Raw genomic sequence first — 113,810 nt, 5'->3', positions numbered from 1 at the left:
AGCCCGCGGGCGCGGGCGCCACCCACGACGGCGGCGGCCAGCGGATGCTCGCTGGAGTGCTCGGCCGCGGCCGCCAGGGCCAGTAGCCCGTTCTCGTCCAGCGGGCCGCCTGCCAGCGGGCGCACGTCGGCCAGTCGGGGGGAGCCCTCGGTCAGCGTCCCGGTCTTGTCCAGTGCGACGCGGTCGCACAGCGCCAGCCGCTCCAGCGCGCGGGCGGACTTGACCAGTACACCGTGGCGGCCGGCGTTGGCGATCGCCGCGAGCATCGGCGGCATGGTGGCCAGGATCAGCGCGCAGGGGGAGGCGACGATCATGAAGGTCATCGCGCGCAGCAGCGTCGGCTCCAGCTCGGCGCCCCACAGCAGTGGCACCGCGAAGAGGGCCACGGTGGCGGCGACCATGCCGATCGAGTAGCGCTGCTCGACCTTCTCGATGAACAGCTGTGTTCCGGCCTTGGTGCGGGTGGCCTCCTCGACCATGGCGACGATGCGCGCGATCACCGAGTCGCCGGGGTCGCGCTCGACCTCGACCCGCAGCATGCCGGCCCCATTGACCGTGCCCGCGAAGACCTCGTCGCCGACCTCCTTGGCCTTGGGCAGCGGCTCCCCGGTGATCGAGGCCTGGTCGACTTCGCCGGCACCCTCGATCACGCGCCCGTCGGCGCCCACGCGCTCGCCCGGCCGCACCACGATCACCTCGCCCGGACGCAGGTCGGCGGCCGGGACGACCTCTTCGGCGCCGTCGGCGCGGACCCGGCTGGCGCGGTGCGGGGTCACGTCGAGCAGGTCGCGCACCGAGTCGGCGGTGCGGGCGGTGGCCACGGCCTCCAGCGCGCCCGAGGTGGCGAAGATGACGATGAGCAGCGCACCGTCCAGCACCTGGCCGATCCCGGCGGCGCCCAGCGCGGCGGCCACCATGAGCAGGTCGACGTCCAAGCGCCTCTCGCGCAGCGCGCGCAGCCCTTCCAAGGCGGGCTCCCAGCCGCCGGCCGCGTAGGTGAGCGCGTACAGCGGGGCCCAGGCCCAGACGGGGGCGCCGAGCAGGTCCAGCGGCAGCGCGGCGGCGAAGAGCGCGAGTGCGGCGGCGGCCCAGCGCACCTCCGACAGCGCGAACATCCGGGCGAGCCGTCCCGGCGCGCGGCCGGTGCCGGGCACGGGCGGGGAGAGCACAGCGGTCACAGCGGATTCCTTCCAGGCGGGCGGCGGGCGGCGGGCGGCGGGACCGGCGGGCTCCACCTTACAGGAATACATGAACATCAGTTCAAGTGTTCATTGGTCCGGCCGGTAGACTGTCCGCATGGGTCACCGAGTCACCACTCCCGCTGAGGCCGTCCCCCGTACCCGGCTGGACACGGCCGACGCCGAGCAGGTGGCCACCACCCTTCAGGCGCTGGCGACCCCGTCACGGCTGCTGATCCTCGCCCGCCTGCGTGAGGGCCCGCTGCCCGCCACGGCTTTGGCCGCCGAAGTGGGGCTGGAGCAGTCGGCCTGCTCCCACCAGTTGCGCCTGCTGCGCAACCTGGGGTTGGTCGTGGGGACCCGCCAAGGCCGGTCGGTCGTCTACGCCCTGCACGACGACCACGTGGCCGCGCTGCTCGACCACGCGCTCTATCACGTGGAGCACCTGCGCCTCGGTGGCGGCGGCGTCGACGCCTCCGATGGCGCGCGCGAGGGGGAGGCCGAGACCGTCCGCTGAGCGTGGAGCGTGGAGCGTGGAGCGGTGACCGTGGAGCGGTGAGGGGCGGGCTCCCTCTGAGCGGTGTGTGCCGGTCGCCGGTCCGGCGCATCGTTCGGTCGACTGGGGCGCTTCGCCGGCCCGGGCGCCGGACCACGAGTTCGCCGGGTGCCAGGGTGCCCGCACATCCGCGTGCCTGCTGCGCGCCCGGCGGCGCGGGGCCCGGTGCCCGGACGCGGCGGTGACCAGGGGTTTCGCGGTCCGGCTAGCTGCGGCGCAGCACCCACTGCAAAGCGCGCAGTGGGCGGCCGTTGAGGCTGGTCGACTCCGTCGCACGGGCCTCCACGAGTTCGGCCCCCGGGAAGAGCGACTCCAGGTGCGCAGGGTCGTGGTGGCGGAACACGCCGCCGTCGGGGTTGGTGAAGACCCCGTGGACGGGATGGGACGAGACCGCGTAGGAGGCGCGGTAGTGCTCGCTGTCCTGCAACGGGTAGTCGCACAGGAACACCAGCCCGCCGGGTGCGCACAGCCGCTCGATCTCGGCGGCGACCCGGCGCTGCTCGTCGTCGTCGGGGATCACCGCGAGCACCGAGATGAGCAGGACCGCGTCGAACGCGCCGTCCGGGTGCGCCAGCGGAAGGCCGGGCGCATGCTCCAGCCGCAGGTCGGGCGACTCGCGGCGGCCGCGTGCGATGAGCGCCGCCGACGGGTCCGCGCCGATGGTGTTGCGGAAGCCCGCCCGCGCGAGGTCGCGCATCGCCCGCCCGTAGCCGCATCCGAAGTCCAGGATGCGCGCCCCTGTATCCAGGCGCGCGGCGATGGCCTGGAGCGGGACGGGGTACGTGAACGCCTTGGCGGCTCCGGGGCCCTCCCAGTAGGCGCTGACCATGGCCTGCCTCCTTCCCGACCGGACCTCGCGCTCCGCGCTGCCCGCGGTCGGCCGGTCGGCCGGTCGGCCGGTCGGCCGGTCGGCACGACTATGCCACCGGATGGGCCCGGGTTGGAGCGGTCGCAGGTCCCGGAATCCGGCGGGTTTGGCGGGGGCGCCTCGGGTGGCCGGCGCCGGTTTGCGGGCCGCACGGGTTGGCGGGCCGCGCCGTTGGTGCCCGCAGGCGGCGGCTGAGCAGGAGCGGGCGCGCAGGCGGCGGCTGCGCAGGCGGGTCGATGGTCGGGGCGGCGGTGTGCAGCCAACTGGACACCGGATCGGCGAGCGGAGGGGATCGAGCGCGAAGGGGGCCGATCCGTAGCGTTCATGGTGTCGCTAAAGCGGTGTCTGCCCAGGTCGGACGCCGTATCCCGAACGAGCAGCACCGATTCGCCGAGGAGTATCAGTGTCCGAGCCCGACCGCACCTCCCCGTCCTCCGTCTCCTCCTCCGCGCAGGCCGGCTCGCACACGCGACGCCCCGCCGACCGCGCGATGCTCGTACAGATTCTGCTGTGGACCCTGTTCGCCGTGTTCCTCGGCGGCAACGCCGCGGCCTCGCTGGTGGGTCTGCACCTGGCACTCGACGCCGCCTTCGGCGCAGGCGCCCTCGCCTGCCTCGCCGCCGCGATCATCCACCACCGCAAGACGCGCCGTTGACCGCAGCCGAAGACAGAGTGTGCGCCCCTCGCCCGCCTGGCGGGTGAAGTGAGGGCAGTGGGCGGCTGGGTCTGCGGTGGTCGGGTTGCGTGCTCGGTGGTTGGTCGCGCGGCGGGGCGGCAGGGGCGGCGGATGGTTGTGCCTGCGGTGGTCGGTTCGGGTGCTCGCCGGTTGCGGTCGCGACGGGGCGGCGAGGGCGGTGGATGGCTGAGCCCGCGGTCACCGGGTTCCGCCCGCGCTGGTTGGTCGCCCAACAGGGGCGGCGAGGGCGGTGGATGGCTGAGCCCGCGGTCACCGGGTTCCGCCCGCGCTGGTTGGTCGCCCAACAGGGGCGGCGAGGGCGGTGGATGGTTGTGCGTGTGGTGGTCGGGTTGCGTGCTCGGTGGTTGGTCTCCCAACGGGGCGGCGAGAGCGGTGGGCGGCCGCGTCTGCGGTGGGCGGTCGAGCGTGCGGCGATTACCCGCGTCGCCGCGCGCGCCGAAAGTGACGCGGCCTCAGACGACCACCAAGCGCGCGGTGAAGTTTCCCCTTATGTCTTAATTGCCGCCCTGTTCGCGTGTCGCCGTGGCGACGAAACCCACCGAATGCACCACTGAATGGCCTATGGGCGTGGTTTTCCGCCCACTCGTCGCCGCGCGGGTGCCCGTAGCGAGTTTCTAGCTTGGGCAAATCGGGCTATTCCCCCTGCAGTATTTCGGATTGCGGAATCTTCTGTGGGTGGCGATGTCCCCGACCTGCAAGATGCCGGTTCGTGGGGCCGCATGGGCGCTGCCCAGGTTCGTTCGTCCGAAAAGTCCGAACTTCTGCGCCCATTCGCCGTACTCGTGGCTCGTCGCGCGGCGGTCGTTCGTCCGTGGCTTCCAGGTGCGGCTTCTGGAGGCGAACGCAACTGGAGGAATCGGTCATTCGGGGCAGGGGTGCGGGTCGAGGGGCGACGAAACTGCTCCAATGCACACGGCGATCCTCCGGCGTGGCGCAACCCCCCTTCATGGAAGGGGATTCGTGGTTCTATGTCCGTAGTGCCCTGGGAGTTGACGGCTCGGGCGCACTGCCGTGGCGACGAGACCCACCGGATGCAGCACTGGACGGCCTCTCAATGCGGTTTTTCGCAGTCTCATCGCTGAGCGGATGCTCGCGGCGGTCTTTAGAACAGGTGAAACCGGTCAAATGGACTCGCGGTATTCTGCATCGCGGAAATTTGATGGAGCCGGTGCGTCGCTCGCTGGTCTCAGCGGGCCTCGTGCATTTCAGACGCTCGGTCGCGGATCAATCTGCCCGAGTATGCCGACCCTCAGCCGACCGGCCAAGGTCCGCGCCCGAGAACGGATTGGCTCGCCGCTCACCCGAGCACCCCGCTGCCCTTGCTGCCGCATCGTCGGGTGCCGAGCCGGTGGGTATCGGGTGCGTTGGTCGCGGGCTGGTGGGTGCGCTGCCGTCGCTGCCTCGTCGGGTGGTCAGCCGGCGGGCACCGGGTGCGATGGTCGCAAGCCCGAGCCCCCCTCACCGCCGCCGTCCTCCGCTCATCTCCTCCCCGGAACTCACGCCCTTCTCTCCCCGGAAACACACTCCCTTCCCTCCCCGGGAACTCACGCGCCCAGGTAGGCCAGCACCGCGCGGACCCGGCGGTGGCCCGTGTCGCCGTCGGCGAGGTCGAGCTTGGTGAAGATGCGGCCGATGTGCTTGTGGACCGCGCCCTCGGTCACCACCATGCGGTCGGCGATGGCGGTGTTGTCCAGCCCTTCGGCCATCAGCGCCAGCACCTCCCGCTCACGCGGGGTGAGCCGTGCGAGGGGGCGCTCCCGGCGGGTCAGGAGTTGGCCGACGACCTCGGGGTCCATCGCCGTTCCGCCCGCCGCGACCCGGGCCAGCGCGTCGAGGAACTCCTCCACTCGGGCGACGCGGTCCTTGAGCAGGTAGCCGACGCCGCGGGCGCCGTCGGCGAACAGCTCGGACGCGTAGACCTCTTCGACGTACTGGGAGAACACGAGTACGGGCAGTCCCGGCCGGGCGCGGCGCGCGTCGATCGCGGCGCGCAGGCCCTCCTCGCGGAAGTCCGGGGGCAGCCGCACATCGGCGATCAGCACGTCGGGGGAGTGCTCGTCCACTGCGTCGAGCAGGCCTCGGGCGTCGCCGAGCACGGCGGCCACCTCGTGGCCCCCGGTCTCCAGCAGCAGCTTCAACCCCTCGGCGAGGATGGTGTTGTCCTCGACGATCACGACTCGCACGGCAGCTCCACAGTGATCCTGGTCGGGCCGCCCGCGGGGCTGGTTACCGACGTCGTTCCGTCCAGTGCCGCCACACGGCGGCGGATTCCGCTGAGGCCGGTGCCTCCGGACGCTCCGGCGCGGGTCGCGCCGCCTCGGGCCACCGCGGCCCCGGGCGCGCCGTCGCCGGATACCGCCGCCCCGGTGGGACCGCCTCCGGCTCCGCCGCCCCGGCTGCCGTCCACACCATCCGTATCCATCGCGCCATCCGAGGTCACCGCGCCCTCCGCGCTCCCGGCATCACCGTCCACGCCGCCGGCACCGGCTGCGAGGAGTGCGTCCTCTGCCCCGCCGACGCCGTCATCGGAGACCTCCACGATCAGCGTGGCCCCCACGCGGTCGACGCGCACTGCGGCGGCGGAGGCCCGCGCGTGCTTGGCGGCGTTGGTGAGCGCCTCGGCGACCACGAAGTAGGCCGCTGCCTGCACCGAAGCCGGCACAACGCCGAGCTCGCCCATCTCGACACGCGTGGGCACGGCGCATCGGGCGCCGAGTGCCGAGACGGCGCCGTCGAGGCCCCGGTCGGCGAGGATGGGCGGGTACATGGTGCGGATGACGTCGCGCAGCTCGGTCATCGCCTCCTCCGCGCGGCCGCGGATCTGGCCCAGGAGCTCGGCCGCCCGGTCGGGGTCTTTGGAGAGCATCTGCTCGGCGACGCCCACCCGCATGGCCAGCTCGACCAGCCGAGCCTGGGTGCCGTCGTGCAGATCGCGCTCGATGCGGCGCAGCTCGTCGCCGTGCGCCTTCAGCGCCTCGGCACGCGTGTGGGACAGCTCTTCGACGCGCTGGCTCAGGCGCGCGGCCTCGATCTCGGCGGGCGAAGGCGAAAGCAGCCGATCCATCAGCCGGGCGTAGCCTCCGGCGATGACCTGGGTCCCCCAGAGGAAGAGCGCCGCGTACACCAGCACCTCGGCCACCCCGCCGAGGAGCACCGACGTCCAGCCGGTGGCCTCGAACCACAGGAATGTCGGGGGCTCGGGGGCGCCCCACCACACGGCCATCTCCAGCAGCGTGGCGGGTACGCCGAGGGAGGCCATCACACCGACGACACCGGCGAACGGGCCCAGAAGCGCGTGTACGAGCAGTCCGCGCAGGGCGCGCCGCGTCGCCGGCTCGCCCGCCAGCGCGAGCAGTTGCCGCGGTGCATCGGAGGGCGGCGCGGCAGGAAGGGGGGTGATGCCGAGCCGGTGAAGGGATCGGCGGTGTTCCCACTCCGCCCACTGGCGCACGGCGGAGAGCAGCGGAAGCAGGAGGAAGACGCCCACGCCGAGTGGGACGAGCACGGTGCCCAGCAGCAGCAGCGGCAGCATGACGAGCGCCGCGATGCCGGTGGGAAACGACGCCAGCAGGTAGAGCGTCGCGCGCCCGCTGCCGAGCAACCGTTCGATGTTCATAACGCGGCCTTCCGACTCCCTGCCCGTGCCCGCTGAGGCTCGGCATGCCCTTTGATTCTGCCGCAATCGGGTGTACGGCGGCTGTCCCGCCAACTGGACATCCCGCAATCCCCGCCGCTGCACCCGGCGGCGGCGTTCGGTCGCAGAGTGCTCCGCAACCGCCGGCGGGTGCGGTCGAAAGCGCATCCCCGAGCGGGACTGCGCATCCCCGAGCGGGGCGGGTCGGCCTCGGCGACGCATGCGCGACGACCTCGCTCCGCTCGTGGAAGCGCTGGAAGCGGGCCCGCCGGACAGCGAACGCCCGGAAGGCGGCCTGAGCCGCTGTCAGCGGCCGGCCGAGGTCGTGTCCGGGCGGCTGTCAGCCACGGGCGGGCGGTCGATGCGGTAGACGTGGTGCAGCGGTTCGTCGAGCGGGTTGTCGGGCTCCATCGCGCCGCTGGCCACGCGCTGCAGTCCGGCGTTCTCCAGTGCGCGCCACGACGCCGTGTTGGCGGCGACGACGGCGACCATCACGGCCGGCGCCTCGGGGCAGTCGTGCCACGTCTTCTCGACGAACGCCCGGATCATCCTGGTTCCGATCCCGCGCCCCACCCGGTCGGGCGGCCCGATCAGATAGTCGATCACGACCGTGCCTTCGGGCACGGCGGTGATCGCGGACAGGGAGGCGAGCTCCTCGGGGTAGTCGGCCGGCCGCGACCGCTGGACCAGGCCGACGGGGTCGCCGCCGAGCAGCGCGAGCCAGTCCTGCGAGGGCTCCTTGCCGCGAGCGGCGGGACCGAAGTCGCGTGCCACCGCCTCAGCAGAGGTCTCGTGGTTCCACCAGCGCGATACGTGCGGCTGCGCCAGCCACTCGCACAGCAGCGGGAAGTCCTGCGGGCCGATCCGGCGCCAGGTGAACATCGTGCCCCCGAGCGGTTCGTGAGTGACCCGAGCATACGCCGACCGGCAAGCCCCGGGTCCGGCCCCCTGCCGGCCGGCGACGGTCGAGCGGCCGCGGGCCCTGACCGCCCCGACCACCGCGGCCAGGCCTCCCGGCGCCGGTCAGTCCGGTTCGCCGGGCTCCTTGGGCCCGCTCCGCGTGCCCCGACCGCCGAGCACCTCGAAGACCGGATGGTCGGGCAGGTCGGCGGCGAACTCGTGGACGGGGGAACCGGGCCGGGTGCGCAGCCAGCGGCCGCGGGCGACCTCCTCGGCGAACACCTTCAGGGCCGCGCAGGCGTCCTCGCCGCCGACCTCGACCAGCCGCACGGGCTCGCTCCCTCCGCGCCCGCGCAGTGTCGCCGCGCCGTCAGCGCGTGCGTTGGCGACCCAGGCGGCCGCGCCGCTGCTGGCGACCAGCCACCGCCGCCCGTTCCACCGGACCGGGCTGACCGGGGTGGAGCGCAGGACCCCCGACGTCCGTCCGACCACGGTCAGCACGTGCGCGCGCCCGACTGGGAGACCGATGCGCACCGCCAGCCGCACGACGGTGTTGAGCGCGCGCATGCCTGCCGTAGCGCGGAACGGACGACTCACCGAGAACCTCCTGAGGTGTACCGGACTGCGTGCCCGGCCGATGCTAGCCGCGCACCCGGCCGCGGGGGCGGCTGCGTCCGGTTCGGGACAGCGCCGCCCCCGCGGCCCGTCTTCGCCGGCACCTCTGCCACCGCGCCGGGGAGGTCCACCCGGGCCGGAGCCGCGCCGCCGGATCGCCGTTACTGCAGCCGCCGCGATGCCGTGCGGGCGGCGGTCGGGCGCTCCCTGCCACGAGCGGGCGGTCCCTGCCAGGCGCAAGCAGTCCCGGGCAAGACGGCACGAAGGCGTTGCCGACCATCACTCGGCGACGTATATTCGTATACGAGTAACCGTAGACGAGGAACAGATATGGCGAACCGCCGCAAAGTAGGCAACCTGCTCGCCCTCGCCGTCCTCTCGGTGGTGGTCCAGCGCCCGATGCACCCCTACGAGGTCGCCTCAGTGCTGCGCGCCCGCGGTAAGGAGGACGACATGGAGATCAAGTGGGGCTCCCTCTACACGGTGGTGCGGAACCTGGCCAAGCACGGGTTCGTGGAGGCCGTCGAGAGCGAGCGCGCGGGTGCCCGCCCGGAGCGGACGGTCTACCGGATCACCGATGCCGGCCGGGCGGAGCTGGTCGACTGGGCCGCCGAGCTGGTGTCGACGCCTCAGCCGGAGCGGCCGCGCTTCAAGGCCGGCCTGTCGGTGCTCGCGGCGCTGGAGCCCGACGAGGCCCTGACGATGCTCCGGCGCCGGCTCGACGCGCTCGACAGGGGCAACGCGTCCCTGCGCGAGGCGCTGGACCGGAACCGGCGGGACGTGCCGCGGCTGTTCCTCGTCGAGGACGAGTACGAGATCGCCGTCCGTGAGGCCGAGGCCGACTGGGTCCGCTCGCTCGTCGGCGAGCTGTCCTCCGGGAGTTTCCCCGGCCTGGAGGAGTGGGCCGGGTGGCACGCGACGGGCGAGGTGCCCTCCGGAGTCGCCGAGCTCGCGGAAGCGGAAGGGGAGGACGACCGATAGGGAGAACGGCCCCGGCGGAGGTGTTGCAGCACCGTCGCCGGGGCCGGGCACTCGAACCGCACCCGGTAGAAGCGAGTCCGGTCGCGAAGTGGCAAGCGCAGCATATCCGGCTCACCTCGCGGGACGCGGTTCGGAGCAGACCGAACCGAACACAGAGGGCACGGGTACCACCCGGTCCCTCGGAGAGTCCTGAGGAGTGTCATGTCGAGTACGAGAACGGCGCTGGTGATCGGTGGGGGCATTGCGGGCCCCGTCGCGGCTCTGGCGCTGCGGAACGCGGGCGTCGAGGCGACCGTCTACGAGGCCCATCCCTCCACCGCCGACGGTGTCGGAGGCAGTCTCGCGATCGCCCCCAACGGCCAGGCGGCGCTGGAGGTGGTCGGCGCCCGCGACGCCGCGGAGGCCGGCTCCATCCCGCTCCACCGCTCGGCGCTGTCGTTCGGCGGGCGGGAGGTCGAGCTACCGCATCTGGCCGGGCTGCCCCCGATGCGGCTCGTGCAGCGCGGCGACCTGTACCGCGCGCTGCACGACCTGGCGGCGTCCCGTGGCGTCCGAACGGAGTACGGCAAGGGCCTGGTCGCAGCCGAGGAGAGGGCCGACGGCGTCACCGCCCGGTTCGCCGACGGCACCTCGGCGGACGCCGACGTGCTCGTCGGCGCGGACGGCGTGCACTCGGTGGTCCGCAAGCTGATCGACCCCGACGCGCCCGACCCCGGCTACACCGGTGTCCTGGGCTTCGAGGGGGTGGCCGACCACCGGGTGCGGCGCGAATCCGGTTCCCTGACCTTCACCTTCGGCAAACGGGCCTACTACCTCTACTGGCCCCGCCCCGACGGCCGTACCGGCTGGGGCGCGAACCTGCCGCAGGAGCGGCCGATGCCGCTGGCCGAGGCGCGCGAGGTCCCGCCCGAGGAGTGGCTGCGGCTGCTGCGCGAGGCGTACGGCGACGACGACCCGGGCGGCGACCTGATGCGCAGCACTCCCGCCGACCTCCTGCAGGTCAGCGGCTCGCTGCACATCCTGCCGCACGTGCCGCGCTGGCACAGCCGGCGCATGGTGCTGGTGGGCGACGCGGTGCACGCGCCCTCCAACAGCTCGGGGCAGGGAGCGTCGCTGGCCGTCGAGAGTGCGGTGGAGCTCGCCCGCTGCCTGCGCGATCTCCCCGACCCCCGCAGCGCGTTCGACGCCTACGAGCGCAGCCGCCGGCCGCGGGTGGAGAAGGTGGCCGCCCGCGCGGCCAAGACGAACACGCTCAAGGCGCCCGGTCCCGTAGCACGGGTGCTGATGCCTTTTCTGATGCGGCTGCTGCTCAGGACGGCGCTCGACCCGGAGAAGGCCTTCGGCGCCGAGCAGCGGTACAGGATCGACTGGGACGCTCCGGTGCGGGCGGCGGAGACGGATGTGGAGGCGGCGCCGGGGGCGTGAGCGTGGTCGGAGTGCGCCAGGGGAGCGGCGACCGGTGAGCCGCCCGGTTCGCGGGGTTCGCGGGATCTGCGGAGCGGCGCGGGGTGGATCGGCGTCGGCGGCGGCGCTGATCGCCACACCCCTCCGGCCCTGACCACCGCCGGATCGGCAGCGGGCAGGGCCGGCACGGAAGCGGCGCCGGCCGCTCCAATGGCGCGCGGCCGAAGGCGTGGCGGACGGGTGGCCGCTTAGCGGCGGCCGCCCGTCCGCGTGGCTGCGCTGGCGGGCCCGGGTCAGGCGGCGGTGCCGGCGGCCGGGCTTTCGCCGTCCTCTCTGCGGTCGTCGAGGCGCACAGTGAGGCTGACGCGGCCCTTGGCGTAGGGCCGGGCGACCGCGTGTCCGGTGCGAACCTGTTCGTCCAGCTCCAGGGAGATGGGCCGGCCCTCGCCCGTGAAGTTGCGCCACCACCGCTTCCGCTCGGGCATGGCTACGTTGATCGTGACGGTCTCCCCGCTGCGGCGGTAGGAGACCGGCGTCGAGAACGTGCGCCCCGAGCGCCGGCCCGTGTAGGTGACGACGGTCAGGCGCCTGCGCGCCAGTCGCCCCCATCGCGGGGAGGTGCGCAGTGCGGTCGTGAACCCGTTGATGGGGCGGATCAGCCAGTGCGGAAGCGGTCCCTCGTATCGCACGAGACCTCCTGGTGGGCGGGCGTGGGGGCGGGTCGAGTGCAGGCCGCGGCCGCCTGGACCTGCGGCGGCGACCCCGGCGGGGTGGACCCGCGTCTCCGTTCGCCGCAACACTAGCCGGGTAAGTGGAGACCCCCATCCGGTTGCACGGAAGTGAGAAGAATGGGCACCGAAGACTCTCGCCTGCGGCCCGACCGCCGGGCTCCGGCCCAGGAGCCACGCCTGCGCGCCGACGCGCTGCACAACCGCAACCGGATTCTGGGGGTCGCCGCCGACCTGCTGGCCGAGCGCGGGCTCGACGTGCCGATGGCCGCGGTCGCCAGACACGCCGGCGTGGGGGTGGCGACCCTCTACCGGCGCTTCCCCACGAGGCGGGCCCTCATCCAAGAGGTGTTCGCCGACCAGTTCGCGGCGTGCGTCGCGGCCGTCGACGAGGCGCTCACCTGCCTCGACCCCTGGGACGCGTTCCGCGGTGCCGTCGAGCAGGTGTGCGCGGTGCAGGCGGGCAACCCGGGTTTCAACTCGGCGTTCGTCGCTGCCTACTTCGAGGAGCTCGGCATCAGCGGCGAACTCGACCGGGTGACGTGCGGGCTGAACGAGCTGGCGCGCCGAGCCAAGGACGCCGGCCGCCTGCGGGCGGACTTCGCGACCTCGGACTTCACCCTGCTGATCATGGCCAACAGCGGTATCTCCGCCCAGGCACCCGAAGCCGCTCCAACGGCCTCCCGCAGGCTCGTCGCCTATCTGCTCGACTCCTTCCGCGCCGACAGGGCCGCACCCGCCGACCCCCTTCCGCCGCCCGCCCCGCTCGACCTGTACGACATCCTCCGCTCGCGGTAAGCGGCAGGACCACCAGGCTGCTCGCTTGCTCGCACGGCCGGGACGCGCGGAGTGTTCGCCGGTGGCAGTTGGGAGGGGCGGAGGTGGCGGTGGGGGATTGAGGCCGCGCGGGTCGGTTCGGGTGCTTGCGGGTTGCGGTTGCGACGGGGCGGCGAGGCGAGGGTGGGGGTTCGGGTGGCGTCATGGGCTCGGCGCGCGGATGGTCGCGCGTGACAGTCGGACGAATCAGGCATTTGGAGTGCACGCACGGCTTGGAGGAGCGACGAGACCGCCCTGAGCCTTACGTCGGCGCTCCGGTGCGCCGTGGCGCCCCTCCGGGGAGAGGGATAGATGGATGAATGCCCCTTTTGCGCCTCCGATGGAACGGCCCGCACGGGGGACAGTGTCGACGAAGCCTCTTTCATGCACCTCTCAAGGGCCCTTGAGCGCTGTTTTCGGCGGTCTCGTGGCCGTTCAGAAGCTCAGAGCGATCGCAAAAGCAGGCGAATCGGGCAAATTGCCTGGTGGGATTCCGTATAGCGGAAGATCGGCGGGGGATGGCTGCTTCGCTGCTGATCGCGTCCTGCCCGTTTCGCCTCGCGAAGGCAAGCGCTATCGATCTGCCCGAAATGTCCGCCGTGGGCTTCAATGCGCGCTGCTGGTACTGCGTTCGTCGGGGCCGCGACCGGCGGGCACCCGGACCGATCACCGCGCGCCCCGCCGTCCGCCGCCTTTGCCGCCTGGTTTACCGGCGGGTACCGGGCGGTGGGTTGGGGCTCAACCGTCCGCTTGCCCGCTCCTTCGTTGGAGCCGTGGCTGGCGGGCACGCGGTCCGATGGTCGCGGGTCCAGCCGTCCGCTGCCCTCGCTGCCCCGTCGCATGGCTTACCGGCAGGCATCGGGTGCGGTGGGTTGGGGCTTGGCCACCCGCTGTCCCCGCTGCCCCGTCGGGACCGTGACCGGCGGGTGCGCGGTCCGATTACCGCGTGCCCAGCCGTCCGCCGCTGTCGCCGCCTCGATGGGGCCGTGACCAGCGGGATTCCGATTCGATACCGCGCGTCCCGCCATTTACCGCCCTCGCCGCCGCGTCCGAACCGCGAGCGGCTACGACCCGGACCGATGGGCGCGGCCCTCACCGCTCCCCACTGGCGGCCCTCACCAGCCCCGGTCCCGCCTACCGCGCCTCTAAGCCTCGGCGTCGGCGCCGCCGGCCAGAAGCGGCTCCAGAACCAGGTTCGGGTTGTCGCGCGTGATCACCCTCAGCCGGTACTTGTTGTGGACCAGGACCAGCAGCTCACCATCGGCGCGGCGCTTGAGGACCTCCGCGCCCGAGAGGGCGTGGGCGGCCGGGGCCGAGGCGGCGTCGGTGCGCCGTGCCAGCGAGTACTCCAGGTGCGCCAGCTCGATCGGGGCGCGGAACTCCTCGGCCATGCGGTGGGCCACCACGTCGAACTGCAGCGGGCCGACGGCCGCCAGCACCGGAGCCTGCTCGCCGCGCACGTCCGAGGTCAGCACCTGCACCACGCCCTCGGCGTCGAGCTGGGCGATTCCGCGCTGGAACTGCTTGTAGCGGCCGGCGTCCTTGGCCCGGGCCACGGCGAAGTGCTCGGGCGCGAAGCTGGGGATCGGCGCGTATTCCACCTTCGGACCCGAGTAAAGGGTGTCGCCCACGCTCAGCGCGGCGGCGTTGACCAGCGCGATCACGTCGCCCGGGTAGGCCGACTCGATGGTGGAGCGCTCGCTGCCGAACACCGCCTGGGTGTACTTGGTCGCGAATGGGCGCCCGGTCGCTCCGTGGGTGAGCACCATGCCGCGGTCGAAGCGCCCCGAGGAGATGCGCAGGAACGCCATCCGGTCGCGGTGCGCCTTGTCCATGTTCGCCTGCATCTTGAACACCTGGCCGGAGAAGGGGGCGCCGACCGGCCGCCGCTCGCCGTGGACGTCGACCGGGTCCTCGGGAGCCGGCGCCAGCTTCACCAGCGTCTCCAGCAGTTGCGACACGCCGAAGTTGGGCAGCGCGGCGCCGAAGAGCACCGGCGAGGACTCCCCGGCGAGGAAGGACTTCTCGTCGAAGTGCGCCTCGATCTCACCGAGCAGCTCGATCTCCTCGACAGCCTGGGTCCAGGTCTCCTGCTCGGTCTCGGCCGCCCGCTCGGCGTCCATCCGCTCCTCGACGGCACGAGTGGCGCCGCCGGGGGTGCGTGTGAGCTTGGTGTAGGAGCCGTCGGAGCGGTCGATGAGCCCGCGGAAGTCGCCGGCGATGCCCACCGGCCAGTTCAGCGGGGTGGGCCGCAGGCCGATGCGCTGCTCGATCTCGTCCAGCAGCTCCAAGGGCTCGCGCCCGGGCCGGTCCCACTTGTTGACGAAGGTGATCACCGGCATGTTGCGGGCGCGGCAGACCTCGAACAGCTTCAGGGTCTGGGGCTCCAGGCCCTTGGCCGAGTCCAGCAGCATGATCGCGCAGTCCACCGCCGAGAGCACCCGGTAGGTGTCCTCGGAGAAGTCGGCGTGGCCGGGGGTGTCGAGGAGGTTGAGCACGCAGTCGCCGTAGTCGATGCGCAGTGCCGCGGAGGTGATGGAGATGCCGCGGGCCTGCTCCATATCCATCCAGTCGGAGGTGACCCCGCGCCGCTCGCCCTTGCCGTGCACTGCGCCCGCCGAGGTGATGGCGGCCGCGTGCAGGGCCAGCGCCTCGGTGAGCGTGGACTTGCCCGCGTCGGGGTGGGAGATCACAGCGAAGGTGCGCCGCCGCGCGGCCTCGCCGGTGACCTCCGCGGTCGTCTTCGCGTCGCTTTCTGTGGCCGTCGTATTCAACGCTGCTGCTCGTTCCTCACCTGTCGCCGGTCGGTGCGAGGTGCGCGCGCCGCTGGTCGCTCAACCGCTCGGCGAACTCCTCGGCCATTGCCAACTGCTCGCGCAGGGCGCGGCAGCGCTCTTCGGCGGCCTGCTCGAACATGTCCAGCCGTGCGGCCAGGTGCGCCCGCCGTTCCTCGGTCAGACCGGGTTCGGCGAGGCTGTCCAGAACCTCCAGCAGGTCGCGGGTCTCCTCCAGGCTGAAGTCGAGCGGTTTCATCCGCTTGATCAGCAGCAGTCGGTCGAGGTCGGCCTCGGTGTAGAGCCGGAACCCGCCGCGTGAGCGGGCCGAGGGTTCGACCAGCCCGACCTCGCCGTAGTAGCGAATGGTTCGCAGCGACAGGCCCGTGCGTTGGGCGACCTGACCGATCTGCATGTGCTCGGCGCCCATCCACGCACCTCCTGGCCACAACTCTACCCTCACGTGAGAAACGCGGGTCCGGCTTCGCCGTTCCGTCGTCGAGGGTAGCCCTCTCGCGTTCCCCGGGCGCCGCGGACAGCCGGATCGCAGCACGCGGGTACGCGGACGCGCAGCGCCCGCCGTCCCGCCCGCACGCAGGCTTCGCCGCGCCCCCTGGCCGCAGGTCGGCTTGGCCGCGCGCCTGTCCGCGCGCCGGCATCGCCGCGCATCCCCGCGGGGAGCGAGGCCCGCGAAGCGAGGCCGGCGGGCGCGACCGCCGGCGCGGTGGCCCGACCGCCGGCGCGGCGGTGCGGTCACGCCGGGGCGGGTCCGGTGGAGTCGCGGATGACCAGGTGGGAGGGCAGTACCACGCGGCGGGGGCCGTCCTCGGCGGCGCGGGCCGAGGCCTTGTTCAGCAGGATCTCCACAGCCGCGCGGCCGGCCTCCTCCTGCGGACCGGCCAGCGTGGTCAGGGCGGGCACGCAGAAGTCGGCGCCGAAGATGTCGTCGTAGCCCGCCACGCTGAGCTGGTCGGGCACCGACACCCCCCGCTCGGCCAACCGCCGCAGTATCCCGATCGCCAGCAGGTCGTTGTGGGCGACGACGGCCGTCGCGCCCGAGACCAGCGCCGCGTCGGCGGCGGCTCCGCCGCCCGCGACCTGCGGTGGGAACGGACCCAGCCGCGTCGCGGCCATCCCGCGCTCCTCGGCCCCCGCGCTCAGCGCCCGCCAGCGTTCGCCCGCGAGCCACGACCCGTGCGGGCCCGACAGGTAGACGAGCGAGCGGTGCCCCAGCGAGGCGAGGTGGTCCACGAGCTGCCGGCTGCCCGAGGCGTTGTCTATGACGACGCCGGGCAGGCCGTCGACCTCGCGGTCAATGAGGGCCAGGTTGTGCTCGCGGGCGAGGTCGGCGGTGGTGGCGTCGGGCATGCGGCTCGACGCCAGCACGAAGCCGTCGACCGATCGGGCCAGGCGCTCGATCTTGTCGCGCTCGGTGTCGGCGGACTCGTCGGTGAACCCGAGGATGAAGGTGATGTCCGCGGCCGTCGCACGGCGCTCCGCACCGCGGATGGTGCCGAAGAAGTGCGGGTTGGCGATGTCGGGCACGAGCATCGCCACGGTCGCCGTGCGGCCCGACTGCAGGGCGGTGGCCAGCGGGTTGGGGTGGTAGCCGAGGCGCTCGGCGACCGCCAGCACGTGCCGGCGGGTGGCCGCGTTGACCCGGCGCGGGTTGCCGAAGGTGCGGGAGACCGTGGAGGCGGCGACACCAGCCTCGCGGGCGACGTCGTAGACGGTCGTGCGCTTGGGGGTGGTCATGATGTGTCCGTTGTACGTGAGATGACAACATTTGGCAATCGCTTGTCATGCAATGCGGCGGAAATCTAGGGTTCACACAATCCGTGCTGCGGACCGGCGTTCACCGGCCTGAGCAGCACTGTCGTTGTCCTCGTCGAGTGGAGCCCCGGATGTCCGACACCCCCGAAGCAGCCGGCGAGGGGCCGCCGCCGCGGTCCCGCCCGGCGGCGGTGCGGTGGCTGGAGGCCGCGGAACTGACCGCGGGAGTAGCGCTCCTGGCCCTGATCCTCGTCCTGATGCTGACCCAGGCCCTCCAGCGGCACCTGCCGGTGACCGGATGGGTGTGGACCGGCGAGCTGGCCCGCCTGGGCCTGGTGTGGCTGGCGTTCTCGCTCGCGGGCTACCTGATCGGCCGCGACGAGCACATCACCCTGAAGCTGGTCGACTTCGCGCCGTCGGCATGGGTCCGCCGCGGGGTGTGGGTCGCGGCCAACCTGGTGGTGGCCGCCGTATGCGCGGCGTTCACCGCCGAGGCCGCCGAGCTGGTCTTCGGCGGCTCGCCGATGACGACCCCCGCTCTCGGTATCCCCATGGCCTTCGTCTACGCGATCCCGCTGGTCGGGCTGGCGCTGGCCGCGCTGCGCGCCACCGCCAACGCGTTCCTGCCGGGCCCGCCCCCGGCCGAGCCGCTGCCCGCCGACGCCGGCACCGACGCCGGGGAGGCCGACCGATGAGCGCGACGCTGGTCGTCTGCGGAATCCTGCTCCTGCTCGTACTGCGGGTGCCCATCGCATTCGCCATCCTCGGCCCCTGCATCGCCTACATGGCGCTGACCGACCAGTCCACCGGGCTGAGCCTGCGCACGGCCGCGGAGGAGATCGACAGCTTCCCGCTGCTGGCCGTGCCGCTGTTCATCCTCGTCGGGGTGACCGCCAACCACACGGGCATCGCCGACCGCATCTTCGCCTTCGCCCAGGTCCTCTTCGGCCGGGTCCGCGCCGGGCTGGGCTACGTCAACATCGGCGTCAGCGTCGGCTTCTCCTGGATGAGCGGCAGCGCGCTGGCCGACGTCGCCGGGGTGGGCAAGATGACCGTGCCCGCGATGACGAGCCGCGGCTACTCCCGCCGCTTCTCCCTCGGACTGTCGGCGGCGTCGAGCCTGATCGGACCGGTGATGCCGCCGAGCATCCCGGCCATCGTCTACGCCTCGGTGGCGGCCGTCTCCACCGCCGCCCTGTTCGCCGCCGCCGTCGTCCCGGCGCTGCTGATCGCGGCGGGACTCGCGGTCGCGGTCTTCCTCTGGGGGCGCCGCCAGCCCCACCTGGCCGGGCGCCGCCCCGAGCCCGGCGAGGTGCGCGGCGCCGTGCTGCGCGTGATCGGCCCGCTGGGCGCGCCGGTGCTGCTGCTCGGCGGCATCCTCAGCGGCCTGTTCACCCCCACCGAGGCCGCCGCCGTCGGCGCCGCCTACGTGTTCCTCCTCGGGTTCTGCTACCGGGAGCTGAACCCCGGGGCGCTGTGGCGGATCGCGGTGGAGACCGCCACGACCGCGGCGTCCATCGCGATCATCCTGGCGGCCTCCGGCCTGCTCGGCTGGATCCTCGCCCGCGAGCAGGTCCCCCAGGCCCTGGCGTCGTTCCTGCTCGGGTTCACCGACAGCACGGTCGTCTTCCTGCTGCTGGTCAACGTCGCGCTGATCCTCATCGGCACGGTCCTGGAGCCCGTCGCCGCGCTGGTGATCACCGTGCCGGTGCTCCTGCCCGTGGCGATGCAGGTCGGCGTGGACCCGGTGCACTTCGGCGTCATCACCATCGTGAACCTGATGATCGGCCTGCTCACCCCGCCCATCGGGGGAGTGCTGTTCGTCCTCGGCTCGGCGACCCGCACCCCGATGCAGGAGGTGTTCCGGGGCACCGCCCCGTTCCTCCTCCCGCTCATCGCGGTCCTCGCCCTGCTCACCGCCGCCCCGGACCTGGTGCTCTTCCTGCCCGGATACCTGGGCCTGTAGCCCCTCCGCCCCCGACCCGGACCCGACCCGTCCGGACGAGATTCGCCCTACCCCGTACCGCACACCCCTGCGCCGCCGGACGCGGCGCCATCCCCCGGACCCCCTTAGGAGGCGTTCGATGCGCACCACCCTTCGCTGGGCGGCCGTTCTGCCCGTAGCCGCCCTGACTCTCGCCGGCTGCGGCGGCGGTGGCGAGTCCGCCGACGACGGACTCACCCTCTCCTTCGCCAACAGCTACTCCCAGGACCACCCGCACACCCGCTGCGGCATCGACGTCGTCGCCGAGAAGGTCGAGAAGGCCGACGTGGGCATGACCGTCGACACCTTCCCCGACAGCCAGCTCGGCGACAACACCGAGACCTTCGCCTCGGTGATGTCCGGCGACATCGACATGGACGTGCAGGGCTCGGCGGCGCTCGGCTCGACCTACGAGCCGATCGGCGTGTTCGACGCCGCCTACGCCTTCGACGACGCCGACCACCTGTTCGACTTCTTCGACTCCGACGCCTCGGAGACGATCAAGAAGGACTTCGAGAAGGCCACCGGCGCCAAGATCCTGGACGTCTGGTACTTCGGCGACCGGCACTTCACCGCGAACAAGCCCATCCGCAAGCCCGCCGACCTCGACGGCCTGCGGATGCGGTTCCCCGACTCCCCGATCTACCTGGAGAACGCCAAGGCCCTGGGCGCGGAGGCGACCACCGTCGCGTTCGAGGAGGTCTACCTGGCCCTGCAGCAGGGCACCGCCGACGGCCAGGAGAATCCCATTCCCACCATCCACAGCGACAGCTTCGACGAGGTCCAGTCGCACATCAGCCTCACGAGCCACCAGATCGGCTCGCAGATGATCGTCGTCTCCGGCAAGACGTGGCAGAAGCTCTCCGCCGAGCAGCAGGAGGCTTTGCAGAAGGCGGTCAGCGAGACGCGCGCCCGGAACCGCGAGTGCATCGAGAAGGCCGAGGCCGAGATCGTCAAGGAGTGGAAGGCCAACGGGACGATCGAGATCGTCGACGACGTCGACGTCGAGGCGTTCCGCTCCAAGGCCAGGGACTACTTCCAGAAGAACCTCGACGGCGACTCGCTGGAGCTCTACCAGGCCTTCCAAGAGGCACGGTAACCGGCGGACGGCCACGCCGAAGGACGACGGAGCGGAGAGCAACCGACATGCGGCGCAGTATCGCCACCGTATCGCTCAGCGGCACCCTGGAGGAGAAGCTGCGGGCGGCCGCGGCAGCGGGGTTCGACGGGGTCGAGGTCTTCGAGAACGACCTCGTCGCCTCCCCCCTGCCCCCGCGCGAGGTCCGCGCGGCGGCAGCCGAGCTCGGCCTGGGGATCGACCTCTACCAGCCGTTCCGCGACTTCGAGGGAGTCGACGACGCCGGGCTCGAACGGAACCTGCGCCGGGCCGAGGCCAAGTTCGAGCTGATGCTGGAACTCGGCGCGGACACGCTGCTCGTCTGCTCCAACGCCGCGCCGGCGGCCCTCGGCGACGACGCGCGCGCGGCGGCCCAGCTGCGCCACCTCGCCGAGGCCGCCGCGCCCTACGGCGTGCGCATCGCCTACGAGGCGCTGGCCTGGGGCCGCCGCGTCGACACCTACGAGCACTCCTGGCGCCTGGTGGCCGAGGCCGACCACCCGTCGCTGGGCGTGTGCCTGGACAGCTTCCACATCCTCTCCAAAGGCGGAGACCCCGCCGGAATCCGCGCCATCCCCGGCGCCAAGATCTTCTTCCTGCAGCTGGCCGACGCCCCCTACATGGCCATGGACCTGCTGCAGTGGAGCCGGCACTACCGGTGCTTCCCCGGCCAGGGCGCCTTCGACCTGACCGGTTTCACCCGGCACGTGCTCGCGGCCGGGTACACCGGGCCGCTGTCGCTGGAGGTGTTCAACGACGTCTTCCGCGCGGCCGATCCCCACCGCACCGCCGCCGACGCGATGCGCTCGCTGTCGGTGCTGGAGGACGCGCTCGCCCGCGAGCGGGCGGCCGAGCGCGTCGGCGGGGAGCCCGGGGCCGACGGCGCACGGCCCCGGGCCTCCCTCACCCGCCTGCCCGACCCGCCCGACGACGCCGGCTACGCCTTCGTCGAGATCGCCGCGCAGGAGGGGGGCGGCGCCGAGCGCGTGCGCGCGGTGCTCGCCGCGCTCGGGTTCTCCCACACCCGCGACCACCGGTCCAAGCCCGTCCAGTTGTGGAGCAGCGGCGGCGTCCGCCTGCTGCTCAGCTCCACCGACCCGCGCCTGGGCCACACCTGGGACGGCGACGCCGCCGTCACCGCCCTCGGCGTCGAGGTCGCCGACCCCGAGCGCGCGGCCGAGCGGGCCGAGCGCCTGCTCGCGCCGACCCTGCCGCGCCGGCGCGACCCGGCCGAGTCGCGGCTGAACGCGGTCGCGGCCCCCGACGGCACCGCCGTGTTCTTCTGCCCCGGCAGGCGGGAGGGCCGGGAGTGGCTCGCCGACTTCGGCGCCGAGGCGGTGCGCGACCGGCACGCCGGCGGCGACGGCGCGCCGCTGTCGGCGATCGACCACGTGGGGCTGTTCCAGCCCTTCGACCACTTCGACGAGGCGTCGCTGTTCTACCGCTCGGTGCTGGGGCTGACCCCCGACGAGAGCCTTGAGGTGGCGGCGCCCGACGGGCTAGTGCGCAGCCGGGCGCTGGCCGACGGTGGGGACGGCGGGCTGCGCATCGCGCTCAACGTCTCGGTGCTGGGCCGCGGTGCGCACTCGGATGCGGCCGGCGGAGCCCAGCACGCCGCATTCGCCTGCGACGACGTGTTCGCGGCGGCCGAGGCGATGCGCGCCGCCGGTGTCGCCCCGCTGCCGATCCCCGACAACTACTACGACGACCTCGCGGCCCGAACCGACCTCGCGCCCGCGGTGCGCGAGCGGATGCGCGCCAACGGGATCCTCTACGACCGCTCGGCCGACGGAGGCGAGTTCTTCCACTTCTACACGCCGATGCTGGACAACCGGCTGTTCTTCGAGGTCGTGCAGCGCACCGGCGGCTACCGCGGTTACGGCGCCGCCAACACCGCCGTGCGCATGGCGGCCCACCGGGCGGAGCAGGCCAGGTGACCGGCGCGATCGGCGACGAGGCGGCGCTGCGGGCGGTGGGCGAGGACCAGGCGAAGGGCGCGGCCGGAGCCGGGCCCCGCGGCACGGCGCCGTCCTACCTCGTGGGGCTCGTCGGGGCGGGTGTCGGCCCGTCGCTGACGCCGCCCCTGCACGAGCGTGAGGCGGCCGCGACGGGACGGCGCCTGATCTACCGCACCATCGACATCGCCGAGCTGGACCTGCCGCCGGAGTCGGTGGCCGACCTGGTGCCGGCGGCGCGGCGGCTCGGTTTCAACGGGCTGAACATCACCCATCCGTGCAAGCAGCTGGTGCTGCCCGTGCTGGACGGGCTCACCTCCGACGCCGCCGCCATCGGGGCCGTCAACACGGTGGTCTTCGACGGCGGCTCGGCCATCGGGCACAACACCGACGGGTCGGGCTTCGCGCGCTCGCTGGAGCGCGGCCTGCCGCACGCGCCGCGCGAGCGGGTGGTCCTGCTGGGCGCCGGCGGCGCGGGTGCGGCCGTCGCGCACGCGCTGCTGGAATCGGGGGTGCGCACCCTGGTCGTCGCCGACCTCGACACCGGGCGGGCGGCCGAGCTGGCCGAGCGCGTCGGCCGCCGGTTCCGCGACGCCCGCTGCGAGCCCGCCGGCGCCGACGACCCCGAGCGCCTGCTCGCCGGAGCCGACGGCCTGGTGCACGCCACCCCGGTGGGCATGGCCCACCACCCCGGCACGCCCGTCCCGCGCGAGCTGCTGCGCCCCCCGCTCTGGGTCGCCGACGTCGTGTACCGCCCGCTGCGCACCGAACTGCTGGACGACGCGGAGTCCCGTGGCTGCGCCACCCTGGACGGCGGAGCCATGGCCGTCTTCCAGGCGGCCGACGCCTTCCAGCTCTTCACCGGCACACCCCCCGACCGCGAGCGCATGCTCGCCCACTTCCACGACCTCCTGGCGGCGGAGTGAGCGGTCCTCGGGGCCGGAAGCCGCCCGCGCCCTCCTGTGTGGGCGGGGCCGGCTTCCGCCAGGTTTCTTCCATCCTGTACGGCACGAGTTCGCGATTTCAGCGCGATCGTTCCGGAGGTGCCGACCGCACGGAGGGACGCCGGGGCCGGGCGGCCCCGGCCGAGAGGGTGAGCAGGAGCGTGTCGGCGTCGGGGGCCTCGATGAGGCCGCCGGGGGTAGCGGCCCAGTAGGACTGGGTGGCTTCGCCGAACCAGACGACGGCGCTGCGGCAGCGGGCTTGGACGGCGGCCGCGGTGCGGTGTTCGCGGGCGAACTCCGGGGTGCGGCCGTATATGCGGTCCTGGCGGCCGGCGCGGCGGGTGCGGCACAAGGGATGGGCGCAGTCGGTGCAGGGTCGCCGGGTGGGTGGGGCGTCCGCGATGTCGGCGGGCTCGCGCGGGGGCGGCACCGGTGCGGGTGCGGGCACAGGGGGATGCATAGGTGCGGGGGTGCCGGTGCGCCTGTGGACGGGGGCGGCGGTGCGGGCGGGCGCGAGGGTAATGTCGGGCATTGATTCCGTTCCTTTCGCATTGCAACAGGTTGTGGGATCAGGGCCCGGGAGGTGGTGGTGCACCTTCCGGGCCGCTTGCCGTCGGGCGGCAGTGAGGTCGGGCGGCAGTGGGCAGGAGTGGGCGGGTCGGCGGGAGCCGCGGCGAACGCCGGGCTGCCGCCTCGTCCTTCAGGCGGCGGCCCAGGCGGAGCCCGCGAAGTCGTAGGCCAGGTGGAACCACACGTGGCGGTAGGTGGGTACGCCGTTGTCGCCCCAGGCGGTCGCCAGCGCGTCCACGAGGGCGAGCCCGCGTCCGGCGGTGGCGTCGGCGTTGGCGTGCAGTCCGGCGGGGTTGGGCTGGAGGCGGGCGCGGTCGCGGCGGTCCCGCAGATGCGTGTCGGGCAGGCCGCCGTCGCGGCAGGTGAGCGTCAGCCCCGCGGCCGAGCGGTCCACGCGCAGCGTGAAGGTGCCGCCCGGCTCGCCGGAGCGCGTGTGCCGGACGGCGTTGCCCGCGAGCTCGGTGCCCAGGAGATCGAAGACGTAGCGGTAGTCGGGGTCCCGGTCGCGCGCGCATCCGTTGAGGAAGGCGTGGACCAGGGGGAACAGGGCCGCATCGCCCCAGAACGTGAAGGCGCGGGACCGGTAGGGCGTGCGCGGGCCGATGGTGTCGAAGTAGTGCTGCTTCTGCCGGGGGATGAGGAGAGCGAGCGGGACGGTTACGGGCGGTAGCTGGCTGAGGGCAGCATGAGAGGAGGACATGGCGACTCCTTGAGGTGTGGGTCCCGATCCGGTAGCAGAGGCGTGCGTGTGGCCCGTTTTCCGGACAGGGCGGCGGGCGATGAGTAGCTTGACTACTGAGCGCGACGATTCTGTGATCGACTGCATATCCATAGTGAAACTCGAAATTCGAGATGTCAACACGATGATTCGAAATTCGAGAACCAATCGCCTAGGATCATGTCCATGCACCGCCCCTTCAGTCCCACAGTGCGACGCCGTCGGCTGGCCGCAGAGCTTCGGCGCCTTCGCGACGCCCAAGGTCTGAAGCTTTCCGCAGCAGCCAAGCTGGCCGACGTCCCCGCCTCGACGCTCAGCAACATCGAGACGGCCGAAGCCAGGCGCATCAAGGCCCGTGACATCGATGCACTGGCGGACCTCTACCAAGCTCCCGCAGAAGCCAGGGAGGCGCTCCACGAACTGGCTCGGGAGTCCAAGGAGCAGGGCTGGTGGTCGAAGTACAAGGACGTATTCGGAGGTAACGCCCTACCTGACTTCGAGGTCGAAGCCTCTATGATCCGGACCTATCAATGTCAAGTCATTCCTGGGCTGCTTCAGACGCCTGAATACAGCGAGGCAGTCTTCCGAGGCGGTCGTGCCTACACGGAGAACGAGGTTCAGAGGCTCGTCGAGGCACGTCTTCAGCGGCAACAGATCCTCAGCCGCCACGACCCGCCCCAGATCTGGGCTGTCATCGACGAGGCCGCACTGCGGAGGAAGCTCGACCATCCGCACGTCATGCGGGACCAGTTGCAGCACCTCCTCAACGTCGCCACTCGTCACAACGTCGACATACAGGTGCTGCCCTTCACTGCTGGCATGCACGCGGGGCTTGCAGGCTCATTCGTCATCCTGGACTTCCCGGCAGAAATGGACCCCGGCATCGTCTATACAGAGACTGCTACAGATAGCCTCTTTGTTCAGGATGTTCCGTCTGTACAGCGGTTCGTGACGATTTTCGCCAACCTCAACTCGGCCGCGCTTCGGCCACCCCATACTCTGAAGTTCATCCAACAGATCATGGAGTCCGACGATCAGTATGACGACGACTGAGCGATTGGTGTTTTTCAAGTCCAGCTACAGCAGTGACCGAGTGGACTGCGTCGAGGTCGCCCCCATCCCGCCGTCCTTCCGCAAGAGCAGCTACAGCGCTCAGGGGCAGGAGTGTGTGGAGGTCGCCCCCATAGCCCCGTCCCCGTCCTTCCGGACGTCCAGCCACAGCGGCGTCAACGGCAACTGCGTCGAAGTCGCCGACCTCCCCGCCGGTGCGGCTCTGCGCGACTCGAAATCCCCCGGCGCCGGATACCTCGCCTTCCCCGCCGCCGAGTGGGACGCCTTCCTCAGCGCCGCCCGCTCCGCCGAGCTGTAGCGCGCGCATCTCGCCGTCGCTGGTCGCCGGCGCTGTGCCGTCAGGACTCGTCGAGGCGGGCGAGGAGGCCGCCGACGCGGTCGTCCTCGGCCGCGAGGAAGGCGCCGAAGTCGTCGCCGGCGAGATAGGCGTCGTGCCAGTGGTTGTCGTTCAGCGCGTCGCGCCACTCCGGGGTGGTGCGCAGCTCATCCAGCGCGTCGATCAGCTCCTCGCGGCGCGACTCGCTGATGCCGGGCGGCGCGAGCAGTCCGCGCCAGTTGAGGAACTCCAGGTCGATGCCGAGCTCCCGCAGCGTCGGCGCGTCGATTCCGGGGATCGGGTCGGGGCCGGTCACCGCCAGCACGCGCAGCTCGCCCGCCTCGACGGCGTGGCGGTACTCGCCGGCACCGGACGCCGCCACGTCGACCCGCTGCTCGACCAGCGCCGACAGCATCTCGCCGCCGCCGTCGTGCCAGATGTAGTCGGTGTTGGCGGCGGGGATGCCCAGCCGCTCGGCCAGCAGCATCAGCGCCAGGTGGTCGGGTCCGCCGGGGCTGGAGCCGCCGCCGAGCCGGACGGGTACATCCGGGTCACGCCAGTCGTCGACCAGGTCGTCCAGAGTCCGGTACGGGGAGTCGGCGGGCACCAGCAGCACCGTGGGCTCCTGCACCATCCGCGCCAGGGGCACGGCGGCGGTGATGCGGTGCGTGTCCTGCAGGTGCGTGCGGGCGACGAGCCCCAGACCCATCTGCAGCAGCAGCCGGTCGTTGCCCGCCTCGTACATCAGCCGGGCCATGCCCGCCGTCCCGGCGGCGCCGGGGAGGTTGAACACGTCGACCTCCGCGGCCAGGCCGGTGTCCTTGAGGGTGGCGGCGACCGTCCGGGCCGTCATGTCGTAGCCGCTGCCGGGCGGGTTGGGCACCATGATGCGCACCTCGGACATGGGGGCGACCGGGGCGCACCCGGCCGCTCCCAGCAGCGCCGCCGCCGCGGACGCGGCGAGCCGGAGCCGCCACCGTGCGCGGGTGCCCCGCGCGCGGCGGTTCCCGGCTTCGGCCCGCATCGTCGCTGCTACCTCCCCTCGGCGGCCTCGTGCCCCTCGCCGGCGGGCGCGGGGGAGCGTCGGGCGCCCCCGCTTGCGCCGCCGGGTCCGTCCTCGGATCCGCCGTCATCCCCGCCGGAGCCCTCTTCCGGCGGCGCCGCGCCGGAGGGCGCCGACGGGCGGCGCCGCAGCCGGGCCAGCAGCGGCCCCGCCAGCGCCAGGACCGCGAGCACGAGCAGGCCCGCCGAGAACGGGCTGGTGACGAACGTGGACCAGTCGCCGTCGGAGATCTGCAGCGCCTGGCGCATCGACTTCTCCATCAGGCCGCCGAGGATGAGGCCGAGGATCAGCGGCGCCGCGGGGAACCCGTTCTGCCGCATCACATAGCCCAGCACCCCGAACCCGAGCAGCAGCCAGAGGTCGAAGACGGTGAAGCTCAGACCGTACACGCCGATGACGCAGAACACGACGACCAGGGGCAGCAGAACCGCCCGCGGGGTCTTGAGCACCTTCGCGAACAGGGGGATCAGCGGCAGGTTCAGCACGAGCAGCACGAGATTGCCGACGTACATGCTCGCGACCACGCCCCAGAACACGTCGGGGTGGTCGGAGAGCATGAGCGGCCCGGGCTGCACGCCCAGGACCAGCAGTGCGCCGAGCAGGATCGCCGTGGTGCCCGAGCCCGGAACGCCCAGCGTGAGCAGCGGGACGAACGAGCCCACCGCCGCCGCGTTGTTCGCCGACTCCGGAGCCGCGACCCCCTTGATGTTGCCGCTGCCGAACGTCGCGCCGTCGCGGGCGATGCGCTTCTCGGTCGAGTAGGCCATGAACGAGGCGATCGTCGCGCCCGCGCCGGGCAGCACGCCGACGAAGAACCCCAGCAGCGAGCCGCGGGCCGTCGGCGGTGCCAGGGTTCCGACCTCGCGGCGGTTCAGCCGCAGCGAGGTGATGGTGCCGTCACCGCCGCCGGTGCCGCGGCGGGCCAGCATCGCGAACACCTCGGCCAGTGCGAACACGCCCAGCGCGACGATGAGGAACTGCACGCCCTCGAACAGCTCCGGCACACCGAAGGTGAAGCGCATGGTCGCGGTCTGGGAGTCGATGCCGACGAGCGAGATGATCACCCCCACCACGGCCGCGATCAGCCCCTTGGTGAGGTTCTTGCCGCCCAGGGAGACCACCGCGGTCAGGCCGAGGACCATCAGCGAGAAGTAGTCGGCCGGGCCGAAGCTGACCGCGAACTTCGCCAGCCACGGGGCGATGAGCATCAGCAGCACGACGCCGACGGTGCCGCCGGTGAACGACGCGATCGCGGCGATGGCCAGCGCCTTGCCGGCCTTGCCCTGGCGCGCCATCGGATAGCCGTCGAAGGCGGTGGCCACCGTCCCCGAGATGCCCGGTGCGTTCAGCAGGATCGAGGACGTCGAGCCGCCGAAGACGGCGCCGTAGTAGACCCCGGCCAGCATGATGATGGCCGTGGTGGGGTCCATGCCGAAGGCGATGGGGATCATCAGCGCGATCGCGCTCATCGGCCCGAGACCGGGCAGCATCCCGATGATCGTTCCGGTGAGCACGCCGATGAAGACGAACAGCAGGTTCTCCGGCGCCAGCGCGACCGCGAACCCGTAACCGATTTGGTCGAGCGTTTCCATGAGGGTGGCTCCGCGGGGTCAGAAGGGCAGCGGCCCGGTGGGCAGCGCGACGTCGAGGAATTCGGACATGGTGAAGTACAGCGACGCCGGTACACCCACGCTGACCAGGGCGTTGGCCCAGTGGCGGCGGTACCCGAGGTACCAGGAGGCGCCGAAGACGTACACCGCGCTGCTGATCAGGAACCCGAGGGGTTCGAACAGCAGGATGTAGGCGGCGATGGAGGCGGCGAAGGCCGCCAGTTCCAGCCGCGCATCGGGGATCCGCCCGAGGGCGGCGCCCGCCGGGACCGCGGCGCCCGCGGTCCCGGCCGGCGTGCCCGCGGCGCTCTCCGCGGCGTCCGTTCGCCCTTCCGCGCCCTCGGCGCTTCCGGTGCCGGAGGGGCTCGCCGCGGGCACCTGCTCGCCGTCCTCGCCGGGCTCTCCGCGCTGGAAGAACAGCAGCCCGGCGAGCAGCAGCAGCACGACGCCGAGCCAGCGCGGCAGCGTCGACGGCTGAACGGGCACCTCGACCGCGGTGAACTCCGGCATCCGGAACGCCAGCACCAGGTAGCCGACCGCGAACAGGCCGACCACGAGGGCCGCCGCCCGGTTGGAGAAGCCGAACGGCGTCATGTCAGCCCTGCTCCTTCCGCAGCCCGATCTCGCCGAGCAGGTTCTCGGCGTCCTTGCTCGACTTGTCCAGGAACGAGCCGAACTCCTGGCTGTCCATGTAGGAGGTCTCCCAGCCGAGCTTCTTCGCCTCGCTCTTCCAGTCCTCCTGCTCGACCATCCGCTTGAACGCCTTCTCGTAGTAGGCGACCTGCGCGTCGGTCATCTCGCCGGGGCCCATCACGCCCCGCCAGACGTCGTAGGTGTAGTCGACGCCCTCGTCACGCAGGGTCGGCACATCCGGCAGCGTCTCGGTGCGCTCCGGCGCCGAGACGGCCAGCGCCCTCAGGTCACCGGACTCCACCAGGCCGGCGGCCTCGGAGACCCCGGTCACGGCCGCGTCGACGTGCCCGCCGATCGCCTGGGTGAGGGCCTCGCCGCCGCCGTCGTAGGGGACGTACTTGAGCTTGCGGGGGTCGATCCCGGCCTTGTTCATGGCGCCGGCGAAGGCGACGTGGTCCATGCTGCCGGGTGCGGAGCCGCCGGCGACGCTGAGCGAGGACGGGTCGTCCTTGAGCTTGTCCACGAGGTCGCCCATCGACTTCAGCGGGGAGTCGGCGGGCACCGCGAAGACCATGTACTCGGTCATCAGCCGGCTGATCGGGGTGAAGTCGTCGTGGTCCTGGGAGGACTGGCTGGTGAGGGGCACCAGGGTGATGGGCGGGCTGGTGACGAACAGCCGCGTCGGCTCGGGGGCGCCGGCGACGTAGGCCCAGCCGACGGCACCGCCGCCGCCGGGCTTGTTCACCACCTGGATCGGCTGGTCGACGAGGTTGTTCTGCTCCAGCACACGGGAGCTGGTGCGGGCGAGGGTGTCCCAGCCGCCTCCGGTCGCGGCGGGCGCGACCATCTCGATGGGCTTCTCCGGCGCCCACGCGCCGTCGCCGCCTCCGGCGGAGCCGCCGGAGCCGCAGCCGGTGGCCACCAGCGCCAGCGAGGCGCAGACGGACACCGGGGCGGCCAGGCGTGCGGCCAACGTGCGGAACATGGTGCCTCCTGAATCGTGTCGGGGAATGGTGATCCGCCGTACAGGCGGATGTGAGGGGAGGCACATGAAAGCAGGGGCGGCCGGGCTCGCAGAACCGTTCTGGCCGTTGTGCGAGCAGTGGTGGTAATGGACGTTTCGGTCGTATTGGTCACGCGCCGGCAGGTCGCCGACGTGCGAGGATGAGGCGGATCGGGTGGGCGCGCCGTCCAACGGCCCCCGGCCGGTCCGGTGTGTGTCGTGACGGCGGGGAGGAGAGGTGCGGATCAGGCTCACGCTCGCGGGCCGCTTCCTGGGCCTGCAGCTGGCGATCGTGGTGGCCGTGCTCGTCGCCGTGGCCGGGGTGTCGATGGCGCAGGCCGACGCCCGCTTCCGCGAGGTCGAGGGCGAGCGCATCCTGTCGGTCGCCGAGACGGCCGCCGCGACCGACGCCATCCGCAGTGGGCTGAGCGACTCCTCCGACGAGGGCATCCTGCAGCCGGCCGCCGAAGGGCTGCGCGGCCTCGCCGACATCGACGACCTGATCATCGCCGGTACGGACATGCGCACGCTGGCCTCGGCCGATCCGCGGCTGATCGGGCAGGAGCTGCCGCGGGGGGACAGCCCGGTGCTCGCCGGGCGCTCGTGGGTCGGCGTCGTGACGCTCGGCGAGCGGCGCGTGCTGACCGCGCACGTTCCGGTGATCGACGACAGCGGGCGCGTGATCGGCGTCGTCGCCGGCGTCCGCGACTACCCGGGGCCGGTGGAGCTCATGGCCGAGGCCGCCCCGACCCTGCTCGTGTACCTGGGCATCGCCTGCGCCCTCGGCGTCGCCGGGTCGCTGCTGCTGTCCCGCCGGGTCAAGCGCCAGACCCTGGGCCTGGAGCCCGCCGAGATCGCCGGCCTGGCCGAGCACCGCGAGGCCATGCTGCACGGCATCAAGGAGGGCGTGCTCGGCCTGGACAGCGACAACCGGGTGACCCTGGTCAACGACACCGCCGCGGAGCTGCTCGGGCTGCCCGCGGAGCCGGAGGGGCGCCGGCTCACCGAGCTGGGCGTGGACCCGCAGCTCGTCGAGGTGCTGACCGACCAGGTCCCCGAGCCCGACCGGGTGACCGTGATGAACGACCGCCTGGTGACCCTGAACTGGACGCCGCTGAAGACGCGCGGTCGGCGCATCGGGTCGGTGACCACCATGCGCGACCGCACCGACCTGGTCGCGCTGCGGCACGAGCTGAACATCACCCGCACCACGACCGAGGCGCTGCGCGCGCAGGCGCACGAGTTCAGCAACCGGCTGCACGTCATCAGCGGGCTGCTGAGCCTGGAGGAGTACGACGAGGTGGAGCGGTACGTGGCCAGTGTCGGCGGCGCCCGCGCCCAGTTGGCCGCCGACGTCACCTCGCGGGTCGCCGACCCCTCGGTGTCGGCGCTGCTCATCGCGAAGGCGAGCCTGGCCGCCGAGCAGGGCGGCGAGCTGCGCGTCTCCGAGCGGACCGAGCTGGGCGAGCAGGACGAGCGGCTGTCGGCCGACCTGGTGACCGTGGTCGGCAACCTGGTGGACAACGCGCTGGAGGCCGTCCGCGGCGAGGGCGAGGAAGGCTGGGTCGAGGTCGAGGTGGCCGGGGCCCAGGACGCGGTGCGCGTGCGGGTGCTCGACTCCGGCCGCGGCGTGCCCCCGGAGCTGGCCGAAGAGGTGTTCCGCAGCGGGTTCAGCACCAAGGAGTCCGGGGCGGGCGCCCGGGGCGTGGGCCTGGCGCTCACCCGCCTGGTGTGCAACCGCCGCGGAGGCGGTGTGGAGGTCGCCGGGTCGGAGTTCACCGCCTGGCTGCCCTGCCGCGATGCCCCGGCTGCCGATGACGCGGACGGCGCGGCCGGAACCGGAACCGGCGGCGCAGAGGAGGACGCGCGGTGATCCGTGTGCTCGTCGTGGACGACGACTTCATGGTCGCGAAGGTCAACCGGCGGCTCGTGGAGCGGGTGCCGGGGTTCACCGTGGTGGGCGAGGCGCGCACGGGAGCGGAGGCGCTGCGGCTGGCCGAGGAGCTGCGCCCGGACCTGCTGCTGCTGGACATCTACCTGCCCGACATCAGCGGTATCGACGTGCTGCGCAGGCTGCGTGGCGGCGGGTCGCCGCAGGTGGACGCGCTGATGATCACCGCCGCGCGCGAGGCCGCGACCGTCCGCCAGGCGCTCCACGGCGGCGCGGTCCACTACATCATCAAGCCCTTCGACGCCGCCGCGCTGCGGGAGCGGCTGACGCGGTACCAGGAGGCCCGCCGCGCGCTGGAGGGCCCGGGCGTGCCGGGGCAGGACGACGTCGACCGCGTGTTCGGCGGGGCCGCCGCCGCGCCGTCGGGCGCCGGCGCGTCGGGCCCGGCGATGCCGAAGGGCCTGACACCGGAGTCCGCGCGCCTCGTCGAGGGCGAACTGCGCCGCGCCGGCGAAGCGTCGGCCTCGGAGTGCGCCGGGCTGACCGGGCTCTCGCGTGTCAGCGCACGCCGCTACCTGGAGTACTTCGTGCAGGCGGGCAGCGCCGAGGTGCGTCTGCGCTACGGAACCGCCGGCCGCCCGGAGCGCCGCTACAGGTGGGTCGGGCCGCCGGTGGGGTGACGCCGGCGGAGGCCGACCACGGGGAGGCGGCCGGGGCGGGCGCTACCCGTTGACCTCGCGGGCCCAGGCCTCCAGGCCCGCGGCGAAGCCCTGCAGCTCACTCGGCGAGAGCCGCTCCAGCACCCGCAGCAGCGGGGCGGCGCGGGAGGCCATGAACCGCTCCATCGGCTCCTGGTAGTCCCGGGCCAGTGCGACGAGCACGCGCCGGCGGTCGCCCGGGTCCGGTCGGCGCATCACCAGTCCGACGCAGGCGAGGTCGCCGACCAGCTCGCTGGCGGTCGACAGGCGCACGCCCAACCGCTCGGCGAGCTCGGTCACGGTCAGCTCCCGGCCGTGGACGAGCTGGACCAGGACGCCCCCGTGCCGACCGGTGAGGCCGTGGCTCCGGAACGTCCGCTGAAGCTCCTCGGGCATCTCGTCGTGCGCGCGCCGGTAGTAGTTCTCCAGCAGCGGGACGAAACGGAGTACCCCCTCGACCAGGTCGGCGTCGGGGAGCCGGGCGTCGTCGGAGTCCTCGGCACCGTGCATAACCCGATTCTAGCCTGTTCGGATGTCCGAACTTCTGTTCGGAAACGGGAATCGGAGGTGCGGGGACCCAGGATTCGGTGCCCCCTTCCGCGGCACCGCGTATTTCACCGAGGGCGGCAGATCAGCGGCAGGGCCGCCATCCCGTTCTCCTTGAGCCGGCCGCGCACGAACCTGTGGAAGCTCGGCCGCAGCAGTTGGTCGGCCATGAAGGCCGCCGCGCCGCCCGGCAGGCGCACGTAGTTGACGAACGCGAAGCGCGCGTCCTCCAGCGGGACGAGGGGCGCGGAGTTGTCGACGCCGGCCTTGGCGGTGTACCAGCCGGCCAGGTCCTCCCACGCGCGGAGCGCGGCCTCGCCGTCCGCGGCGGTGAAGTGGTTGAACAGGTAGGTGCCCGACGCCGGGTCCTCGGTGTCGCCGATCCGCACGCTGTTGTAGGCGGGCATCACCAGGTCGGCCCCGATTTCCTGGAAGGCCTCGTCCGCCCGCACGCCGGGGAGCGCGTCCGGCGCCGCGGCCTCCACGAGCACCAGGACGTCGAACCGGGGCACGCCCTTGAGCGGCGGGATGAGCACCGTCTCGAACACGCGCGCGCGGACCACGTCGGTACGGGCTTCGAGACGCCCGGCCAGGCTGCGGCAGTGCTCCAGCGCGTCGTCGCGTTCGGCGCTGCGCCGCACCAGGGGTGCGCGCGGCGGGGCGACGGAGAGTCCCGCGTAAAGGTAGCCGTACGGGTAGGGATCGGTGAACTCCGGGCTCGGGTAGCCCTCCGCTGAACGGTTCATGGCTCCGCCTTCGGTATTCCAGGAAAAAAATACTTCGGACACCCGAATATACTGACCCAAGGGAGCCGTGCAAAGGCCGCGGTGCTCCGCGGTCGGCACCGTCCGGAGGTGCGGCCGCGCTCCGGCCGCGGCTCCGGTGCTCCGGGGCGGCGGCCGGGCGCCGGCGCCGATGCGGCGCGGGCGCGCGAGAGCCCTGAGCTGGTCCGACGCGCGAAACTGCGGGCAGGACGGCTCCTCCGGCGGCGCCGCGCAGGACGCCCGCCGGCCGGTTCGGCGATCACCGGGGCACGCGTCGCGATGCACACCCGGTCGGCGGTTCCCGCCCGATGGCCGATGATGGAGGAGGGCGCGTCGCGGCCGCGCCCGCCCCAGGTGGGGCACGCGGCAAGGTGGTGCGGGACCGCAGCCGTGGACGCCGCGGATTCCGCCGGTCGCGCGGCAGGGCGCCCCGCCGTCCGCCGCAGGCGGTAATCACGGCATTCGCCGCATTCTCCGTATTAAGTAACCTTTAATCTGAAAGTCTGCCGACGGAACCCGGGGCCGGTCCGCCCGCATCCGACAGGGGCAGCACGGGCCGACGGGTTGGGAGTGCCGTGTCGACATCGCGGATCCTCGACGATCTGCTGCGCCATCTGCGGCTCAGCGCGTCCCAGGACACCGAATCCGAGTCGCGGCGGCTCGCCGACCGGTTGCGGCGGCAGACCGGCGCCGACATCGCCCTGGTCGACGGTGAAGGCGCGGTGGACCTGGCGACCCCGGGGATCACCGCGAACGTGCTCGCGGCCCTCCGGCCGGTGCTGGGGCAGCTCGCGGGCGGGCGGCTCGCCGCGGCCGCCACGCAGACGGGCGAGCTGCACGTGCGGTGCGAGGTCCTGCGGCGGGAGTCGCCGCGGACGGTGCTGGTGGTGGCGGCCCGATCGCCGCTGACACGCGAGACGATCACCCTCGCCTCGCACACCGGAACCGTGATCGACGCGCTGCGCCGCGTCCGCTACGCCGACGAGCTGGCCCACCGCTACAACCGGGCGGCGAGACGGCTGCGCCTCGCCGTCTTCATGGCCCTGATGGCGGGCGACCTCGCGCTGGCCCGCAGGATGACGACCGGCGCCGTCCCCCCGCTGCTGGACGCCGAGCGCATCCGGCTCCACGTGCTGCACTGCCCGCCCCCGGACCGCGACCGGATCGCCGAGCGCTACCAGGACTCCTCCGGCTACCACGGCCGCAGCCTGATGCTGCGCTGCCCGGTCTACGACTCCCACCTCATCTGCCTCATCCCCGACGGCGGGCGCGAGGACGGCGAGGACGGACTGGGCGGGCTGCTGCGTTCCCTGGTCGGCGACGAGCCGCGGTACGCACTCGGTATCAGCGAGCCGCGGCCCCTCGCGGCGACCGCGGAGGCCTACGAGCAGGCCCGCCACGCCCTGGCCGCCGCCCGCCACACGCCGGACCGCGCCGCCCCCTACCACGGCAGCGCGCCGCTGGCCCGACTGCTGCCGCGCGAGCAGGCCCACGCCTGGGCGCGCACGCTCCTGCGGCCGCTCGAATCGCTCCCCCGGCTCACCGTCGACGTCACCCGCCTCGCGCTGAGCTTCCCGCGCTCGGGGGTCGCGCGCCTGCTGGGTATCAGCCGCAACACGGTCACGGCGCACCTGCGCCGGGTCGAGGAGGCGCTCGGCTCGGACCTGCACGACGTGCACTGCCGCGCCGACCTCACGCTCGCCCTCACCGTCAGCGGACTTCCGGCACCGGGCGGCGCCTCGGCAGGCGAAGGCCCGGCGCCGTCCCTGGGCGCGCTGCTGGCCACCGAGGAGGCCGCCACCTGGGCGCGGGCGTTCCTCATGCCCCTGCACGACGGCGGGCAGCGACACCTGCTCCAGACGCTGCGGGCCTGGGTCGACTCGGACACCGACGCGCAGCGCACGGCGCGGACGCTCGATATGAGCCGCACCACGGTCCGCACCCACCTGCGTGCCGCCGAACGCCTCCTGAACCGGGACCTGCTGGCCTCCGGGCCCGGCACCCACGACCTCGTCCACGCCCTGCGGGTCACCGACTGTGCACCGTGACTAGCCGCCGCCCTCCTGTTGTGCACCGTGCGCATTGCCCAGGCCCGGCCGCACGCTTACTGTCTGCAGCGTCCGTCGGTGGCGGAAGTCGGGCGGCAGGCGGGAGGACGGGGTGCCGTCCCCGGCAGGAAGGGGCTGGGGAGGGGCCGCGGCCGACTCGCCCACGGACCCGGCATCGCCGACTGGCAGCGAGGCGAAGCGCCGGAGTAGCCGAGGTGCCGGACTAGGACGGAGTCCGGCACCTCGGCCGCAGCCGACCCGATTCGACGAACGGATCGCATCCGGCGCGAGTTCCCCCTGCCTCCCCTCCGCGTGCGCCGCACCCGCCTCGCCTCCGCGACCGGGCACGGGTCCGGCGGGACACCTCCCTGCCGCGTCGACCCCCTGCGCCCGCACGCCGCCTCTGCGCCCGCCCCTTCCGGGCCGTCGAGCCGCGCCGCGCCTCCCCGCGGGGCCGCGGAGGGCGCTTCGCGCCCGTCGACCTGGCGGTGGCCGCCTCCTGCCCAGGGCCGTGTGCAGCCTGCCGGACAGAAAGCGGCCCCTTTGCTGGATCGTGGCCGCGTATGCGGTCTCCGTAATGTCAGGGCATCGCGACGGGCGGTTTTCCCAGCGCCCGTCAACCCCTGGTGCGAAGCCGCCCCTGACTCCGAGGACGACGCATGCCCGATTTCCCGCATCCCGACCGCACGCCCGCGTGGCGCCGCTTCGTCAAGCGCCACCCGATGGCGAGCTTCTTCACCTCGGCGATCACCCTGAGCTGGATCGCCTGGACGCCCTACATCCTCTCCGACCACGGCCTCGGGCTGGCGGACATCGAGATCCCCGGCCTCTGGTCCCAGCTCCTGCTGATGCTGCCCGGCGCCTACCTCGGCCCGATCTTCTCGGCGTTCCTCGTCACAGCCGCGGCCGACGGCCGCGAAGGGCTGCGCGTGTGGGCGGGGCGCCTGCTGAAGTGGCGGATCAACTGGCGCTGGTACGCGCTGTCCCTGCTGGGCGTCCCGGCGGCGCTCATCCTCTGCGGCATCCCGTTCTCCGGCGGCGATGTGCAGGTCCCGCCGCTCGTGGTGCTCGCCGCCTACATCCCCGGCCTGGTCCTGCAGTTCCTGACGACCGGCATCGCCGAGGAGCCGGGCTGGCGCGACTTCGCGCTCCCCCGGATGCAGCCGTACTTCGGCCCGCTGCTCGGCACCGTCATCCTCGGCGTCATCTGGGGGATCTGGCACCTGCCGCTGTTCATGACCGAGTGGGGCGGGTTCCCGAACGTCACCTGGGCCCAGCCCGTCGAGTTCGTCGTCTCGTGCGTCGCCATCAGCGTGGTGATGACCTGGGTGTTCAACCGCACCGGCGAAAGCCTGCCGATCGCGATCCTGCTGCACGCCAGCGTCAACAACTTCATGTCGATCGTGCTCTCCTTCCTGTTCCCCTCGATCGGCGACTCGCACGCCGCCGCAGGCCACGTCGTGCTCCTCGCCTTCGGCCTGGCGGCCTGCGCGCTCATCGCGGCGACCCGCGGCAGGCTCGGCTACGACCCCGCGGCGGCCGTCCCGCGGAAGGCGGAGGCCGCGCCCGAGGACGCCCGGGGCACCGGCACGGGAGCCCCGGCCTGATCCTGCGTGTGCGGGCGGCCGGTCCGCGGACCGGCCGCCCGCACACGGCGGTGGACAGCACCGGCTGGAACTCCCGGCCCCGGCCCGAGCGCTCCGCCCTACCGGCGGCCCGGGCACCGGCGCCGACCCGCGGGCCGCATGCGGCCGCCGCGCCCCCGCACGGGGGCGGGCGCCGCACAGGTCGGACGGGGACGGCTCCGCTCGGCGTTCACGTCCGTGTGGCGGGCAGGCCACCTCAGCTCCCTACCGTTGCCAGCGCCCACGGCCGCGCTGACCTGCGCGGTCCACCTCCCCGCGGTTGGAGCCCCCTCGTGCACCCTGAAACGCCGAACACACCCCCGCTCTCCGAGCTCGCCGAGCGCCGGCTGTCCCGCCGGACGGCCATGGCGGGGGGCCTCGCCACCGCGGCCGGGGCCTTCTTCGGTACCGCGGCGCCCGCGGCGGCGGACGCCCTCGGCGGGGCGGGCGGCGCCGCCGCCCACGGCCCGCGGCGGCGGCTGCTCGGGTTCGAGCCGGTCGAACCCGGCGTCGCCGACGAGGTCGTGCTGCCCGACGGGTACGAGTACCACGTGCTCTTCCCGTGGGGCCACCCGATCGTCCCCTCCGGCCCCGCGTTCTCCGAGGACGCCGGCAACAGCGCGGCCGACCAGGCCCGCCAGGCGGGCGACCACCACGACGGCATGTGGTACTTCCCGCTGAGGGGCAGCCGCTCCGGCCTGCTCTGCGTCAATCACGAGGCCACGACTGAGCGGCTGCTGCACACCGGCGGCGAGGCCGACTGGACGCCGGAGAAGACGGCCAAGTCCATGGCCGCGCACGGGGTCTCGGTGATCGAGGTCGAGCAGGGCCGCCGCGGCGAGTGGAGGCTGGCCGAGTCGCGCTACGCCCGCCGGGTGACCATGTCCACGCCCGCCGAGATCACCGGCCCGGCGGCGGGACACGCCCTGATGCGCACCGGCGCCGACCCCGAGGGCGTGCGCGTGCTGGGCACGCTGAACAACTGCGCCAGCGGGCCGACGCCCTGGCACACCTACCTGACGTGTGAGGAGACCACCAACAAGTACTTCTACCCCGGCGAGGAGGCACCGCCCGCCGGGTCGCCCCAGGAGCGCTACGGCATCGGCTCGGAGAGCCCGTACCCGTGGTACACCACCGACGAGCGGTTCGACATGCGGGCGGAGCCCAACGAGTACCTCCGGTTCGGCTGGGTGGTGGAGGTCGACCCCTTCGACCCGGAGTCCGCGCCGAAGAAGCGGACGGCCCTGGGCCGGATGGAGCACGAGAACGCCGTCGTCGTCCGCGGCCGCCGCGGCGAGGCCGTCGTCTACATGGGCGACGACAGCCAGTTCGACTACTTCTACAAGTTCGTCGGCGCCGAGCCGATCGGCAGGGCGCGCGCGCACGGCCGGAGTCCGCTGGACGAGGGCACCCTCTACGTCGCCAGGTTCGAGGAGGACGGTTCGGGCGCGTGGCTGCCGCTGGTGCACGGCGGACCCGGCCTGACCGAGGCCGACGGCTTCGCTGACCAGGCCGAGGTCCTGGTCTACACCCGGCTGGCCGCCGACGCGGCGGGCGCGACGCCGATGGACCGCCCGGAGTGGTGCACCGTGCAGCCCGGAACCGGAGCGGTGTTCTTCACCTGCACGAACAACACGGCCCGGACCGAGACGGTGAACCCGGCGAACCCGCGGCTGGACAACCGCTACGGCCACATCATGAAGATCGACGAGCACCGCGACCCCGCCGCCGAGAAGTTCGACTGGGACGTCTTCCTGCTCGCCGGCGACGAGGCCAGCGGCGCCACCGTTCCGCCGGACCAGGCGTTCGGCTCGCCGGACGGGCTCTGGTTCGACGCCGACGGGCGGCTGTGGATCCAGACCGACGGCACCCAGCCGCAGGTCGACGGCGCCGACCAGAACAACCAGATGCTGGCGGCCGACACCCGCAGGGGCGACATCCGCCGGTTCCTGGTCGGCCCGCCCGACTGCGAGATCACCGGCATCACCGCCACGCCGGACGGCCGGTCCCTGTTCGTGAACATCCAGCACCCCGGCGACTCGGGTACCCCGGAGGACCCGCGGGCGGGCTCGAACTGGCCCGACTTCAGCCGGACCGGCCGCCCCCGCTCCGCGACCATCGTCATCACCCGCGAGGACGGCGGGGTGATCGGCGGCTGACCCCGGACCGCGGAAGCGGGCCCGCGCACCCGAAGGGGCGTGCGGGCCCGCACCCGCACCGCCGGCGGTCCCGCCCGGCCGAGGGCTCGGGCGCCGGTCCGCAGGTCCGCGCGCCCGATGTCCATTCCGGGCAGGACGCGGTCCAGCAGGCGCGGTGGCCACCAGGCGCTCCGCCGATGAGCGCCATCACCGCCGGAACGAGCGCCGTCCTGGCGGGGAACGCGTCCGCCGGGACGCCGACCGCCGGGACGCCGTCCGCCGGGGCGAAGGCCGCGGGCTGGATCGCGGCGTCGTCGCCGGCGACGAACGACCCGGCGTGGGGCGAGGCCGGCGCAAGGGTGGCGCCGGGATGGTGTCAGATTCATGGGAATGACGCTTGACGTGACGTCATCCATGACGTCATTATGAGGTCATGGATTTGATGCCGTATGTGGACACCCTCCGCCGCCAGCTCGTGGCGGCCGCCGAAGCCGGGGGCGAGGACACCCGGGCGATCGCGGAGCGCCTGACCGCGGCGCTGGAGCCGGCTGCGCGCCTGGCCCTGATGGACGCGCTGTCCGACGCCGCGGACGAGATCACCCGCGACTTCGCGCCGGGGTCGGTCGAGGTCCGGCTGCGCGGGGGTCAGACTGACTTCATCGTGACGTCACCCGCGAACGAGGAGTCGTTCGGCGACTCCGGCCTCGGCCCCGCAACGGCACAGCACTCTCCGGCGGACGCCGCGGCCGAGGCCCGGCCGCCTGCGGGCGCGCTCCCGCCGGACGCCGACGAAGGCGGCACGTCGCGCGTCACCCTGCGGCTGCCGGACCACCTCAAGCCGCGCGTCGAGGAGGAGGCGCGCCGCGAAGGGCTCTCGGTGAACGCCTGGCTGGTACGCGCGGTGTCCGCCGCGCTCGACCCCGGGCCCCGCCGCACCGCTCCGGGCCCGAGCCGCCCGGTCGGGCGCGGCTACACCGGCTGGGTCCGCTGACCGCACCCGGCTTCACCCACCACCACTGACACGTCTCCCACCAGCGGAGACGCCCACCAGCGCCATGAGCGGGAGACACCCATGCCGAATTTCGACACCCCCGAACCGATCACCGCCGAGATCGACCTTGCGGTCGGCACCGTCCAGATCAACGCCGGCGACCGCGGCGACACGAACGTCGAGGTCCGTCCGCGCGACCCCGGCAAGGACGCCGACGTCCGCGTCGCCGAGGAGATCCGGGTCGAGTTCGCCGGCGACGTACTGCTGGTACACGACCCCGGGACCACCGGCCTGAGCCGGCTGCTGCGCAAAGGCGTGGTCGACGTGACGGTCGACCTGCCGGCCGGCTCGCGAATCCAGGCCGACATCCGCGACGCCGGCCTCCGCTGCGAGGGCCGGCTGGGCGCGGCCAGGATCACCGCATCCACCGGCAACGTCACCCTGGACCGGATGACCGGAAACGCCGAGATCACCTCCACGCACGGCCGGGTCCGCGTCCAGGAGATCGACGGCGCCGCCGCGGTGCGGACGTCCAACGGCGCCATCGCCCTCGGCACGGTGACCGGCAGGCTGCGGACGAACTCCGCCCACGGCGACGTCACCGTCGAGCGCGCACTGTCCTCCGTCACGGCCAGGACCGCGCACGGCAGCGTCCGGATCGGCGAGGTGGTCCGCGGCGAGGTCGACCTGGAGACCTCCTACGGGGAGGTGGAGGTCGGCATCCGCGAGGGCACCGCCGCCTGGCTGGACACCGGATCCAAGCACGGCAGCACGACCAGCTCGCTGGAAGCGGCCGAGGAGCCGGGCCCCGCCGAGGAGACCGTCGAGGTCCGCGCCCGCAGCACCTACGGCGACATCGTCGTCCGGCGCGCCTGAACGCGCCGCCGATCCGCCCCGCACGCCGGTGCGCCCCTGCGCACCGGCGGCCCCACACGAACCCGATCACCCCGTCCCGCACCCGCGGGAACCGAGAAGCGAGGCAGCAATGACCCCACACCCGCCCCCGGCGGCCATCACGGCCACCGGCCTGCGAAAGACCTTCGGCGACCACGTTGTCCTGGACGGCATCGACCTGGACGTCCCCACCGGGACGATCTTCTCGCTGCTGGGGCCCAACGGCGCCGGCAAGACCACCGTCGTGAAGATCCTGTCCACGCTGACCGCCGCCGACGGCGGTCGGGCGCGCATCCTCGGCCACGACCTGGCCGCCGAGCCCGACGCGGTGCGTGCCGCGATCGGCGTCACCGGCCAGTACGCGGCGGTGGACGGGCTCCTCACCGGCGAGGAGAACCTGATGCTGATGGGCAACCTGCACCGGCTGGGCCGCCGGCGCGCCCGGCGGCGCACGGCCGACCTGCTGGAGCGGTTCGACCTGGTCGACGCGGCCGGGAAGCCGGCCTCCACCTACTCCGGCGGCATGCGCCGCCGACTCGACCTGGCGATGACCCTGATGGGCGACCCCCGGCTCATCTTCCTCGACGAACCGACCACCGGACTGGACCCCCGCAGCCGCCGCGGCATGTGGGACATCACCCGCGAACTGGTCGCCGACGGCGTCACCGTCTTTCTCACCACCCAGTACCTGGAGGAGGCCGACCGGCTCGCCGACCGGATCGCGGTCCTCGACCACGGCAGCATCGTCGCGCAGGGCACGGCCGACGAGCTCAAGCGCCGCATCCCCGGCGGCCACATCCGCCTGCGGTTCGCCGCGGCCCACGCCCTGGACGCGGCATCCCGCACCCTCGGCGGGGCGCGCGACGACGCCGCGCTGGCGCTTCAGGTTCCCAGCGACGGCGGCGTCGAGTCGCTGCGGGCACTGCTCGACCGCGCCGACGCCGCGTCGATCGAGATCGAGGAGCTGTCGGTGCACACCCCCGACCTCGACGACGTCTTCCTCGCCCTCACCGGCCACTCCAGCACCGCGGACAACGAAGCGAAGGCGGCCTGACGATGAACACCCTCACCCGCGCCACCAGCGACTCGGCCACGATGGTCGGCCGCCAGTTGCGGCACATGAGGCGCTACCCCTCACTCACGATCATGCTCGCGGGCATGCCGATCGTCATGCTGCTGCTGTTCGTCTACGTCTTCGGCGGCGCCATGGGCGCTGGACTCGGCGACGCAGCCGCCGGCCCGGCCAATTCGGGCGGCACGGGCGGCGTCGGCGGCCGAGCCGCCTACCTCGACTACATCGTCCCCGGGATTCTGCTGATCGCCGTGGCGATGGTCGCCCAGGGGACCGCGATCGCGGTGGCCACGGACATGACCGAAGGCGTCATCGCCCGGTTCCGCACCATGGACATCGCCCGCGTCTCCGTGCTGACCGGACATGTCGTCGGGGCACTCGTGCAGACGGTGGTCGCCGTAACGATCGTCGTCGGGGTGGCGCTGCTCCTCGGGTTCCGGCCGAGCGCCGGCCCCCTGGACTGGCTCGCGGCCGCCGGTCTGCTTGCGGCGGTCGCCTTCGCCCTGACCTGGCTGACGGTCGCGCTGGGCCTGGTCTCCGACAGCGTCGAGACCGCGAGCAACACCCCCATGCCGCTGATGTTCCTGCCCTTCCTCTCCAGCGGGTTCGTGCCCACCGACACCCTGCCGACGGGGCTGCGGTGGTTCGCCGAGTACCAGCCCTTCACCCCCATGAGCGAGGCCCTGAGAGGGCTGCTCATGGGCACGGGGGCCGGCGACAGCGCGGTGCCGGCCCTGGCCTGGTGCGCCGTCATCGCGCTGGCCTCCTACATCTGGGCCAAGCGCCTCTACAACCGCCGCTCCGCCGGTTAGCGGCACACCGCCGGGCCGCCCGCGAACACGGCGAGCGCCCCCGGCCGCGACGGCGGCCGGGGGCGCCCGCCGCGCGTTTGCCGGGCGTCCGCGGCCGGTCGCCGCTCCCGCCGGTCACCCGCCCGTTTCCGGGCCGGACGAGGACCTCGGGCGCACGCCGTCCGTCCGTCGCCCGACGGCCGGGCGCGGCGCCGGGCTGGAGCGCCCGGGGCTCCGGCGGTTCCGGTCGTTGCGCTCCCTGCGTACCGGTGATGGCGGCTCTCGCCACGGACACCCGCACGCCCGGTCCGCTCGGAGGGGGCTTCCGAACCGAAGGCGAGGGCTCTTTCATGCGGCCGTGTCCCGTCGGGCCGGCGGCCGGTGCACGCGGTCCGGTTGCAATGCCAGTGGTTTCAGCACATACTGAAATCACTGGCATCTTGGAGGAGGAGAGCGCGGTGTCGGAAAGCGGCTCACCCGGCTGGGAGGACACGCTCGCCTGGGTCGAGCGGGTCGCGACGATCTTCAGTGCGGACGGGATCCCGCCGATCGCCGGGCGGACCCTGGGGTGGCTGATGATCTGCGACCCGCCGGAGCAGTCCGCCGGGCAGATCAGCACCGCGATCGGGGCCAGCCGCGCCTCGCTGACCACGAACCTGCGCATGCTGACGACGATGGAGCTGGTCAGTCGGCGCACCCGCGCCGGCGAGCGCACGGTCTACTACCGCGTCGACGACGACGCCTGGTACAAGGTCGTCCAGCGGCAGATCGCCGGTGTGGCGTCCTATGTGGAGGTCGCCCGGGACGGCATGGACCTGGTCGGCCCCGACAGCCCGCGCGCCGCGCGGGTCCGCGAGTCCCACCGGGTCCTGTCCTGGCTGGTGCGGGTGTTCGCCGACGCGCCGCCGCCTCCTTCCGAAACGGAGGACCGCTCATGAGCAGCCCGGAGGCGCAAACCGCGGACGGCCCTATGGCGATCGTCGCGGCCGAGCAGTTCGAGGAGCGCCCGCTGATCCGCGACCCCTGCGCGTACCGGTTCCTGACCGGCGGCGCGCGGTGGTTCGCCGCCGCCAACCGGTGGGGCCCTCTGCGCCGGTGGACGATCCGCAGCATGGAGAAGCGGATGCCGGGGCTGTGGGCGAACATCGTCTGCCGCAAGCGCTACGTGGACGACCGGCTGCTCGAAGCCGCGGAGTCGGGCGTCGACGCGGTGGTGATTCTCGGCGCGGGCTTCGACGACCGCGCCTACCGGCTGGCCGCACTCGAGGGGACGCCGGTCTTCGAGGTCGACCTCCCGGAGAACGCCGACCGCAAGCGGGCCGCGCTGCACCGGGTCTACGGCGCGGTCCCCGCGTCGGTGACCCTGGTCCCCGTCGACTTCCAGACGCAGGCGCTCGCCGACGTGCTCGCCGAGCACGGCTACCGGCCCGAGTGGCGCACCTTCTTCGTCTGGGAGGCGGTCACCCAGTACCTGACCGAGGAGGGCGTCCGGGCGACGTTCGGCTTCCTCGCCGCCGCCCCGGCGGGCAGCCGGCTCGCCTTCACCTACGTGCACCGGGACTTCCTCGACGGGACCGACGCCTTCGGCGCCGGGGCCGCCTACGAGAAGTGGGTGGTGCGGGAGCGGATCTGGCGCTTCGGTATGCGCCCGGAGGAGGTCGGCGGGTTCCTCGCCGAGTACGGCTGGCGCGAGCTGGACCAGGCGGGGGAGGAGGAGTTCGCCGCCCGCTATGTCGCACCGACCGGGCGCGCACTGCGCACCACCGACGTGGAGCGCTCGGTCGCAGCCGAGAAGGCCTGAGGCCCGCCGGGGCGAGCCGGCCGCGTCCCCGACCGCGCTTGCCGGGTGCGGCGCTGCCGGTGTACCCGCCGAGGTCGGATATCAGCTTGGTCAGCTCGGGGTCGGCCTCGTAGCGGCGCCGGTGCAGCGCCGCGATCCTGGCGCCCATCCCGGGGTCCGGGCCGGTCGGCGAATGCCTCTTCCATCGCCGGAAGGCCGGGGCGATGATCGCCGGCGCCATGACCGTCAGTGCGGCCGAGGCGAGGATCGTGCCGCGGGCGAGGCGGCGGGAGCCGTGCGGTCGGCTCGGATCGCCATGCCCCGACGATCGCCCCGGCGGACCCGCCTTCGCGTCGGCGAGGATCGCCTATCCGCCCGCGCGTCGGCGATCCGCATATCGTTTTTTCTATGCCAACGCCGCCTTCCCCCGCGCTCGTCGGCAGGCGCGAGGAGACCGCCCGCCTCGACACCGTGCTCGACGCGGCGGACCGCGGTGCGGGCGGCGTGCTCGTTCTCCGCGGTGATCCGGGCATCGGCAAGAGCGCGCTGCTGGACCACGCCGTCCACACGGCCTCGACGGGCTGCCGGTTGATCCGCGCCTCCGGATCGGAGTTCGAGAGCGAACTGCCGTTCGCGGCGCTGCACCAGCTGTGCGTGTCGGTGCTCGGGCACCTCGACGAGCTGGAGGAGCCCTACCGCAACGCCCTGCGCGTCGCGTTCGGCCTGGCCGGCGGTGCGCCGGACCCGTCCCGCGTCGGCCTCGCCGCACTCGGCCTGCTGGGCGCCGCGGCGAAGGAGCGTCCGCTGCTGTGCGTCGTCGACGACGCGCACTGGCTGGACACCGCCTCGGCGAGGGCGCTGGTGTTCTTGGCCAGGCGCATCGCGGCGGAGCCGATCGCGATGGTGGTCGCGACCCGCGGCGAAGGCTCCGCCCGCGCGCTCGACGAGCTGCCCGAACTGGCGGTCGGCGGTCTGAGCGACGCGGACTCGCGCGCGCTGCTGGCCGCCGGGAAGGCCGGGACGCTCGACGAGCGCGTGCGCGAGCGCATCCTCGCCGAGGCGCGCGGGAACCCGCTGGCGCTGATCGAACTGCCCAAGGCCGGCGGCTTCGCACTACCGACCCCGTCGCCGGTCGCGAACCGGATCGAGGCGAGTTTCCAGGCCAGGCTGGCGGGCCTGTCCGCGCAGACGCGGCTGCTGCTGACCCTCGCGAGCGCCGATCCGACCGGCGATCCGGCCCTGTTGTGGACGGCGGCGGCCCGGCGGTCCGACATCGACGTGCCCGCCGCGAGCGCCGCCGCCGAAGCCTCCGATCTGGTGCGGTTCGACACGCGCGCACGGTTCTGCCACCCGCTGGCGCGCTCGGCCGTATACCGCGCGGCCGACCCGGAGTGGCGCCGCGCGGCGCACCTGGCCCTGGCCGACGCCGTCGACCCCGTCGCGGCACCGGACCGGCGGGCCTGGCACCGCGCTCAGGCCGCCGGCGGGCCGGACGAACAGGTCGCCGCGGAACTGGAGTCGTCGGCCGCGCGGGCGCAGTCGCGCGGGGGCGTCGCGGCCGCAGCCGCCTTCCTCGAACGCGCGGCGGCGCTCTCCCGCGACCCCGGCAAGCAGACCGAGCGCGCACTCGCGGCCGCGCGGGCCGCGGTGGAGGCCGGCGAGCCCGACTCGGCGGCGGACCTGCTGGCCGGTATCGGCACCGAGGCGCTGGACGACCTCCAGCACGCGTCCGCCGATCTGCTGCGCGGGCAGATCGCGCTCGTCTCAGGCGCGGACGGGGCCGCCAGCGGGCCGGAGTTCATCCTGCGGGCGGCGCGGCGGCTCGCCGGGGTGGATCCGGAGCGGTCGCGCGCGTGCTACGTGTCGGCGCTGGAGACGGGGCTGGTCGTCAGCAGAGCCGACGGGGTGATGGAGCGCGTGCTCGACGCGGCCCGCTCGGCGCCGCCGGCGTCGCGGCCTCCGGACCTGCTGGACGCGCTGGTGCTGCTGAGCACCGAGGGCCACCACGCGGGCGTGCCGGCGCTTAGGCGGGTTCTCACCGGCGGCGACGCCGGCTGGAGCCGAGTTCCGGCGCTGGCCACGATGGTCGCGGGCGAGCTGTGGGACCTCGACCTGCACGCGTCGATCGTCGAGTGGCTGGTACGGACCGGGCAGGACACGGGATCACCGCTCACCGTCCGGCTCGGTCTGTCGCAGGCGGCGATGTCCGCGGTGCTCACCGGCGACTTCGGCCGGGCGATGGGCGCGATCGCCGAGGAGGAGGCGATCGCCGACGCCCTCGGCGACGTGCCGCAGCTGTATCCGCGGGTGCAGCTGGCGGCGATGCGCGGCCGCCGCCGAGAGGCGCTCGACCTGTTCGCCGACGCGGCGAGGCGGGGGATCGGCCAGCTGGCCGCGAACACCGACGGGGCCGCAGCCGTGCTGTACAACGGCCTGGGCGACTACCCGGCCGCGCTGGACGCGGCCCGGCGCGCCGTGGCGGGCGGCGAGCTCTTCCGGGCCGGCTTCGCGCTGCCCGAGCTGGTGGAGGCCGCGGTCCGGTGCGGCGAGGCCTCCGTCGCGGAGTCGGCGCTCGCGTCCCTGACGGAGCGCACGACGCCCTCGGGAACCGACGTCGCCCTCGGCGTCGCCGCCGGCGCGCGGGCGCTGGTCCGCGGCACGGAGGACGACTACCGGGAGTCCGTCGAGCACCTGGCGCGCAGCCCGCTGGCGCCCGATCTCGCGCGGGCGCATCTTCGGTTCGGTGAGTGGCTGCGCCGTGCGGGCCGCCGCCGCGACGCGCGCGAACACCTGCGCAGCGCACACGAGCGGCTGTCGCGGATCGGCATGGAGGCGTTCGCCCGGCGGGCGGCCACCGAGCTGCGCGCCACCGGAGAGGTGGTCGTGGGCCGCTCGGAGCACGCCTACGACCGCCTGACCATGCAGGAGATGCACATCGCCCGCCACGTCGCCGCGGGAGCGACGACGAAGGAGGTCGCCGCGCGCCTGTTCCTCAGCCCGCGGACGATCGACGCCCATCTGCGCAGCATCTTCCGCAAGCTCGGTATCACCTCCCGCAGGCAGCTCAGGGGCATGCCGGACATCGGAGCAGCGCACTAGAGCCCGCACGACCGGCCGCAGCCCTCGCCGAGGACCGCGACCCGCACGGCCGCCTCGCAGCGGACGGCGAACTCGACGCCCCGCCGACCGGCGGCGCGGCCGGCACCACCGTCGGCGGACTAGGCCGTGTCTTAAGTAGCGGGTGAGTCTTGGGCGGATAGCTCTTCGGCAAGTTCCATGCAGCGCAGGCGGGCCGGGGAGAAGTCGTAGGGCATCTTGCCGGTGGCTTCGAACGCGCTCATGGAGTCGGCCTCCCGCCTGCCGGAGCTGAGGTCGGCCTCGTCATCGGCGGTGGCGGGATGCGACGTGTCCCAGGCGTCGCAGAGGGCATCGTCGTCCTTGCCCAGGCCGGACTCCTCGATGACGGCCAGCAGGGCGCTTTCGAAGGCGTGCCGCTGGACGGCCACGTGAGCCACCCGTGGATCATCGACGGCGACGCTGTCATCGAGTGCCTCCTCGGCGTCGTCGATGCGGTCGGAATCCTTTCGCAGCGTGGGATGCGTGGCCAGGACGACGAAGCGGGTGGCCTGGACGGCCGCGCCGAGCGGGCCGAAGATCCGCTCAGTGACCAGCAGGCTGTCCAGGTCCGCCTGACGCAGGGAGCCCTCGGGCAGCCTCTTGAGGCGTTCGGTGACGACGTCGGAGAGCAGGCCCATCCGGCTGCCTTCGGTGCGCATCCGCTGCACGGCGGTCCGTTGCCGCCGCAGTTCCGCCTCCTGCTCGGCGAGGGTCTCCTCCAACCGCTCCAGGGTGCCCGCGATGCCGTCTCCGCTATCCGCACCGGCGGACGCCATGCCGATGTCGAAGGCGTCGCGGATGTCGTCCAGGGCGATCCCGGCGTCGGCCATCCTGCGAATCCACAGCAGGCGGATCATGTCCTCGTATCCGTAGCAGCGGCGGTCATCGCCGCCCCGCTCGGGCTCGGGGAGCAGCCCGATCTCGTGGTAATGGCGAATCGCCCGTGGCGTGGTGCCGGCGAAGGCCGCCGCGTCGCCGATCTTGACCCGGCGGGGTGGCATGAAAGACGAGTGCATGAGCAGGGACCTCTCCTCACGGGACCGGGACGTAGGTCCACCGGACCACATGCCGCTACGGAAGGTGCAACCCCATGGGCTCCGCCCCGCGCCGACGCCGGGAAACGCGCCCCTTCCTCCGTGATGACCGTAGGGCGGTCGTTTTCCTGCTGGGGCATCCGCACGACGGCAGGCCAAGGGTTCACAGCCACTGATGAATCGCCGCGACCCGAACCGTCGCCTCGGACCGAACCGCGCGTTCGTCGAACCGGGTCGCCGCGGCCCGGTGCCGCTTGAGACGGCTGATCCCGCATTCGACCGCGTACCGACACGGACTAGGCGAACGTCACCGACGCGAACGCCCTCCCGACCGCGCGACCGTGGTTCCGGACCGCCGAGCCGAGCGCCGGCCCCACGCATCAGGAGGATGAACCGTGAACACGATCACCGGGATCGACGCGAGCGCACCCGTCGTCGTACGCAGAGAGATTGCCGTCGACGCTCCGCTGGAGCGCGTGTGGCGGCTGCACACCGATGTGGCCTCGTGGCCGCGGTGGCAGCCCGACATCACCGCTGCGCAGGCGGCCGGCCCGCTGCGCGTCGGCGACGCGTTCCGCTGGAGCACGGCGGGGCTGGACATCGAGTCGACCGTTTACGTCGTCGAAAAACCGCACCGGATCCTCTGGGGCGGACCCGCCCACGGGATCACCGGCGTCCACCTGTGGACCTTCGAGGCGGCGGGTTCGTCGGTGCGCGTGCGCACGGAGGAGTCCTGGGACGGGGAGCCGGTGCGCGCCGACGCCGCCGGCATGCGCGCCGCCCTCGACGAGTCCCTGGCCGCGTGGCTGGCCCACCTCAAGAGCGCCGCCGAGACCCCCTGACTCCGCCCCGGGGGCCCGGGAGATGCGGATCGGGCCGACGCGGCGCGCTTGCCGGTTTCCCGGCCCGTTCCCGAGAGTCCGACGGGATTGCAGGTACCGCCCTCCCGCGGCGGCGAAGCCTGGGATCATCGAAGGGCGGAGCAGCGATACCTGCGCGGTGGTCGCGTGCGACCAGACGCGGTCGGCAGTCGACGGTCCGCCGGTTTCCTGATCGCCGGTCGGTCGAGGGCCGGAGTCCTACAGGTAACCGGCGGTACCGGCCGTCGGCATCCGGGAGGCCTTGTGCGTGCTCTGCTCGCTTTCACCGTGCTGGCGCTTTCGGTCGGGTGCTCCGCGCCGGAGGGACCCGCGGTCCCCGCCGCGCGGATCGCTCCGCTGTCGGGACCGTCGCCGTCGCCCCCTGCCCCCGATACAGACGCACCGGAGTGGGACCGGTCCGCGTCGGCGCGGATGTCGGCGCCGCTGCTGGAGACCGAGCCCGCTCCCGATTCCGACGGCGACCCGCCGGCCGGCCCGGGCGACCCCTTCTACCGGCCGCCCGGCCTCGACCCGTGCGAACCGAACGCGTACGGGTTCGAGGACAACGACGCCTGCCTCAGGCAGCACGGGTACTGACTCCGGCACGGTCACCGGCCCGCCCCGCATACCCTCCGCTGTTCCGTGGGCGGGCCGGGACGCGGTCCGGCGGCCGCCCGCGACGCCGGAGAATTTCGACACATAAAGGTGCACACCTTAGGGTGTCGATTTAGGCTGAGTTCATGAACGACACGGAAGACACCATCAGCGAGACAGCGGAGCAGGCCGCCGCCGACGTGTGGGTGGTGGCCGGCCGGCTGCGCCGCCGACTGCGCTCCCTCGAAGGCGTCGACGGAGGCGGCGACCTCTCGGCTGCACAGGCGTCCGTCCTGCGCCGCCTGGTCAAGCAGGGGCCGGCCTCCGCCAGCGCGTTGGCGGCGGCCGAGGGCGTCCGACCGCAGTCGATCGCCAAGATCGTCGTCGTCCTGGAGGACGCGGGCCTCGTCGAGCGCGCCCCCGACCCCGATGACGGCCGGCGCCTGGTGGTCAGCCTGACCGAGGCGGGGCGCGAGTACCGGCAGGACGACCGGCGGGCCAGGCAGGCGTGGCTGGCCCGAGCACTGCAGGAGCACGGCGACGACGAGGAGATCCGGGCCGTGGTCACGGCCATGGCCCTGCTCGACCGCGTGGCCCGGGCGTGAGGAGGTTCCTGCGGCGCCTGCGCCGGGGACGGACCACTGTTCCCGAAAGCTTCGACTACCGCCTGGTCACACCGATGGTGCTGGGTTCGATCCTGAACCCGATCAACTCGTCGATGCTCGCGGTGGCGCTGATCCCGATCGGGCGGGCCTTCGACGCGCCGCCCGCGCAGACCGCGTGGCTGGTCACCGGCCTCTACCTCGCCACGGCCGTGGGCCAGCCGGTCATCGGCCGGCTCGTCGACGCGTTCGGGCCGCGCCGGCTCTACCTCGCGGGCACGGCGCTGGTCGGGTTCGCCGGCCTGGTGGCCGTGTTCGCGCCCAACCTGTGGGTCCTCGTCGCCACCCGGGTGCTGCTCGGGTTCGGCACGTCGGCGGCGTACCCGGCCTCGATGTCCCTGCTGCGCACCGAGGCCGACCGCACCGGCGTGCACAGCCCCAGCCGCATCCTGGCCACGCTCACGGTCTCCAACCAGATCGTCACGGTCGCCGGACCGACCCTCGGCGGCCTGCTGGTCGGGGCGGGCGGTTGGCACCTGATCTTCGCGCTCAACGTCCCGCTGGCGGCGGCCTGCCTCGTCCTGGGCACGCTGCGCCTGCCCGCGGGCGGCGCCGTGCCCTCCGGCGTGCGCACCGACGTCCTCGGCATGGTTCTGTTCGCCGGATCGCTCACCGCGCTCATGCTGTTCGTGATGGACCCGGCGGCCGGGCGCTGGTACCTGCCGGCGGTCGGAGCGGCGGCGGGCGCGCTGTTCGTCCGCCGGGAACTCGCCGCCACGCGCCCGTTCATCGACCTGCGGGTCCTCGGCGGCAACCGTCCGCTTCTGGCCACCTACGCCCGGCAGTTCCTCGCCTACACGGTCACCTACACGTTCCTCTACGGCTACAGCCAGTGGCTGCAGGACGGCCGCGGCATCGACCCCGCGTCGGCCGGCCTGCTGCAGTTGCCGATGGCGCTGGCCGCCATCGCGATCACCGTCCCCACGGGCCGGAACGCGAAGGTGCGCGGCAAGCTGGTGGCCGGATCCCTGATCCAGCTCACCGGCTGCGCCTGCCTGCTCCTGCTCACCTCGGACAGCCCGGCCTGGCTGCTGCTCGTGCTCGCCACCGTCTTCGGCGTCCCCCACGGGCTCAACAGCCTGGCCAACCAGAACGCGCTGTATGCGCAGGCCGACCCCGAGCGCATGGGCGCGTCGGCCGGGCTGCTGCGGACCTCCACCTACTTCGGTGCGCTGCTCTCCTCGGCGGTGACCGCCGCGTTCTTCCAGGACGGCGCCACCACCGCCGGAATGCACGGCCTGGCCTGGCCGATGATCGGCGCGGCGGCGCTGTTCCTGGTCGCGAGCGTCGCGGACCGGTCGCTGAACCGCGTCGGCCGCGACGCCACCTGAGCCCGTCCGGGTCCGGCGGCGCCGCGGCCGCACGGGGGAGCCGCCGCGCTCCCGCCGGTCAGGCGCCGGGCGGGACCAGCACGGCCAGCGGCACGTGGTGCTGCCCCCTGTGGACGTCGCGGTCCCGGAGCCCGCCCTGGGCAATGGTGCGGGGGAAGGAGATCTTGACGACGTTGAGCGAGGCGATGCGGAAGAACCGGACCTCCTGCGCCGGAACGCCGTAGAGCCGGGCGACCACCTCCTCGTTCAGGAAGTCGGCGTCGGCGGCCGCGGCATAGCCGTCCGCGTCGCGCATGAACAGCTCCACGGTGACCCAGAACGGGCCGGCGTTCTTCGAGCGGACCTCCAGAGCGAGGTCGCCCAGGGTCTCAGGCATCGGCGGTGGCCTTTCGGTACTCGGTGCGGAACAGGGCCGTCGGGCTCTCGGCGTCGACGGTGTGGTTGAGGACGAACTCGTAGGCCGGCCCCCGTTCGGTCTCGGCGGGGGAGAAGGGGAACGCCAGGCTCGGCAGGTAGTCCATGTCGGCGGTGGGCAGGTGCAGCATGAGCGGGTTGGCGACCTTCGCGACGGCCGTGGCCGTGGCCTGGTCCGACGCGCGGACCAGCAGCATCACGCCGACCTCGCGTGCGGGGCCGGTGGCCGGGTCGCGCTCTTGGAGGACCGCGTTGTGCCCGTAGAGCCGGATGTCCACCGCGTAGTCCGCGGGGTCGAGGCCGAGGGTCCGCCCGACGCGGTCGGTGAGCACCTCGTGCAGCAGCGCGGCCCAGTCCTCGATCCCGGCCAGGAGGTGGGGGTCGCGGATCGCGGAGAAGGACATGGTCTCGTAGCCGCTGAGCCGGGCCCCTTCGAGCTTGATCGTGTGCTGCTCGGCCGGCTCGAACACCGAGCCCTCCACCCGCACGGTCCGGTCGTCGACCGCGCGGTAGGTCGCCGCCGTCACGTCGAGCGTGCCGGCGGGCTCGCGCATCCGGAACGGGTCGGCGGTCTCGTAGAGCATGTGGGCCGCCACCGAGTTCGGGGTGCAGGAGACCGCCGGGTCGAGCGGCTCGATGGTGAAACCGTGGTGGTCGACGGTGGCGAACACGCCTCCGGAGCGCGGGTCGGTGGTGGACTGGCCGCCGCATTCGACGATCTTCGCGGCGTGCCAGGTCGGTCCGGGCGGCATGCCGTGCATCAGCGGGTAGGCGGCCGCGAGGGCGGTGTCGGTGGCGCGCCCGGCCAGGACGACGTCGGCGCCGCCGCGCAAGGCGGCCTCGATCGGTTCGTGGCCCATCATGCCGACGATGTGCGTGCACTCGCGCAGCGTGTCCGGCCGGAGGTCGCCCATCGGCGGCAGCGGGCGGATCGCCCCGGCGGCGAGCCGCCCGCTGAGGTGGTCGGGGTCCTGCTCGCTGTAGACGGCGGCGACGGCCAGGTCGAGCCCGTCCTCGGCGATGATGTCGGCGGTGATGCCGGCGACCCAGTCGACGCCGCTGTCGGTCCCGGCGGTGCCGCAGGAGCCGACGATGAGCGGGATGGACGACCGCGCGGCCGCGTTCAGCAGAATCCGCATGTCGGCGGCGACGGCGGCGCGGGTGGTCTTGGGTGTGCCCGACCCGAGGTAATGGGGTCCGGAGTCGGTGGACCCGCCGTCGATCGCGATGACGTCGGCGCCGAGGGCGAGGCCGCGCTCCACCGTCTCGGGCGGGAACCCCGCCCCCAGCATGCCCGTGGGTACCAGGATGCGCACTGCGGTGTCGTTCACGTGGTCACTCCTTGTCATGGTCGGACGTGGGTCAGCTGGTCGCGGCCGCCGCGGCCCGTCCGGCCGCCCGTCCGGAGAAGAGGCATCCGCCGAGGAACGTGCCCTCAAGCGCGCGGTAGCCGTGGACCCCGCCGCCCCCGAAGCCGCCGGCCTCGCCGGCCGCGTACAGGCCGGGCAGCGGTGTGCCCTCGGCGGTGAGCACCCGCGCGTCGAGGTCGGTCAGCAGGCCGCCCAGCGCCTTGCGGGTGAGAACGTGCAGCCGGACCGCGACGAGGGGGCCGGCCTCCGGGTCGAGCAGCCGGTGCGGAGCGGCGACCCGGGTCAGCCGGTCCCCGCGGTACCGGCGGGCGTTGTGGATGGCGGCGACCTGGGTGTCCTTGGTGAAGGCGTTGCGCATCTCCCGGTCGCGTGCCTCGACCTCGCGCAGGATGTCGGCCGGGTCGAGCAGCGGCGTGTCGGTGAGCGCGTTCATGCCGCGCACCAGGTCGTCGAGCCTGTCGGCGGCGACGAAGTCCTCGCCGTGGCGCTGGAAGGCCGCAACCGGGCCGGGAATGCCGGACCTGATCCTGTTCAGGACCATCCGGACGCTCTTGCCGGTGATGTCGGGGTTCTGCTCGGAGCCGGAGAGGCCGAACTCCTTGCCGATGATCTTCTGCGTCAGCACGAACCAGCTGTGGTCGTGGCCGGTCGAGCGCAGGTGGGCGAGCGTGCCGAGCGTGTCCGAGCCCGGGTACAGCGGTGCGGGCAGCCGGCGCCCGAGCGCGTCGAACCACAGCGACGAGGGCCCCGGAAGAATGCGGATGCCGTGGCCGGGCCACACCGGGTCCCAGTTCTTGACGCCCTCGACGTAGTGCCACATCCGGTCCTGGTTGACCAGGCGGCCTCCGGCGGCCTCGGCGATGCCCAGCATCCGCCCGTCGACGTGGGCGGGCACCCCGGTGACCATCTCCCGGGGAGGCGCGCCGAGGCGCTGCGGCCAGTTCCGGCGCACCTCGGCGTGGTTTCCGCCGATGCCGCCGGAGGCGACGATCACGGCCTGGGCGCTCATCGCGAACTCGCCGGTCGCGGTGCGGTTCGTGGCGGCTCCGCGCGGTGCGTCGTCGTCCGCCAGCACGGTGCCGCGCACTCCCGTCACCGCTCCGCCGGTAACGGTCAGCTCGTCGACGCGGTGCCGGAAGGCCAGCGTGACGCGGCCGCGTTCGGCCGCCTCCCGTACGCGGCGGGCGAAGGGGGCCACGACGCCGGGGCCGGTGCCCCAGGTGATGTGGAAGCGGGGAACCGAGTTGCCGGGGCCCGAGGCGTGGTGGCCCCCGCGCTCAGCCCAGCCGACGACGGGGAAGAAGCGCACGCCGCGTTCGCGCAGCCACGCGCGCTTCTCGCCGGCGGCGAAGCCGACGTAGGCCTCGGCCCAGCGCCGCGGCCACTCGTCCTCCGGCCGGTCGAAGCCGGCGGTGCCCAGCCAGTCCTGGAGTGCCAGGTCGTAGGAGTCCTTGACGCCCATTCGCCGCTGCTCCGGCGAGTCCACGAGGAACAGCCCGCCGAGCGACCAGAACGCCTGGCCGCCGAGGTTGGGCTCGGACTCCTGGTCGAGCAGGATCACGCGGCGCCCGGCGTCGACGAGCTCGGCGGTGGCGACCAGGCCGGCGAGTCCGGCGCCCACGACGACGACGTCCGTCTTCATCGGGTGGCCGCCTTCGGTGCGCGGTCGGCGCGGCGGGAGGGGCGGTGCCCGGGCCGGCCGCCGGGAGGCGGCGGGGTGCGGTCGACGGTCATGTGTGTTCTTCCGTCCCAGAGTGGTCGGTCGGATGGTTGACGGGACTTTCGGGCTCGCCGCGAAGGGCGGCGAGCAGCTCGCGGGCCGCGCCGATCGCGGCCGCCCGGCGGGCGTCGGCGGTCTGGCCGGCCATGTGCGAGTACACGGTGATGCCCGCGACGCCGCGCAGCAGGCTGTCGGGGGGCAGCGGTTCGGTGCCCGTGACGTCGAGCTGCGCGCCGGCGATCCGGCCGGTGGCCACGGCCCGCGCGAGGGCCGCCTCGTCGACGATCGCTCCGCGGGCAGTGTTGACGAGGACCGCCGTCGGTTTCATCGCGGCGAGCGCGTCGGCGCCGATCAGGCGGCGGGTCGCCGGTGTGAGGGCCGTGTGCAGGGAGACGTAGTCCGACTCCCGCAGTAGCTCGGCCAGGCCGACGAAGCGGACCTCGCCTGCGCTCTCGTCGGGGTGTTCCGTCGTGCACAGCACCCGCATGCCGAAGGCCCGCGCGAGCGGAACGACGGCGCGCGCGGCTCGGCCGTAGCCGACCAGGCCGAGGGCCGCCCCGCGCAGCTCGCGGCCGCTTTGGCGCGGCCACAGCCCCTCTTCGACGCCGACCGCCGTGTCGACCAGCCGCCGGGAGGCGGCGAGCAGCAGGCCCATCGTGTACTCGGCGACGGCGTTGCTGTTGATGCCCGGCAGGTTGCTCACCCGGATGCCCAGGCGCGTGGCCGCCCCGACGTCGACGGTGTCGTAGCCGACACCCGCCCGCACGATCGCGCGCAGCGCGGTCGCCCGCTCCAGCACCCGCGCGGTCAGGGGGTTGTTGGCGACGATCGCCCCCTCCACGCCGTCAAGGGCTCCGCCTTCGACGCCCGTGCTGTAGACGACCTCGTGGCCCGCCCCGGTGAGCAGGTCGTGCGCCTCGTCGCCCGGGTGTGCGGAGTCGGTGGTGACCAGGATCTTCGGCATCCGTCCCTCACAGCGCCTTCGTCGCCGGCGCCCGGCGGTTCAGTGCCAGCACGCGCAGCACCACGGCGACCGCGAGCGCGGCGAGCAGTGCGGCGTCGGTCGGCATGAAGCGCCATCCGGTGATGTCAACCATGGCGCCGACCAGCGCCGGGCCGAGGAACCCGCCGCTCATCCAGCCCACCGTGTAGAGGCCGGTGTAGGTGCCGAACGCCCGGGCCGACGGCGCGAGGTTCCACAGGATCACCGCGCCGTTGACCAGGAAGCCTGCGGCGCCTACGACGCCGACGCAGAGGGCGACCACGGCCGCCGCCGGGGTGTTGACCAGCGTGATCATCGTGAGCGAGAGGGCGAACAGCCCCATGCCCATGGCCATCACTCGCAGCCGCCCGATGCGCTCGGACAGCAGCGCCACGGGGAACGCGGCCAGGATGAACGCCACGCCGCTGGGCAGCGTGAGCCCGCCGGCCTCGCCGCGCGAGAGCCCCAGCGCCTCCATCCCATAGGGCGTCATCAGCGACCGGGATGCGGCCCACGCGCAGCCGAACAGCAGGATGGCCAGCAGGACGAGCAGCCTCTCCCGGTTCGGGTCGCGGACGATGTCGGCGAGCATGTCTCGCATCCGCGTCTGGGGCGCGGCGCCTTCCGGGCCCGCGGCCGCGTCCTCGGCGGCGGCCGCCTGGTAGGCGGGCGAGTTGGAGTCGCGTACCCGCCACACGAGCACGGCGGCCGAGACGAGCATCAGCAGGGCCGGTACGGAGAACGACAGCACCGGGTAGGCGTCGACCATGAAGAGGCTGATGAGGGCCGAGACGACGATGGTGAGGCTGGTGGCGGCCTTCACGGCGGCGTTGGCCCTGCTGCGGCGCTCGGGGCGGATGTAGTCCGGCAGCAGCGATTCGGCGATCGGCTTGAAGCTGTTGCACACGAGGGCGTAGGCGAACATCACCGCGATCAGCGCGGGCAGCGACGACGCCAGGGGGATCGTGGCGAACAGCAGCGCCGCGACGGGCATCCCGACGGCCAGGTAGGGGATGCGCCGTCCCCACCGGGTGCGCGTGTTGTCCGAGCGGTTGCCGATCCAGGGCTGGATGAAGATGCCCAGCAGGTTGTCCATGCCCATCAGCAGGCCGATGAGTGCGGCGCTGGCCACGTACTCGCGCAGCAGCGGCGGCACCTGCGCGTCGTAGAAGTTCCACGTCGACTCCTGCGCGAAGACCGCGAGTACGACGAATGCGGTGATCTTGCGTCCCGCCGCCCGGTCGGCGGCGGTGTTCAGTGCCGTCATCGGCGACCTCCCTCACCTGCGGTCGCCTGGGTGTGACGCCGCTCACTACCAGAACAGTAATTTTGCTATAGCAAAAATGTCAAAGGGTGCTTAGGTCGATTGCGACGGATCGGATATGATCGGACGCATGACTCGCGGGCAATTGCGCACGTTGACGGCCGAGACCCTCGCCGACCGCACCTACCGTGCCGTCCACGACGCCATCAGGACCGGGGAGCTGAAGCCCGGCGAGAAGGTCACCGAGCGCGGGCTCGCCGAGCGGCTCTCGGTCAGCCCGACCCCGGTTCGCGAGGCGGTCCGGCGCCTCGAACAGGACGGCCTCCTCGAACGGACCGGGCCTCGGACGGTCGTGGTCTCGGCGATGGAGGACACGGCCATCCAGGAGCTGGCCGAGGTCGAGATCGCGCTGCGGGGCCTGGTCGCGCGCTTCGCCGCACGCCACGCCACGGCCGACCGGCTCGACAACCTCGACGCCATGCTCGACGACGCCGACGACCGCCTCATCGTGATCCAGAAGCGCGCCGGCGACGGCGAGCCGGTCGAGCGGCAGATCAGTGCGCTCTTCGACACGATGCAGCGGTTCAACGACGCCGTCGCCGCCTGCGCCGGCAACCCCGTGCTGGTGCGCCTCCTGGAGCAGACCCGCGTGTTCTCCCGCGAGGAGCGCCGCAGCCGCCTGCTCCGGCAGGCCGCCGTCGACGACCGGTTCGGCCTCGACCGCTATGCGAGCCACCGCGCCCTCGTCCGTGCCCTGCGCGAGGGCGACGCGCAGGCGGCCGAGCAGATCGTGGTGGAGGACGCCCGCGGGGGCCTCGCGGACCTGCGCCGGGCGCCGGGCGACCCGCCGGCCGCCGGGGACTGAGCTCCTCTCCGCGCGCCGGACCGCCCCGCGCCTCGCGTCCGTAAGCCGCCGGTACACGGCGTAGGTCCGGACGCCCGTGGACGCGGGGCGCTCCCGCGGGCGATGCTGGACCGTGCTCCTACGCCAACTCGAATACCTGGTCGCACTGGCCCGCGAGCGCCACTTCGCGCGGGCGGCCGAGGCCTGCCACGTGTCCCAGCCCTCGCTGTCGGCGGGCATCGTCAAGCTCGAACGGGACCTGGGGGTGCCCATCGTGCAGCACGGCCGCAAGTACGCCGGCCTGACCTCCGAGGGCGAGGTGGTCCTGCGCTGGGCGCACCGCATCCTCGCCGAGTCCGACGGCCTGCGCCAGGAGCTGTCGGCCCTTCGCGGCGGGCTGTCGGGTGTGCTGCGCCTGGGCGCGATCCCCACCGCTCTGACCGCCGCCTCGCTGGTCTCCTCCCCCTTCTGCGACCGCCACCCCCACGTGCGCATCGTCATGGAGTCGCTGTCCTCGCGCGAGATCACCCGCCGGATAGGCGAGTTCGAGCTCGACGCGGCCCTGACCTACCTCGACGAGGTCGAGGACCCCGGCGTGCGCGCGCTTCCCCTCTACGAGGAGCGCTACCTCCTGCTGACACCCGACGACGGCCCGCTGGCCGAGCGCTCCAGCGTGCGCTGGGCCGAGGTCGCCGCGCTTCCGCTGTGCCTGCTCGCACCGTGGATGCGCAACCGGCGCATCCTCGACGGGTTCTTCCGCGACGCCGGCGCAACCGTGGTCCCGGCGATCGAGACCGACACCGTCTCGGCGCTCTACGCCCACGTGGCCACCCACCGCTGGTCCAGCGTCATCGCGCACGCCTGGCTGTACATGTTCGGCGTACCCGCGGGCATGCGTGTCGTGCGGCTGGAGGACCCGGCCCGCCTGCCCCGGATCGGGCTGGTCCTCGCCGCGCAGCGCCCGCAGGCGCCGCTGGTGCGGGCCCTCTTGGACGTCGTCCCCCGACTGGACGTGCGGGGCGAGCTGGAACGCGTGCTCCACCGCTACCTCGACCCCTCCTGAGGCCCCGCCCGGCCCCGACCGGTCCGCGCGGCCGCGGTGCACGCGCGGCGTCCTCCGCGCCCGCGGTACGCCCCTCCCGGCGGACGCTGCGCGGATAGCCGGCGCCTATGAGGCCATAGCAGCAATCGTTTTGACCGGGGAGAACGCGCGGACGAGGCTCGAACCACAACACACCGCGACTTTGGAGCCAGCCATGGCGAACGTCCTGTGCGTCCTCTACGACGACCCCGCCGGCGGACACCCCTCCTCCTACGCCCGCGACGGCCTCCCCTCGCTGCCGCACTACCCGGGCGGCCAGACGCTGCCCAGCCCCTCGGCCCTCGACTTCGTCCCCGGGCAGCTCCTCGGCAGCGTCTCCGGCGAGCTGGGGCTGCGCCGGTTTCTGGAGGCGCAGGGCCACACCCTCGTGGTCACCTCCGACAAGGACGGCCCCGACTCGGAGTTCGAGCGGCGGCTGCCCGACGCCGACGTGGTGATCTCCCAGCCGTTCTGGCCCGCCTACCTCACCGCCGACCGCATCGCCAAGGCCCCCAACCTGAAGCTGGCCATCACGGCCGGCATCGGCTCGGACCACGTCGACCTCGACGCCGCCATCCGCCACGGCATCACCGTCGCCGAGGTCACCTACTCCAACAGCATCAGCGTCGCCGAGCACGCGGTGATGATGATCCTGGCGCTGGTCCGCGACTACCTGCCCGCCCACCGCATCGTGCGCGAAGGCGGCTGGGACATCGCCGACGCGGTCGCCCGCTCCTACGACCTGGAGGGCATGCACGTCGGCAGCGTCGCCGCCGGCCGCATCGGCACCGCCATCCTGCGCCGGCTGGCCCCCTTCGACGTGCACCTGCACTACACCGACCGGCACCGGCTGCCGCGGGAGACCGAGGAGGAGCTGGGGCTGACCTACCACCCCAGCGCCGAGGACATGGTGCCCGCCTGCGACGTGGTCACCGTGAACGCGCCGCTGCACCCCGAGACCGAGGCACTGTTCGACGACCGGCTGCTGGCGACCATGAAGCGCGGCTCCTATCTCGTCAACACCGCGCGCGCCCGCATCTGCGACCGCGACGCGATCGTGCGGGCGCTGGAGAGCGGGCGGCTGGCCGGCTACGCGGGCGACGTGTGGTTCCCCCAGCCCGCCGGGCCCGACCACCCCTGGCGCACCATGCCGCACCACGGGATGACCCCGCACGTCTCCGGCACCTCCCTGTCGGCCCAGGCCCGCTATGCCGCCGGCACCCGCGAGATCCTGGAGTCGTGGCTGGCCGGCGGCGCCATCCGCGAGGAGTACCTCATCGTCGACGGGGGCGGCCTGGCCGGCGCCGGAGCCCACTCCTACACCGCGACCGCGCAGGGCTGAGCCCGCCGCCCGCGGCGGATCCCGGGAGCCGCCCCCGGGGGGCCGCCGCGCGGCACCGCGGCACCGCGCCCCGGCGCTCAGCGCAGCGGGTCGAAACGCCGCAGCAGCGCCGGGGAGCGGCCGGTCGCCATGGACTCGGCGAGGAGGCGCCCCGTCAGGGGACCGAGCACGATGCCCCACATGCCGTGCCCGCCCGCGACGTGCACACGCGGCGACGACGACGCGCCGACCAGCGGCAGCCCGTCCGGGGTGCAGGGGCGCGAGCCGACCCACTCCTCCTCGCGGGCGGCGAGGTCCACGCCGGACAGCAGGGGGCGCACCGAGTCGACGATGGTCTGGATGCGCCGCGGATCCAGCGGGGCGTCGGGCGAGCGGAACTCCATCATCCCGGTGATCCGGAAGCGGTCCCCAAGGGGGTTGCAGGCCACCCGCTGGGCCGGGAAGTAGACGGGGCGGGTCGGCATCTCCCGCGGGCGGACGCTGAAGCTGTAGCCGCGCCCCGCCTGGACGCGCATGCGTACGCCGAAGGGCCGCGCCAGGGCCCCCAGCCGGACGCCGCTCGCGAGAACCGCCGCGTCCGCCCGCAGCTCCCGCCCGGACGCGGCGGCAAGCGCGACACCGGACGAGCCGAGGTCGCGCACCGCGGTCACGTCGAACCCCTCGACGATGCGGCCGCCGCGGGCGCGCACGGAGTCGGCCAGCGCGTGCACGAACTCGGGCGGGTTGAGGAAGCGCTGGCCGTGCACGCGCAGGCCGGTGCGCACGTTCGCGCTGAGCGACGGTTCGAGGGCGCGCAGCTCGGCGCCTGTGGCGAGGTCGTAGGAGACCTCGCCGCCCGCGCGGCGCACCGCCGCGAACTCCTCGACGACGTGCCGGCGGTCGTCGGCGGAGGTGCACGCGACCAGGAGCGGGTCGGCGGTCTTGACCGGAGCCGTGATCCCGCCCGCGGCGAGCCGGTCGTAGGCCTCCAGGCTGACCCGGTTGACCTCGTCGAACACGGCCATCGCCCGCTTCCACCGGGCCGGGGCGCAGTTGCGGGCGAACGCGGCCAGGAAGGCCCACAGCCGCCGGTCGGGTGTCAGCGGCACGGAGACCGGCGACGACCGGTCGAGCAGCGACGTGAGCCCGCTGCGCAAGAGGGCGGGCTCGGGCAGCGGCAGCGTGAACGCCGGGGCCAGCAGTCCCGCATTGCCCCAGGACGCCTCCGCCGCCGTCCCCGTCCGGTCGAGGACGGTCACCCCGACGCCGTGCTCCTGAAGGAACCACGCCGTCGAAAGTCCGACCATGCCCGCTCCGACGACCGCCACGTGCTCCGGCCCTGACACTGCGCTCACCTCACGTCCCTGCTCTCGGGTGTCCGGCACCGACGGTTCCCTGCCGGGGAGCGCCGCCCATCAGCGGACCTCGGCGACGTCGGCCGGGCCGGGCGTGAGCACCCGGGCGCCCTGCTCCTCCACCGCGAAGGTCTGGCTGAGGCCCACGCCGGAGCGGCCGAACGAGCGGAACGACGCCGGGATGTGGAAGACCATCCCGCTTTGCAGGGGCTCGTGGTTGCCCCGGGCGATGTGGAAGGGGGCGCCGTCCATCCAGTGCGGCTTGTGCGCCAGCCCGACCGGGTAGCCGAAGAGGCCGTGGAACACCACGTCGCCGGGCAGCCGGCCGACGGCCCTCCACGCGTGCTCGGCGACCTCGGAACACGGCACCCCCGGCTTGGCGGCCTCCAGCACCGCGGCGAGCGCGGTGCGGGACAGATCCGCCAGGCGCCGGTCGCCGGGGGAGAGCCCGCCCAGCACCAGCGTGCGCATGACCGGCGCGTGGTAGCGCTGGTGGGCGCCGGAGAACTCCAGGAAGGTCGGTCCCGGGGCCAGCCGGCGTCCCACCCAGCTCGAATGCGGAATGCCCGCCCGGTTCCCGGTGGCCACCACCGGCCCCCACGCCGAGGGCGAGTCGGCGCGCTCGAACAGCGCCCCGGCGATCGCGGCGGCGACCGAGGAGTCCGTGGCCTCCGGCCTGCGGGCCTCGGCGACGGCCGCGTCGGTGCCCGCGGCGGTGGCCGAGGCGGCCTGCTCGACGCAGCCGATCTCCGCCGCGGAAAGCACCAGCCGGACCCGCTCCACCAGATGGTCGGGGTGGACGACGCCGACCTCCCGCGCCCGCAGGATCTCCACCGCCTGCGGCGGGGTGGAGGCGTGCCCCACCTCGACGCCCACGCGCGCTCCCGTCCCGAGTCCTGCAACCGCGTCGTCGAGGAAGGTTCTGAGGCTGACCAGCGCGTCGGTGTAGCCGCAGAAGCGGACGCTCCCCACGCGGGAGGTGGCCAGGGCCCGGCCGACCTCCAGGTCGGGCACGTAGAGGCGGGTGTCGGACTCGGTGACCAGCAGGGGCTGGGGCGCCGTCTCCGCCGTGTGGTAGCCGCACAGGTACTCGACGCTTGAGGGCCGGAACACCAGCAGGGCGTCCAGCCCGGCGCCGGCCATCCGGGAGCGGACCTCGTCCAGCCGCGCGCGGTACTCGCCGGCGGTGAACGGGCCCGGTTCGGCCCCGGCGACGGTCGCGGCGGCCTCGGGGGTGAGCCATTCCGGCGCGGCCCCCGAGGCGAGTCCGGCGACGTCCGGCTGGGGTGGTGAATGCTGGTCGCGGCCCATCCCGGTCCTCTTTCCCTGTGGAGTGCGCCCGGCGAATCCGTTCGCGCCGTCCTTCGCCGACTGCTTCGGCAGTCTAGGTTCCGGATTTCCTTCGGGTCACCACGCGGTCGAGCGGTTGCATTAATAGATCGACCTCTATATATTTCCCTTGGATCGACGTAAATCGATGAAGGGGTGCGTGATGGCTGATCGGCTTCCGGTCGCGGTGATCGGTGCGGGACCGGTGGGGCTGGCCGCGGCGGCCGAGGTGGAGCGGCGCGGCCTGCCCGCGGTGGTGCTGGAGAAGGGTGCCGAAGCGGGTGCGGCCGTGCGCGAATGGGGGCATGTGCGCCTGTTCTCGTCCTGGCGGGACCTGGTGTCGCCGGCCGCGGAGAAGCTGCTGGCCGCCGGCGGGTGGACGCGGCCGGACGAGGACGCCTACCCCACCGGCGCCGAATGGGCGCAGGAGTACTTGCGGCCGCTGGCCGCCGCGCTGGGGGAGCGGGTGCGCTTCGGTGCGGGGGTCGTCGGGGTGAGCCGTCTCGGTCGGGGCCGGGTCGTGGACGCGGGGCGGGAGGAGCAGCCGTTCACCGTGCGGGTGCGCACCTCCGCCGGCGAGGAGCGGATGCTCGCCCGTGCGGTGGTCGACGCCTCGGGCACCTGGGGCTCGCCCGGCCCGCTGGGCGGCGACGGGCTGCCGGCACTCGGCGAGTCCGCGGCCGCCGGCCGGGTCTCCTACCGCATCCCCGACCTGGCCGACGCCGACGTGCGCGCACGCTACGCGGGCCGCCGCACGGCCGTGGTGGGCAGTGGCCACTCCGCGCTGACGGCGCTCGTCGCGCTGGCCGGGCTCGCTGAGGAGGCTCCGGGCACCCGCGCGGTGTGGGTGCTGCGCCGCGGCGAGGTGGGCGACGCCTTCGGCGGTGGGGACGCCGACCAGCTCGCCGCCCGCGGAGCGCTGGGCCGGCGCGCGCAGAAGGCCGTCCGGGCCGGGAGCGTCGAGGTGGTGACGGGTTTCCGCACCGCCGAGGTGCGCCACGAGGACGGCGGTGCGGTGCTGGTCGACGACGGCGGCCGGGCCCTCGACCCCGTCGGCGAGGTCGTTGCGCTGACCGGGTTCCGCCCCGACCTGGCGCCGCTGTCGGAGATCCGCCTGGGGCTGGACGCCACGCTGGAGGCGCCGGTGGCGCTGGCGCCGCTGATCGACCCCAACGTGCACTCGTGCGGCACCGTCTACCCGCACGGCGCCGCGGAGCTGTCCCACCCCGAGCCCGGGTTCTACCTGGCCGGGATGAAGGCCTACGGCCGCGCGCCGACGTTCCTCGCGCTGACGGGTTACGAGCAGGTGCGCAGCATCGCCGCCGCGCTCGCCGGGGACCACGAGGGGGCCGCGCGGGTGGAGCTTACGCTGCCCGAGACCGGCGTCTGCCAGGGATCGGGGCTCGCCGACGCGGACGCCGGCGAGGAGGAGGCCGCGGGCGGCTGCTGCGGCCCGGCCCCGCAGGCGGTCGAGCTGACGCGCCCGCCCCTCGCCGTCCTGGAGTGAGCCGACGGCCCCCCTTTCCCAGCGCAGCCCGCGGTTCGCCGCCGCCGTCCGGGGCCGGGCGGTGAATCCCGTGTGCTGCACCGAGGCAGGCGTCCGCGTGCACGTGGGGCGTGGGGTCAACGGGCGCAGTGGAGGTCGGTCGCGGTGGTCGTCCGGGCCCGGAACTCCTCGCGCGTGCCGACGTCGTGCCTGATGCCCCTCGGCGTGCTGATCGGGGTCGCGGCCACGCCGGTCGGGGCGAGCCCGGTACGGGCGGGGCCGCGGGCGGAACAGGGGACAGCCGAGGCGCCCCGCTCCGAGGCGCCGCTCATCCGCGGCCCGCGTCCGTACGTGACCGTCGGCGCAGCGTCGCTCCGGCGACGGCGGCCGCGGCCAGACCCGCCAGAACGGCCAGCAGCGGAACAGGCCCGACCTGCTCCAGCGCCCGGACCAGCGCCGACTGGACGCCGACGGCGGCTGAAACCACGGGGTCGGAGGCCGCCTGCCCCGACAGGACCCGCAGCTCGAACCAGCCGTAGTAGGACACATAGGCCCCGGCGGGAACGAGCAGCGCTCCGCCGGCGCGGTTCACGTACGGCAGCACCCGGCGCATACGTGCGGCGATCCCGTCGCGGGCCAGAGCGGTCGCCACCGTCAGTACCGCCACGACCAGGGCCATGCCGGCGGTGTAGGCGAGGAACACGCCCACCGCGCCGGCCGCGCCGCCTGTGGTGGCCGCGGTGGTCGTCACCGCCAGGAACGGGGCGACGGTGCACGACAGCGACGCGGTGGCATAGGCGGTGCCGTAGGCCGCGGCCCAGCGCAGCGAGCGGGTCGCCCGGCCGGGTGCGGGCGCGCGGAGCCCGGGCAGAGCGAGCCGCCTGCCGCTGAGCAGCCAGACGCCCAGAACGACCAGGACCGCGCCGATGACGACGGTCGCCCAGGGCAGGTAGCGCTCCAGCGACAGCGCGAGCGGCGTGGCGACCAGCGCGAACAGGCCGAACACCGCGACGAAGCCGCCGGACATGGCGGCGGTGGTGGCCAAGGCGCGCCCGAGGGCGGCCGCCCGCCCGGCCGGCGCGTCGGGGGACGCGGCCACCAGCAGCGCCACATAGCCGGGCAGCAGCGCGAAACCGCACGGGTTGAGTACCGCGAGCATCCCGGCGGCCAGGGCGATCGCGAAGGGGAGCTGCTCCACCGGCTCAGCCCAGCACCTCGGAGGCGACGCGCTTGTCGATCTCCTGCTCGCTCATCGTGCCCGTGTAGGTGAGGAAGCTCCCCGAGGAGCGCAGGAACGAGAAGGAGGGCTGCGTGGTCACCTCGAACCCCGACCAGATGGAACCGTCGCCGTCGATGATGTGGCGCATGCCTCCGGTGCCGGTGGCGTCGACGAACTCCTTCATGGCGGCGGGCTCTCCTTGGCCGGCGACACCGATGAACTCCACCTCGCCCGCATAGCGCTCGGCGGTCTCGGCGACGCCGGGCGCCTCGCCCCGGCACACCGTGCACCAGGGCGCCCAGAACCACAGGACCACCGGTTCGCCCACCAGGTCGGCGCCGTCGATCTCGCCGCCGCCGACAGCGGGCGCGGTGAAGTCGAAGGCGGTCGGCGCACCCTGGCCGCCTCCGCCCTGCCCGGTGTCCGCGCCGGGGGAGGAGGAGTCCGGGCCGCCCGCGGGTTCGCCTCCGCCGTCGTCGGAGGGGACGGCCCCGCATCCAGCCACGAGCACGGCGGCCGCCGCGGCGGCGAGTGCGGGGGAAAGGGCACCTCTCATGGTCACCTCGGCTGCTCGTCGACGTTGTGATCCCCGGATGCCGCAGCCGCGAGGGCCTGCCCACGCGCGCCGGCGGCCGGGTCCTTCAGTCTCCATTCGGAGCCGCCGGCTCCGGGGCGACGTGTCAGTCCCCGGACATTTCCGCGAAGCGGCCCGCGCCGGCCCGCGCCGGCCCGCGCCGGCCCGCGCGGGCGCGCAGGAGTCCGCGGGCGACGACGGTCGCCGGGTGGACGCCGCGGACGCGGGGGACCTCCACCATCCGACCGCGCGCGAACGCGGCCGCGGTCACACCGGCCGCCGGCAGCAGCCAGGCGGTGATCAGGGCGCCGCGCCAGCGCGGGTCCGGTTCGTGGCGCAGGGCGTAGGCGATCCACAAGGAGGCGTCGGCGAGGGCGTCGGCGTAGGCGCCGAAGGGCGAGGCCGTGCCCGTGCTGCGGGCCAGGCGCCCGTCGGCGACGTCGGTGGCCAGGGCGAGCGGGCCGGTCCAGGCGCCTCGCGCCAGTGCGGGCAGGTTGGCGCGCAGCGGCGTGAGGGCGTCGGCCGCGCTCAGCCCGGCGCGGGCCTCCAGCAGGCCCAGGTGCGTCATCGCCGGCAGCCGGCAGGCGACCGCGCGGACGCGCCCCCGCCTGTCGCGGGCCCCGTACAGCACCACCGCGTGCAGGGCGGTGGTCTGGGCGGCCGCGCGGCCTCGCGCACCGACCAGGCGGCGGCGCGGGCCCAGAAGGCGGCCCAGGCGCCGGGTCTCCACCTCCCCTGCCGCAGCCCGGCGAGCAGGGCGTCGGTCCTGCGCCTGCTGGAGCCCGCTTGTGCACTCTGGCGGATCGGGGCGGATCCGTGGTCGGTCGGCAACGTCTGCCCTCGCCAAGCGGTGTGTCGGCAGCGCCCCGGTCCGGGCGGCGCAGGGCGTCTCCACCCTAGGGGAGCGGTGGGCGGTGAACACGGGGCCGCCCTCCTCCCGACGGCCCGTACCGCGTCCCGCTCCCGTCGGGGAACGCGCCGCCCGGCTCGCTGGGCGGTTCCCGACGGGGCTCGGGCCGGAGGAGCGGGCCCGGTCGGCGGCCCTCGGCGAGCGTCCCGGGCAAGGCGGCTGCATGCTCCCGGTCGGTCGGCGGCGCCAAGTGCTCCCCGGCGGCGGCCGGTCGCCGCGGGATGGCGGTGGCCGGGGTGTCCCCCGCCAGAGCTACTCCATGTGTCCTCCAGGAGGTGATGCCCCGCGTCGCCGCCGCTTTCTAGCATTTCCCCTGTTACAGCGGCGAACGAGCCGACGGCGGCCGAATAGTGGAGGAACCCGTGTCCCGAGAATCCCTGCGGAGTTGGAACCGTTTGTTCTCCCAGACGCCGCCCGAGCCGCGGCGCCGCGTTCGGTCCGCCTGGGTGCGCCTGGCGGCGATGACGGTGCTGTTCCTCCTGGTCATGGTCGTCGCGGCCGGAGTGCGGGCCGCCGCGGGGCACACCCCCGTCCTTTCGCTGCTTGCGGGCGCCGCGGTCGCGGTCGGAGGGATCGCCGTCTACGCGGCGGTCGTGCGGGCCATGGAGCAGCGCGCCGTAACGGAGCTGGATCCGGCCACCGCGACGTCCGAATTGGGCAAGGGGTTCCTCATCGGGCTCGGCCTCTTCACCGCCACGATCGCGCTCATCTCGATGTTCGGCGGGTACAGCACCGCGGGCGGCGGGTCGTTCGGCGGGATGGCGGCCGTGCTCGGACTGATGGCGGGCGTCGCGGTCACGGAGGAGCTGCTGTTCCGGGGCGTCGTCTTCCGCCTTCTGGAGGAGCTCGGCGGAACCACCGCCGCACTCGTCGTCTCGGCGGTGCTGTTCGGGTCCATCCACCTGGTCAACCCGGGCGCCACCGTGTGGGGTGCCGTCGCCATCGCCGTCGAGGCGGGGCTGATGCTCGGTGCGGCCTATGTCGCGACGCGCAACCTCTGGGTGCCGATCGGTCTGCACCTGGCGTGGAACTTCGCCTCACGGGGGATCTACGGTGCCACCGTCTCCGGTGATGATGCCACTCCCACGGGTCTGGTCCAGGGGGTCTTCTCCGGACCCGCCGCGCTCACGGGAGGCGGCTTCGGCCCCGAAGCCAGCGTGTTCGCCATCCTCGTCTGCGCCGTGCCCACGGTCCTGTTCCTGCGGGCCGCGAAGCGGCGGGACCGCCTGCACACCCGCCGGACCACGGCGACCACGACGTCCGCCGCCGCAGTGAGCGGGGACGCGGCGGGCCGATGAGCCCGGTGGAGCCGAGACGGGCGGCCGGTACGCGCAGCGACCCGGCCGCCGCACCGGAGGAGCACGTCGCCGGAAATTACGCTTCACCGGCCGCCGCGGCCATCCACGACAAAAGCCTTTGCGAAAAATGCAAAGTTGCGGTGATATGGGGGCATGGGCGAAGAGTTCGAGGCAGTGCTGGCCGCGGTCGGGCCGCGGCTGCGCGCGTTGCGCCGCCGGAGCGGAGCCAGCCTCGCCGCCTTGTCGGAGACCACCGGTATTCCGATCAGCACCCTGTCCCGGCTGGAGTCCGGGCACCGCAAACCGGGCCTGGAACTGCTGCTCCCCCTGGCCAAGGCCTACCAGGTGCCGCTCGACGAGCTCGTCGGAGCCCCCGCCAGCGGTGACCCGCGCGTCTATCTGCGCCCCGCCAGCTACAAGGGAATGACCGTCGTACCGCTGACCCGCAATCCCGGCGGGTTGCAGGTGTACAAGCAGATCCTGCCGGCCGGCTTGACCGACCGCCTCGAACCGGATCCACGTTCACACGAGGGCTACCACTGGCTCTACGTCCTCAGTGGACGGCTGCGGATGATACTCGGCGACCAGGACTTCGTCCTCACGGCCGGCGAGGTCGCCGAGTTCGACACCCACCTTCCGCACTGGTTCGGCAACGCCGATACCCACTCCGTGGAGTACCTGAGCATCCTCGGCCCCCAGGGCGAGCGCTTCCACATCAAAGCCCGCTACCAGCGCGACTGAATTCCGGCTCGCCCGAGCGAACGCAGCCGGGAGCGCCCGGGGGAGCCGGCCCCAGGCCCGTGACCGGTCGGCTCGCGCCTGCAACGCAGCGCGGCCCGGCCTCCGCCCGCCCGCGTCAGCCCCGCGTCAGGACCGCAGGTAGGCGAGCACCGCGCGCACCCTCCGGTGGTGGTCGGTGTCGTCGACGTACAGGTCCAGCTTCGTGAAGATGCTGCGGATGTGCTTCTCCACCGCACCGTCGCTGACCACCAGGGCGCGGGCCATGGCCTGGTTGGAGCGCCCCTCCGCCATCAGCGCGAGCACCTCCCGCTCCCGCGGGCTCAGCGCCGCGAGCGGGTCGTTGCGCCGACGCACCATGAGCTGGGAGACCACCTGCGGGTCGAAGACCGTGCCCCCGGCGGCGACCCGGCGCAGGCCCTCCATGAACTCGTCGACGTCGACCACGCGGTCCTTGAGCAGGTAACCCACCGCCCCCCGCGCGTCGGCCAGCAGGTCGTCGGTATAGGACACCTCCACGTACTGCGAGAGGACGAGCACGGGGCTGCCGGGTACCTGCTGCCGTGCCGCCACCGCGGCCCGCAGCCCCTCGTCGGTGAAGGACGGAGGCATGCGCACGTCCACCACCGACACGTCCGGCCGGTGCTCGGCGATCGCCCGGATCAGGGAGTCGCCGTCGCCGATCTCAGCGACCACCTGGCAGCCGAACTCCTCCAGCAACCGCACGATGCCCGAACGGATCAGCGCGGCGTCATCGGCCACTACTACGCGCACGGGACCTCCACCGCAATCGTTGTCGGGCCTCCCTCGGGGGAGTCGACGACCAACCCGCCTTCGGCCGCCTTCACCCGGTCGGCCAGGCCCGCGAGTCCGTGCCCCTTGGCCACATGCGCGCCGCCCACCCCATTGTCGCCCATGGTGAGCAGCAGGCCGCCGCCGGTTCGCGACAGCACCACCTTCGCCTCGCTCGCACCGCTGTGCTTGGCCATGTTGGTCAGGCCCTCCGCAGCGGCGAAGTAGATCACGCTCTCCACCGAGGCCGGGAACCGCTCCTGGACCTGGGCGTCCAGGGTCACCGGAATCGGACAGCGGGCGGTCAGTGCGGCAAGCGCGGGAGCCAGCCCGCGGTCGGTGAGTATGGGCGGGGCGATGCCCCGAGACAGCGCGCGCAGCTCGTCCAGGGTCTCGCGGGTGGCGCCGATCGCACCGGCGAGCGTGCTGCGCGCCGCGTCGGGGTCGCGCTCCATCTGCCGCTCGACCCGGGAAAGCTCCATCGCCAGGTGCACCAGCCGCTGCTGGGGGCCGTCGTGGATGTCGCGTTCCAGCCGCCGCAGCGCTCCGGCCTCCGCCGATACGGCCGCCGCGCGGCTCTCCGACAGGTCGACGATGCGCTCCTGCATCTCGCCGACCGCGGTGAGCAGGATCCGGCCGAGCTGGGCCCGGAGCAGGGCGCACCCGCGGACCAGGAACGGCAGGAGCGGCGCCAGCACCAGTCCCACGGCGAAGTAGAACAGTGAGGACGCGATAGGCGTGTGCGGCAGGCCGATCATTCGGGGCACGTCGTTGTAGTCCTCGCCCGCGACACTGCCGACGTACCAGCCGTAGAGCGGGGAGGTGACGGCGGCGAGAGTCGTCGCCGAGAACACCGCCGCCACCGCGGTGGCGGCGATCGACACCGGAAGGATCAGCAGCCCGTAGAGCAGGTCCAGCCAGCTCTGCCCCGCACGCAACGGGGTGGTCAGCATGCGGACGAGCCCGGCGTCCGGCGGGGTGGGCGGATAGCGCGGCCGGGCCACGGCATGGCCCAGAACACCGGGCAGGGCGCGGCGTTCGATCTCGGCCAACCCGCGGGCGAGGACCAGGCTCTGCGCCAGCACCGGCACTCCGATCCCGATCGGCAGCGTGACCAGGCCGGCCGCGAACGTCACGACGAGTAGGACGAACCCGACCAGTGTGAGCGGGAGCGAGGCGACGAGGTAGACGAGGTCGGCGGCGACGCGACGCGGCGTGGCTGGCATAGCCAACATGTTAGGGATGGACCCGTACGCGAACGTGCCCGCACACGTGCCTGTTCCGCGTGGTGCCACCCCCACCTCGGGGGGAGGGGCGACCACCCGGAAGCGGGGAGCCTGCGTCATGTCGCCGGCCTGCGCCGCCTCCTAGGTTCGTGCCTGGAGACCCGACCCGCATCGGCGACGTGCGCTGAGGGGATCGCCACAGGGCCCGCCCCTCCATCGAAGGAGATCACTGCATGGCAACGACCCGTGCCTTCATGCCGCGCAGCACGCCGCCGGAAACCACCCGGGCCGTGCCGGGACCCGTCCGCGACGGATTCCTCGACGCCCTGCGGCTGCTGGTCATCGCGCTCGTTGTGCTGCAGCACTGGACCTTGCCCGTGCTGGACTCCACCCGGGGCACCCTGGCCTTCGGCAGTGTGTTGGACGTCCCCGGGGCGTGGGTGCTCACCTGGGTGGTGCAGGTGATGCCGCTGATCTTCTTCGTCGGAGGCGCCGCCAACGCGATCAGCAGCCGAGCGGCGCGCCGGCGCGGCCAGAGCGGATCGGACTGGCTCGCCCGCAGGGTGCGGCGCCTCGTCTGGCCGGTGATCCCCCTGGCCGCGGTGTGGATCCCCCTCACGTACCTGCTCGTCGCCGCGGGCGTTCCGGAGGACGCGGTGCGCGGCGGCGCGCAGGCCGCGGGCATGGTGCTGTGGTTCCTGGCCGCCTATCTGATGGTGGTGGTACTCGCGCCGACCCTGCTGCGTTGGGATGAGCGCGCCGGGTGGTGGGTCTGCGTCGGCCTGCTGGCCGGGGTGGTCGCCGTCGACCTGGCCCGCCTGGCGACCGGGGTGGCCGAGATCGGGTACCTCAACGTCGCACTGGTCTGGGTGGCGCTGCAGCAGCTGGGCATGCGCTACGCCAGCGGGGCGCTCAGCCGGCGCGTGGCGGCCGCACTCGCCGTCGGCGGTTGGGCCACCGCGGCGACCGCGGTCCTGGTCGGCGGCTACTCGCCGAACATGACCGGCGTGTTCGATACCGCGGCCTCGAACATGAACCCACCCACCCTGGCCCTGGCCGCCCTGGGGGTCGGGCAGGTGGGGCTCGCCGTCCTGGCGCGGGAGCACATCAACGCCTGGGGACGCCGACCGGCGGTGGCGTACCTGCTCACCTGGGCGCCGCCTCGGCTGATGACGGTCTACCTGTGGCATCTGCTGCCGATGGCCGCCCTCAGCGCCGTGCTGGTGCTCGGGGCCGGCCTGGCCACCCCGGAACCGTTCACCGCCGGATGGCTGGTCTGGAGCGCGGCCGGGGTGGCCGTCATGGCACTGGTGCTGCGCCCCCTGGTGTGGATCGCGGAGCGTTTCGAGCAGCCGCCGAACCTGCCCTACGCGGCGCAGGGCATCGTGCGGGTCTGTGCGGCGGCCCTGCTGGCGGGGGCCGGGCTGCTCGCCCTGACGATCACCGGGCTCGGCCCGGCCCCCGTCCCGATCGCCGGTCTCGCTGCCATCTGCGGCGCCTTCGCCCTGACGTGCGGGTGCCGCGGGGACCGGGGCGGCACTCCCGCCGTGCGTCCGGATGGACTCACGACACACGACGCCGGCACGGTCTGGGTCAACACCCATCACGAGATGACCACCGGAGCCATGCCGTTCGAGGGGTTCAAGCAGTCCGGGGCCGGAGGCGAGGGCGGGCCCGAGGCGCTGGACGCCTTCACCAAGCAGAAGGCGGTCCTGGTCGCCCTCTGAGCAGGCGCCGGCCCGGCGGCCGCGGTTCAGGCACGCACGTGCCCGACCCGCGGCCGTGCCGGCGGGGCCGCTTCCCAGCGCTCCGAGCGACCGCGTAGGGGAGCAGAGCGCGTGCCCGTCCGCCCGGGAAGCGCGCCGCATCGGCTGCGGGCACGCCGGCACGCGGCCCGGGGGGCCACGGCCCTGCGCCGGGGCACCGCCGCGAAAGCGGGGCGGCGCCGGATCGTGGAGCCCGGCACGACCGGAGTGGTGAGCTGGGGAAAGTAGGCGACAAGCGGAATCGGGCCATACGCGAGAACAGCGGTGCGGCGCGTGATCGTTTCCGTCCGAGCCTTGTGCCGCCAGTGCGAATATGCTGGAGAAACAATCAGCGAAGGTGACGACGGCCGCTGATCAATCGGCGAACCGGGCTTACTCCGGAACACGACTTCCAGAAAGGAATTCCGGATAAATCGAGTGGCTCACGCACCTCTGCCGCGGCGGTCGACACGCTACGATTCCCGCATGCTGAGCCGTCGCCGTATGTTGCAGGCTGTCGTCGCCGGAGCCACCGCCACCACCGCCGCCGGGCTTGCGCCGGCGAGCGTCCACGCCGCCGCGTCGACGTCGCGAAAGCGCCCGTTGACCTACTACAACCACAGCTACGCCGTGCTCGACCGGGCGACCGCGGACGCGGTCGAGCATTCCGACTATCTGCATACGTTCGCCGATTTCCAAATCCGCGAGACGACCGGTGAGCAGGGCACCTGGATCGGTCGCTACCTCCTCGGCCGCGAGACGTACTTCGAGTTGTTCGGTGTGGGGGACCTGCCCGGGAAGGACGGAGAGCTCGGCGCGGCGGGTACGGGCGTATCCACCGAGCGCGACGGCGACCTGGCCGAGGTGATCGCCCGCCTGCCCGGCGAGGGCGTCCCCGACCCGGTCGAGTTCCAGCAGACCCGGGATTTCGGGGACGGCCGACCGGTGCCGTGGTTCGACGCGGTCTTCACGACTCAGCAGTACGACACCTTCGGCGCCTGGGCCATGGAGTACCGGCCGGAGTACTTCGCCGACCCGCGCAGCGACACCGAGCCTCCCGGCTTCCCCGGGGATGTGGGCCGGGAGCGCTACCTGTCCGACGGCTACCGCGACCGCCTGATGCGTGACGTCACCGGAGTGCACCTCGCCGTCACCGGGTCCGACCTGGCCAACACCGTCCCGCTGCTCCGCGCAGGCGGCATGCGCGTCAAGACGCGGCCGGACGGAGCCGTGGCGAGCGACGGATACACCACGGTCAGGTTCGACGCCGTGCCGCAGGACCGGGTCGGCCTGCGGCGCGTGCGGATGTGCTTGAACCGTCCGCCCGGGACACGGCATCGTGAGCGGCTCGGCACCTCGACGCTGCTCGTCGGCCCGGGCCCGAAGGCCGTCTGGACGTTCTAGCACCCCGGCGTAAGGCCAGGCCGCCGGGCGCCCGCCGCCCGGCGGCGCGCGCCGCGCGCCCGCGGGACCGCCGCGAAGGCGAGCGGACCCGCTTCCGCTTCCACGCCGAGGTGCCGCCGCGCCTGCGCCTTCTCGTCCGGGAAGCACCGTGCGCACCGCCCGCGGCAGCTCTGTCCACTGCGGTCGGCGGGCGGTATAGTTACCAGTACGTCTACATGGTGGAGGTGCGCTACCCTGAGCGTCGGCGCAACCGGATCCAACGTGGTCTAGCGGAGGGAAGATGCACGCAGACGCAACCGGAGTCGCGGCGCGCGCAACGTCGGGCGCCGACACACGTGCGCGTATCCTCGCCGCGGCAAGCGAGCTGTTCTACGCCCACGGGATCCGCGCCGTCAGCGCCGACCGCATCATCGAGCAGGTCGGCATCACGAAGGTCACCTTCTACCGCCACTTCCGCACCAAGAGCGACCTCGTCGTCGCCTACCTAGAACAGCAGGCGGCCGCCGAACGGCAGTGGATGGAGAGCATCCGCCGTGCGGGAGACCCAGCCGGCTCGCTGCGCACACTCGCCACCGACATCGGCGCGGCAAGCTGCAGCCCGGGGTTCCGGGGGTGCGCCTTCATCAACGCCGCGGCGGAGTTCTCCGATCCCGACGACCCGGTCAGAGGCGCCGTCGACGCGCACCGCCGCTGGATGCTCGGCCTCTTCGCCGAACTCGCCATGGAAGCAGGCGTGCAGAACATCGACGCCACCGCGAGGCAGCTGATGATCCTCCGCGACGGAGGCATGGTCAACGGATACCTGGGCGACTCGGCGGCCCTCGCCGACACGCTCGGGGCGGCGTTCACCGCGATCCTCGCGCCCGCGGCGGCCACCGGGTGATCATCCTGAGCCCGCGCAGCGACCTGCGGCCCCCCGACCGCGTTCGAGGCCGTGCATACCAAGCCCCTCGCCGCAGCGCAACGCCGCGGCGAGGGGCCTCGGGCACCTCGGCGCGGTCAAGCACCGACGGTGCGTGCCCCCGGCGCCTCCGGCCCGGTCGGTAGGCACGGGTCAGCCCGCCAGCTGCCGCTTCAGCCCCGAGGCGTCGTGCAGGGCCGTCATGTGCGCGAACCGCCCCTCGCGGATCTGGTATATGGCGTACTCGACGATCTCGAACGAGGCACCGGTGGGGGCCACGCCGAGCCACTCCTTCGCGGGGGTGCCCGTGTTGATCGCCCGGACGGCCGCCCGGTCACCGCCGACGAGGAACTCCTGGACCTCCCAGTGGAAGTCCGGCACCGCGTCGATGTCCGCCTTCTGGACCGCGACGACATCGTCCCGGGTGCCCGGTTCGCCGTTCAGGGTGACCTCGTCATGGATGAACCGGTCCATGCCGTCGAACGTGTGGGCGTTGAGCTCCTCGACGTAGCGGCGGTAGAACTCGTGGATGTCGAAGTCAGCCATGATGATCGCCTCTCTCCGCCCCGGACCGGGGCTGGTACTCGGGTCGTGATGATCGGGGACGCGCTCGTCGGTTGGCGGCCGTCGCCGCTGCGTTCCCGTGCCGGTGCTGACGCGCTTACCAGGGCAGCTCCCCGTTCTCGTCCCGGAAGGTGCCCGTGGGGCCGTCCGCGTCGAGGGTCGCGAGGCGCACGACGGTCGCGGCGCTCTCTTCGGGCGGCCGTCCGATTCCGAAGGCCGCGGTCATGTCCGTGGCGGTGGGGCCGGGCTCCAGCGCGTTGAACTTGATGTCCGGCTGGGACTTGGCGTACTGCACCGTCAGCATGGTGGCCGCCGCCTTCGACGCGGAGTACAGCGCGAACGACAGGTCGAACTCGGGCCGGTCGGGGTTGGTCACCGCCCAGAACGACCCGGCGCTGCTCGAAACGGTGACGACGGTGGGATTCGAGGACTTGCGCAGCAGGGGGAGCGCCGCCTCCGTGACCCGCACGACCCCCACCGCGTTGGTGTCGAAGGCGCGCAGGGCCGAGGGACCGTCGACCTCTCCGGCCGCCAGGATGCCCGCGTTGTTCACCAGGACGTCGAGCCGGCCCTCGGCCGCACCGATCGTCGCCAGCGCATTGTTCACCGACGCGTCGTCGGTCACGTCGAGCTGAACGGATCGCGCGCCGATCGCGGCCGCGGCTTTCTCCCCCCGTTCGGCGTCGCGCGCGCCGATGTAGACGGCGTGGCCCAACGCCTGCAGCTGTTTGGCCGTCTCGAAGCCGATGCCCTTGTTCGCTCCGGTGATGAGTGTGACTGTCACGGGGTCTCCTTACGAATACGTGGCCCGAGCGGACCGTCAGGAACGCTATGCGGGCCCGCTCTGCGGGGCCCAGAGCCCTGTCGAGCCGGGGGTGTGACAGGACCCCCGCTATTCGCTTCAGGGCGATCTAGGCTGGCGGCATGAGCGAGAAGACGAACGCCCTCGGTGCGTACCTGCGCGCTCGGCGCGAACTGGTGACGCCTGAGCAGGCGGGCATCCCCAACATCGGGGTGCGGCGTGCACCGGGGTTGCGGCGGGAGGAGGTCGCCATGCTCGCCGGCATCAGCGCGGACTACTACCTGCGGTTGGAGCGGGGCCGCGATCGCAACCCGTCCGTGCAGGTGCTGGAGGCGATCGCGCGGGTGCTCCAACTCGACGACGACCACTTCGCCCACCTGCTGGACCTGGTCTCCGCGGCGGCCCGGCAGCGCAGGCGCCGAGCGCGCAAGGAGACCGTGCCGCCCGGCGCGCTCAAGCTCCTGGACTCCCTCGTCCAGCCCGCCTTCATCGAAGGCCGGTACTTCGACATCCTGGCCTCGAACTCCCTCGCCAAAGCCCTCGATCCCCGACTCGTCGTGGGCGGCAACCAGTTGAGGGACATGTTTTTGGATCCGGGCCAGCAGAGGCTGTATCCGGAGTGGGAGAACGTCACGGAGTGCTTCATCGCGAACCTGCGGCAGTCCGTGGGCAACGACGTCGAGGACCCCCGCTTCGCCGATCTCGTCGGAGAGCTCTCACTGGCGAGCCCTCTGTTTCGCCGACTCTGGGCCCGCCATGAAGTACGCGGACAGCGCGGGACGCCGATCCGGCTGGACCACCCGCAGATCGGGGAACTCACGCTCAACCGGGAGCGGCTGAGCGTGGGCGGGGCCGAGGACCTGAAACTCGTCGTGTACCACCCGGACGCCGGATCCGACGACGCGGGCAAGCTGGCCCTTCTGGCCTCGGCCGATCTGCCCGCCCGGACACCGGACGGCGACGGTTCCGCACCGATACGTGAGGCCGACGGCGCCGCCAACGAGTGACCCCTGTTCGCGCGCCGGACGTGGCGCACAGCGCAAAGACGGCGACCGGGTCTGGCGCGTGTGGGAAATCGGCGGGAATACTCACAGATTTCCGGGCTGAGAGCCGCCCGAAAGCGTCCGCGTCAGTGAAAGACTCCGGTTGACTCGCGCGGCGACGAAGGGAACGCATATGGGCGCCGGCCACCAGCCACGGCACACGGCCGACTACGACGCCGTCGTCGTGGGCGCCGGTTTCGCCGGCCTGTACCAGCTCTACCGCCTGCGGGAACAGGGTCTGAGCGTACGGGTATTCGAGGCCGGCAGCGGAGTGGGGGGAACCTGGTTCTGGAATCGCTATCCCGGTGCCCGTTGCGACGTGGAGAGCGTCGACTACCAGTACTCGTTCTCCGAGGAGCTGCGGAGTGAGTGGCGGTGGAGCGAACGCTATCCCCGCCAGGAGGAGCTGCTCCGCTACCTCGATCACGTGGCCGACCGGTTCGGCCTGCGCCCGCACATCCAGCTCGGCACGCGCGTCGAACGGGCCGTCTTCGACGAGGAGAGCGGCCATTGGACGGTCGGGACCGACCGGGGCGACCTCGTCCGGGCGCGCTACTGCGTCATGGCCACCGGGTGCCTCTCCGTCCCATGGATGCCCGACCTGCCCGGGTTGGAGGACTTCGCGGGAGAGTGGCATCACACCGGCGCATGGCCGGCCGAGAACGTCGACTTCACCGGTAAGCGCGTGGCGGTCGTTGGGACCGGATCCTCGGGCATCCAGGTCACCCCCGTCGTCGCCGAGCAGGCGGACGAACTGTTCGTCTTCCAGCGCACGGCGAGCTTCAGCGTCCCGGCGTTCAACCGCCCCGCGGGCGAGGAGGATGCGGCCGAGACCAGCGCGGAGTTCCACCGGCGCCGCGAGTTCGCCCGGCACTCCGTGTTCGGTTTGTCGGTGCCCGTCAACAAGCAGTTGGCGCTGGCGGTTTCGGCCGACGAGCGCCGGCGCGAGTACGAGGCCCGGTGGCGGATGGGCGGGCTGCCCATGTACGGCGCGTTCGCCGACCTCCTCATCGACCGGGCCGCCAACGACACCGCGGCCGAGTTCCTGCGCGGCAAGATCCGGGAGAAGGTCCAGGATCCGGACGTGGCCGAGCGCCTGCTTCCCAGGGGCTATCCCCTCGGCGGCAAGCGGATCTGTGTGGACACCGGGTACTTCGAGGCGTTCAACCGGTCCAACGTTCACCTCGTCGACATCAAGGACACCCCTATCGACGCCATCACGCCGCGCGGGCCGCTGGTCGACGGCGTCGAGTACCCGGTGGACGTCATCGTGTTCGCGACCGGCTTCGATGCGATGACCGGTGCCCTGTCGCAGATCGAGATCCGCGGACGCCACGGAGCCGCTCTCAGCGAGAAGTGGGCCGCCGGGCCCGCGTCCTATCTCGGGCTGGCGGTGGCCGGCTTCCCCAACCTGTTCCTCGTCACCGGGCCCGGAAGCCCCGCGGTCTTCGGCAATGTGGTCGTGTCGATCGAACACGCCGTCGACTGGATCTCCGACGCCGTCGCCCACCTTCGCCGGCGGAACCTGGCACTGATGGAGGCGACGGCCGACGCCGAGGACGCCTGGGTCCGGCACGTCAACGAGGTCGCCGGCTTCACCCTGCTGGGCGACGTCGACTCCTGGTACACCGGCGCCAACGTACCCGGCAAGCCACGCGTGATCCTGGGCTATGCCGGCGGTGCCGGCGAGTACCGCCGGCGCTGCGACGAGACCGCCCGGCAGGGCTACACCGGTTTCGCGCTCAGCCCGGCGCCGCCGCGCCGTATCCCGGTCGGTGACGGCGCCCGACTCGCAATCAGCGAGACCGGGTCCGGCACACCACTCGTGCTGGTGTGCGGAACCGGACAGGATCACCGGATGTGGGCTCCACTGCTGCCCGCACTGGCTTCCCGGCACCGAGTGATCACCTACAACCACCGCGGCATCGGCGGCTCCGAGCGCGGCGAGCGGGCTGTCACCACGGCCGACCTTGCCGACGATCTCGCCGACCTGCTCGGCGGACTCGGCGCCGCCCCCGCGCACCTGCTGGGCTGGTCGCTGGGTAGCGCCGTCGCCCAGGAGCTCGCGCTGCGCCACCCCGATCTCGTCGCCTCGCTGGTGCTGTGCGGCACCTGGGGGCGTACGGACGCCTTTCAGCGGTCCCTCTTCACCGCGCTGGCCCATCCCTGGCGCACCGGACACCGGGACAGGGCGCTCACCGCGCTCGGCATCATCTACTCGCGGGAACTGCTGGACTCCGAGGCGTTCGGTCCGCTGACGGCACAGCTCGAACCGCTGCTGCCCAGCACAAAGGAGCAGGTCGCCACGGTCGCCGAACAGTGGGACGCGGACCTCGCGCACGACAGCCTCGACCGCCTCGGCGGCATCACGGCGCCCGCGCTCGTCGTCGCCGGGGAGCAGGATCTCCTGACGCCCGCCTACCAGGGGCGCATCGTCGCGGAGACGATCCCCGCGGCCTCGTTCGAGCTGTTCACCGGCCCGGGGGCCAGCCACGCGCTGCTCATGGAACGCTCGGAAGAGTTCGCCGACCTGGTCCTCAAGTTCCTCACCGACCTCCCCCCGACCTGAGCGAGGCACGGACGAGAAGGCGTCGGCATGCCGACGTGCGGTTCCCCTGGCAGGCTTGTCCTCGTGGTCAACGCGTCGGTGCGGGCCGCAACAACGGGGGCGACGGTCGTGCGGTTATCGGGCCTCGGCCCGGTGGCCGAGGACGTTGAGGAACGGTGAGTACTTGCCTTGGCTCGACCAGACCTCGTCGACCACCCACCCCGCGTGGTTCACGACCCCGCGCAGTTCCGCTTCGCGCCAGTCGGTTCGGTGGTACCGCGATCCGGTGCGGCCGGCTTCACGCCCGTGCCCGTCGCCCTCGGTGACCGAGAGGAAGATCAGACCGGCCGGCCTGGTCACGCCGGCCAACCGGCCGAGGACTCTGGGGAGGTCGCCGCGGTCCACGTGCATCAGGCAGGCTTGGGCCCAGACCGCGTCGTAGCGGGCACCCGGGTTGCGCGGATCGTCGAGGTCATCGGTGAGCGGGTCCAGCAGGTCGGCCTCGAACCCCTGTCCGCGGAGGACCTCGACGAATCCGGGGGTGATGTCGGTGCGCCGCACGCTGAGGCCGTACTCCTCCAGCGCCCGGGCGTCGCGACCGCCGCCGCTGCCGATCTCAAGGACCCGGCCCGACCCCGCGAGCAGCCGGGCGAACCGCGCGCACGTGGTGCGGATAGCGTCGGGCAGTCGAGCCGTCTCGGTGGCGTATTCCACGGCCGCGGCGTCATAGGCCGCGATGGTCTCCTGCTTTCGGCTGTCCACGTGCACATCCTGACAGTGCTCTACGAGTGCTCCCCGCGCAGGGGGGATGATCCTTTCGATCCCGCCAGCGACCGCCGACCGTGACGGAACTCGGCGTGGAGGCGGCGGTGATACTGGCCATGGACTCAGCGGCGGTCCTCATCCGCAACCGGAACGGGGATGGATGACGACCGGATCCGAGTATCTCCGCCGCGAACGCGCCGTCCACGACCGTCTGGTTCCGGCCTGCATGAGGCTTCGGCGCATCCGGCAACGCGCGGGCGGGGTCAGGCGCGGCGCTGCCGGAGCAGGGCGAGGACCACGACCAGCCCGGCGGCGGCCAGAACGGCGGCGACACCGCCGTAGCCCGCCGTCTCGGCGATCGGGCCGCCGAGCAGGGGCGCGAGCAGATAGCCCCCGATCCCCAGTTGCGACCACAGCACCATCGCCGTGACGATGCGCCGGGTGGGCACCGCTTCGAGGAGTACGCCGATCGACCCCGTGTTGGCCATGCCGATGCCGACACCGCCCACCGCCAGCGCCGCCATCCAGACCGGCACGGACGCGACGGTCCCCGCTCCGCCGAGACCCGCAACAACCAGAACCGTCGCGACCAGCAGCGCAACGCGAGGGCGCATCCGTGCGGCAAGTGCGGCGGCCGCGGCCACCACCACCGACGTCGCGGCGTAGAACACCCCGATCTGCCACTGGCTCAGCTGTGAGCCGAAGTGCAGCGGGAGTACCCCTTCCAGCATGCCCAGAGCCATCACCGCGAACGCGATGCCGGCGCACGCCGCCCAGAACCCGGGCGAGCCGATCGCCTTGCGGTCGCCGGTGAACCCCTGACCGCGGGCAGGCAGCCGGCGCCGCAGCAGTACCACCGCGACGGCCATGAGCAGCGCGGCGAGCAGGTAGGCGGCGAAGGGGCCGCGGACTCCCGGGACCGACCCCAGCAGCGGTCCCAGCAGCCCGCCCGCGGAGTAGGCGGCGAAGATCCGGCTCATGCACACATAACTCTGAGTCGGCCAGTAGGACAGGGTTGCGAAGGTGACGCCGAGCCACAGGCATCCCGACCCCACTCCCATCACCAGGCGGGCGGCGGCCAGAAGCGGTGCCTCGGAGGCGGTGAGGAAGCCGCCGCAGCCGGCGCAGATCAGGACGAGACCAGCCAGCACGACCCGCAGGGGTACGCTACGCCGCATCGCGGCGCCGCCCAGAGCGAATCCCGCGACCATGCCCAGAGGGAAGGCCGCCACAATCAGGCCCATGACCGCGGGCCCGGCGCCGGTGCGCTGCGCCAGCGCCGGCAGCACCGGGGCGATCACGCTGTAGCCGGCCGCGTCCAGGACTCCCAGTGCGATGAGGATCCCATAGGCGGCGCCCGAGCCCCGCCCCGTGAGGTCCCCGGCGCCGCCGGGGACGCCGGCTGTGGCAGGGGCGCTCACCGGGGTCGGCCCCAGCGTCCGGTGCCCGACCGCCCGCCCGCCTGTATCGGGGCGGGACGGCCCATCACCACGTCGGCGGCCGAGGGGAAGGCCTCCACACACTCCTCGTTGAGGCGGTAGCGGCTGTAGGCGCCCTCGTGGTCCACGAGCACGAAACCGGCCTCGGCCAAGGCCTTGAGATGGTGCGACACCGTCGACTGGCCTACGTCCACCGCCGCAACGATCTCGCCGACACTCAGCGTTGCGCCCCGGCGGGCGAGCAGCGTGACGATCTGGATCCGCGTGGCGTCGGCCAGCGCCTTGAACCAGTCGGCGTAGCGCTCGGCTTCACGTCGATCCACCACATCATCACTCATCGGTCATCGACGATAATCGATAACCTTCCGGGGTTCAATCCCTCGGCCGGAGAGGCGCTCACAGCGACCCTGGATGAACCGGTCAGAGCCCGAGAGGACCAGGGAACCACCCATGGCCGCGAGGCGGCGCGGCCCAAGGAGTCGCCCGACGAGTGCGACCGCAAGGCCGGCCCAGCATCGCGCCGCGCTGGAGGCCGGCGCCGATCCGGTCTAGCTGACCGAGTGAACGGAGGTGAGTAGTGCTCGACCATCCGTGGCGTTGGCTGGGGTGGGCGCTGATACCTCTCCCGCAACGCCGATTCCCGTTCAACGTTGACGCGGCAATCGCTGCACCTTCTTGGTGAGGGGGTGGTCGGGGCCCAGGACGCGCACGGCGTCGTCGCGGAGGTCGCGCAGCCGGTTCCGGGCGTTGTCGAGTTCGCCCAGAGCCGCGTAGCAGCGGGCGAGTTCGAAACGGACCTCAAGGGCGTCCTGTGTCTCCTCCTCGCCGAGCGCGCGGTAGTTGTCCAGCAGGTCGAGCAGCACCTCGACGGCCTCGGCGCAGCGGTCCAGGTCGACCAGGCACGCGGCCAGAGCGTGCCGGCAGTCGATGACGTCGGTCGCCCCCTCTCCGTGATGCTCGATGAGCAGTGGGAGCAGCCGCCGGTACTCCCGTTCGGCCTGGTCGACGCGGCGGGCGGAGATCCAGGCGTCGGCCCGCATATGCGTGAACCGCAGACAGACGTCGTCGGGCAACTCCTCCGGATTGGCGAGCGCGTCGGAGAGGACGTCGCCGGCCTGGACGAAACGCTGGTTCTCCACGAGGCGAGCAACCTCGTCGTACACCCGATCCGGGTCGATCGGCCCGGTCGGATTCGGCGCGGGGAAGGGGGACGTGGCCGCCCGCGCGGGGTCGCCGCCGGTCCTGGAACGGGAGGCGAACGGGTACCGGAACGGGTGGCTCGGGTCGTGCTCGCCGCCCGTGTCGGGGGTTCCTACGGGTCGCGGGGCCGGCAGAAGGGGCGCCAGTCGGGTGAGAACCTCGTCGGCATCGGCCGGACGGTCGGCCGGCTCCTTGCTGAGGAGGTCGGCCACGAGTGCGGCGAGCGGCGCGGGCACGTCGTCGCGGAGCTCGCCCAGCGGGGGCGGTGGGGTGTGCACCTGGTCGTAGATCACCGCCTCGGTGCGCGCGCCGGTGAACGGGGGACGTCCGGTGAGCACCTCGAACAGCAGGCAGCCCAGCGCGTAGAGGTCGGTGCGCGCGGTGGCGTCCCCGCCGATACACAACTCGGGAGCTATGTACGGTGCGCTGCCGAGGGCCTCGTGGCTTCGGGTGAGCCGGGAGATGCTCGGATCAAGCAGGATCGCGATACCGAAGTCGAGGAGTTTCACCGTGCCGTCCGGGCCCACCATGACGTTGGGAGGCTTGATGTCGCGGTGCACCAGGAACCCGGCGTGAGCTGCGGCGAGGACGGAAGCGAGCTGCGCCCCGACGGCGGCCGCGCCCTCCACGGGCAGCGGGCCCCGCTGCGCGAGGAAATCACCGAGGTTCTGCCCCTCCACGAGCTGCATGACGAGGTACAGCTCCCCGTTCTCGGTTCCGGCGTCGTAGACGGCCGGAACGCCCGGGTGCTCGACGCGGGCGGTCATCCGGGTCTCCCGCAGGAAGCGTTCGACCAGCACGTCGGCCTGCGTGCCGGAGGCGCTCAGGTGCGTCCTGCTCACGAGTTTCACGGCGATCCGCCGGTCGAGCCGGCGGTCGTAGCCGCGGAGGACCACGCCCATGCCGCCCTGGCCTAGGGGGGCGGTCAGTTCGTAGCGGTCGGCGATGACGCGTTGCTGGAACATCGAAGGGCCGTGTTTCCGTGGAGCAGGGGGTGGTCAGGCGGCGTCGCGGCGCAGCCGCCGGTAGGCGCGCCCGCGGGCTTTGCGCACGAACTCCTCCCGGAATTCGTCGTTGTGACTGAACATCCGGAGGAAATCCGTTCTGCTCTGGGCGATCTCGTACACCTTGTCCTCGAAGGCGGTGTCGAAGACCAGGCCGAAATCCTCCTCGCCGTTGGCGTCGGCGGCGTTGGCCATCTCGGGCTCGCCGACGAGCGCGTCGAGGGGGTCGCCCATGTCGCCGGGGTGCGCGTGTCCGCCGTACTTCTTGTTGAGTTCGTCGATGAGCTCCTGCAGGGAACCCGTTTCCGGTTCCTTCGCGGTGCCGCTCCCGCCATCGGAGAACCCGGGCAGCACCTGTGCGCCCTCGGAGGCCAGGCGTTCGTCGTGCACACCGGTCCGCTTGAGCCGGAACTGCTCAACGGCGGTCCCGGAGAGGTCGATGTCGGATTCCTCCTTGCGGTTGGGCAGCCGGTTCAGCAGCAGCTTGCCGTACTGGAAGAGCCGCTCCAACCCGCTGTCGGTGAACGGCACGATCTGGGCGAGGAAGGCGTACATCCGGACGAAGTCCCGCAGAGCGGTGCGGAAGGACTCCGCAGCATCGGGGTCCTCCTCCTGCAGTCGGACGAACCGCTTCGCGGCGGGTTCGGTGTGCCGGTTCATCTCCGCGTGCAGGCGCTGCCGTTCGCGGCCTTCGGCGGGGGAGCGGTCGGCGGCCGCGAACGCTTCGGCGAAGTCGGCGAGTTCGTGCTCGACCAGCAGTTGGTGCTCCATGACCTCGCGCTCGGCCGTGTAGAGCAGATTCGGGTCGGTGGGGGTGGTCAGGGTGGTCTCGTAGTACCGCTGGAAGGATTCGCGGATGTCCTCGGCGTCGTTGGCGAAGTCGAGGACGAACAGGTCGTCCTGGCTCTTGGCTGGGTGGGTGCGGTTCAGCCGCGACAGGGTTTGTACCGCCTGCACGCCGGTGAGTTTGCGGTCCACGAACATCGTGGTGAGGAGCGGCTGGTCGAAGCCGGTCTGGTACTTGTCGGCCACGACCAGGATGCGGTACTCGGGTTTGCCGTTCGCCGGAGCGTCGGGGTCGTCGGCGCGCGTGTAGCCGAACCGTTCGGGGAGTTCCTTCTCGCCGAACCCGTTGAGGGTGGTTTCGGTGACCTTGTCGTCGGAGTTGCCGTCGACCTCCAGTTCGCCGGAGATCGCGACCAGCGCCTTGCAGTCGCCGTATCCCAGTGTCGCCGCGTACTCGGTGATGGCCCGGTAGAGCTTCACGGCGTGGTTGCGCGACCCCGTGACGACCATCGCCTTGGCGCGGCCGCCCATGCGGTGCCGGGTGTCCCGGTGGACGTGCTCCACGATGACTTCGGCGCGCTGCTGCATGCTTTCCGGGCTGAGCATCGCGAACCGCACCAGCGCCGATCGGGCTTTCTTGGTGTCGACTTCGTGGTCGTCTGTATCGGGCCCGGCCAGTCGGAAGTAGTTGGCGTAGGTGATGTAGTTGCCGAGCACGTCGAGGATGAAGCCTTCCTCGATGGCCTGGCGCATCGAGTAGGTGTGGAACGCCTCGGGGTTGCCGGTGACCGGGTCGGGGGTGCCGAACAGTTCGAGGGTCTTGGGTTTCGGGGTGGCGGTGAACGCGAAGAACGACAGTTCCGGATGGCGGCCCCGCGCCAGCGCCGATGCGGTCAGGGGGTCGCCGTCGGCGTCGACGTCGTCGCTGCCGAGTTTGCGCAGGGCCCGCTTCATGGCCGAGGCGGAGTCGCCCGACTGGGAGGAGTGGGCTTCGTCGGCGACGATCGCGTACCGGTTCCCGCGCAGCGCGGTGACCTGTTCCAGCACGTAGGGGAAGGTCTGCAGGGTCACGATGATGATCTTCGTGGTGGCGTCGGCGAGCGCCGCCGCGAGCTGGCCGGACTTGCTGCCGTCGGTGGTGGTGATGCGTTTGACCACGCCGGGGGTGTGGTCGAACTGGTAGATGGTGTCGCCGAGTTGCTTGTCCAGTACGGAGCGGTCGGTGACCACGATGGTCTTGTCGAACACCAGCTGGTCGGCGCCCAGCCCGGCTCCGGGGGCCAGGCCGGCGGGGTCGGGCACCGTGTGCAGGGTGGAGAGCCGGTGCGCCAGCCAGGCGATGGTGTTGGACTTGCCGGAGCCGGCGGAGTGCTGGACGAGGTAGTTGTGGCCGCTGCCGTGCCGGGCGACGTGGTCGGTGATGCGGTCCACGGCGTGCCACTGGTGGTAGCGCGGGAAGATGAGCCGCCGTTCGTGCGGAGGCGTCCTCGCGCCCTTCTCCGGCAGTTCCAGGTGCAGGAACCGGCGCAGCAGGTCGAGCCAGGTGTCGCGTTGCCAGATCTGTTCCCACAGGTAGCCGGTGGCGTACCCGGAGGATCCGGCGGGCGGGTTGCCTTTGCCGCCGGAGACACCGGGGCCTCGCGAGCCGGTGTTGAACGGGAGGAAGACGGTGGCGTTCCCGGCGAGCCGCGTGGTGAGGTGCACCTCGTCGGTGTCGACCGCGAAGTGCACCAGAGCGCGCTTGCGCAGCAGCGGCTCGCGCCGGTCGCGGTCGGTGCGGTACTGCCGTTTGGCGTGTTCCACGGTCTGCCCGGTGAGGGGGTTCTTCAGCTCGGCGGTGGCGACCGGCAGCCCGTTGCAGAACAGCGCCAGGTCGAGGGATTTCTCCGGGTCTTTCGCGGAGTAGTGCAGTTGCCGGGTGACGGTGAGGATGTTGGCGTCGTATTCGGCGTTGGCATCGGCGGCGCCCGCACCCGCGGGTTTGAAGAACGCGAGCCGTATCTGCACTCCGCGGTCTTTGACGGGGTGCCGCAGCACGTCGAGGACTCCCCGCCGGTCGATCTCGCGGGCGATGTGTTCGGCGAAGCGCCGCTGGAATTCCCCGGTGTCGTCGCCGTAGAGTTCGGTGAGCCGATTGCACTCGTCGGGCTGGGTGCGGCCGAGGAACTGGAACAGCCGCCCGGTGTCGAGTGCGAGCCGCTGGTCGTAGTCCTGCTGGAGTCCTGCCACCCATCCACCGGTCCCGGTGAGCGAGTCGACGATGACCGTCTCGAACGCCGCTTCGTGGTGCGGGGGTGTTGGCGAGGGCATACGGGGAGGCTCCTTGGGCGCGCGAGGCTCGTTGTGGGTCCACCGTGACGCCCCAGTATGGCCGAGAGCAACGGTCACGGCGGCGAAACGGGTTGAATCGGTCATGCATCCGCCTGGCCGGATCCCGCCATTCATAGGGTGTCGGGTGTTCAACGCGCCGAGGCGGGAATGGTTCCTCTCCCGCCCCCTGCACATGGGAGGATCCCAGTGGAACGCCTGTGGGACGTTGACCTCTCCGCTCGGTTCAAGCGGCGTATGGGCAAGACCGCAGCCGAACTCGACAAGAGCCGGGTCAACGACGACTGCCCGGAGATCTGGGAACTCGACAACGGAGATGTCGCGATCGTGGGGCGCGATGTCACGGAGCGATTCGGCGACCGCCTGCCGACCGGGCTGAGCATAGGCACCGACGAGCGGCTGGTGGTCATCCCCGGTGAGATGCTGCGCGCCGCCAAGGAGGACATCGCCGATGTTTGACGACATCCGTGCCGCTGAGGGCACCTTTCTGGACCGCCGCGCCTACCGTGCGGACGCCGCCGACCTGCGCGCGGACCCGGCCATGACCGGCGAAGTCTGGAAACTGGAACGGTCGCAGTTCTTCTACGAGACCGGGGACCCCGCCTGGGACGCGTTCTGCTCCGGCGACTGGGACCGCGTCCTGGAGATCTTCGAGAGCGAGCGCGCCGCCATTCGGGGCGAGGCCGAGCAGTACGCGCGCCTGGGTCTCAGGCTGCGGCGGCTGCGCATCGTCGAACTCCCGCCCACCCCTTACCTTCGGTGGGAGATGTACAGTCATCGGATATTCGTCGAGAGCGGTTTCGAGATCGGAGTACTCGACGCCGGCCGGGTCCGCTTGTTCGAGCGGGAACGGCCCCTACCGGAACTCATGGTGTACGGCGGGGAAGTTGTCTACCAGGTCCACTACGACGAGCGTTGGGCCCCGGCCGGGGCGAAGCGGGTCGACGATCCTGCGCTGGCGCGTGACGCCGCCAACACTGTTTCCGCGCTGTACCGGCAGGCCGAACCGTTCATGGAGTTCTTCGGGCGAGAGATCGCTCCCCGGACTCCGGAGCCCGTCTCGGCCTGAGCCGAGGCGGTGGACGGTGGTGCCGTCCTCGGCATCGGAGCGCGGAAACACCCGGCCGCTGACTGTTGCCACGGTTCTGCTGCTCGTCGTGGTGGCGCTCGTGCTCGTCGGCTTTTCACCGCTGGGGTTGCGGGCCTTCGGCGGGGCCGACGGGGAGTGGGAGCGGTTGAGTCTCATCGGGCAGACCTACGGCGCGGTGTCCGCGTTGATCTCGGTCCTGGCGCTGGTCGGTGTGGCGGTGACGTTGGTCTTCCAGGCGCGGGAGACGCGCCACTCGGTCGAGGAGAGCCGCCGCCAGGCGATGGGCGAGCTGCTCCAGATGGCCATGGACGATCCCGATCTTGACGAGTGCTGGGGGCCGGTGCCCGCTGACGAGGATCCCAAGGCCCGCAAGCAGCAGCTCTACACGAACATGATCGTGACGCAGTGGGGGACGGCGTTCCGGGCGGGCGCGATGCCGGAGAGGCGGCTGCGGGCGAACGCCGCCGAAATGTTCCGCGGGCCGGTGGGGCGCGCCTACTGGGCTGCCGCCCGCGAGTCCCGGTTGAGGACGACCGGCCGCCGGCTGGATCGGCGGTTCAACGAGATCCTCGACGAGGAGTATCAGAAGGCGGGCCCTGCCGAGCCCGCGCAGCACGGCGACGACCGCGAGGGCGGCGTGCCCCCGGAGGGAGCGGAACGCACCCGCAGCGGCGCGGGGCGCCTGCTGCTGGCTTTCGCGAGCGGCGCGGCGGTCGCCGGTGCCGCCGCCGGAATCGTCCGGCACCTGCGCCGGAACGCTGCTCGCTCGCAAGGAGCAGCAGGAACTACTCAAGTGCCGGCTGGTCCCGAAGGCCCGCCTTCAGGGCCTCGTCGCGGACGCTTTTCAGCGTGGCCTTACCGCCGGCCTTCTTGGCGTGCCAGAAGGTCCAACCGTTGGCGGACTGCCGGTTCAGGACGAACATGGCCGCCGACGACACGGACGTGAAGATCTCCCCGGAGTCGACCTTCACATGGCCGTCGCCGAGGACGGTGGCGGTGTAGCGCTCACCGGCGCGGGTGCCGAAGATCTCCTGCCCGGCAGCCAGGTAGCCGTTCCGGACGAGTTGGGCCACGGTGACGTCGTAGCGCGCCCGCCCTCGCCGGGCGGCACGCCGCTCGGGCGTCACGTGCTTGGGGACCGTGAATCCGTAGTTCTCCGGTGCCCACACCAGTTCGCACAGCCGCTGGTACAGCTTCTGGCGCTCGTCGATGGCTTTCGCGGTGAACTCGGAGTCGTTCTTGTAGCTCTGGAACAGTCTCGCCAGCCCGTACTCCCTGTTGGTGCGGAGCTTGCGGAACCCGGGGTTCCTGGCGCGGTGGAACTCCGGGTGGAGGGAGGCGGCGAGCACGTTCTGCTGGCGGTAGGACTCGACCTTCTCGCTGAGGGGAGCGTCCCGGTAGCTCGCGTTTTCGCTCTTGTCCAGGAGCAGCAGGGCGCCGAGCCGATCGCGCAGGGCGTTGAACTTGGCGAGTGTGGGTGCATCGGACTGGTAGCGCTCGGGCTTGTCGGCCCAGATGTGCTCGATCTCGTACGGACGCTGTCGGCGCAGGTAGTCGGCGATGGGGTCGGGCTTGCCGCATTCCTTCTCCACCCAGGCGGTGACCCGGGCGAGCAGGTAGCGCACCTGCTTCCTGTTGTCGTGCCGCAGGCCGAACTTGGTCGCGGCGATCCCGGTGAAGTCGTCGTCCAGTCCGGCGATCTCCTGGCTGAGCAGGTTCCTGACGTCCTCACCGGTTCGGCAGTCGCGGAGCCGCGGCACCAGATGGGCCACCTCGTCGTCCAAGGCCTCGGGTTGGCGCGCCCTGTCGTTCACGAAGCGGCGAACGTAGAGGAGGTCGAGGTATCCGGCGATCGGGACCGCCTTCCTCCAGAACTCGTCGAGGTCGTCGGTGGGGGAGACGGCGGCGAGGATCGCCGTGTACTGCCAGTCGAGTCCGTTCACCGCGTTGTAGAAGACGGCTTCGCGGCCCTCGTAGGGCTCTTTCGCGGCGCGCAGCAGGGAGGCGTACCGGTCGGCGAGGCCGCAGACTTCATCGGTGACGAAGCGGTCGTAGGAGTCCTTGCCGTGCAGGCTGAGCCGGCCGTGGTTCTCGCGGACCCATTCGTGCGCCGCCGTGCCGATCCTGTCGGTGTCGCTGCCCGGTCCGGTTTCGGAGAGATCGGCGAACTTGGCGGTCAGCATGGCGGTGATGAAGTCGCTGGGAGTGTGGGGCTCGTTGGCGATGATCTGGGCGAGCATCTCCCGCCACTTCACGTCGAGTCGGTGACGGTCGTGGCCGTGGGAGAGCAGGAAGCCCTTCAGTAGTTCGATGGGGTCGAGCTTGACGCCCCGGTCGTTCATCGTCTTGAAGATCTCCCAGCCCTGTTCGCGGCTGTCGGCTTTGATACCGACGAGGCACACGCGGTCGCGGAGCCAGTCCAGGAAGGGGAGGAGGCTTTCGCCGCGGAGCTCGGGCGGGAAGGTCTCGTCGAGGTCGCGGGCGCGTTCGTGGAGATTGCGCAACGACTGTGTGGAGTTCTTCGGGAGGGTGTAGGGGCCTCCCTTGTAGATGGAGTCGAGTAGTGCGCTCCGCTCGTCGATGGCGATGGTGTAGGTACGCCGGCCGTGTTTGGAGACCCGGATGAGTTTGTCTAGTTCGCTCAGGTCGTCGTCGGCGTCGATCTGCTGCTCGACGAGCAGTCGGCGGAGATGCATCAGCAGCAGGTGAAGCGTGGTGATGCGCTGCTGGCCGTCGACGAGGTAGGTGGTCTCACCTTCTTCGAAGTACACGAACGGCCCGAGGAAGTAGGGGGCGTACTCGGACGTCTGCGACCTGCTGTGCTCGGGGTGCCACGAGGCGGCGAACCGCTGGTACAGGTCCTCGACGAGGGAGCCGACGTGCTTGCGGGACCAGACGTATTCACGCTGGTAGTAGTCCAAGCCGAACCGCTGGCCGGAGAAGAGTTGCTCGATGGTGAAGCCGTGACCGCTGATGGGGGATTCGGCCATGCGGGGCGACGCTCCTCGTTGATCGACGCAGCACGGGGGACGCTGATCGTCGTACCCCTTCGATGGAAGGAGCGAATCCCGGTGGATGACCCGATCCGGCCACGTTGACTCCCGATCCACCGGTATGCCGCCGCCGGAGCCCGACCCTCGGGGAAGAGCCGGAGAGTTCTACAAGCGGGCGGCCTTCACAGCGGTGAGGAACGCCGACCACTCGTCCCCGGAGAAGGACAGGTGCCCCGCCTGCGGGTGCTTGGAGTCCCGCACGGCGACCGAGGAGGGGAGCTGGGCGTACTCGACGCAGTTGACCTCGCGACCGCTGTAGGAGGAGACGTGCCACGCGGCGCTGGAGCATTCGACGCACTCTCCGCCATTGCCGTTGCTGTATGAACTCTTGCGCCAATCAGCCTTGCGATCGGTGGGCGCAATCATCTCCGGCTTCCTCATCCTTCGTCTTTGTCCTTCGCCATGCTTGCGATGAGATCCACCGAATCTTGGGGACTCAACGCGACACTTCTAAGGTTATCGAGCTCCTCGCGGAAGAACGTGACCTCATACTCCTCCTCCATGAAGAGACCGGAGATCTTGTGTTCCACGTGGACGACCGGCTTGTTCTTGCCGAACTCCAGCATGGTGAAGGGGCCATCGAGACCCGAGTGAGCTCCGAGTTGGGACGAGAGTACACGAAGTGAGACATTCGGGCGTTCGGCTGCTTCCGTTAGGTGGCGAAGCTGGCGGGCCATAAGCTTGGACGGCAATGCCTGACGGCGGAGTGCGCCTTCATCGATGATGAACTCCAACCTCGGAGGCTTGTCGCGGGTGAGGATCGCTTGTCGGCCCATCCGAGCAGCTACGCGCACCTCTATGTCTTCCCCAGGAGCATGGAACGCTTGTAGGAGAGCCCTGGTGTACTCCGGTGTTTGGAGGAGCCCGGGAATCAGCAGCATCTCAAGGCTGTAGATGGCGGTCGCCTTCGCCTCCAGGTGGATCAGCGTGCGGGACTCGCGCGAGAGGCTTCCCTGGCCCCCGTTCTTTTCGACAAGGCCGGACTCATCGGACCTTGATGCCTTCTCGATGAGGTACTCACGATCACGTCCGATTACGTCGTACAGCGCCAGCAACGATGCGACATCCTCTGGCTTGATGCTCTGCTTCCCTGTCTCGATGCGCGAGATCTTGGACTGAGCCCATCCCAGCCGCTCGGCCACCTTGCGACTGCTGATGTTCCGAGCCTCGCGGAGCAAACGTAGCTCCGCCCCAAGGTCACGCCCGGCGACAGTGGGCTGATTTGTAGGCATTCAATCCTCCTTGTGCCCGTAGGAACGGGTCGAGCTTAGCCAGGGACAGTGCACGGCGTTCTTACCTGATGGCCAGTGCCTGCTTGCTGTCGGTAGCTTGTTCGTCACATCGCTAGCATCAGATGCGCATTGATGCTCTAATGATCTCACGCTGTTGTTCATGATGTAAGGAGGCTTCGTGCACCCCTCATCTACTACTGGAGGCCACCGGTCACCCACCCTCGGTGAAATCCGCCGTTCGCTACTGGCTCGGCTACAGCGGGAGGTGCATACGTTCGGGAGGTCGGCGCTGGTGGCGCTGGCCGGCTCGGATCACCCGGTGCTCTACACCGCCGGACCTGACGGTCGCCGGGTCGCCGTCGTGGCCATGTGGCTGGGGGACTCCTGGTCGTTCGTCTGGGGCCGGAACGGTCAGGCTCCGGCGGACTCTCCGCGTGACGTTGCCGCACTCCTGGCTGGACTTCGTCCGGCAGGACCGAACCGCGCGGGAAAAGTCCGTGAGCTGTTCAGCCGCCGCCCTCGCGCACGCGGTAAGCAGGTCGCGCAGGCCGCTTCGGGCACGCTTGCGGAGGTGGCGTGATGGAGGACGTACTCTCCCCGTTCACGCTCAGCGCCTACCGGTGCTTTCCCGGTGTGGCGGAGCAGTGCCGCGAGGCCCGCCTCTGGGTGCGGACGCTGGTGCGCGACTTCCACGACGTGGCCGACGCCGTGGAAGTGGTGGCCAGCGAGTTCTTCAGCAACGCCCTGCGCCACACCGCCTCAGGCCGCCCCGGCGGCGAGGTGGACGTGGGGCTCGTCGGTCTGGCGGCCGGTGTCCTCCATCTGGAGGTGATCGACCAGGGGCAGGCCACCACCCGCGCGGAGCGCCAACCCTTCGACCTGATGCGCCCCGGCGGCTGCGGCCTGGTTCTCGCCGCCGTCCTCTCCCACGGCTGGGGTCGCGTGCCCGCCGAGGCCGACCCGTGCTGCGGCGTCCACACCCCTACCCCTGACGACTACACCGGCCCGATGGTCACCTGGGCCCATTTCCACACCAGGATCCGACGCTGACCCAGACTCCCTGTCCGGCACGGCGGCCGTCGATCCACGCCCCCAGCGTCACCCCACGGCCGCCCGCCCCGCCGTCGTCACATCGATCTGCCCGGTGACAGCGGCAGTGATGAGCGCCTGGCGTCGCTCAGCAAGGAGAGAGATTTGGTGATTAAGAGTGTCGAAAATGCGGTTCGTTGACTCTCTCATTTTTGCGCATTCACTTGCAATGGATTTCTGTTTTTTCATGTCGACTACTGGTACAGGGAAATCGAGTACTTTGCTGCCGCTAGTTGTGGCGATTCCTACTTGGTTAGAAGTAAAGCGAAAATACTTGCGTCCGTGTATTGATGCCAGTGTGGACGAGAGGAAATCTGGCAGTAGCGAATCTTTATTTGTTCGGATGGCAAATATGTGGTTCTGATGAACCATGCCAGGTATGTCGTCATTCCATACTGCGCCACGTCCTAGATTGTCGGGGTTTCCGTTAGCCTCTGTCATAACTACGTCGCCAGGCTGTAGCGTGGAGCGCCTAATGGCTGACTTTGGAAGGTTTATTGTCTTTATTTCGGATAGGTCGATTCCTTCGCCCTGTACGTTTGCCACTCGAAGATATGGAACTTCAATATCGTCCGGAGTAGCTTTCCTAGTTGCATCTACAGTGGCGCCGGATTGGATTCGGGCGAGATAGCCAAGCCTGGCAGTCGGCATGTCGTTGGGTAGCCAGGGCCAGGCCTCACTTCTCCTTACATTTTGAGAAATGCCTGGTGTGGTGTTCTCTGAGATTGCAGCTCGATAGCGTTCTGAAATGATCAGCATCTGTCTGTTGCGTAACTTGATCATCTCGTCGATCCGCGCTGTCTCGGCGTCGAGATAATCGGCGATGCGTCGCTGCTCGTCAACGGGAGGTAGGGACACTGGAAGTGCGCGCACTCGTTCGGCGCTCAGGTGGTAGATGTTCGCGCCGCTGGCCACGGACGCGAACAGCCCCGAGCCATGGGCGGAGCGCGCCCACCAACTGAGATAGCGGCCGTCTACGTCTTGACGAGGTCGCAACCGGAGAAGGGTGTTCTGAAAACAGACGGTGCCTTCTAGCTCTCCTCGCCAGACTGCTGAGGCTCCGACCGTGCCGAGGCTCCCGCTGCCTTCGGTCACCAGAACATCGCCGGCGCGCAAAGAAAAGATCTGCTGTTCCTGCGGAGAGAAGTTCATCTCCAGAACACTGCTCAGATCGATGCGGCCGTCTTTTACATTGGCGGCACGAAGGTAGGGGACCATGTTGGGTCCTTCCGCGTGCTGCGGAGACCGTTGGCGTCCCAACGAGACCTCGGCGGCGGCTCGGAGGTGCGTTTGCCGCCACATCACTCCGTCACCTCTCCCAACAACCGCTGGATCTCGCCCTCAAGCTCCTTCAGCTCCGCGTCGATCTCTTCCAACGGCCTTGGCGGGGTGTACTCGTAAAAATGCCGGGTGAAGGGGATCTCGTACCCCACCTTGGTTTTACTCTCGTCGATCCAAGCGTCCGGGACGTGCGGCAGGACCTCGCGCTCCACATAGGCGTGAATGTCCTCGTTCAGCGGGACGTTCTCATTGTCGCGCAAATCCGGGTCCGGAAGGACATTCCCCTTCTTGTCCTTCTGCAACTCGCCCTCCGGGTCGCTGACGCTGACCGCGTTCCACACCTGCTTGGTGACAGCGGCCGGGATACCGGTCAACCCCGCGTCGGCGTAGGCGGTCTTCAATGTGGCGTCGAAATCGGCCCGGCTGTAGACCGGCTCCCGGCCCGCCAGAGGACGCAGCGCGGCGAGAAGCTTGTCCCGCAGATCGGTATCCTTGGCGAGGGCTTTGTTGGCCTCCAGCTCGGCCAGCGCCTCCTCGGTCACCTCGAAACGCAGCCGCAGCGGGCGCTCGACCGTGATCCGCCGGTACCCGAAATCCCTCGGCCGGAACACCTTCACCCGCGGGTCCGACTCCGCCTCGGAGAGGGCGTTCACGTACAGCTTCTTCAGCTCCGCGATCCGGTCGTCCGGGATGCGCTTGCGCTTGTCGCCGAGGCTCTTGCGCATCTTCTCCCACTCGTCGCGGGCGTCCAGCAGGATCACTTTGCCCTTGTGGGCCGGATCCTTCTTGTTCGACAGGATCCAGAAGTAGGTGGAGATCCCCGTGTTGTAGAAAAGCTGGTCCGGCAGCGCCACGATGCCCTCCAGCCAGTCGTTCTCCAGGATCCACCGGCGGATATTGGACTCGCCCGACTCCGCGCCGCCCGTGAACAGCGGGGAACCGTTGAACACGATCGCCACGCGCGCGCCGCCCTCCTCGGGGCTGCGCATGTGGTGGATCATGTGCTGCAGGAACAGCAGCGAACCGTCGTTGATCCGGGGAAGGCCGGCGCCGAACCGGCCCCGGTACCCCTTGTTCTCGTGCTCGGCCTCGACCTCGTCGCGTGCCTGCTTCCACTCGACCCCGAACGGCGGGTTGGCCAGCAGGTAACTGAACGACTGTGCGGCGTGCCGGTCGTCGGTGAAGGAGTTGCCGAGCTTGATGTTGTCGGCCGGCTCACCCTTGATCAGCATGTCCGAGCGGCTGATCGCGTAGGACTCCGGATTCATCTCCTGGCCGAACACCTTCACGGTCGCGTTCGGGTTGTGCTCGGTGATGAAGTCCTCTGCTGCGGTGAGCATGCCCCCGGTCCCGCATGCCGGGTCCAGCACGGTGAATACCCTGCTCGGGGTGAGCAGCTCGGCCTCGTCCGGCGACAGCAGCAGCTTCACCATCAGGTTGATGACCTCCCGCGGGGTGAAGTGCTCGCCGGCGGTCTCGTTGGAGATCTCGGAGAACCTGCGGATCAGCTCCTCGAACAGGTAGCCCATCTGGTGGTTGGACACCCGCTCCGGGCTCAGGTTGAGATCGGGGTCGGCGAACCTGCCCGCCACCTGGTACAGCAGCTTCGACTTCTCCAACCGGGCGATCTGGTTGGTGAAGTCGTAGTGCTCGAAGATGTCCGCGGCCGTCGAGGAGAAACCGCCGACGTAGGTGCGCAGGTTCCGGGCGATGACATGCTCGTCGGTCTCGGCCCCCACGATCTTCGGCAGGCTCAGGTTCGACTCGTTGAAGAAGCTCAACCCCAGCGGCCGGACGAACGACAGGAGCTGGCGCTCCCGGTTCTCGATGCCCTTCTTCTTGAGCTCATCGCGCTTCTCGATGATGGCGGCCTTGTGCGGCTCAAGCACGCACTCCAGTCGCCGCAGCACGGTGAACGGCAGCACCACCCGGCCGTACTCCGACTGCTTGTAGCTGCCGCGCAGCAGGTCGGCCACCGACCAGAGGAAACCGGCGAGCCGCTGATGGTCAGAACTCATGGCGGGTCTTCCTTACCAAGGATGAAGGGGTCAGGGGAAAGTCTGCGACGCGGTGACGACAGGCGCGACCGGTTCCGCCGAGCCGGCGCCGATCATTCGTCGAAAGTGTCTTCCGGCCCGTCCGCGACCGGGCGGAGCGCGCCGTGGATCAGGCCGTCGACCATCGTGCGCCGCGCGTCGTCACCCGCCCGGTACAGCCCGTCGAGAGTGGCGCGGAACTCCTCCAGCCGGCGGAAGGCCGCACCGATCCGCTGCTGGTCGAGCAGCGGCAGGCGCGGCAACCCCACCCGCCGGACGTCGACGAGGGAGGAACGGTTTAACGAGAGTGAGGAGGAGCGCTGCGCCACCTCGGAGCCGCTGAACACGGCCGCCAGGAACCACGAGTCGACCGCGTCGGGGTCCGGGCGCACGACCACCACGTTGCCCGCGACGGGAGTTCCCGCTTCGGTGTCGTCGACCACCCGGGCGGCCGGGCGGGGGACCGGCGCGCGCGGCACCAGCACATCACCCGCCCGGACCCTAACCGTGTCCACACCCTCCGGCATCCGCTGCGACGGCGGCCCCCCGGACAGCACCTCCTTCACGGTGAACGCGAGAAGGGATTCCGGTCCGGGGGCGCCCTCCTCCCCGCGGCGGTGCGACGGTGTCCAGAGCAGCTCGACCTGCCCGCGGCGCACCAGATCATGCACGGTCACCGTGGCCCGTGACCCCGGCGACGCCTCGGCGACATCCGGTAGCAGACCCGAGAGCCGACCAGCGAGGCCGGCCAAGGCCTCCCGGGCCGCACCGAGTCCGGACACATCGGGGGCGGCCGGGGCGAGGTGCCGGGCCGGGGTGAGATCCACGTCCTCGCCGAGGAGGTCGACCACCGGCACCGCCCGCCAGTAACCGGCCTCCTCGCTGCCGGCCTCCCCGCCGCCGGCCTGCCGGTCGGCGGCAAACGGCTCATAGGCGGCCAGCACCGCATCTCGCACCTTCGGCCAGGCGGGCTCCACGACCGCCGCGGCGGCATCGACGAGCAGCACCTCGGACGGCGCGGCCTCCCCTTCAGCCGGGCGCCGCAGCACCCACAGCATGAGCGGAATGCCCATCGGGGGCGCGAGCCCTGCGGGCAGCGAGACCACGGCGCGCAACGCCCTCCGGCGCAGCAGCTCCGTTCGGATCCGGCGGCCGGAACGCCGCGACGCCACCCCCGGCGGGAGGACCACCACGACCGCGCCGCCGGGCCGGGCACGGGCGAGCGCGTGCTGCACCCAGGCGAGCTCCGAGTCGCCCTTCGCCGGCAGCCCGTACTCCCAGCGGGCGTCGAACTCCAGCTCCTCCACACCCCAGTCCCGCTGGTTGAACGGCGGGTTCACCAGGACCGTGTCGGCGGACAGATCGGGGAAGGCGTCCTCGCGCAGCGAGTCGTCCGCGCGGATATCGGGTTCGGCACCGGCCAGCGCCAGCCGCACCCCGGCGAGCCGCGCCAGCCCCGCGGCCAACTCCTGTCCGACCGGACGCACTCCCCGACCGCGCAGGAACGCCGTGCGCAGCAGGGTGGCGGCGCCGCACGCCGGGTCGAACACGGTCCCCTCGGGGCGGCCGGCGAGATCCACCATCAGCTCGGCGAGCTCCTCGGGGGTGGCCGTGAACTGGCGGGTGACCGAGGTGAGGAAGCGCTCGTAGAGCCGCTCGAACGCCTCCTGCGGGCCGCCCTGGCTACGAGCCAGCTCGGCGAGGGCGTCCAGCGTCTCCCGGAACGTGTGTACAGGGGGAAGCTCCGGAGCCCCGATGCCGGGAACGGCTGTGAACACCGCCCGGATACAGTCGTCCAGCTCGGCATCCGCCATTCCCGCCGTGTCGCGCTCCGAGGTCGCCACCAGCAGGGCTGCACCCGTGAACGCCACAGCGTCGGCGGTGTCCAGCCGGCCCCGCGCGGCGTCCATGAGCTGCCACACCGACTCCACGCTCGGCGCCTGGTCGAGCTTGCCCTGCTGCTCCAGCCAGCGGCGCACCTCGCGCAGGTCGAACGAAGGGCTGGTGTCCGTGCCGCCCACCGGTTCCGGGAAATCGCCGTACCTGCGCCGCCAGTTGCTCACCGCGGCGCGCCCCACCCCCGCCAGGCGGGCGATCTCGGCCGCGCTGACGGTCGCGGCGTCGCCGTCGCCGGTGTCCGGCACCGATCTAGCCATGGTGTTGACCCTATCGCAGCCGCATGTGCAGTAGAACACATGTACACAGAAATATGCCTGTTGACTAAGTTCACAAGCACGGCGTACATTGACGGAGTCGCCGTTGAGTGTGTGCTCAACGGTGCGTTCACGACCGTGATTCGCTGCTTCCCCCGGGAGATCGCAATGACAACCAGAACGGCACTTCCCCACGCCGAGCCGCCCCGACCCGGCGGCCGCGTCCGCGAGGTCACGCTGTACCGGCTGACCGATGTAGATGCGAACGAGCAGGACATGCGCGCCGTCTTCGACGAAGCCGGAACCGCCCGCCGGCAGCTCGACCTCAGAACAACCCGCATCGACGGCATGCTCGCGGTGGTGCTGTACGGGATGCGCGGCGGCGAACGCCCGCCCGACTGGCAGGCCGACGCGACCCGGACCACCGCGGTCGACCTGGACCTGCGCAAGACGTCCCCGGTCGCCGCCGTCCTCATCGCGGTGGACGACCACGTCTACGCGTTCAGCTACGGGGGCGGCCACCACCTCATCCCGAGGGACCTCCGGGACCCGGAGTTCGGACGCACGTTCGCCGCCTGCGCCCTCGACCCGGCAACGGTGGCAACCGTGAACACCCGCGACATGGACACCGTGAACCGGTACGGCAGCACCCACATCCCGCGCGGCCAGGCGGTGCGCACCTTCGGCCTCCGGCACGAAAGGGATTTGGTGAACCGGCTCAAGGCCAAGTGCGGGCTGAACGAGCTCACGGCCGCGCGGGGTGGTGAGAAGGCGCGTTTCGCCGAATGCGGGGACGGCATCCGCACTCACCTCGGTGTCGACCAGGCCGACCTCGTCAACGACATCCGCTTCATCGCCGCCACCGTGAAGGACGGGCAGGTGCGCGAGGAAATGCGGTTCCTGGAGGACCGCAAGGAGGTCCGTTCCCCCGAGAAGGTCGAGGCGCTCTGGTCGCTGGTCGAGGACGGGCTGCGCGACCCGGAGTCCGTCGGGCTGGCGATCGCCCCGCCGCTGGACGTCTTCGACCAGCTCGACGACGCGCGTTCGTTCCGGGTCCGCATCGGCCCCGCGACGTGCCCGCTGCGTACCGAACTCCGGGAGGAGGACCTGGTGGCGCGGCTCCGCCACCTGAAGGAGGGAACCCTCGCCCAGGCCCTCAAGAGCGGCTGGATCAAGCTGTTCGAGGACGCCGACGGCCGGCGGGAGCTCGCCACGCACCGCAACCTGTGCTACTGGATCGATGCCACGGTGTCGCCGGGCAGTGAGATGTACGTGCTGCGGGACGGGCGCTGGTACGAGTACGGCCCCCGCTACCTGGAGGAAGTGGGTCGCGAGGTCGCGGACCTCCTCGCGCGCGGCTCCTCCCTGGACCTTCCCGACTGGCCCGACCTGCTGGCCTACCGGCGCGACAAGGAGTCCCCCGAAGGTGCTTACAACCGGCGCGTCGGCGAGACGCAGCCCGGCTACCTCTGTCTGGACAAGAACCTCGCCCGCACCGAGGTCCACTCCGGCAACGGCGTCGAACTGTGCGACCTGCTGGGGCCCGGCAACGAACTGGTCCATGTCAAGCAGGCCTCGTCGGCAGCGGGCCTGAGCCACCTGTTCAACCAGGCCAAGTCGGCCGTGGAGAGCCTGCACTACGAGCGTCAGGCGCGCGAATGGTTCGCCGAGGCGGTGGCCCGCATCGACCCCGAGCGCGACCTCACCGGTTTCCAGCCGAGGACGGTCGTGTTCGCCCTCCGGCTGGCCAAGCACACCGATGTCACCGTCGACAACCTCTACCCGCTGGCGCAGGTCGAGCTGTACCGCACCGCCGTGGCCCTGCGCCGGTGCGGAATCGCCGTCGAGGTCGTCACCATCAGGCACAGCAGCTGATGGGGGCGGCACCCTTCGGACGAGCGGACCACGTCTTCTCGGGTCGGTCCGCTCGTCGCCGGCCGGCGACGCCGTCGTGCGCGGCCCCGGAGGCGGCCAGGTGCTCGTCCGCGTAGGCGGTGAGTTCGGCGTCGTCGGAGAAGCCGGAGCGCCGGCGCTGCACGACGCCCTGCGGGTCGTCGGGGCCGGCCCGGTGGAAGGCCGCCGAGATGCGGGCGCGCCAGTCGATCACCAGGGGAGCGCCGCCGGCGTCGTGGACGAGGCGGCGCCCGATGGAGACCCGATCGGCTCCGCTTGCGCGGGTGCGGGCCTGCGGATCGCCGGGGTCGCGCTCGTCGACGGTCCCGGGCGGCGGGACCGGCGGTATGGGCGTGCATGCGGAGGGGCGGGGGGCGACGAGCGTCTCCGCAGGGCCGGACACCGCCGACCAGCTCTGCCTTTGTGTCAGCGAAGTTGTTAGTGGCGGGCGCCCGAGGGAGGTCGCTGGGGGCTATCGGCGCAGCGCCGGTTCGGTCGGCTCGACCGGTTCCGGTTCGGCCGGTTCGGCTGCCGGCGCTGCGGTGGCCCTGCGGGGCCGCCGGGCGAAGGGGGCGGCCACCGCGATGACCGCGGGCAGGATCGCCAGCGCCAGCACGACGGGCTGGTAGGAGCCGGTGGCGTCGCGGCCCACGGAGAGGAGGACCGGGCCCACGGCGGTGGAGGCCACGGCAATGGACTGGGTGAGCCCGCGCAGCGTGCCCAGGGTGGCGGTGCCGTAGTAGTAGGGGAACGCAGCCGCCTCCACAGCGCGCGCGCCGGCCGCCGCGGCACCCAGTGTCGCGCCGTAGGCCATGGCGCTGATTCCCGGTGAGACGAAGGGCAGCAGGGCCAGGGTGGCGGCGTGCACGGCCATGGACCCCGCGATGAGCAGCTTGGGCGAGAAGCGGTCGGTCGCCGAGCTGAAGGCCAGGGACGCCACGAGTCCGGCCACGGTCTGCGGCAGGAAGTTCGCCGCCGCCTGCGTGGGGGTGAGTCCCTGCTCGCCCAGCAGGGCGACCTGGTGGAAGAAGACCGCGGTGGTGACCAGCCCACTGCAGGCTACGGCGCCGGAGATCGTCCAGAACATCGACGTGCGCATCACGGCGCGCAGCGGCCAAGCGGCCGCGGCGTCGGCCGGGCCGGCGGTGTCCGACTTCGCCGTCGTGGCGGAGGCGTTGCGCACCCCGCGCATACCCCACCACGCGATCGGCAGGACGATCGCCCAGACCAGGAGCGCCTCGGCCAGCACCGCGTGCCGCCACCCCACGGCGGCGATCAGCCGCTCGGCCAGCAGGGGGAACAGGGAGATCCCGGCCGCCCCGGCGGCGCTGGTGATGCCCAGAGCCGTGCCGCGGTTGCGGGTGACGGCGATCCCGACGGCCGTGGTGGCGATCATGGTCATACCGCCCTGACCCATGGCGCGCGCGCCGACGAACGCGGCGGTCAGCGAAACGAACTCGCGCGCGCCGGCGAGCAGCAGCAGGAACGCGCCGAAGGCCAGCGCGACGCAGGCCAGCACCGGGCGGACGCCGAAGCGGTCGACGGCGCGGCCGATCCAGGGCAGGACCAGCGCCCCCGACAGGGTGCCGACCATGTAGGCGGTGGAGACCGCCGAGCGGCTGATGCCGACGTCGGCGATGATGTGGTCGACGAAGATGGAGATCCCCGCGGTCTGTCCGGGCCCGCTGAGCGCGAGCACCGTGCCGGAGAGAGCGACGAGCAGAACCGGGTGCGGCGGTGCGGGGCGTGAACCTGCAGGCGGGGCGGACGCGGACGAGCGGGCGGCAGGCAGAAGGAACTCCTCCGTCGACATGGGCAGGCGGCACCGCCGGGGCCGGGCGCTCGGCCGCGCGAGCGGGGATCGGGCGGCGCTCCGGCGCGGGTTCCGGAGTGGCTCCTTCGACAGGACCCGCGCGGCACGGAAGGCGGCCGACCCGTCAACTCTACTCTTCCGTCAGTGTTCAAACGGGTTCCTGCCCGGTTGCCTTCACCACACCGCGCGGCACCGTGGGCAGGGACGCTGCAGTGGCGCGCGATGGCGCGCCCCAGCCGCCTGAGCACCCGCGGGCGCATCGGGGCCCTGGAGTACCGCCGCCGCCTCATCCCGGCGATTCCTGCCTAAACCACAGTGATGGTGCTGAAAGTCCCCAGGTCAGACGGTTTCGCCGGACCGGCCCAGGGAAATGGCGTCGATATGCGGAGCGCCGCGGAGCGCAGCGGGATCGCCTGCGCCGGTGCTGCCGCGCGCCGCAACGGCCGCACCGACGCGTAGCGTCGCTTGGCGGCCGAGACGGCGCCCAGGATGTCGTAGGGGGGGACATGCCTGAAAACGACAGCGACGGCCAGGGCAGGACGCGGCCGCCCGCCCGAACGCGTGAAGACGGTGGGGAGAGGTCCGCCAAGCGGAGGCGGGACGACGAGAAGAAGCTTTCGCGGAGGCCGCACGGGCCCGATGGCAGTGGTCGCGGATCCGCTTCCGAAGAGCCGGATGTACTGCTCGACGTCCCGGTGGTCAAGGTGGACGAGATCCAGCTTGAGGTCGAGAACCTCCGGGCGCGGGTGTCTTTGCAGGCTGAGGTCCTGGACTTGGTGAAACTCAATGTGGGTGCGGATGTTGAACTCGGGCGTGTCGGTCTCACCATCAAGGGGGTCGAGGCGCAGGCCCTGTTGAAGGTGCGTCTCGACAATGTCGCTTCGATCATCGAGCGGGTCCTGGAAACGATCGACAACAACCCGCAAATTCTGGAGAACCTGACCCGCGGCCTGCAGTCGACGCTTGAGGACGTAGGCAGTGGCGCTGGTCAGGCCGTGGGCGAACTCGGCCGGGGTGCTGGTAGTGCGGTCGAGGACGTCGGCGAGGGTGCCGGTGGTGCGGTCCAGGAGGTCGGCCGGGGTGCCGGTGGTGCGGTCCAGGAGGTCGGCCGGGGTGCTGGTAGTGCGGTCGAGGACGTCGGCGAGGGTGCCGGTGGTGCGGTCCAGGAGGTCGGCCGGGGTGCTGGTAGTGCGGTCGAGGACGTCGGTGAAGGTGCCGGTGGTGCGGTCGAGGACGTCGGTGAAGGTGCTGGCGGTGCGGTCGAGGACGTCGGCGAGGGTGCCGGTGGTGCGGTCGAGGACGTCGGCGAGGGTGCCGGTGGTGCGGTCGAGGACGTCGGCGAGGGTGCCGGTGGTGCGGTCGAGGACGTCGGCGAGAGTGCGGGCGAAGTCGGCAAGAGCGCAGGCAAAGCCGCCGGCCGCGCAGTCGAGGGCGCAGGCGAGTCCGCAAGGCGGACCGGCAGGGGTGAGGGTGCCGGGAGGACGGCCGAAGGCGCGGGCAAGTCCGCGCGCAGGGTCGGGAAGGGCGCGGGCAAGTCCGGAAAGCGGACTGGCGGAAGCGCGGTGAGAAGGACCAAGGACACCTGAGGTGGACTGAGGACTATGGGCAAGCCGTCACGACCGCGCCGGGGAGACGTGGAGATCAGCGCCTCGGTAAAGGCGGAGGAGCTGACCTTCAGCGAAGTACCGGAGGTCAGCGTGGATTTTCCAGGCGACGCGGAGCAGGACGCCGCCTCAGGCAGTGACCGCACCAATCTGCCGGACGAGGTGGAACCCGGAGTCACCTACCGGGACATCCACGTCGACTATCGGATTGCGAGTCGTCTGACCGGCCAGGATCGGCCCGACAGCCGAGAGGACTGACAGCGCGCTCACCAGGACGGCCCGGGCGGCCGGTGTAGGCCGCCCGGACCGCACCACCGGCTGAGGCACGGCCCCGGTCGGCCGCAGGCGCATTCCGGGAAGTCCGGCTGGCGCCATCCGGCGGTCCCGCTCGGGATGCGTCCCTCCGCCTGCTGCCTCCCTGTCCTCAGCAGCGAGCTGGCCTGCCGGCCGCCCTTCGAGCGGCCAGCACGTTTGCGCGTTCCGCCACGAAAACGCAGCCTGCGGCGTGTCGCCGCCACGGCGCCGGCCCGCGCCATCACAGAGACAGAACGGCTGCGGACCGTGCGTACCGCCGCAAGGAGAGGCGGTTTCCAGCGCGCATTGTTCGGGACGGCCCGGGGGTCAACGCCTCGAAGCAGACTGCTCCTGCTCCTCCTCCTCATCTTCGGCGGCGTACTCGCCCTCCCCTTCCTCTTCTCCCTCCTCCTCGTCCTCTTCATCACCCGACTCGGCAAGGTCCGCCAGCTCGGCACGCTCGTCTTCGTCGAGTTCATCGAGTTCGGCACGCTCGTCCTCGTCGAGTTCATCGAGTTCGGCACGCTCGTCCTCGTCGAGCTCGTCGAGTTCGGCCCACTGCTCCGCTGTGAGGCCGGCCTCCTCCAGCTCCTGTGCGTCGTCGTGGCTGAGGACGACCTCACCATCTCGGATCTCGCCGCGCCAGCCCTCCAACTCCTCGGCCTCGGGCTGGGCCATCATCATGACTTGGCGGCGGTAGTGCTTGAGGTCCAACCGCAGCCGGCGCCCTTGGGCCCGCCAGAGGTTGGCCGTCTTCTCGAAGAACCCCTTGGGGTAGTACTCCACGACGAGCAGCACGCGGGTGAGGCTCTCGCCCAGCGGGTGGAAGGTCACCACGCCCTTTGTGGTGCCTTTGTCGGCTTCGCTCGTCCATGAGATCCGGTGGTCCTGGATCTGCTCGTTGATCGTGGCCTTCCAACTACGGGTCGACCAGAAGATCTTGGCCGTCCACTTGGACGTGGTGTCGTCCTCCTCCTCGACGCTCAGCACGCCCTTGGCGAAGCTGCCGAAGTCGGGAAAGCGGGTCCACTGGTTGTAGGCGGCGCGCAGCGGAACCCCCACGTCGATGTTCTCGACGATGTTGATGGCCTTGGGACCACTTCCACCGCCACTGCCACCGCCACCGCCACCGCCACCGCCGGACATTCTGCCCAGCAGGCCCTTGGCCGCGCCCTCGGCGCCCTTGCCGGCCGCCCCGGCCGCGGCACCGACCGGCCCCTTACCCTGCAGGAGCTTCTTGCCCCCCTCTGCAACCGCTTCCGCCGATCCGCCCGCGCCTGTCGACGTGAGCCGCTCGGCATAGCCGCCGAGTTTCTTCGCCATGTCACTGGCGGTACTCGTGGCCTTGGCGGTGAGGTAGTCCTGGATCGCGTCAGCGAGCTTGGCCGTGCCCTCATTCCTGTCGGCAGCCTCACGCAACCGCGACAGTGGGCCGGTGCTCCTCTCAGCCATGCTGATCACCTTCGTGGTCACTGCTCTTGCGGGTGCCCCGCGAACGGGTGGTTGACCGCCGGCCCGCAGGGGCCTTCGCCTCGCCGGCCCCAGACGCCTCCTCCTTCGCGGCCGATTCGGTGCCCGTGCCGCTGTCTGGTTCGGACGGTTCCGCGGCCTCGCCGGACGATTCCTCCACATCAGTGGATCCGCTTTGCAACCGCTCGGTGCGCTCGTTCAGCGAGTCGGCCAGGCTGCCCGCCCAGGCGGTGACCATGCTCCCGGCCACGTCCTTGCCGACGGTGCTGAGCTGCCCGCGGGCCTGGTGCTTCAGCTCGCTGACGGCGGGGAGTTCGTTCAGTTCCTTCATGAGCGTCCGCGGATTGATGTCCAGCTTCTTCGCTGCCATAAAGAGGCCGAGGCCAATGGCGAGCTTCAGCTTCTTGCGCCTGCCGAGAACATAGCCGCCGACAGCGGCGGCCACGATCTTCGTAGATTTGTCGATACGTCCCATGCGAGACCACCTTCACCTGGTCACTGGTCGTCGGTAAATAAAGTTCTCGGCCTCATGGATCGGTCCGGATGCCCGTCGACAGCGGCGAATTCACCGGGCGTCCGAAGGACGCAGCGCCCCTGCTTGTGGTCGGGGCAGTCCGCGCCTGCCACAGCGGGAGCTCCGGAGCATTGCGGCGGGCTCCTTGAGGCCGGTCGTGATCAGCGCTGTAGCGTTGCCCTGCACCGGCGCCCGGGCAACGGGTCGTGGCTCCGCCGCGACGGGCGCCGCGTTCAGGGCTGCAGCCGACGAGCGATCACTGCGCCGGGGTCCGACACTTCAATGTGGCGATTTCACCGCACCCCTGCCCGGCAGCAGAGGGCCGGTATCCCTTCGCGCGACGACTACCCGAAAGTAGGCAAAGAAACACAAAAACGGAGGAACAACGTCAAACTCGACGTTGTGCTCCGCGCCGAGGCCCCGGATTCACGTTGCGATGGACGTCGCGCTTTACCTTTCCTGTTTAAAAACTTGACGAAATGTCCGGGAGTTCCCCTCGCGCCTTACCCCGTTTCCGTGCCGTCGAATGCACTGCCGGGTGCGCTGGTCGCCGGTGCGGTGCGGAGGCGTGCTTCAGCAGGGACGGTAGCGATCCCGAACGTCGACCGCCTGGGCGGCGAGGTCGCGCAGGCCCTCGGCGGCCGCGACGATGACCTCCGGGTGCAGCCGGTAGTTAGGTGTAGCGGCCGCGGGATTCGGGCTGGACGAGTCCCGCCCCGCACAGCAGCCGCAGGTGGTGGCTGACGGTCGTCTGCCGGGCGCCGGTGTGCTCGTGAAGTGGCAGGTGCGCATTTGCTCGGTGGCGTGCAGCCGCACGATCCGGGCCCGCAGCGGCCGAACACCCCTACGGCCTTCGATCAGATACGCTATTCCAATGAATAGTGGAACAGATGCTCGGGAGGCGGGGCGCGCCGAGCTGTGGGGCGGGTTCGCTCGGGTCGGCAAAGCGCTGGGCAGCGGCACCCGCTTGCAGATGCTGGATCTGCTGGCCCAAGGCGAGCGCTCGGTGGAGTCGCTGGCCGAGACCCTGGGGTTGGGCGTCTCGACCGCTTCGGCGCACCTGCAGACCCTCAAACGCGCGCAGCTGGTGCGCACCCGCCGCGTGAAGAACCACGTCTTCTACGCGCTGGCCGGCGACGACGTCGCCGCGCTGCTCTCGTTGGTGCAGAAGGTCGCCGGCACCCATCTGGCCGAGGTCGAACGGGCCTGGGAGCACTTCTCCGGCCCCGGCCAAGGCGAAATCGAAGAGGTCGACCGCGCCGAACTGCTGGCCCGCCTGGAAAAGGGCAGCGTCCTGGTGCTGGACGTGCGCCCCGAGGCCGAGTTCGCCGCGGGCCACCTGCCCGGGGCGGTGTCGATCCCCGTCGACGAGCTGACCCGCCGCCTGGACGAGCTGCCCGAGGACACCGACATCGTGGCCTACTGCCGCGGCGACTACTGCGTGATGGCGGTCGATGCGGTGCGCGTCCTGCGCTCCCACGGCCGCCGCGCCTACCGCCTCAACGAAGGACTGCTGGAGTGGCGCGCCTCCGGGCGGCCCGTGCACACCGCATCCGCATGACCAGGGCATCAAACGCCGACCTGCCCCTTGGAAGGAACGCGCACATGGCCGCCACCGCCTCGGATCCCCGCGATACCAATGCCTTTCCCACTGCCCTCCAGCGCCGCACTCTGATCACCGTGGCCGCCGCCCAAGTTCTGGGCGGCGCCGGCCTGGCCGCCGGGGTCACGGTCGGCGCACTGCTGGCCCAACAGATGCTGGAGACCAGCAGCCTGGCCGGGCTGCCCGCCGCCCTGTTCACCCTGGGCTCGGCCGGTGCGGCGTTCCTGGTGGGCCGGGTCTCCCACCGCCGGGGGCGGCGAACCGGCCTCGTCTGGGGTTATGCCGCCGGTGCCGCGGGCGGCGCGGGGGTGGTCGCCGCGGCCGCAGTGGACAGCATCGGGCTGTTCTTCGCCGCGCTGCTCGTCTACGGCGCGGGTACGGCCACCAATCTGCAGGCCCGCTACGCCGGCGCCGACCTGGCCCCACCGCATCGGCGGGGGCGTGCGATCAGCACCGTGCTGGTCGCCACCACCCTGGGCGCGGTGGCCGGACCCAACCTCACCGAGGCCACCCAGCCCCTGGGCAGGGTCGTCGGGGCACCGGCACTGGCGGGTCCGTTCGTGCTGGCCGCGGCCGCCTACGGCCTGGCCGCCCTGGTGCTGTGGGTGTTCCTGCGGCCCGACCCGCTGCTGCACGCCCGGCACATCGCCCTGACGCCCGCGGGCGCCGGCGCGCCCGAGCCTGCATCCCCGGCCCCGGAGCCCGCGCCCGCGCGGTTCAACCCGGGGGTCGCCCTGGGCGGGGGCGCGATGGTGCTCACTCAGCTCGTGATGCTGGCCATCATGACGATGACCCCCATCCACATGCAGGCCCACGGCCACGGCCTTGGCGCCACCGGGCTGGTCATCGCCGTGCACATCGCCTTCATGTATCTGCCCTCGCCGGTGACCGGGGTCCTGGTGGACCGTGTTGGCCGCAAACCAGTGCTGGTCGCCGCCGGCGTCACCCTGCTTGCGGCCGGCCTGGTGGGGGCGGCCGCACCGGTGGAGTCGGTGTCGGTGCTTGCGACGGCGCTGGCTCTGCTGGGACTGGGCTGGAACTTCGGGCTGGTCGCCGGTACCGCGATGGTCACCGACGCCGCCGATGCGGCTACGCGGGCGCGCACCCAGGGAGCGGTGGATGTGGGTGTGGCCCTGGCCGGTGCGAGCGGCGGAATGCTCAGCGGCATCGTGGTCGCCGCGGCGGGTTTCCCCGTCCTGGCCGTGGGCGGGGGCGTGCTCGCGCTGGCGATCGTGCCCTTCGCCGCCTGGCGCACCCGCCACCGGGCCGGCTGACGCGGCCCGACACCCGATATCCGCCGACACGTCTTCGACCCGCAGGAGGCCGCCATGCCCACCGGTTCTGACCCGGAACTGGCCGACCAGCAGCGCAAGCACTGGCAGCACACCTACGCCGGCCATCTGCGCATGTACGGCCACGAGCCCTCGGCCCCGGCCGTGCACGCCGCCGCGGTCTTCGCCGAGGCGGGAGCACGCGAGGTGCTGGAATTGGGTGCGGGCCACGGGCGCGACGCCCTTTACTTCGCCCGCACGGGCTTGCGCGTCACCGCAACCGACATCAGCCAGAGCGGACTGGACCAGCTCCAGCAGGACGCCGAGGCCCAACAGCTCACCGGCCATCTCGCGACCGTGGCCCACGACGCACGCGACCCGCTGCCACTGGCCGCACAGAGCGTGGACGGTGTGTTCGCGCACATGCTGCTGTGCATGGCCCTCTCCACTGCCGAGATCTCCGCCTTGGCGGGCGAGGTCGCGCGTGTGCTGCGTCCGGGCGGGACGTTCGTCTACACCGTCCGCCACACCGGCGACGCCCACTACGGGGCCGGAACCGCCCACGGCGATGACATCTTCGAGCACGGCGGCTTCGCCGTGCACTTCTTCTCCCGGGAGCTGGTCGAGCGCCTCGCCCAGGGTTGGGACCTCATCGAGGTCCATGCCTTCGAGGAGGGCGGCCTGCCGCGTCGCCTCTGGCGCATCACCCAGCGGCGCCCCCGGTGAGCGGTCCGACGCCGCTGCCCGGGCCCGGATCGGTCGTGGACGGTACCGGGCTGGTCTGCGTGGTGCTGCTGATCCGGTTGCGTGACCGCATCGCCGAGCGGCCGGCGGGCTCCGTCGTGCACGTGATTACCACGGACCCGGCCGCACCGCTGGACCTTCCCGCCTGGTGCCACCTGACCGGCCACACCTACCTCGGCACGGCGGAGGCCCACGGCGACGCCGTGGTGCACGCTGTGCGTGTCAGCGCTGATTCCCGCGCCACCCGCGCCGACCGGCCCTGGCATTCCGCCGATTCGCAGCGGCCCGAACAGCTCTGACGCACGGCGGCCCGCCGACCACGGGCCCGGCGTCGTCCGGCAGAAGAGCCTGTACGTGCGCGAGGACCGTCTCTTGGCGGCCCTTGCCCTCGAACCACACGGGCGCGACCCGCTCGGTATCGCGCGGCATGGGCGTGAGCAATGCGGGTGGTCCTGTGACACGGTGCCGTGGGAGTGCCGGGCCCGAACACGCGAAAGGCCCGTCCCGAGGCGACCTCGTCGCGGCGCCCTCGACGGCACGCTCATCGCCTGCGACCCGGCTGGCGGCCGATTGCCCCTTCTACTCGGGAAAGCACCGCCACCACAGAATGAATGCCCAGGTCGTCGCCACACCGAACGGTGATCCCGTGTGAGTCTCCGGTGCGCTGCCGGGTGCGGTGCACGACACCCGCGCCGCGCGGGTGTGGCGCATCGGGCAGCGGATCGCGGCCGCCGGCCTGCTCGGGCTGGGCGACAAGGGGTATGCGGGCTATTCGCTCACCCCGTTCAAGGGGCGGAACAAGCCCGAGTGGGGCCAACCGCACCCACGCGCGCCTGCGCAGCCCGGGCGGAACGCGCGATGGCCCAGCTCAAGAACTGGCGGATCCTGCGCCGCCTGCGGTGCTGCCCGCACCGCGCCACCGAGATCGCCTGGGCGGTGCTGGTCCTTCAACTACGCGAAACACGATGAAAAGCGCTCACTGGGTGTTAGACAGCCGCGGCGAGGACAGCTCGCTACCCACCGGCCGCGAGATCGCGTCCCACTTCGACCACAAGGACCGCTGGGGCCGGCTGATCAAGCAGTGGGGACAGCAAGGACGCTTCGCTGGGGCAGCGATATAGGTACCGCGATCAGTTATTCGGACGGGCCGGAACCGGGCGGTTCGGAGGTGTAGTACGAGTGTCGAACTTCGTGCTCGCCAGGGCGCGCTCCGTCAGTGTGATCAGATCGAGCACCTCGCGGGCGAGGTAGGCGGTGGCCCCGCGTTCAATCGACTTGGTCCCCAGGATCCCCGCCCGCTTCAGCTCATCCAGGGCGGCACTCGCTGCGGGGAACGAGATGTTGAGGATCTTCGACAAGGTGGTTGCTGTAACTACAGGCGCCTCGGGCAGTTGGCGCAGCAAGCGCGCAGCGGCTGAATCCGCGCGCGGTGTTGCGCGCAGGCCGACGGATTCTCGATGGGTCGACAAGCGGC

99 protein-coding genes and 2 pseudogenes (2 of these 101 cut by a window edge) are annotated in these 113,810 nt (G+C 71.9%); 51 read left to right on the top strand and 50 right to left on the bottom strand.

Annotated elements, in window-relative coordinates; translation table 11 throughout:
- Positions 1-1,178, bottom strand: partial view of a heavy metal translocating P-type ATPase gene (locus ABD284_RS03885; protein WP_417788580.1) — the 5' portion only. The gene continues 781 nt to the left of window position 1, outside the view; the window shows 1,178 of its 1,959 coding nt (coding positions 1-1,178); it begins with the start codon at positions 1,176-1,178; its stop codon lies beyond the left edge, outside the window.
- A gap of 118 nt (positions 1,179-1,296) precedes the next feature.
- Between ABD284_RS03885 and ABD284_RS03880 the strand changes: the two genes are divergently transcribed.
- On the top strand, positions 1,297-1,695 hold the full coding sequence (locus ABD284_RS03880) for an ArsR/SmtB family transcription factor (protein ID WP_344140948.1): 399 nt from the start codon (positions 1,297-1,299) through the stop codon (positions 1,693-1,695).
- A gap of 244 nt (positions 1,696-1,939) precedes the next feature.
- On the opposite strand, the gene ABD284_RS03875 is transcribed toward ABD284_RS03880, so the two are convergent.
- Complete coding sequence (locus tag ABD284_RS03875; protein ID WP_344140947.1) at positions 1,940-2,563, bottom strand: class I SAM-dependent methyltransferase; 624 nt, start codon at positions 2,561-2,563, stop codon at positions 1,940-1,942.
- A gap of 442 nt (positions 2,564-3,005) precedes the next feature.
- Between ABD284_RS03875 and ABD284_RS03870 the strand changes: the two genes are divergently transcribed.
- Complete coding sequence (locus ABD284_RS03870; protein WP_344140946.1) at positions 3,006-3,257, top strand: hypothetical protein; 252 nt, start codon at positions 3,006-3,008, stop codon at positions 3,255-3,257.
- 1,586 nt (positions 3,258-4,843) lie between these two features.
- Here the strand turns inward: ABD284_RS03870 and ABD284_RS03865 are convergent.
- From ABD284_RS03865 to ABD284_RS03850, 4 genes are all read right to left on the bottom strand, one after another.
- Positions 4,844-5,482 (bottom strand): response regulator, encoded by a 639-nt coding sequence (locus ABD284_RS03865; RefSeq protein WP_344140945.1) that lies wholly within the window; start codon positions 5,480-5,482, stop codon positions 4,844-4,846.
- Positions 5,470-6,915 (bottom strand): sensor histidine kinase, encoded by a 1,446-nt coding sequence (locus ABD284_RS03860; RefSeq protein WP_344140944.1) that lies wholly within the window; start codon positions 6,913-6,915, stop codon positions 5,470-5,472. Before ABD284_RS03860 ends, ABD284_RS03865 begins: the two co-directional genes overlap by 13 nt.
- Positions 6,916-7,239: 324 nt before the next feature.
- A complete protein-coding gene (locus ABD284_RS03855; RefSeq protein ID WP_344140943.1) occupies positions 7,240-7,815 on the bottom strand; it encodes a GNAT family N-acetyltransferase in 576 nt (191 codons plus the stop codon).
- Between the two features lie 141 nt (positions 7,816-7,956).
- Positions 7,957-8,430: a nitroreductase/quinone reductase family protein gene (locus ABD284_RS03850; RefSeq protein ID WP_344140942.1), complete on the bottom strand. Its 474-nt coding sequence runs from the start codon at positions 8,428-8,430 to the stop codon at positions 7,957-7,959.
- 348 nt (positions 8,431-8,778) lie between these two features.
- Between ABD284_RS03850 and ABD284_RS03845 the strand changes: the two genes are divergently transcribed.
- On the top strand, positions 8,779-9,429 hold the full coding sequence (locus ABD284_RS03845; protein ID WP_344140941.1) for a PadR family transcriptional regulator: 651 nt from the start codon (positions 8,779-8,781) through the stop codon (positions 9,427-9,429).
- Between the two features lie 201 nt (positions 9,430-9,630).
- A complete protein-coding gene (locus tag ABD284_RS03840; protein ID WP_344140940.1) occupies positions 9,631-10,854 on the top strand; it encodes an FAD-dependent oxidoreductase in 1,224 nt (407 codons plus the stop codon).
- Between the two features lie 272 nt (positions 10,855-11,126).
- Here ABD284_RS03840 and ABD284_RS03835 read toward each other — a convergent pair whose 3' ends face one another.
- Positions 11,127-11,522 carry a hypothetical protein gene (locus ABD284_RS03835; RefSeq protein WP_344140939.1) on the bottom strand — a complete coding sequence of 132 codons (396 nt, stop codon included), beginning with the start codon at positions 11,520-11,522 and terminating at the stop codon, positions 11,127-11,129.
- A gap of 159 nt (positions 11,523-11,681) precedes the next feature.
- Here ABD284_RS03835 and ABD284_RS03830 point away from each other — a divergent pair, with 159 nt between their 5' ends.
- Positions 11,682-12,359 (top strand): TetR/AcrR family transcriptional regulator, encoded by a 678-nt coding sequence (locus ABD284_RS03830; RefSeq protein ID WP_344140938.1) that lies wholly within the window; start codon positions 11,682-11,684, stop codon positions 12,357-12,359.
- 1,163 nt (positions 12,360-13,522) lie between these two features.
- Here the strand turns inward: ABD284_RS03830 and ABD284_RS03825 are convergent.
- From ABD284_RS03825 to ABD284_RS03815, 3 genes are all read right to left on the bottom strand, one after another.
- Positions 13,523-15,151, bottom strand: a complete 1,629-nt coding sequence (locus ABD284_RS03825) for a peptide chain release factor 3 (protein WP_344140936.1) — start codon at positions 15,149-15,151, stop codon at positions 13,523-13,525.
- Between the two features lie 16 nt (positions 15,152-15,167).
- Positions 15,168-15,581, bottom strand: coding sequence for a MerR family transcriptional regulator (locus ABD284_RS03820; protein ID WP_344140935.1), 414 nt, complete (start codon positions 15,579-15,581; stop codon positions 15,168-15,170).
- 323 nt (positions 15,582-15,904) lie between these two features.
- Positions 15,905-16,906 (bottom strand): LacI family DNA-binding transcriptional regulator, encoded by a 1,002-nt coding sequence (locus tag ABD284_RS03815; protein WP_344140934.1) that lies wholly within the window; start codon positions 16,904-16,906, stop codon positions 15,905-15,907.
- Between the two features lie 149 nt (positions 16,907-17,055).
- Here ABD284_RS03815 and ABD284_RS03810 point away from each other — a divergent pair, with 149 nt between their 5' ends.
- The 5 genes from ABD284_RS03810 to ABD284_RS03790 all read left to right on the top strand — a co-directional run bounded on the left by ABD284_RS03810 (position 17,056) and on the right by ABD284_RS03790 (position 22,906).
- A complete protein-coding gene (locus ABD284_RS03810) occupies positions 17,056-17,619 on the top strand; it encodes a TRAP transporter small permease subunit (RefSeq protein ID WP_344140933.1) in 564 nt (187 codons plus the stop codon).
- Positions 17,616-18,890 carry a TRAP transporter large permease gene (locus ABD284_RS03805; protein ID WP_344140932.1) on the top strand — a complete coding sequence of 425 codons (1,275 nt, stop codon included), beginning with the start codon at positions 17,616-17,618 and terminating at the stop codon, positions 18,888-18,890. Before ABD284_RS03810 ends, ABD284_RS03805 begins: the two co-directional genes overlap by 4 nt.
- Positions 18,891-19,008: 118 nt before the next feature.
- A complete protein-coding gene (locus ABD284_RS03800; protein WP_344140930.1) occupies positions 19,009-20,007 on the top strand; it encodes a DctP family TRAP transporter solute-binding subunit in 999 nt (332 codons plus the stop codon).
- Between the two features lie 47 nt (positions 20,008-20,054).
- On the top strand, positions 20,055-21,962 hold the full coding sequence (locus ABD284_RS03795; protein ID WP_344140928.1) for a bifunctional sugar phosphate isomerase/epimerase/4-hydroxyphenylpyruvate dioxygenase family protein: 1,908 nt from the start codon (positions 20,055-20,057) through the stop codon (positions 21,960-21,962).
- Positions 21,959-22,906, top strand: a complete 948-nt coding sequence (locus ABD284_RS03790) for a shikimate dehydrogenase (RefSeq protein ID WP_425573274.1) — start codon at positions 21,959-21,961, stop codon at positions 22,904-22,906. The genes ABD284_RS03795 and ABD284_RS03790 overlap by 4 nt, the downstream gene beginning before the upstream one ends.
- Before the next feature lie 97 nt (positions 22,907-23,003).
- On the opposite strand, the gene ABD284_RS03785 is transcribed toward ABD284_RS03790, so the two are convergent.
- The gene (locus tag ABD284_RS03785; protein ID WP_344140926.1) at positions 23,004-23,456 is read right to left on the bottom strand and encodes a hypothetical protein; all 453 of its coding nucleotides are present in this window, start codon (positions 23,454-23,456) and stop codon (positions 23,004-23,006) included.
- Between the two features lie 168 nt (positions 23,457-23,624).
- Entirely contained in the window at positions 23,625-24,194 is a 570-nt protein-coding gene (locus ABD284_RS03780) for an ATP-binding protein (protein ID WP_344140924.1), read from the bottom strand.
- A gap of 204 nt (positions 24,195-24,398) precedes the next feature.
- On the opposite strand from ABD284_RS03780, the gene ABD284_RS03775 reads away from it, so the two are divergent.
- A complete protein-coding gene (locus tag ABD284_RS03775) occupies positions 24,399-25,265 on the top strand; it encodes a helix-turn-helix domain-containing protein (protein ID WP_344140923.1) in 867 nt (288 codons plus the stop codon).
- A complete protein-coding gene (locus tag ABD284_RS03770) occupies positions 25,252-25,581 on the top strand; it encodes a DUF397 domain-containing protein (RefSeq protein WP_344140921.1) in 330 nt (109 codons plus the stop codon). Before ABD284_RS03775 ends, ABD284_RS03770 begins: the two co-directional genes overlap by 14 nt.
- Before the next feature lie 40 nt (positions 25,582-25,621).
- Here the strand turns inward: ABD284_RS03770 and ABD284_RS03765 are convergent, their stop codons facing one another.
- The 4 genes from ABD284_RS03765 to ABD284_RS03750 all read right to left on the bottom strand — a co-directional run bounded on the left by ABD284_RS03765 (position 25,622) and on the right by ABD284_RS03750 (position 29,890).
- Positions 25,622-26,503: a tripartite tricarboxylate transporter substrate binding protein gene (locus ABD284_RS03765; protein ID WP_344140920.1), complete on the bottom strand. Its 882-nt coding sequence runs from the start codon at positions 26,501-26,503 to the stop codon at positions 25,622-25,624.
- Between the two features lie 128 nt (positions 26,504-26,631).
- On the bottom strand, positions 26,632-28,254 hold the full coding sequence (locus ABD284_RS03760; RefSeq protein WP_344140919.1) for a tripartite tricarboxylate transporter permease: 1,623 nt from the start codon (positions 28,252-28,254) through the stop codon (positions 26,632-26,634).
- An 18-nt stretch (positions 28,255-28,272) separates the two neighbouring features.
- Positions 28,273-28,866: a tripartite tricarboxylate transporter TctB family protein gene (locus ABD284_RS03755; protein WP_344140918.1), complete on the bottom strand. Its 594-nt coding sequence runs from the start codon at positions 28,864-28,866 to the stop codon at positions 28,273-28,275.
- 1 nt (position 28,867) lies between these two features.
- The gene (locus tag ABD284_RS03750; protein WP_344140916.1) at positions 28,868-29,890 is read right to left on the bottom strand and encodes a Bug family tripartite tricarboxylate transporter substrate binding protein; all 1,023 of its coding nucleotides are present in this window, start codon (positions 29,888-29,890) and stop codon (positions 28,868-28,870) included.
- Positions 29,891-30,146: 256 nt separating this feature from the next.
- On the opposite strand from ABD284_RS03750, the gene ABD284_RS03745 reads away from it, so the two are divergent.
- Both ABD284_RS03745 and ABD284_RS03740 read left to right on the top strand, forming a co-directional pair.
- The gene (locus tag ABD284_RS03745; protein WP_344140915.1) at positions 30,147-31,781 is read left to right on the top strand and encodes an ATP-binding protein; all 1,635 of its coding nucleotides are present in this window, start codon (positions 30,147-30,149) and stop codon (positions 31,779-31,781) included.
- The gene (locus tag ABD284_RS03740; RefSeq protein ID WP_344140914.1) at positions 31,778-32,479 is read left to right on the top strand and encodes a response regulator; all 702 of its coding nucleotides are present in this window, start codon (positions 31,778-31,780) and stop codon (positions 32,477-32,479) included. The genes ABD284_RS03745 and ABD284_RS03740 overlap by 4 nt, the downstream gene beginning before the upstream one ends.
- A gap of 42 nt (positions 32,480-32,521) precedes the next feature.
- Here ABD284_RS03740 and ABD284_RS03735 read toward each other — a convergent pair whose 3' ends face one another.
- Positions 32,522-33,007 (bottom strand): MarR family winged helix-turn-helix transcriptional regulator, encoded by a 486-nt coding sequence (locus ABD284_RS03735; protein WP_344140913.1) that lies wholly within the window; start codon positions 33,005-33,007, stop codon positions 32,522-32,524.
- Between the two features lie 104 nt (positions 33,008-33,111).
- A complete protein-coding gene (locus ABD284_RS03730) occupies positions 33,112-33,789 on the bottom strand; it encodes a hypothetical protein (RefSeq protein ID WP_344140912.1) in 678 nt (225 codons plus the stop codon).
- A 593-nt stretch (positions 33,790-34,382) separates the two neighbouring features.
- Between ABD284_RS03730 and ABD284_RS03725 the strand changes: the two genes are divergently transcribed.
- The 10 genes from ABD284_RS03725 (at position 34,383) to ABD284_RS03680 (ending at position 48,245) form a co-directional block, all read left to right on the top strand.
- On the top strand, positions 34,383-35,855 hold the full coding sequence (locus ABD284_RS03725; RefSeq protein ID WP_344140911.1) for a helix-turn-helix domain-containing protein: 1,473 nt from the start codon (positions 34,383-34,385) through the stop codon (positions 35,853-35,855).
- A gap of 659 nt (positions 35,856-36,514) precedes the next feature.
- Positions 36,515-37,462 carry a CPBP family intramembrane glutamic endopeptidase gene (locus tag ABD284_RS03720; protein ID WP_344140910.1) on the top strand — a complete coding sequence of 316 codons (948 nt, stop codon included), beginning with the start codon at positions 36,515-36,517 and terminating at the stop codon, positions 37,460-37,462.
- Positions 37,463-37,773: 311 nt separating this feature from the next.
- Positions 37,774-39,639 (top strand): PhoX family protein, encoded by a 1,866-nt coding sequence (locus tag ABD284_RS03715; RefSeq protein WP_344140908.1) that lies wholly within the window; start codon positions 37,774-37,776, stop codon positions 39,637-39,639.
- Between the two features lie 412 nt (positions 39,640-40,051).
- Positions 40,052-40,609 carry a histidine kinase gene (locus tag ABD284_RS03710; protein WP_344140907.1) on the top strand — a complete coding sequence of 186 codons (558 nt, stop codon included), beginning with the start codon at positions 40,052-40,054 and terminating at the stop codon, positions 40,607-40,609.
- 81 nt (positions 40,610-40,690) lie between these two features.
- Positions 40,691-41,485 (top strand): DUF4097 family beta strand repeat-containing protein, encoded by a 795-nt coding sequence (locus ABD284_RS03705; protein ID WP_344140905.1) that lies wholly within the window; start codon positions 40,691-40,693, stop codon positions 41,483-41,485.
- Between the two features lie 109 nt (positions 41,486-41,594).
- Complete coding sequence (locus ABD284_RS03700; RefSeq protein ID WP_344140904.1) at positions 41,595-42,557, top strand: ATP-binding cassette domain-containing protein; 963 nt, start codon at positions 41,595-41,597, stop codon at positions 42,555-42,557.
- 2 nt (positions 42,558-42,559) lie between these two features.
- Positions 42,560-43,387 (top strand): ABC transporter permease, encoded by an 828-nt coding sequence (locus ABD284_RS03695; RefSeq protein WP_344140903.1) that lies wholly within the window; start codon positions 42,560-42,562, stop codon positions 43,385-43,387.
- A 437-nt stretch (positions 43,388-43,824) separates the two neighbouring features.
- Positions 43,825-44,304, top strand: a complete 480-nt coding sequence (locus ABD284_RS03690) for a GbsR/MarR family transcriptional regulator (RefSeq protein WP_344140902.1) — start codon at positions 43,825-43,827, stop codon at positions 44,302-44,304.
- Complete coding sequence (locus ABD284_RS03685) at positions 44,301-45,167, top strand: SAM-dependent methyltransferase (protein WP_344140901.1); 867 nt, start codon at positions 44,301-44,303, stop codon at positions 45,165-45,167. Before ABD284_RS03690 ends, ABD284_RS03685 begins: the two co-directional genes overlap by 4 nt.
- Before the next feature lie 387 nt (positions 45,168-45,554).
- Positions 45,555-48,245 carry an ATP-binding protein gene (locus tag ABD284_RS03680; RefSeq protein ID WP_344140900.1) on the top strand — a complete coding sequence of 897 codons (2,691 nt, stop codon included), beginning with the start codon at positions 45,555-45,557 and terminating at the stop codon, positions 48,243-48,245.
- Positions 48,246-48,376: 131 nt separating this feature from the next.
- Here ABD284_RS03680 and ABD284_RS03675 read toward each other — a convergent pair whose 3' ends face one another.
- Positions 48,377-49,279, bottom strand: coding sequence for a MerR family transcriptional regulator (locus tag ABD284_RS03675; protein ID WP_344140898.1), 903 nt, complete (start codon positions 49,277-49,279; stop codon positions 48,377-48,379).
- A gap of 413 nt (positions 49,280-49,692) precedes the next feature.
- Here ABD284_RS03675 and ABD284_RS03670 point away from each other — a divergent pair, with 413 nt between their 5' ends.
- The 4 genes from ABD284_RS03670 (at position 49,693) to ABD284_RS03655 (ending at position 52,744) form a co-directional block, all read left to right on the top strand.
- On the top strand, positions 49,693-50,139 hold the full coding sequence (locus ABD284_RS03670) for an SRPBCC family protein (RefSeq protein WP_344140896.1): 447 nt from the start codon (positions 49,693-49,695) through the stop codon (positions 50,137-50,139).
- Positions 50,140-50,421: 282 nt separating this feature from the next.
- Positions 50,422-50,754 carry a hypothetical protein gene (locus ABD284_RS03665; RefSeq protein ID WP_344140895.1) on the top strand — a complete coding sequence of 111 codons (333 nt, stop codon included), beginning with the start codon at positions 50,422-50,424 and terminating at the stop codon, positions 50,752-50,754.
- A 143-nt stretch (positions 50,755-50,897) separates the two neighbouring features.
- The gene (locus ABD284_RS03660; RefSeq protein WP_344140894.1) at positions 50,898-51,356 is read left to right on the top strand and encodes a MarR family transcriptional regulator; all 459 of its coding nucleotides are present in this window, start codon (positions 50,898-50,900) and stop codon (positions 51,354-51,356) included.
- A complete protein-coding gene (locus ABD284_RS03655) occupies positions 51,353-52,744 on the top strand; it encodes an MFS transporter (protein ID WP_344140893.1) in 1,392 nt (463 codons plus the stop codon). The genes ABD284_RS03660 and ABD284_RS03655 overlap by 4 nt, the downstream gene beginning before the upstream one ends.
- A gap of 58 nt (positions 52,745-52,802) precedes the next feature.
- Here ABD284_RS03655 and ABD284_RS03650 read toward each other — a convergent pair whose 3' ends face one another.
- From ABD284_RS03650 to ABD284_RS03630, 5 genes are all read right to left on the bottom strand, one after another.
- Entirely contained in the window at positions 52,803-53,120 is a 318-nt protein-coding gene (locus ABD284_RS03650; protein WP_344140892.1) for a DUF4387 family protein, read from the bottom strand.
- Positions 53,113-54,489 carry an acyclic terpene utilization AtuA family protein gene (locus ABD284_RS03645; RefSeq protein ID WP_344140891.1) on the bottom strand — a complete coding sequence of 459 codons (1,377 nt, stop codon included), beginning with the start codon at positions 54,487-54,489 and terminating at the stop codon, positions 53,113-53,115. Before ABD284_RS03645 ends, ABD284_RS03650 begins: the two co-directional genes overlap by 8 nt.
- 31 nt (positions 54,490-54,520) lie before the next feature.
- The gene (locus ABD284_RS03640) at positions 54,521-56,170 is read right to left on the bottom strand and encodes an FAD-binding dehydrogenase (RefSeq protein ID WP_344140890.1); all 1,650 of its coding nucleotides are present in this window, start codon (positions 56,168-56,170) and stop codon (positions 54,521-54,523) included.
- An 88-nt stretch (positions 56,171-56,258) separates the two neighbouring features.
- Complete coding sequence (locus ABD284_RS03635; RefSeq protein WP_344140889.1) at positions 56,259-57,212, bottom strand: NAD(P)-dependent oxidoreductase; 954 nt, start codon at positions 57,210-57,212, stop codon at positions 56,259-56,261.
- Between the two features lie 7 nt (positions 57,213-57,219).
- A complete protein-coding gene (locus ABD284_RS03630) occupies positions 57,220-58,497 on the bottom strand; it encodes an MFS transporter (RefSeq protein ID WP_344140888.1) in 1,278 nt (425 codons plus the stop codon).
- Between the two features lie 127 nt (positions 58,498-58,624).
- Here ABD284_RS03630 and ABD284_RS03625 point away from each other — a divergent pair, with 127 nt between their 5' ends.
- The 3 genes from ABD284_RS03625 (at position 58,625) to ABD284_RS03615 (ending at position 61,761) form a co-directional block, all read left to right on the top strand.
- Positions 58,625-59,359 (top strand): GntR family transcriptional regulator, encoded by a 735-nt coding sequence (locus ABD284_RS03625; RefSeq protein WP_344140887.1) that lies wholly within the window; start codon positions 58,625-58,627, stop codon positions 59,357-59,359.
- Positions 59,360-59,471: 112 nt separating this feature from the next.
- Positions 59,472-60,401, top strand: a complete 930-nt coding sequence (locus ABD284_RS03620) for a LysR family transcriptional regulator (RefSeq protein WP_344140886.1) — start codon at positions 59,472-59,474, stop codon at positions 60,399-60,401.
- 193 nt (positions 60,402-60,594) lie between these two features.
- On the top strand, positions 60,595-61,761 hold the full coding sequence (locus ABD284_RS03615) for an NAD-dependent formate dehydrogenase (RefSeq protein ID WP_344140884.1): 1,167 nt from the start codon (positions 60,595-60,597) through the stop codon (positions 61,759-61,761).
- A gap of 77 nt (positions 61,762-61,838) precedes the next feature.
- Here ABD284_RS03615 and ABD284_RS03610 read toward each other — a convergent pair whose 3' ends face one another.
- Together ABD284_RS03610 and ABD284_RS03605 are read right to left on the bottom strand one after the other, a co-directional pair.
- Positions 61,839-63,095, bottom strand: coding sequence for an NAD(P)/FAD-dependent oxidoreductase (locus ABD284_RS03610; protein WP_344140883.1), 1,257 nt, complete (start codon positions 63,093-63,095; stop codon positions 61,839-61,841).
- A gap of 60 nt (positions 63,096-63,155) precedes the next feature.
- Complete coding sequence (locus ABD284_RS03605; protein WP_344140882.1) at positions 63,156-64,406, bottom strand: M24 family metallopeptidase; 1,251 nt, start codon at positions 64,404-64,406, stop codon at positions 63,156-63,158.
- Between the two features lie 181 nt (positions 64,407-64,587).
- Here ABD284_RS03605 and ABD284_RS03600 point away from each other — a divergent pair, with 181 nt between their 5' ends.
- Complete coding sequence (locus ABD284_RS03600) at positions 64,588-65,931, top strand: NAD(P)-binding domain-containing protein (protein ID WP_344140881.1); 1,344 nt, start codon at positions 64,588-64,590, stop codon at positions 65,929-65,931.
- 307 nt (positions 65,932-66,238) lie between these two features.
- Here ABD284_RS03600 and ABD284_RS03595 read toward each other — a convergent pair whose 3' ends face one another.
- The 3 genes from ABD284_RS03595 to ABD284_RS03585 form a co-directional block, all read right to left on the bottom strand.
- On the bottom strand, positions 66,239-67,108 hold the full coding sequence (locus ABD284_RS03595; RefSeq protein WP_344140880.1) for a cytochrome c biogenesis CcdA family protein: 870 nt from the start codon (positions 67,106-67,108) through the stop codon (positions 66,239-66,241).
- A gap of 4 nt (positions 67,109-67,112) precedes the next feature.
- The gene (locus ABD284_RS03590; RefSeq protein WP_344140879.1) at positions 67,113-67,685 is read right to left on the bottom strand and encodes a redoxin domain-containing protein; all 573 of its coding nucleotides are present in this window, start codon (positions 67,683-67,685) and stop codon (positions 67,113-67,115) included.
- Between the two features lie 124 nt (positions 67,686-67,809).
- Positions 67,810-68,433, bottom strand: a complete 624-nt coding sequence (locus ABD284_RS03585; RefSeq protein WP_344140878.1) for a CDP-alcohol phosphatidyltransferase family protein — start codon at positions 68,431-68,433, stop codon at positions 67,810-67,812.
- A 542-nt stretch (positions 68,434-68,975) separates the two neighbouring features.
- On the opposite strand from ABD284_RS03585, the gene ABD284_RS03580 reads away from it, so the two are divergent.
- Positions 68,976-69,911 carry a CPBP family intramembrane glutamic endopeptidase gene (locus ABD284_RS03580; RefSeq protein ID WP_344140877.1) on the top strand — a complete coding sequence of 312 codons (936 nt, stop codon included), beginning with the start codon at positions 68,976-68,978 and terminating at the stop codon, positions 69,909-69,911.
- Between the two features lie 153 nt (positions 69,912-70,064).
- Positions 70,065-70,652: a helix-turn-helix domain-containing protein gene (locus ABD284_RS03575; RefSeq protein ID WP_344140876.1), complete on the top strand. Its 588-nt coding sequence runs from the start codon at positions 70,065-70,067 to the stop codon at positions 70,650-70,652.
- 126 nt (positions 70,653-70,778) lie between these two features.
- Here the strand turns inward: ABD284_RS03575 and ABD284_RS03570 are convergent, their stop codons facing one another.
- A complete protein-coding gene (locus tag ABD284_RS03570) occupies positions 70,779-71,423 on the bottom strand; it encodes a response regulator transcription factor (RefSeq protein WP_344140875.1) in 645 nt (214 codons plus the stop codon).
- On the bottom strand, positions 71,414-72,667 hold the full coding sequence (locus ABD284_RS03565) for a sensor histidine kinase (RefSeq protein ID WP_344140874.1): 1,254 nt from the start codon (positions 72,665-72,667) through the stop codon (positions 71,414-71,416). Before ABD284_RS03565 ends, ABD284_RS03570 begins: the two co-directional genes overlap by 10 nt.
- Before the next feature lie 233 nt (positions 72,668-72,900).
- On the opposite strand from ABD284_RS03565, the gene ABD284_RS03560 reads away from it, so the two are divergent.
- The 3 genes from ABD284_RS03560 to ABD284_RS03550 all read left to right on the top strand — a co-directional run bounded on the left by ABD284_RS03560 (position 72,901) and on the right by ABD284_RS03550 (position 76,699).
- Positions 72,901-74,394, top strand: a complete 1,494-nt coding sequence (locus ABD284_RS03560; protein WP_344140873.1) for an acyltransferase family protein — start codon at positions 72,901-72,903, stop codon at positions 74,392-74,394.
- A 522-nt stretch (positions 74,395-74,916) separates the two neighbouring features.
- On the top strand, positions 74,917-75,816 hold the full coding sequence (locus tag ABD284_RS03555) for a DUF5829 family protein (protein ID WP_344140871.1): 900 nt from the start codon (positions 74,917-74,919) through the stop codon (positions 75,814-75,816).
- Between the two features lie 280 nt (positions 75,817-76,096).
- On the top strand, positions 76,097-76,699 hold the full coding sequence (locus tag ABD284_RS03550) for a TetR/AcrR family transcriptional regulator (RefSeq protein WP_344140870.1): 603 nt from the start codon (positions 76,097-76,099) through the stop codon (positions 76,697-76,699).
- Between the two features lie 171 nt (positions 76,700-76,870).
- Here ABD284_RS03550 and ABD284_RS03545 read toward each other — a convergent pair whose 3' ends face one another.
- Positions 76,871-77,263 (bottom strand): ester cyclase, encoded by a 393-nt coding sequence (locus ABD284_RS03545; RefSeq protein ID WP_344140869.1) that lies wholly within the window; start codon positions 77,261-77,263, stop codon positions 76,871-76,873.
- A 115-nt stretch (positions 77,264-77,378) separates the two neighbouring features.
- A complete protein-coding gene (locus ABD284_RS03540) occupies positions 77,379-78,065 on the bottom strand; it encodes an SDR family NAD(P)-dependent oxidoreductase (protein ID WP_344140868.1) in 687 nt (228 codons plus the stop codon).
- Between the two features lie 140 nt (positions 78,066-78,205).
- On the opposite strand from ABD284_RS03540, the gene ABD284_RS03535 reads away from it, so the two are divergent.
- Complete coding sequence (locus ABD284_RS03535) at positions 78,206-79,090, top strand: helix-turn-helix domain-containing protein (RefSeq protein ID WP_344140867.1); 885 nt, start codon at positions 78,206-78,208, stop codon at positions 79,088-79,090.
- 169 nt (positions 79,091-79,259) lie between these two features.
- Positions 79,260-81,695, top strand: a complete 2,436-nt coding sequence (locus tag ABD284_RS03530) for an alpha/beta fold hydrolase (RefSeq protein WP_344140866.1) — start codon at positions 79,260-79,262, stop codon at positions 81,693-81,695.
- A gap of 114 nt (positions 81,696-81,809) precedes the next feature.
- Here ABD284_RS03530 and ABD284_RS03525 read toward each other — a convergent pair whose 3' ends face one another.
- From ABD284_RS03525 to ABD284_RS03505, 5 genes are all read right to left on the bottom strand, one after another.
- A complete protein-coding gene (locus ABD284_RS03525) occupies positions 81,810-82,436 on the bottom strand; it encodes a class I SAM-dependent methyltransferase (RefSeq protein WP_344140865.1) in 627 nt (208 codons plus the stop codon).
- Positions 82,437-82,702: 266 nt separating this feature from the next.
- Positions 82,703-83,860 (bottom strand): MFS transporter, encoded by a 1,158-nt coding sequence (locus ABD284_RS03520; RefSeq protein ID WP_344140864.1) that lies wholly within the window; start codon positions 83,858-83,860, stop codon positions 82,703-82,705.
- A complete protein-coding gene (locus ABD284_RS03515) occupies positions 83,857-84,216 on the bottom strand; it encodes an ArsR/SmtB family transcription factor (protein WP_344140863.1) in 360 nt (119 codons plus the stop codon). Before ABD284_RS03515 ends, ABD284_RS03520 begins: the two co-directional genes overlap by 4 nt.
- A gap of 306 nt (positions 84,217-84,522) precedes the next feature.
- The gene (locus ABD284_RS03510; protein WP_344140862.1) at positions 84,523-86,043 is read right to left on the bottom strand and encodes a serine/threonine-protein kinase; all 1,521 of its coding nucleotides are present in this window, start codon (positions 86,041-86,043) and stop codon (positions 84,523-84,525) included.
- Positions 86,044-86,076: 33 nt separating this feature from the next.
- Entirely contained in the window at positions 86,077-89,178 is a 3,102-nt protein-coding gene (locus ABD284_RS03505; RefSeq protein ID WP_344140861.1) for a type I restriction endonuclease subunit R, read from the bottom strand.
- Positions 89,179-89,433: 255 nt separating this feature from the next.
- Here ABD284_RS03505 and ABD284_RS03500 point away from each other — a divergent pair, with 255 nt between their 5' ends.
- From ABD284_RS03500 to ABD284_RS03490, 3 genes are read left to right on the top strand one after another with little or no spacing between them, the layout of a single operon-like run.
- Positions 89,434-89,655 (top strand): hypothetical protein, encoded by a 222-nt coding sequence (locus tag ABD284_RS03500; protein ID WP_386699742.1) that lies wholly within the window; start codon positions 89,434-89,436, stop codon positions 89,653-89,655.
- A complete protein-coding gene (locus ABD284_RS03495; RefSeq protein WP_344140859.1) occupies positions 89,648-90,265 on the top strand; it encodes a DUF6879 family protein in 618 nt (205 codons plus the stop codon). The genes ABD284_RS03500 and ABD284_RS03495 overlap by 8 nt, the downstream gene beginning before the upstream one ends.
- 16 nt (positions 90,266-90,281) lie before the next feature.
- Complete coding sequence (locus ABD284_RS03490; RefSeq protein WP_344140857.1) at positions 90,282-91,232, top strand: DUF6082 family protein; 951 nt, start codon at positions 90,282-90,284, stop codon at positions 91,230-91,232.
- On the opposite strand, the pseudogene ABD284_RS03485 reads toward ABD284_RS03490, so the two are convergent.
- The 3 genes and pseudogenes from ABD284_RS03485 to ABD284_RS03475 form a co-directional block, all read right to left on the bottom strand.
- Positions 91,165-93,276 (bottom strand): annotated as a pseudogene (locus tag ABD284_RS03485) (GmrSD restriction endonuclease domain-containing protein); the annotation flags it as partial. The gene ABD284_RS03490 and the pseudogene ABD284_RS03485 overlap by 68 nt on opposite strands.
- A gap of 168 nt (positions 93,277-93,444) precedes the next feature.
- On the bottom strand, positions 93,445-93,705 hold the full coding sequence (locus tag ABD284_RS03480) for a DUF397 domain-containing protein (RefSeq protein WP_344140855.1): 261 nt from the start codon (positions 93,703-93,705) through the stop codon (positions 93,445-93,447).
- Positions 93,706-93,716: 11 nt separating this feature from the next.
- Positions 93,717-94,571, bottom strand: coding sequence for a helix-turn-helix domain-containing protein (locus ABD284_RS03475; RefSeq protein WP_344140853.1), 855 nt, complete (start codon positions 94,569-94,571; stop codon positions 93,717-93,719).
- Between the two features lie 579 nt (positions 94,572-95,150).
- Between ABD284_RS03475 and ABD284_RS03470 the strand changes: the two genes are divergently transcribed.
- Positions 95,151-95,621 carry an ATP-binding protein gene (locus tag ABD284_RS03470; RefSeq protein WP_344140851.1) on the top strand — a complete coding sequence of 157 codons (471 nt, stop codon included), beginning with the start codon at positions 95,151-95,153 and terminating at the stop codon, positions 95,619-95,621.
- A 48-nt stretch (positions 95,622-95,669) separates the two neighbouring features.
- Here the strand turns inward: ABD284_RS03470 and ABD284_RS03465 are convergent, their stop codons facing one another.
- The 3 genes from ABD284_RS03465 to ABD284_RS03455 all read right to left on the bottom strand — a co-directional run bounded on the left by ABD284_RS03465 (position 95,670) and on the right by ABD284_RS03455 (position 101,133).
- Positions 95,670-96,878 carry a restriction endonuclease subunit S gene (locus ABD284_RS03465; protein ID WP_344140849.1) on the bottom strand — a complete coding sequence of 403 codons (1,209 nt, stop codon included), beginning with the start codon at positions 96,876-96,878 and terminating at the stop codon, positions 95,670-95,672.
- A gap of 83 nt (positions 96,879-96,961) precedes the next feature.
- Positions 96,962-98,959 carry a type I restriction-modification system subunit M gene (locus tag ABD284_RS03460; protein ID WP_344140848.1) on the bottom strand — a complete coding sequence of 666 codons (1,998 nt, stop codon included), beginning with the start codon at positions 98,957-98,959 and terminating at the stop codon, positions 96,962-96,964.
- Between the two features lie 92 nt (positions 98,960-99,051).
- Complete coding sequence (locus ABD284_RS03455) at positions 99,052-101,133, bottom strand: N-6 DNA methylase (protein ID WP_344140847.1); 2,082 nt, start codon at positions 101,131-101,133, stop codon at positions 99,052-99,054.
- Positions 101,134-101,298: 165 nt separating this feature from the next.
- On the opposite strand from ABD284_RS03455, the gene ABD284_RS03450 reads away from it, so the two are divergent.
- Positions 101,299-103,005, top strand: coding sequence for a TIGR04141 family sporadically distributed protein (locus ABD284_RS03450; RefSeq protein ID WP_344140846.1), 1,707 nt, complete (start codon positions 101,299-101,301; stop codon positions 103,003-103,005).
- Here ABD284_RS03450 and ABD284_RS03445 read toward each other — a convergent pair.
- Both ABD284_RS03445 and ABD284_RS03440 read right to left on the bottom strand, forming a co-directional pair.
- Positions 102,989-103,426, bottom strand: coding sequence for a hypothetical protein (locus tag ABD284_RS03445; RefSeq protein WP_344140845.1), 438 nt, complete (start codon positions 103,424-103,426; stop codon positions 102,989-102,991). The genes ABD284_RS03450 and ABD284_RS03445 overlap by 17 nt on opposite strands.
- A gap of 69 nt (positions 103,427-103,495) precedes the next feature.
- Positions 103,496-104,722, bottom strand: a complete 1,227-nt coding sequence (locus ABD284_RS03440; protein WP_344140844.1) for an MFS transporter — start codon at positions 104,720-104,722, stop codon at positions 103,496-103,498.
- Positions 104,723-105,342: 620 nt separating this feature from the next.
- Here ABD284_RS03440 and ABD284_RS03435 point away from each other — a divergent pair.
- Both ABD284_RS03435 and ABD284_RS03430 read left to right on the top strand, forming a co-directional pair.
- On the top strand, positions 105,343-106,422 hold the full coding sequence (locus tag ABD284_RS03435) for a hypothetical protein (RefSeq protein ID WP_344140843.1): 1,080 nt from the start codon (positions 105,343-105,345) through the stop codon (positions 106,420-106,422).
- Between the two features lie 48 nt (positions 106,423-106,470).
- Positions 106,471-106,698 (top strand): hypothetical protein, encoded by a 228-nt coding sequence (locus ABD284_RS03430; protein ID WP_344140842.1) that lies wholly within the window; start codon positions 106,471-106,473, stop codon positions 106,696-106,698.
- Between the two features lie 363 nt (positions 106,699-107,061).
- Here the strand turns inward: ABD284_RS03430 and ABD284_RS03425 are convergent, their stop codons facing one another.
- The 3 genes from ABD284_RS03425 to ABD284_RS03415 form a co-directional block, all read right to left on the bottom strand.
- The gene (locus ABD284_RS03425; protein WP_344140840.1) at positions 107,062-108,186 is read right to left on the bottom strand and encodes an SRPBCC family protein; all 1,125 of its coding nucleotides are present in this window, start codon (positions 108,184-108,186) and stop codon (positions 107,062-107,064) included.
- Positions 108,179-108,679, bottom strand: coding sequence for a hypothetical protein (locus tag ABD284_RS03420; protein ID WP_344140839.1), 501 nt, complete (start codon positions 108,677-108,679; stop codon positions 108,179-108,181). The genes ABD284_RS03425 and ABD284_RS03420 overlap by 8 nt, the downstream gene beginning before the upstream one ends.
- A gap of 712 nt (positions 108,680-109,391) precedes the next feature.
- Positions 109,392-109,502, bottom strand: coding sequence for an ArsR family transcriptional regulator (locus ABD284_RS03415; RefSeq protein ID WP_344141469.1), 111 nt, complete (start codon positions 109,500-109,502; stop codon positions 109,392-109,394).
- A 90-nt stretch (positions 109,503-109,592) separates the two neighbouring features.
- Here ABD284_RS03415 and ABD284_RS03410 point away from each other — a divergent pair, with 90 nt between their 5' ends.
- From ABD284_RS03410 to ABD284_RS03390, 5 genes and pseudogenes are all read left to right on the top strand, one after another.
- Complete coding sequence (locus ABD284_RS03410; protein ID WP_344140838.1) at positions 109,593-110,279, top strand: ArsR/SmtB family transcription factor; 687 nt, start codon at positions 109,593-109,595, stop codon at positions 110,277-110,279.
- Between the two features lie 44 nt (positions 110,280-110,323).
- Positions 110,324-111,595 carry an MFS transporter gene (locus tag ABD284_RS03405; protein WP_344140837.1) on the top strand — a complete coding sequence of 424 codons (1,272 nt, stop codon included), beginning with the start codon at positions 110,324-110,326 and terminating at the stop codon, positions 111,593-111,595.
- Positions 111,596-111,649: 54 nt separating this feature from the next.
- Positions 111,650-112,318 carry a class I SAM-dependent methyltransferase gene (locus ABD284_RS03400; RefSeq protein WP_344140836.1) on the top strand — a complete coding sequence of 223 codons (669 nt, stop codon included), beginning with the start codon at positions 111,650-111,652 and terminating at the stop codon, positions 112,316-112,318.
- On the top strand, positions 112,315-112,635 hold the full coding sequence (locus tag ABD284_RS03395) for a sulfurtransferase TusA family protein (RefSeq protein ID WP_344140835.1): 321 nt from the start codon (positions 112,315-112,317) through the stop codon (positions 112,633-112,635). Before ABD284_RS03400 ends, ABD284_RS03395 begins: the two co-directional genes overlap by 4 nt.
- 229 nt (positions 112,636-112,864) lie before the next feature.
- A pseudogene (locus tag ABD284_RS03390) lies at positions 112,865-113,305 on the top strand (transposase family protein); the annotation flags it as partial.
- A gap of 161 nt (positions 113,306-113,466) precedes the next feature.
- Here ABD284_RS03390 and ABD284_RS03385 read toward each other — a convergent pair.
- On the bottom strand, positions 113,467-113,810 hold the 3' end of the coding sequence (locus tag ABD284_RS03385) for a Fic family protein (RefSeq protein ID WP_344140834.1). Its footprint extends 949 nt past the window's final position; only the last 344 of its 1,293 coding nucleotides appear in the window; its start codon lies beyond the right edge, outside the window — the gene reads right to left on this strand; it ends in the stop codon at positions 113,467-113,469.

The sequence above is a fragment of the Streptomonospora arabica genome, assembly GCF_039531585.1.
GTDB classification, from domain to species: domain Bacteria; phylum Actinomycetota; class Actinomycetes; order Streptosporangiales; family Streptosporangiaceae; genus Streptomonospora; species Streptomonospora halophila.
The sequence above is the reverse complement of the archived record's forward strand: the minus strand, read 5'-3'. Positions and strand labels throughout refer to the sequence as shown.

Excerpts from the sequence above, each read along its gene's own strand:
- ABD284_RS03650 (WP_344140892.1), bottom strand. The coding sequence starts at position 53,120 with ATGCCTGAGACCCTGGGCGACCTCGCTCTGGAGGTCCGCTCGAAGAAC.
- ABD284_RS03565 (WP_344140874.1), bottom strand. The coding sequence starts at position 72,667 with ATGCCAGCCACGCCGCGTCGCGTCGCCGCCGACCTCGTCTACCTCGTC.
- ABD284_RS03560 (WP_344140873.1), top strand. The coding sequence starts at position 72,901 with ATGGCAACGACCCGTGCCTTCATGCCGCGCAGCACGCCGCCGGAAACC.
- ABD284_RS03685 (WP_344140901.1), top strand. The coding sequence starts at position 44,301 with ATGAGCAGCCCGGAGGCGCAAACCGCGGACGGCCCTATGGCGATCGTC.
- ABD284_RS03700 (WP_344140904.1), top strand. The coding sequence starts at position 41,595 with ATGACCCCACACCCGCCCCCGGCGGCCATCACGGCCACCGGCCTGCGA.
- ABD284_RS03840 (WP_344140940.1), top strand. The coding sequence starts at position 9,631 with ATGTCGAGTACGAGAACGGCGCTGGTGATCGGTGGGGGCATTGCGGGC.
- ABD284_RS03720 (WP_344140910.1), top strand. The coding sequence starts at position 36,515 with ATGCCCGATTTCCCGCATCCCGACCGCACGCCCGCGTGGCGCCGCTTC.
- ABD284_RS03550 (WP_344140870.1), top strand. The coding sequence starts at position 76,097 with ATGCACGCAGACGCAACCGGAGTCGCGGCGCGCGCAACGTCGGGCGCC.
- ABD284_RS03545 (WP_344140869.1), bottom strand. The coding sequence starts at position 77,263 with ATGGCTGACTTCGACATCCACGAGTTCTACCGCCGCTACGTCGAGGAG.
- ABD284_RS03755 (WP_344140918.1), bottom strand. The coding sequence starts at position 28,866 with ATGACGCCGTTCGGCTTCTCCAACCGGGCGGCGGCCCTCGTGGTCGGC.
- ABD284_RS03630 (WP_344140888.1), bottom strand. The coding sequence starts at position 58,497 with ATGACGGCACTGAACACCGCCGCCGACCGGGCGGCGGGACGCAAGATC.
- ABD284_RS03830 (WP_344140938.1), top strand. The coding sequence starts at position 11,682 with ATGGGCACCGAAGACTCTCGCCTGCGGCCCGACCGCCGGGCTCCGGCC.
- ABD284_RS03465 (WP_344140849.1), bottom strand. The coding sequence starts at position 96,878 with ATGGTCCCCTACCTTCGTGCCGCCAATGTAAAAGACGGCCGCATCGAT.
- ABD284_RS03475 (WP_344140853.1), bottom strand. The coding sequence starts at position 94,571 with ATGCCTACAAATCAGCCCACTGTCGCCGGGCGTGACCTTGGGGCGGAG.
- ABD284_RS03785 (WP_344140926.1), bottom strand. The coding sequence starts at position 23,456 with ATGCCCGACATTACCCTCGCGCCCGCCCGCACCGCCGCCCCCGTCCAC.
- ABD284_RS03635 (WP_344140889.1), bottom strand. The coding sequence starts at position 57,212 with ATGCCGAAGATCCTGGTCACCACCGACTCCGCACACCCGGGCGACGAG.
- ABD284_RS03810 (WP_344140933.1), top strand. The coding sequence starts at position 17,056 with ATGTCCGACACCCCCGAAGCAGCCGGCGAGGGGCCGCCGCCGCGGTCC.
- ABD284_RS03435 (WP_344140843.1), top strand. The coding sequence starts at position 105,343 with ATGCCTGAAAACGACAGCGACGGCCAGGGCAGGACGCGGCCGCCCGCC.
- ABD284_RS03495 (WP_344140859.1), top strand. The coding sequence starts at position 89,648 with ATGTTTGACGACATCCGTGCCGCTGAGGGCACCTTTCTGGACCGCCGC.
- ABD284_RS03410 (WP_344140838.1), top strand. The coding sequence starts at position 109,593 with ATGAATAGTGGAACAGATGCTCGGGAGGCGGGGCGCGCCGAGCTGTGG.
- ABD284_RS03780 (WP_344140924.1), bottom strand. The coding sequence starts at position 24,194 with ATGTCCTCCTCTCATGCTGCCCTCAGCCAGCTACCGCCCGTAACCGTC.
- ABD284_RS03590 (WP_344140879.1), bottom strand. The coding sequence starts at position 67,685 with ATGAGAGGTGCCCTTTCCCCCGCACTCGCCGCCGCGGCGGCCGCCGTG.
- ABD284_RS03420 (WP_344140839.1), bottom strand. The coding sequence starts at position 108,679 with ATGGGACGTATCGACAAATCTACGAAGATCGTGGCCGCCGCTGTCGGC.
- ABD284_RS03615 (WP_344140884.1), top strand. The coding sequence starts at position 60,595 with ATGGCGAACGTCCTGTGCGTCCTCTACGACGACCCCGCCGGCGGACAC.
- ABD284_RS03760 (WP_344140919.1), bottom strand. The coding sequence starts at position 28,254 with ATGGAAACGCTCGACCAAATCGGTTACGGGTTCGCGGTCGCGCTGGCG.
- ABD284_RS03675 (WP_344140898.1), bottom strand. The coding sequence starts at position 49,279 with ATGCACTCGTCTTTCATGCCACCCCGCCGGGTCAAGATCGGCGACGCG.
- ABD284_RS03795 (WP_344140928.1), top strand. The coding sequence starts at position 20,055 with ATGCGGCGCAGTATCGCCACCGTATCGCTCAGCGGCACCCTGGAGGAG.
- ABD284_RS03605 (WP_344140882.1), bottom strand. The coding sequence starts at position 64,406 with ATGGGCCGCGACCAGCATTCACCACCCCAGCCGGACGTCGCCGGACTC.
- ABD284_RS03625 (WP_344140887.1), top strand. The coding sequence starts at position 58,625 with ATGACTCGCGGGCAATTGCGCACGTTGACGGCCGAGACCCTCGCCGAC.
- ABD284_RS03805 (WP_344140932.1), top strand. The coding sequence starts at position 17,616 with ATGAGCGCGACGCTGGTCGTCTGCGGAATCCTGCTCCTGCTCGTACTG.
- ABD284_RS03510 (WP_344140862.1), bottom strand. The coding sequence starts at position 86,043 with ATGTTCCAGCAACGCGTCATCGCCGACCGCTACGAACTGACCGCCCCC.
- ABD284_RS03660 (WP_344140894.1), top strand. The coding sequence starts at position 50,898 with ATGAACGACACGGAAGACACCATCAGCGAGACAGCGGAGCAGGCCGCC.
- ABD284_RS03425 (WP_344140840.1), bottom strand. The coding sequence starts at position 108,186 with ATGGCTGAGAGGAGCACCGGCCCACTGTCGCGGTTGCGTGAGGCTGCC.
- ABD284_RS03815 (WP_344140934.1), bottom strand. The coding sequence starts at position 16,906 with ATGACCACCCCCAAGCGCACGACCGTCTACGACGTCGCCCGCGAGGCT.
- ABD284_RS03450 (WP_344140846.1), top strand. The coding sequence starts at position 101,299 with ATGACAACCAGAACGGCACTTCCCCACGCCGAGCCGCCCCGACCCGGC.
- ABD284_RS03710 (WP_344140907.1), top strand. The coding sequence starts at position 40,052 with ATGGATTTGATGCCGTATGTGGACACCCTCCGCCGCCAGCTCGTGGCG.
- ABD284_RS03695 (WP_344140903.1), top strand. The coding sequence starts at position 42,560 with ATGAACACCCTCACCCGCGCCACCAGCGACTCGGCCACGATGGTCGGC.
- ABD284_RS03535 (WP_344140867.1), top strand. The coding sequence starts at position 78,206 with ATGAGCGAGAAGACGAACGCCCTCGGTGCGTACCTGCGCGCTCGGCGC.
- ABD284_RS03480 (WP_344140855.1), bottom strand. The coding sequence starts at position 93,705 with ATGATTGCGCCCACCGATCGCAAGGCTGATTGGCGCAAGAGTTCATAC.
- ABD284_RS03470 (WP_344140851.1), top strand. The coding sequence starts at position 95,151 with ATGGAGGACGTACTCTCCCCGTTCACGCTCAGCGCCTACCGGTGCTTT.
- ABD284_RS03770 (WP_344140921.1), top strand. The coding sequence starts at position 25,252 with ATGACGACGACTGAGCGATTGGTGTTTTTCAAGTCCAGCTACAGCAGT.
- ABD284_RS03405 (WP_344140837.1), top strand. The coding sequence starts at position 110,324 with ATGGCCGCCACCGCCTCGGATCCCCGCGATACCAATGCCTTTCCCACT.
- ABD284_RS03680 (WP_344140900.1), top strand. The coding sequence starts at position 45,555 with ATGCCAACGCCGCCTTCCCCCGCGCTCGTCGGCAGGCGCGAGGAGACC.
- ABD284_RS03515 (WP_344140863.1), bottom strand. The coding sequence starts at position 84,216 with ATGAGTGATGATGTGGTGGATCGACGTGAAGCCGAGCGCTACGCCGAC.
- ABD284_RS03860 (WP_344140944.1), bottom strand. The coding sequence starts at position 6,915 with ATGAACATCGAACGGTTGCTCGGCAGCGGGCGCGCGACGCTCTACCTG.
- ABD284_RS03500 (WP_386699742.1), top strand. The coding sequence starts at position 89,434 with ATGGGCAAGACCGCAGCCGAACTCGACAAGAGCCGGGTCAACGACGAC.
- ABD284_RS03640 (WP_344140890.1), bottom strand. The coding sequence starts at position 56,170 with ATGAAGACGGACGTCGTCGTCGTGGGCGCCGGACTCGCCGGCCTGGTC.
- ABD284_RS03705 (WP_344140905.1), top strand. The coding sequence starts at position 40,691 with ATGCCGAATTTCGACACCCCCGAACCGATCACCGCCGAGATCGACCTT.
- ABD284_RS03735 (WP_344140913.1), bottom strand. The coding sequence starts at position 33,007 with ATGCACGGTGCCGAGGACTCCGACGACGCCCGGCTCCCCGACGCCGAC.
- ABD284_RS03460 (WP_344140848.1), bottom strand. The coding sequence starts at position 98,959 with ATGAGTTCTGACCATCAGCGGCTCGCCGGTTTCCTCTGGTCGGTGGCC.
- ABD284_RS03530 (WP_344140866.1), top strand. The coding sequence starts at position 79,260 with ATGGGCGCCGGCCACCAGCCACGGCACACGGCCGACTACGACGCCGTC.
- ABD284_RS03600 (WP_344140881.1), top strand. The coding sequence starts at position 64,588 with ATGGCTGATCGGCTTCCGGTCGCGGTGATCGGTGCGGGACCGGTGGGG.
- ABD284_RS03880 (WP_344140948.1), top strand. The coding sequence starts at position 1,297 with ATGGGTCACCGAGTCACCACTCCCGCTGAGGCCGTCCCCCGTACCCGG.
- ABD284_RS03505 (WP_344140861.1), bottom strand. The coding sequence starts at position 89,178 with ATGCCCTCGCCAACACCCCCGCACCACGAAGCGGCGTTCGAGACGGTC.
- ABD284_RS03775 (WP_344140923.1), top strand. The coding sequence starts at position 24,399 with ATGCACCGCCCCTTCAGTCCCACAGTGCGACGCCGTCGGCTGGCCGCA.
- ABD284_RS03820 (WP_344140935.1), bottom strand. The coding sequence starts at position 15,581 with ATGGGCGCCGAGCACATGCAGATCGGTCAGGTCGCCCAACGCACGGGC.
- ABD284_RS03875 (WP_344140947.1), bottom strand. The coding sequence starts at position 2,563 with ATGGTCAGCGCCTACTGGGAGGGCCCCGGAGCCGCCAAGGCGTTCACG.
- ABD284_RS03765 (WP_344140920.1), bottom strand. The coding sequence starts at position 26,503 with ATGTCCGAGGTGCGCATCATGGTGCCCAACCCGCCCGGCAGCGGCTAC.
- ABD284_RS03400 (WP_344140836.1), top strand. The coding sequence starts at position 111,650 with ATGCCCACCGGTTCTGACCCGGAACTGGCCGACCAGCAGCGCAAGCAC.
- ABD284_RS03845 (WP_344140941.1), top strand. The coding sequence starts at position 8,779 with ATGGCGAACCGCCGCAAAGTAGGCAACCTGCTCGCCCTCGCCGTCCTC.
- ABD284_RS03555 (WP_344140871.1), top strand. The coding sequence starts at position 74,917 with ATGTTGCAGGCTGTCGTCGCCGGAGCCACCGCCACCACCGCCGCCGGG.
- ABD284_RS03455 (WP_344140847.1), bottom strand. The coding sequence starts at position 101,133 with ATGGCTAGATCGGTGCCGGACACCGGCGACGGCGACGCCGCGACCGTC.
- ABD284_RS03575 (WP_344140876.1), top strand. The coding sequence starts at position 70,065 with ATGGGCGAAGAGTTCGAGGCAGTGCTGGCCGCGGTCGGGCCGCGGCTG.
- ABD284_RS03855 (WP_344140943.1), bottom strand. The coding sequence starts at position 7,815 with ATGTTCACCTGGCGCCGGATCGGCCCGCAGGACTTCCCGCTGCTGTGC.
- ABD284_RS03800 (WP_344140930.1), top strand. The coding sequence starts at position 19,009 with ATGCGCACCACCCTTCGCTGGGCGGCCGTTCTGCCCGTAGCCGCCCTG.
- ABD284_RS03750 (WP_344140916.1), bottom strand. The coding sequence starts at position 29,890 with ATGTTCCGCACGTTGGCCGCACGCCTGGCCGCCCCGGTGTCCGTCTGC.
- ABD284_RS03730 (WP_344140912.1), bottom strand. The coding sequence starts at position 33,789 with ATGAACCGTTCAGCGGAGGGCTACCCGAGCCCGGAGTTCACCGATCCC.